90 protein-coding genes (1 of these 90 running past the window's edge) are annotated in these 115,343 nt (G+C 42.9%); 48 read left to right on the forward strand and 42 right to left on the reverse strand.

From position 1 onward, the window contains the following. Positions 1 to 149: 149 nt before the first annotated feature. A complete protein-coding gene (locus tag VB775_RS02960; protein ID WP_281007258.1) occupies positions 150 to 476 on the reverse strand; it encodes a hypothetical protein in 327 nt (108 codons plus the stop codon). A gap of 459 nt (positions 477 to 935) precedes the next feature. On the opposite strand from VB775_RS02960, the gene VB775_RS02965 reads away from it, so the two are divergent. Continuing rightward, positions 936 to 1,568 carry a DUF3318 domain-containing protein gene (locus VB775_RS02965; protein WP_281007257.1) on the forward strand — a complete coding sequence of 211 codons (633 nt, stop codon included), beginning with the start codon at positions 936 to 938 and terminating at the stop codon, positions 1,566 to 1,568. A 48-nt stretch (positions 1,569 to 1,616) separates the two neighbouring features. Here VB775_RS02965 and VB775_RS02970 read toward each other — a convergent pair whose 3' ends face one another. The 3 genes from VB775_RS02970 to VB775_RS02980 form a co-directional block, all read right to left on the reverse strand. After that, on the reverse strand, positions 1,617 to 2,417 hold the full coding sequence (locus VB775_RS02970) for an SH3 domain-containing protein (RefSeq protein WP_281007256.1): 801 nt from the start codon (positions 2,415 to 2,417) through the stop codon (positions 1,617 to 1,619). Positions 2,418 to 2,521: 104 nt separating this feature from the next. Continuing rightward, positions 2,522 to 6,961, reverse strand: coding sequence for a hypothetical protein (locus VB775_RS02975; RefSeq protein WP_281007255.1), 4,440 nt, complete (start codon positions 6,959 to 6,961; stop codon positions 2,522 to 2,524). A gap of 84 nt (positions 6,962 to 7,045) precedes the next feature. Then, positions 7,046 to 11,434 (reverse strand): hydantoinase B/oxoprolinase family protein, encoded by a 4,389-nt coding sequence (locus tag VB775_RS02980; protein WP_281007254.1) that lies wholly within the window; start codon positions 11,432 to 11,434, stop codon positions 7,046 to 7,048. Positions 11,435 to 11,781: 347 nt separating this feature from the next. Here VB775_RS02980 and VB775_RS02985 point away from each other — a divergent pair, with 347 nt between their 5' ends. Then, positions 11,782 to 12,381, forward strand: coding sequence for a heme-binding protein (locus tag VB775_RS02985; RefSeq protein ID WP_281007253.1), 600 nt, complete (start codon positions 11,782 to 11,784; stop codon positions 12,379 to 12,381). A gap of 222 nt (positions 12,382 to 12,603) precedes the next feature. Here the strand turns inward: VB775_RS02985 and VB775_RS02990 are convergent, their stop codons facing one another. From VB775_RS02990 to VB775_RS03000, 3 genes are all read right to left on the reverse strand, one after another. Then, positions 12,604 to 13,548 carry an aldo/keto reductase gene (locus VB775_RS02990; RefSeq protein ID WP_281007252.1) on the reverse strand — a complete coding sequence of 315 codons (945 nt, stop codon included), beginning with the start codon at positions 13,546 to 13,548 and terminating at the stop codon, positions 12,604 to 12,606. A gap of 256 nt (positions 13,549 to 13,804) precedes the next feature. Further along, entirely contained in the window at positions 13,805 to 14,902 is a 1,098-nt protein-coding gene (locus VB775_RS02995; protein WP_281007251.1) for a glycosyltransferase family 4 protein, read from the reverse strand. A gap of 334 nt (positions 14,903 to 15,236) precedes the next feature. Beyond that, entirely contained in the window at positions 15,237 to 16,364 is a 1,128-nt protein-coding gene (locus VB775_RS03000; protein ID WP_281007250.1) for a geranylgeranyl reductase family protein, read from the reverse strand. 604 nt (positions 16,365 to 16,968) lie between these two features. Here VB775_RS03000 and VB775_RS03005 point away from each other — a divergent pair. Continuing rightward, positions 16,969 to 18,000 (forward strand): hypothetical protein, encoded by a 1,032-nt coding sequence (locus VB775_RS03005; protein WP_281007249.1) that lies wholly within the window; start codon positions 16,969 to 16,971, stop codon positions 17,998 to 18,000. A gap of 4 nt (positions 18,001 to 18,004) precedes the next feature. After that, positions 18,005 to 19,279: a DNA cytosine methyltransferase gene (locus VB775_RS03010; RefSeq protein ID WP_281007248.1), complete on the forward strand. Its 1,275-nt coding sequence runs from the start codon at positions 18,005 to 18,007 to the stop codon at positions 19,277 to 19,279. 57 nt (positions 19,280 to 19,336) lie between these two features. On the opposite strand, the gene VB775_RS03015 is transcribed toward VB775_RS03010, so the two are convergent. Continuing rightward, on the reverse strand, positions 19,337 to 19,906 hold the full coding sequence (locus VB775_RS03015; RefSeq protein WP_281007247.1) for a hypothetical protein: 570 nt from the start codon (positions 19,904 to 19,906) through the stop codon (positions 19,337 to 19,339). Positions 19,907 to 20,057: 151 nt separating this feature from the next. Here VB775_RS03015 and VB775_RS03020 point away from each other — a divergent pair, with 151 nt between their 5' ends. The 6 genes from VB775_RS03020 to VB775_RS03045 all read left to right on the forward strand — a co-directional run bounded on the left by VB775_RS03020 (position 20,058) and on the right by VB775_RS03045 (position 24,880). Continuing rightward, positions 20,058 to 23,210 (forward strand): HEAT repeat domain-containing protein, encoded by a 3,153-nt coding sequence (locus VB775_RS03020; protein ID WP_323216632.1) that lies wholly within the window; start codon positions 20,058 to 20,060, stop codon positions 23,208 to 23,210. Between the two features lie 9 nt (positions 23,211 to 23,219). Then, on the forward strand, positions 23,220 to 23,636 hold the full coding sequence (locus tag VB775_RS03025; RefSeq protein ID WP_281007245.1) for a XisH family protein: 417 nt from the start codon (positions 23,220 to 23,222) through the stop codon (positions 23,634 to 23,636). Beyond that, on the forward strand, positions 23,624 to 23,956 hold the full coding sequence (locus VB775_RS03030; RefSeq protein ID WP_281007244.1) for a XisI protein: 333 nt from the start codon (positions 23,624 to 23,626) through the stop codon (positions 23,954 to 23,956). Before VB775_RS03025 ends, VB775_RS03030 begins: the two co-directional genes overlap by 13 nt. 4 nt (positions 23,957 to 23,960) lie before the next feature. Beyond that, positions 23,961 to 24,179: a hypothetical protein gene (locus VB775_RS03035; RefSeq protein WP_281007243.1), complete on the forward strand. Its 219-nt coding sequence runs from the start codon at positions 23,961 to 23,963 to the stop codon at positions 24,177 to 24,179. Positions 24,180 to 24,245: 66 nt separating this feature from the next. After that, positions 24,246 to 24,539, forward strand: a complete 294-nt coding sequence (locus tag VB775_RS03040; RefSeq protein ID WP_281007242.1) for a DUF433 domain-containing protein — start codon at positions 24,246 to 24,248, stop codon at positions 24,537 to 24,539. Beyond that, positions 24,536 to 24,880: a DUF5615 family PIN-like protein gene (locus VB775_RS03045; protein ID WP_281007241.1), complete on the forward strand. Its 345-nt coding sequence runs from the start codon at positions 24,536 to 24,538 to the stop codon at positions 24,878 to 24,880. Before VB775_RS03040 ends, VB775_RS03045 begins: the two co-directional genes overlap by 4 nt. Here the strand turns inward: VB775_RS03045 and VB775_RS03050 are convergent. Together VB775_RS03050 and VB775_RS03055 are read right to left on the reverse strand one after the other, a co-directional pair. Continuing rightward, on the reverse strand, positions 24,877 to 26,859 hold the full coding sequence (locus VB775_RS03050) for a cation:proton antiporter (RefSeq protein ID WP_281007240.1): 1,983 nt from the start codon (positions 26,857 to 26,859) through the stop codon (positions 24,877 to 24,879). The genes VB775_RS03045 and VB775_RS03050 overlap by 4 nt on opposite strands. A 49-nt stretch (positions 26,860 to 26,908) precedes the next feature. Beyond that, on the reverse strand, positions 26,909 to 28,495 hold the full coding sequence (locus VB775_RS03055) for a Ppx/GppA phosphatase family protein (protein WP_281007239.1): 1,587 nt from the start codon (positions 28,493 to 28,495) through the stop codon (positions 26,909 to 26,911). A 414-nt stretch (positions 28,496 to 28,909) separates the two neighbouring features. Between VB775_RS03055 and VB775_RS03060 the strand changes: the two genes are divergently transcribed. From VB775_RS03060 to VB775_RS03070, 3 genes are all read left to right on the forward strand, one after another. Then, positions 28,910 to 30,007 carry a response regulator gene (locus VB775_RS03060; RefSeq protein WP_281007238.1) on the forward strand — a complete coding sequence of 366 codons (1,098 nt, stop codon included), beginning with the start codon at positions 28,910 to 28,912 and terminating at the stop codon, positions 30,005 to 30,007. A gap of 368 nt (positions 30,008 to 30,375) precedes the next feature. Beyond that, a complete protein-coding gene (locus tag VB775_RS03065; RefSeq protein ID WP_281007237.1) occupies positions 30,376 to 31,461 on the forward strand; it encodes a hybrid sensor histidine kinase/response regulator in 1,086 nt (361 codons plus the stop codon). Between the two features lie 123 nt (positions 31,462 to 31,584). Then, positions 31,585 to 32,781 carry a Coenzyme F420 hydrogenase/dehydrogenase, beta subunit C-terminal domain gene (locus VB775_RS03070; protein WP_281007236.1) on the forward strand — a complete coding sequence of 399 codons (1,197 nt, stop codon included), beginning with the start codon at positions 31,585 to 31,587 and terminating at the stop codon, positions 32,779 to 32,781. Positions 32,782 to 33,006: 225 nt separating this feature from the next. Here the strand turns inward: VB775_RS03070 and VB775_RS03075 are convergent, their stop codons facing one another. Together VB775_RS03075 and VB775_RS03080 are read right to left on the reverse strand one after the other, a co-directional pair. Next, positions 33,007 to 35,733, reverse strand: coding sequence for a CBS domain-containing protein (locus VB775_RS03075; RefSeq protein ID WP_281007235.1), 2,727 nt, complete (start codon positions 35,731 to 35,733; stop codon positions 33,007 to 33,009). Positions 35,734 to 35,759: 26 nt separating this feature from the next. Then, a complete protein-coding gene (locus tag VB775_RS03080) occupies positions 35,760 to 39,356 on the reverse strand; it encodes a response regulator (protein ID WP_281007234.1) in 3,597 nt (1,198 codons plus the stop codon). A 511-nt stretch (positions 39,357 to 39,867) separates the two neighbouring features. Here VB775_RS03080 and VB775_RS03085 point away from each other — a divergent pair. From VB775_RS03085 to VB775_RS03135, 11 genes are all read left to right on the forward strand, one after another. Beyond that, positions 39,868 to 40,704, forward strand: a complete 837-nt coding sequence (locus VB775_RS03085; protein WP_281007233.1) for a sigma-70 family RNA polymerase sigma factor — start codon at positions 39,868 to 39,870, stop codon at positions 40,702 to 40,704. 553 nt (positions 40,705 to 41,257) lie between these two features. Beyond that, positions 41,258 to 42,340: a PstS family phosphate ABC transporter substrate-binding protein gene (locus tag VB775_RS03090; RefSeq protein WP_281007232.1), complete on the forward strand. Its 1,083-nt coding sequence runs from the start codon at positions 41,258 to 41,260 to the stop codon at positions 42,338 to 42,340. 78 nt (positions 42,341 to 42,418) lie between these two features. Then, a complete protein-coding gene (pstC, locus tag VB775_RS03095; RefSeq protein ID WP_281007231.1) occupies positions 42,419 to 43,381 on the forward strand; it encodes a phosphate ABC transporter permease subunit PstC in 963 nt (320 codons plus the stop codon). After that, positions 43,374 to 44,345 carry a phosphate ABC transporter permease PstA gene (gene pstA, locus VB775_RS03100; RefSeq protein ID WP_281007230.1) on the forward strand — a complete coding sequence of 324 codons (972 nt, stop codon included), beginning with the start codon at positions 43,374 to 43,376 and terminating at the stop codon, positions 44,343 to 44,345. The genes pstC and pstA overlap by 8 nt, the downstream gene beginning before the upstream one ends. 81 nt (positions 44,346 to 44,426) lie before the next feature. Further along, on the forward strand, positions 44,427 to 45,245 hold the full coding sequence (gene pstB / locus VB775_RS03105) for a phosphate ABC transporter ATP-binding protein PstB (protein WP_281007229.1): 819 nt from the start codon (positions 44,427 to 44,429) through the stop codon (positions 45,243 to 45,245). Positions 45,246 to 45,326: 81 nt separating this feature from the next. After that, positions 45,327 to 46,214: an alpha/beta fold hydrolase gene (locus VB775_RS03110; RefSeq protein ID WP_281007228.1), complete on the forward strand. Its 888-nt coding sequence runs from the start codon at positions 45,327 to 45,329 to the stop codon at positions 46,212 to 46,214. Positions 46,215 to 46,347: 133 nt separating this feature from the next. After that, positions 46,348 to 46,701, forward strand: coding sequence for a YkgJ family cysteine cluster protein (locus VB775_RS03115; protein ID WP_281007227.1), 354 nt, complete (start codon positions 46,348 to 46,350; stop codon positions 46,699 to 46,701). Positions 46,702 to 46,953: 252 nt separating this feature from the next. Further along, the gene (locus VB775_RS03120; RefSeq protein WP_094528905.1) at positions 46,954 to 47,142 is read left to right on the forward strand and encodes a hypothetical protein; all 189 of its coding nucleotides are present in this window, start codon (positions 46,954 to 46,956) and stop codon (positions 47,140 to 47,142) included. Positions 47,143 to 47,225: 83 nt separating this feature from the next. Next, a complete protein-coding gene (locus VB775_RS03125; RefSeq protein ID WP_281007226.1) occupies positions 47,226 to 48,710 on the forward strand; it encodes a phospholipase D-like domain-containing protein in 1,485 nt (494 codons plus the stop codon). 439 nt (positions 48,711 to 49,149) lie between these two features. Beyond that, positions 49,150 to 50,487, forward strand: coding sequence for a 30S ribosomal protein S12 methylthiotransferase RimO (gene rimO / locus VB775_RS03130; protein ID WP_281007225.1), 1,338 nt, complete (start codon positions 49,150 to 49,152; stop codon positions 50,485 to 50,487). A 462-nt stretch (positions 50,488 to 50,949) separates the two neighbouring features. Then, positions 50,950 to 51,375: an STAS domain-containing protein gene (locus tag VB775_RS03135; RefSeq protein WP_281007224.1), complete on the forward strand. Its 426-nt coding sequence runs from the start codon at positions 50,950 to 50,952 to the stop codon at positions 51,373 to 51,375. A 206-nt stretch (positions 51,376 to 51,581) separates the two neighbouring features. On the opposite strand, the gene VB775_RS03140 is transcribed toward VB775_RS03135, so the two are convergent. The 7 genes from VB775_RS03140 to VB775_RS03170 all read right to left on the reverse strand — a co-directional run bounded on the left by VB775_RS03140 (position 51,582) and on the right by VB775_RS03170 (position 57,275). Beyond that, positions 51,582 to 52,151, reverse strand: coding sequence for a biotin transporter BioY (locus VB775_RS03140; protein ID WP_281007223.1), 570 nt, complete (start codon positions 52,149 to 52,151; stop codon positions 51,582 to 51,584). Between the two features lie 200 nt (positions 52,152 to 52,351). After that, a complete protein-coding gene (locus VB775_RS03145; RefSeq protein ID WP_281007222.1) occupies positions 52,352 to 53,512 on the reverse strand; it encodes a beta-ketoacyl-ACP synthase in 1,161 nt (386 codons plus the stop codon). Then, positions 53,496 to 54,059, reverse strand: coding sequence for a Uma2 family endonuclease (locus tag VB775_RS03150; protein WP_281007221.1), 564 nt, complete (start codon positions 54,057 to 54,059; stop codon positions 53,496 to 53,498). Before VB775_RS03150 ends, VB775_RS03145 begins: the two co-directional genes overlap by 17 nt. A gap of 114 nt (positions 54,060 to 54,173) precedes the next feature. Continuing rightward, on the reverse strand, positions 54,174 to 55,670 hold the full coding sequence (locus VB775_RS03155) for an Ig-like domain-containing protein (protein WP_281007220.1): 1,497 nt from the start codon (positions 55,668 to 55,670) through the stop codon (positions 54,174 to 54,176). A gap of 11 nt (positions 55,671 to 55,681) precedes the next feature. Next, positions 55,682 to 56,743 (reverse strand): ArsA family ATPase, encoded by a 1,062-nt coding sequence (locus VB775_RS03160; RefSeq protein WP_281007219.1) that lies wholly within the window; start codon positions 56,741 to 56,743, stop codon positions 55,682 to 55,684. Then, complete coding sequence (locus VB775_RS03165) at positions 56,715 to 57,032, reverse strand: HU family DNA-binding protein (protein ID WP_281007218.1); 318 nt, start codon at positions 57,030 to 57,032, stop codon at positions 56,715 to 56,717. The genes VB775_RS03160 and VB775_RS03165 overlap by 29 nt, the downstream gene beginning before the upstream one ends. Before the next feature lie 51 nt (positions 57,033 to 57,083). Further along, entirely contained in the window at positions 57,084 to 57,275 is a 192-nt protein-coding gene (locus VB775_RS03170) for a DUF2862 domain-containing protein (RefSeq protein ID WP_281007217.1), read from the reverse strand. A 149-nt stretch (positions 57,276 to 57,424) separates the two neighbouring features. Here VB775_RS03170 and panB point away from each other — a divergent pair, with 149 nt between their 5' ends. Continuing rightward, positions 57,425 to 58,189, forward strand: a complete 765-nt coding sequence (gene panB, locus VB775_RS03175) for a 3-methyl-2-oxobutanoate hydroxymethyltransferase (RefSeq protein WP_281007216.1) — start codon at positions 57,425 to 57,427, stop codon at positions 58,187 to 58,189. Positions 58,190 to 58,207: 18 nt separating this feature from the next. Here the strand turns inward: panB and VB775_RS03180 are convergent, their stop codons facing one another. Beyond that, a complete protein-coding gene (locus VB775_RS03180) occupies positions 58,208 to 58,936 on the reverse strand; it encodes a DNA alkylation repair protein (RefSeq protein ID WP_281007215.1) in 729 nt (242 codons plus the stop codon). Positions 58,937 to 59,004: 68 nt separating this feature from the next. Here VB775_RS03180 and VB775_RS03185 point away from each other — a divergent pair, with 68 nt between their 5' ends. Further along, positions 59,005 to 59,877 (forward strand): hypothetical protein, encoded by an 873-nt coding sequence (locus VB775_RS03185; protein ID WP_281007214.1) that lies wholly within the window; start codon positions 59,005 to 59,007, stop codon positions 59,875 to 59,877. A 36-nt stretch (positions 59,878 to 59,913) separates the two neighbouring features. On the opposite strand, the gene VB775_RS03190 is transcribed toward VB775_RS03185, so the two are convergent. Next, on the reverse strand, positions 59,914 to 61,872 hold the full coding sequence (locus VB775_RS03190; RefSeq protein WP_281007213.1) for an ABC1 kinase family protein: 1,959 nt from the start codon (positions 61,870 to 61,872) through the stop codon (positions 59,914 to 59,916). 182 nt (positions 61,873 to 62,054) lie between these two features. Then, on the reverse strand, positions 62,055 to 65,945 hold the full coding sequence (locus VB775_RS03195) for an Eco57I restriction-modification methylase domain-containing protein (RefSeq protein WP_281007212.1): 3,891 nt from the start codon (positions 65,943 to 65,945) through the stop codon (positions 62,055 to 62,057). A gap of 328 nt (positions 65,946 to 66,273) precedes the next feature. Between VB775_RS03195 and VB775_RS03200 the strand changes: the two genes are divergently transcribed. Together VB775_RS03200 and VB775_RS03205 are read left to right on the forward strand one after the other, a co-directional pair. Next, positions 66,274 to 66,633: a hypothetical protein gene (locus VB775_RS03200; RefSeq protein ID WP_281007211.1), complete on the forward strand. Its 360-nt coding sequence runs from the start codon at positions 66,274 to 66,276 to the stop codon at positions 66,631 to 66,633. A gap of 68 nt (positions 66,634 to 66,701) precedes the next feature. After that, positions 66,702 to 67,046 carry a hypothetical protein gene (locus tag VB775_RS03205; protein ID WP_281007210.1) on the forward strand — a complete coding sequence of 115 codons (345 nt, stop codon included), beginning with the start codon at positions 66,702 to 66,704 and terminating at the stop codon, positions 67,044 to 67,046. Between the two features lie 47 nt (positions 67,047 to 67,093). Here VB775_RS03205 and VB775_RS03210 read toward each other — a convergent pair whose 3' ends face one another. From VB775_RS03210 to VB775_RS03220, 3 genes are all read right to left on the reverse strand, one after another. Next, complete coding sequence (locus VB775_RS03210) at positions 67,094 to 68,230, reverse strand: PP2C family protein-serine/threonine phosphatase (protein ID WP_281007209.1); 1,137 nt, start codon at positions 68,228 to 68,230, stop codon at positions 67,094 to 67,096. Between the two features lie 239 nt (positions 68,231 to 68,469). Next, positions 68,470 to 69,117, reverse strand: coding sequence for a Shedu immune nuclease family protein (locus tag VB775_RS03215; RefSeq protein ID WP_281007208.1), 648 nt, complete (start codon positions 69,115 to 69,117; stop codon positions 68,470 to 68,472). Continuing rightward, positions 69,117 to 69,440 carry a type II toxin-antitoxin system RelE family toxin gene (locus VB775_RS03220; protein WP_281007207.1) on the reverse strand — a complete coding sequence of 108 codons (324 nt, stop codon included), beginning with the start codon at positions 69,438 to 69,440 and terminating at the stop codon, positions 69,117 to 69,119. Before VB775_RS03220 ends, VB775_RS03215 begins: the two co-directional genes overlap by 1 nt. A gap of 151 nt (positions 69,441 to 69,591) precedes the next feature. On the opposite strand from VB775_RS03220, the gene VB775_RS03225 reads away from it, so the two are divergent. Then, positions 69,592 to 70,725 carry a cob(I)yrinic acid a,c-diamide adenosyltransferase gene (locus VB775_RS03225; protein ID WP_281007206.1) on the forward strand — a complete coding sequence of 378 codons (1,134 nt, stop codon included), beginning with the start codon at positions 69,592 to 69,594 and terminating at the stop codon, positions 70,723 to 70,725. Positions 70,726 to 70,769: 44 nt separating this feature from the next. Here VB775_RS03225 and VB775_RS03230 read toward each other — a convergent pair whose 3' ends face one another. Then, positions 70,770 to 72,974 (reverse strand): GumC family protein, encoded by a 2,205-nt coding sequence (locus tag VB775_RS03230; RefSeq protein ID WP_281007205.1) that lies wholly within the window; start codon positions 72,972 to 72,974, stop codon positions 70,770 to 70,772. A gap of 305 nt (positions 72,975 to 73,279) precedes the next feature. Between VB775_RS03230 and VB775_RS03235 the strand changes: the two genes are divergently transcribed. The 5 genes from VB775_RS03235 to VB775_RS03255 all read left to right on the forward strand — a co-directional run bounded on the left by VB775_RS03235 (position 73,280) and on the right by VB775_RS03255 (position 77,829). Beyond that, positions 73,280 to 73,804 (forward strand): cofactor assembly of complex C subunit B, encoded by a 525-nt coding sequence (locus tag VB775_RS03235; RefSeq protein ID WP_281007204.1) that lies wholly within the window; start codon positions 73,280 to 73,282, stop codon positions 73,802 to 73,804. A gap of 116 nt (positions 73,805 to 73,920) precedes the next feature. Continuing rightward, positions 73,921 to 75,360, forward strand: coding sequence for a diaminopimelate decarboxylase (gene lysA / locus VB775_RS03240; protein WP_281007203.1), 1,440 nt, complete (start codon positions 73,921 to 73,923; stop codon positions 75,358 to 75,360). A 290-nt stretch (positions 75,361 to 75,650) separates the two neighbouring features. After that, complete coding sequence (cdaA, locus tag VB775_RS03245) at positions 75,651 to 76,538, forward strand: diadenylate cyclase CdaA (protein ID WP_281007202.1); 888 nt, start codon at positions 75,651 to 75,653, stop codon at positions 76,536 to 76,538. Beyond that, the gene (gene uppS, locus VB775_RS03250; RefSeq protein WP_281007201.1) at positions 76,535 to 77,278 is read left to right on the forward strand and encodes a polyprenyl diphosphate synthase; all 744 of its coding nucleotides are present in this window, start codon (positions 76,535 to 76,537) and stop codon (positions 77,276 to 77,278) included. The genes cdaA and uppS overlap by 4 nt, the downstream gene beginning before the upstream one ends. Before the next feature lie 71 nt (positions 77,279 to 77,349). After that, positions 77,350 to 77,829: a DUF29 domain-containing protein gene (locus VB775_RS03255; RefSeq protein ID WP_281007200.1), complete on the forward strand. Its 480-nt coding sequence runs from the start codon at positions 77,350 to 77,352 to the stop codon at positions 77,827 to 77,829. A gap of 98 nt (positions 77,830 to 77,927) precedes the next feature. On the opposite strand, the gene VB775_RS03260 is transcribed toward VB775_RS03255, so the two are convergent. Beyond that, the gene (locus VB775_RS03260) at positions 77,928 to 79,649 is read right to left on the reverse strand and encodes a diflavin flavoprotein (protein ID WP_281009446.1); all 1,722 of its coding nucleotides are present in this window, start codon (positions 79,647 to 79,649) and stop codon (positions 77,928 to 77,930) included. Between the two features lie 197 nt (positions 79,650 to 79,846). Between VB775_RS03260 and VB775_RS03265 the strand changes: the two genes are divergently transcribed. The 4 genes from VB775_RS03265 (at position 79,847) to VB775_RS03280 (ending at position 84,996) form a co-directional block, all read left to right on the forward strand. Further along, positions 79,847 to 80,347 carry a phosphoribosyltransferase gene (locus VB775_RS03265; RefSeq protein ID WP_281007199.1) on the forward strand — a complete coding sequence of 167 codons (501 nt, stop codon included), beginning with the start codon at positions 79,847 to 79,849 and terminating at the stop codon, positions 80,345 to 80,347. A 491-nt stretch (positions 80,348 to 80,838) separates the two neighbouring features. Further along, positions 80,839 to 82,287, forward strand: coding sequence for a SulP family inorganic anion transporter (locus VB775_RS03270; RefSeq protein WP_281007198.1), 1,449 nt, complete (start codon positions 80,839 to 80,841; stop codon positions 82,285 to 82,287). Positions 82,288 to 82,480: 193 nt separating this feature from the next. Further along, on the forward strand, positions 82,481 to 83,338 hold the full coding sequence (locus VB775_RS03275) for a universal stress protein (protein WP_281007197.1): 858 nt from the start codon (positions 82,481 to 82,483) through the stop codon (positions 83,336 to 83,338). 5 nt (positions 83,339 to 83,343) lie between these two features. Further along, on the forward strand, positions 83,344 to 84,996 hold the full coding sequence (locus VB775_RS03280; RefSeq protein ID WP_281007196.1) for a SulP family inorganic anion transporter: 1,653 nt from the start codon (positions 83,344 to 83,346) through the stop codon (positions 84,994 to 84,996). Between the two features lie 151 nt (positions 84,997 to 85,147). On the opposite strand, the gene VB775_RS03285 is transcribed toward VB775_RS03280, so the two are convergent. The 4 genes from VB775_RS03285 to VB775_RS03300 all read right to left on the reverse strand — a co-directional run bounded on the left by VB775_RS03285 (position 85,148) and on the right by VB775_RS03300 (position 87,205). Further along, positions 85,148 to 85,495 (reverse strand): type II toxin-antitoxin system RelE/ParE family toxin, encoded by a 348-nt coding sequence (locus tag VB775_RS03285; protein ID WP_281007195.1) that lies wholly within the window; start codon positions 85,493 to 85,495, stop codon positions 85,148 to 85,150. Further along, entirely contained in the window at positions 85,485 to 85,712 is a 228-nt protein-coding gene (locus VB775_RS03290) for a hypothetical protein (protein ID WP_281007194.1), read from the reverse strand. The genes VB775_RS03285 and VB775_RS03290 overlap by 11 nt, the downstream gene beginning before the upstream one ends. A 554-nt stretch (positions 85,713 to 86,266) precedes the next feature. After that, a complete protein-coding gene (locus VB775_RS03295; RefSeq protein ID WP_281007192.1) occupies positions 86,267 to 86,527 on the reverse strand; it encodes a hypothetical protein in 261 nt (86 codons plus the stop codon). Positions 86,528 to 86,728: 201 nt separating this feature from the next. Then, entirely contained in the window at positions 86,729 to 87,205 is a 477-nt protein-coding gene (locus tag VB775_RS03300) for a DUF4332 domain-containing protein (protein WP_281007191.1), read from the reverse strand. 228 nt (positions 87,206 to 87,433) lie between these two features. On the opposite strand from VB775_RS03300, the gene VB775_RS03305 reads away from it, so the two are divergent. Together VB775_RS03305 and VB775_RS03310 are read left to right on the forward strand one after the other, a co-directional pair. Continuing rightward, positions 87,434 to 87,661, forward strand: a complete 228-nt coding sequence (locus tag VB775_RS03305; RefSeq protein WP_281007190.1) for a hypothetical protein — start codon at positions 87,434 to 87,436, stop codon at positions 87,659 to 87,661. 313 nt (positions 87,662 to 87,974) lie between these two features. After that, the gene (locus tag VB775_RS03310) at positions 87,975 to 89,015 is read left to right on the forward strand and encodes an acyltransferase family protein (RefSeq protein WP_281007189.1); all 1,041 of its coding nucleotides are present in this window, start codon (positions 87,975 to 87,977) and stop codon (positions 89,013 to 89,015) included. Between the two features lie 266 nt (positions 89,016 to 89,281). Here VB775_RS03310 and polA read toward each other — a convergent pair whose 3' ends face one another. From polA to rodA, 3 genes are all read right to left on the reverse strand, one after another. Then, positions 89,282 to 92,134 (reverse strand): DNA polymerase I, encoded by a 2,853-nt coding sequence (gene polA / locus VB775_RS03315; RefSeq protein WP_281007188.1) that lies wholly within the window; start codon positions 92,132 to 92,134, stop codon positions 89,282 to 89,284. Positions 92,135 to 92,371: 237 nt separating this feature from the next. Continuing rightward, complete coding sequence (gene mdh, locus VB775_RS03320; RefSeq protein WP_281007187.1) at positions 92,372 to 93,316, reverse strand: malate dehydrogenase; 945 nt, start codon at positions 93,314 to 93,316, stop codon at positions 92,372 to 92,374. Between the two features lie 76 nt (positions 93,317 to 93,392). Next, entirely contained in the window at positions 93,393 to 94,649 is a 1,257-nt protein-coding gene (gene rodA / locus VB775_RS03325; RefSeq protein WP_281007186.1) for a rod shape-determining protein RodA, read from the reverse strand. A gap of 346 nt (positions 94,650 to 94,995) precedes the next feature. Between rodA and VB775_RS03330 the strand changes: the two genes are divergently transcribed. The 3 genes from VB775_RS03330 (at position 94,996) to eno (ending at position 97,694) form a co-directional block, all read left to right on the forward strand. Next, positions 94,996 to 95,253, forward strand: a complete 258-nt coding sequence (locus VB775_RS03330; RefSeq protein ID WP_190576626.1) for a DUF3107 family protein — start codon at positions 94,996 to 94,998, stop codon at positions 95,251 to 95,253. 80 nt (positions 95,254 to 95,333) lie between these two features. After that, on the forward strand, positions 95,334 to 96,014 hold the full coding sequence (locus VB775_RS03335) for an energy-coupling factor ABC transporter ATP-binding protein (RefSeq protein ID WP_281007185.1): 681 nt from the start codon (positions 95,334 to 95,336) through the stop codon (positions 96,012 to 96,014). Positions 96,015 to 96,410: 396 nt separating this feature from the next. Further along, positions 96,411 to 97,694: a phosphopyruvate hydratase gene (gene eno, locus VB775_RS03340; RefSeq protein WP_281007184.1), complete on the forward strand. Its 1,284-nt coding sequence runs from the start codon at positions 96,411 to 96,413 to the stop codon at positions 97,692 to 97,694. Between the two features lie 233 nt (positions 97,695 to 97,927). Here the strand turns inward: eno and VB775_RS03345 are convergent, their stop codons facing one another. The 7 genes from VB775_RS03345 to VB775_RS03375 all read right to left on the reverse strand — a co-directional run bounded on the left by VB775_RS03345 (position 97,928) and on the right by VB775_RS03375 (position 108,758). After that, on the reverse strand, positions 97,928 to 99,004 hold the full coding sequence (locus tag VB775_RS03345; protein WP_281007183.1) for a hypothetical protein: 1,077 nt from the start codon (positions 99,002 to 99,004) through the stop codon (positions 97,928 to 97,930). Positions 99,005 to 99,292: 288 nt separating this feature from the next. Continuing rightward, the gene (locus VB775_RS03350) at positions 99,293 to 101,449 is read right to left on the reverse strand and encodes a molybdopterin oxidoreductase family protein (protein ID WP_281007182.1); all 2,157 of its coding nucleotides are present in this window, start codon (positions 101,447 to 101,449) and stop codon (positions 99,293 to 99,295) included. Between the two features lie 14 nt (positions 101,450 to 101,463). Beyond that, complete coding sequence (locus VB775_RS03355) at positions 101,464 to 103,482, reverse strand: nitrate ABC transporter ATP-binding protein (RefSeq protein ID WP_281007181.1); 2,019 nt, start codon at positions 103,480 to 103,482, stop codon at positions 101,464 to 101,466. Positions 103,483 to 103,581: 99 nt separating this feature from the next. Beyond that, the gene (locus VB775_RS03360) at positions 103,582 to 104,418 is read right to left on the reverse strand and encodes an ABC transporter ATP-binding protein (protein ID WP_281007180.1); all 837 of its coding nucleotides are present in this window, start codon (positions 104,416 to 104,418) and stop codon (positions 103,582 to 103,584) included. A gap of 207 nt (positions 104,419 to 104,625) precedes the next feature. Beyond that, entirely contained in the window at positions 104,626 to 105,555 is a 930-nt protein-coding gene (gene ntrB, locus VB775_RS03365; RefSeq protein ID WP_281007179.1) for a nitrate ABC transporter permease, read from the reverse strand. A 221-nt stretch (positions 105,556 to 105,776) separates the two neighbouring features. Continuing rightward, positions 105,777 to 107,114 (reverse strand): CmpA/NrtA family ABC transporter substrate-binding protein, encoded by a 1,338-nt coding sequence (locus VB775_RS03370; protein WP_281007178.1) that lies wholly within the window; start codon positions 107,112 to 107,114, stop codon positions 105,777 to 105,779. Between the two features lie 81 nt (positions 107,115 to 107,195). Beyond that, the gene (locus tag VB775_RS03375) at positions 107,196 to 108,758 is read right to left on the reverse strand and encodes a ferredoxin--nitrite reductase (protein WP_281007177.1); all 1,563 of its coding nucleotides are present in this window, start codon (positions 108,756 to 108,758) and stop codon (positions 107,196 to 107,198) included. Positions 108,759 to 109,029: 271 nt separating this feature from the next. Between VB775_RS03375 and VB775_RS03380 the strand changes: the two genes are divergently transcribed. Further along, complete coding sequence (locus VB775_RS03380; RefSeq protein WP_281009445.1) at positions 109,030 to 109,758, forward strand: pseudouridine synthase; 729 nt, start codon at positions 109,030 to 109,032, stop codon at positions 109,756 to 109,758. Between the two features lie 716 nt (positions 109,759 to 110,474). Then, positions 110,475 to 111,587, forward strand: a complete 1,113-nt coding sequence (locus tag VB775_RS03385) for a helix-turn-helix domain-containing protein (protein WP_281007176.1) — start codon at positions 110,475 to 110,477, stop codon at positions 111,585 to 111,587. Between the two features lie 182 nt (positions 111,588 to 111,769). On the opposite strand, the gene VB775_RS03390 is transcribed toward VB775_RS03385, so the two are convergent. Beyond that, on the reverse strand, positions 111,770 to 112,267 hold the full coding sequence (locus tag VB775_RS03390; protein WP_094533289.1) for a bifunctional nuclease family protein: 498 nt from the start codon (positions 112,265 to 112,267) through the stop codon (positions 111,770 to 111,772). A gap of 353 nt (positions 112,268 to 112,620) precedes the next feature. On the opposite strand from VB775_RS03390, the gene VB775_RS03395 reads away from it, so the two are divergent. From VB775_RS03395 to VB775_RS03405, 3 genes are all read left to right on the forward strand, one after another. After that, entirely contained in the window at positions 112,621 to 113,580 is a 960-nt protein-coding gene (locus VB775_RS03395; RefSeq protein WP_323216635.1) for an NAD(P)H-dependent glycerol-3-phosphate dehydrogenase, read from the forward strand. A gap of 17 nt (positions 113,581 to 113,597) precedes the next feature. After that, positions 113,598 to 114,413, forward strand: a complete 816-nt coding sequence (locus VB775_RS03400; protein WP_281007174.1) for a sulfurtransferase — start codon at positions 113,598 to 113,600, stop codon at positions 114,411 to 114,413. Between the two features lie 62 nt (positions 114,414 to 114,475). Next, on the forward strand, positions 114,476 to 115,343 hold the 5' portion of the coding sequence (locus VB775_RS03405; RefSeq protein ID WP_281007173.1) for an Rpn family recombination-promoting nuclease/putative transposase. Its footprint extends 17 nt past the window's final position; 868 of the gene's 885 nt are visible here — the first part of the coding sequence; it begins with the start codon at positions 114,476 to 114,478; its stop codon lies beyond the right edge, outside the window.

Below are 115,343 nucleotides of genomic sequence, written 5' to 3' on the forward strand. Positions count from 1 at the left end.
GTCATTGGTGCTGTAATGCACAAGCTGTTACGACAGGTCTTTGGTGTTCTCAAGTCTCAGCGTTCTTTCGATCCTAATTTTGTTAAAATTCCCTCTTGACTTTTTGGTACTCAAGACAGTATCTACAGAGATTTGTCAGTCAATCAGGTCTACATACAAACAAGTGCAGCAATCTTGGCAATTTTATCGGTGTTTAAGCCTTCCAATTCATCAAGGCTCAGCCATCCATCCTTCACCAATCCTGCAAATATGAAAACTAGCATGGGCAAGTGATAGTCGTATCGACCATCGACTTCATGGCGCTTAACACTCAAAAAGTCGTGCAAACGCCACATGTCGTCAATTTCAGCTAGATTGCTTGCTTTGTAACGGACTGAATCAATCAGAGAACTAATTTCTCGCTTATAGGCAATATCAAAAGCTTTCCTAGCTACCTCTTCTTCTGTTGTTGTCCACTCAGAATTAATTAATTGCATTATGAAAATTTAAAGTGATAATATTTATTTATGTTAAGAATAATAACTATATATCAATACTACGCAATTATCCACTATATTTCTTTACTTTTCTTAAACTATCACCGCTCTAGTAATGAGGATTTTGCGAATTTTTTTATTGATGCGTTACGTTTCTCTAACACATCCTACGAATAAGAATAATTAATCCTTCGCACTTAGTTGCAATGTGGCATTTTTAGCAAGCTCACACTGAACTTATAAAGCCTATAGCAATCCTAAATGGGTTGAGAGAGTGCGCCCCGAAGGGGCGCACTCTCTCAACCCTCCAAATCTTACAAATCATTTAGGATCGCTATATAATCTGAAGATAACTTTTTAGTTGTAATAATCTAATCAAAAGTGCAAGTAGTTAAAACTTATACTAAAATCTAGATTTAGCGATAAGTCCCTCAAAATTCTGAACTTTGACGAAGATTCATGCCATCTCCAACTTCTTCCTCCCTCCGAAATACCTTTGCCAGAACTGAGATCCGTCGTTTGCAAGACTTGCTACCGCAAGAGTTACAGGCTTGGGTAAAAGTACTTAACGCCGATGGTGTCCGTCCGCCACTGATCGCTTGTGAAGAAGCTGGTGGCGATGAGGTTGTGATCTTAGTCGATATGGTGCGCTGGGAACGCCTCGCTGAGGATCAGCGTAATTTGTTGTACTGGCATGAGGTTGCGCGTATCCAAAATGATGCAGTACCCAAGGATGGCTGGGAAGTCGCAGCATTAGCGATCGGTTTAGGTGGGGCAGTTGGTGAGCTGTGGGTACAAAATGGGTTGCTATTTGTGCTTGCGCTCGGTATCTGTGGTGTTGCTGGGTTTCAGCTATGGCGCAAGGGGACTAGTAAGAAAGATATTCGTAATTTGATTGAGGCTGACCAAGGCGCTATTCGTCTGGCGGTGCGGAATGGTTATCCTTTGCCTGCGGCGTATAAGAGTTTGGGTAGTGCGCTGAAGATTATGCTCAGTGATGCGTCTAAGGGGCGATCGCGTACATTAATCGAAAAACGCCTTGATGCTCTACGCAATGAAGCCAATAAGGCAAGACGCAATTACGAAAACTAAACTAAAAGCAAAAAGTGGTAATTAAAAAACTAAGCTAGATTTTTCAGTCTATGGCTTATCGAATTTAATTACACTTACGGGCGAAGTAAAACTAAAATTCTTGGTGTTAATCCACCCAATCTTATCGTAAGCAAATTTTACAGCTACCCAATCCACATTAATCTGAGGCTGGATAGTAGGAAGAATTTCATTGCTCGATATCATAGAAACTATCTTTGATCGAGCATTTGGACTTTCTCTAATTTCTACACAGTCACCCACTACCCATCCGTACTGATTGTTTTGACTCTTCCATAACTTTGCAGATTGATCCCATCTAGCGATTATATTGCCTCCAAAAAGTTGCAAATCAAATGTTTCGTTAAGACTAGCTCCTGGTAAATCTGTAACCCCCAAATTAACGACTCTTACTCCATCTGGTTTTAGAAATAGATAAGCACGCGCTTGACTAGTATCGTCTCCCATGTAAAACGACAACTCTTTCTGTCCATCACCATCGATATCTCTATCTAAGATTAATTTGTGCATCCAATAACTTGCCAGACTAGTTCCATAGGAAATTTCTAGAATGTCTTTACCAGTTTTTTCTCCATTCGCAAATAGGGTATATCTTACAAATTTACCAGAAACTTGATGGCAAGTATTTGTAGCATCATATTTGGGAACCAAAACCGTCCGAATGAAATAACTTGCAATAATCAGATCGGATTTTCCATTGTTATCAATATCCTGATTGATTACGATTTCAGATCTTGGCAAATCTAGATTCGGCTCAGCATTTACCAAAGCAGGAAATAAGCTAATTGATGTTAATCCAAGACCTAATGCAATTCCAATATTCTTAAGCATAGTATGAATTTTACTCTACTGAATTTTTATTGCGAAAAGACGTAACTAGCTCCTCATTTGTTCCAAATCTCACAATAGCCTTACACTATCGCTACTAACTGCACTTACTCCCAAGCTTCCAACTCGATCGCCACATTGCGAAATAGAACCAGAATGCGATCGCGTCTGACTTCAAAATTAGCAGCAACCAGAATGAATCCAATCCCAGCGATAATACCAAGCGCCCACATCAAGAAAGAATATTGAGTAACTAAAAGAACCGCTTGAGTGATTACCAACAAAATAAACGTGAACGTTCCCATAAAGAGATAGGCTCTGACGCGAAAAGCTAGTCCTGCCATGATAAAGGCAGCACTCAAGCCCCAAGTTGCGAGCGCAATCGTGGGATTAGAAAAGGAATAAAGAAAGGCCACTAGTCCCATACCACCGCTTAAGAGAACTCGAAAAGCATGGCGGAGAGCTTTCGTATTAGGCGATCGCAAGTTTGGTTCGACTTGAGCAAAATATAGTCCAGAGAAGCCAATCGCCGCCACATGGATCATCGTATTGATATTGAAACTGGGCGATCCAATTAAAGAGACATAATGGAAAACAGCCCAATTCCATAGAAACACTGTGATGTAAGTAGCACGGATTTGGTCTTGAACTTTGGCATAGATAGCGTAAAAAACACCAACGATGATCAGGCAAGGTGTGGCGATCGCCTGTTGGGTGATAAATATAAAGATAAACGGCAATAGAAAAGCAGAGTTATGCCAAGGACGTTCTGCCCAGCCCCATTCTTCCCAAGGTGGTAGATAGAGCATGGTGGCTATAATACAGGCGATCGCCGCCGCATAGGGCTGAATGAAGTTCGCAATCAACCAAGGATTAGGGAAAGCAAAGTAAATAAAATAGGCAATCGCACTAATTGCGGTAGTTATCCCTGTATAAATCCAGAGATCTGATCCCCCTAAATCCCCCTTGTAAAGGGGGACTTGATCCATCCCCCCCTTTCTAAGGGAACCTGAATCCATCCCCCCCTTTCTAAGGGGGGCTAGGGGGGATCTCTTACCCTCGATGATCGCATAGACCGTTAGCGCAGTCCCAATCATTCCACCAAGTAAACCACCTGTCACCGATGGATTTAAGAAACTTCCCAACAACAAAAAGATGGCGCTAGCCGTCCAATGTAAATGAGCTGAAATACCAATCTCTCGGATCGAAAGTCTTAAATAGAGAGCGATCCAGTGGACAAAGAGTTTGTAGGCATAGGCGATCGCACAGCCTAATGTCGCCAGAATCACTAAACCATCGCCAAGGCTACCACCTTGAGAACGAGACACCATTTGATAGAAGAGTAACTCATAGGCGGAAAAAGTCGCTACTACCATGGACAAATAGGTAAGCGCTTTGAACATAGGGTTAGATTGGGAAGCTCTGCGCCCAATGCCGATACCGATGAGGGATGTACTTAGCGAGAATAAACCCGTGAGACTGCTGAAGCTACCGATTCTCAGCAGCGAACCCATCACACCGTAAATCAAGGGAATGACATCCCAACTGCGAGGATATTCATTTTTACCTGAGCGTTGCATCCACCAATCGCCGCCTAGTTGGGTGATAAAGCCCAAAGCAATATTGGCGATCGCTAGTTCAAGTGCTGAGCCATTCGTAACTGCGATCGCTCCTGAAATTAGCAGTTCCACACTCCATGCAACTCCCCATTCTGCCCAAAAAGGGACTTTCGCTGTAGATTGCCAGATCCGATAAATCAGACCTAAGGTGACCAAGATCGTACTGGGTAGCAGATTTATAAATAGTTGGTCATCACCATTGAAGCCAAAGACAAGAACAGATAAAGCCGTTTGTAAAAGCAGAACTGCTGTCGAGATTAATGCTGACCAAATATCAAAGGCTTGGGCATAGGATTGATTTAAGGATAAATTGAGATTAGGAACTTGGCGATCGCGGCGATATTTGAGCCAATGATTGAGAACATAAAGCAGAATGGCGCTACTAACCATGCCATTAGTCCAGAAAATAAACTGGGCTGTTGAGCCATCATTAGATTTGAATTGCCACAGTAAAAAGGCGATAAATAATAAGCCATAACCGACGGTATTAAAAGCGGTGAGCAGCGATTTGCTGCGGCGCGTATTCACTAGCATTAGGGCAAAAGCTACACCTAAACCAATTAAACGTGAGCCATCACCTTGCCATGTTAAAAACTGAGCGATCGCCAGTCCTGCAATGCTCAATCTGATTGCCAAATCGCGATCGGCAAATTCGCGCCAAGTTCCTAAAAAGGTTAATGATAAAGGTACGCTTAACCAAGCAACACCCCAAGAACTGGTTAAAAATAGTAGTTCTCTGTTATCACCTTGTCCTGAAAATGGAGCATTCCAGAGCAAGATATAGCTAAGGGCGGCTAAACTTGCGCCAATGTGCCATGCGCTATCGCGCCATGCTTGTAGATGGAGATTGCTCCCAGATATTCTCTCTGGGGGTAAGATGCCCTCACCCCCAGCCCCTCTCCCAGAGGGAGAGGGGGGCAAGATGTTTTCTAGGGATTCACTCTGCGATTGAATCTGAATTTGATTTCTTTCTCCCCTCGCCCCTTGGGAGAGGGGCTGGGGGTGAGGGCTAAACTTCCCAATTACTAAAACCGAACTCCATTCGATCAACATTGTAATGAGTAGAAAGCCGACCCATGCAAAGATCTCAGTGGAACGAGTAAAGAAGAAAGTACCTGAGATAATTGCACTAAGGCTAACGATATGGGCGAAATAAACTAGGCTATGCAGATCTTTGCTAGCAGGCGATCGCCTTGCTTGGATGATTAAGAGCGTAACGGCTGAAAGCGATAGATTGACAAATATCGGTAACGGATAGCCAAAACTCAGAATAGTTAGTAAAACCCCAAATCCTAAAGCCAGTAATTCCGCAGTATTGGCTAGATCAAACTTTTGGTGATCGCGATAAATTGCAGCAACTATCAAAGTCATAATCAGATAGGGAAACAGGCAAAATCCTAGCAAATTAATTGCCGATTGAGTTTGAAAGAAGGCTATTAATTGCTGTTTAGAAACTACTTTCCAAGCATCAGGAATTAGTCTTTGACCTAACCAAAGAATTTGCAAACCCCACAAAAATAAATAGGTTAAATCAATGCTTTGCTCTAGTTTGATCAGGCGATCGCAGAGTATCCATGCAATCAATAAACTAATCGTCAAGGTTTGCCAAGGATACTGATCCCAAACTGACACTAGCCAACCTAAACCCAGCAAAATTTTGCCTAAGTTCGCCTGAAATGACAGGTTTGACGAATTTACAGTAGTTAAATTTGAGGCTTCAGAAGGAGATCGCAACTTTTCTGCTTTATTCGTAATTTGCACTAGAACCCAGCCACAAACCCCAAAAGCTAAGCCTAATTTAAAAACAGAAACATTTCCAAATAAAAGCGCCCGACTAATCAACAAGACTGTACTATAAGCACCCGTAATCAGCGCAAGGGGAAATGTCGAACTATCCGCAGTATTTAAGCTTTGACGACGATTTAAAAAAGTGGAAATTGCAATCCCACTGATCCCCAAATATACGGCAATTAATGGATAGTATGGGGATACAAACCAGCCCAGATGTAGCCAACCCAGTAATAAAATCACTAAAACTGAAATTTGGCTAAGTTGTCTTTTGGTGCGTTTTTTCTTTTGGTTAGTGGATGCGTCCTCAGATAGAGCCTGAGTTTCGCGAAATGTAAAAGATGTTTGTAATAGAAAAACGGCGATCGCTGAAAGTAAACAACCCGCGATCGCACTAATTCCTATTCCCGCAGGATTTTTGAGTAATCCTAAACCATCCATCGCCCAGAAATTCGCGGGAACTAACAGCAATGTCACTAATTGCAAAGCGCGAGTAGTCATCCGCAGACGTTCATTTTTGCTCGTCCAGAAACTCACACCAAAAAATCCCAACGTATAAGCCAACAGCAGCAAATACTGGATTTGGGGCGAAAAATTATCCCATTGACTAGCCGCTAGTAATCCCGATGAAACCACCACTAGAAACACGCCCAAAAATAGCAACCACATGGTGCTGAATTCTGATAGTAGCGATCGCACGGTTTGCGCGACTTTACTGGGTTCTTGAGGTGCTTTGGGTTTTATTGGTATTTTCTCAATAGGCGATCGCGGCAATCGCGAACCCGAAATATTGGCAGGTGGGCGATTTGGCTCCGCAATTGGTAAACTTCTGCTAGAGATCGCTGTTTCTGTTGCCATTGCCTTAATGTCGCAAACAAAACGAGTTTCGCAAATTAGTTTTACTGATTTCTCTTTGATTAAGCCTAACTCTAGCCAAAAATCTAGCCCTTGGAGAATCAAATCGTTTTGAATCGCCACTACCGTTAGACGATTTGCCGAACTGCGACTATTGCGCCATTTAAAATCCACCTCAGATATCAAATCCCACTCAAACCAAGCATCTAAGGCATCAAGGATGACATCATAGGGAACTGAAATTTCCAGTTCGAGGCGCAAATATTGCACTGGTTCTGTTGGCATGGGCGATCACTCCAATTCAAAAATCAGGAATCGTCTTTATTATGACTGATTAAAGAAAAAATGTTATTAGGTAACATTTTTTCTTTACCCATAACCACCACCACTAGGAGTCTCAATCATAAAAGTATCACCCATTTCCATTTGTACTGTGGCAGTGCTAGGTAAATCAGCGATCGCGCCATCATTTCTAATCACATAATTTCGCCCAGTTGCTCCCGACTCACCACCATTTAAACCGAATGGAGGAATAACGCGACTGCTGGACAAAATTGCCGCAGTCATCGGTTCAAGGAACTTGATGCGTCGAATAACACCATTGCCACCTTGATGCTTGCCCTTGCCGCCACTATTTTCTCGAATCGCAAACTCTTCCAAAAGCACAGGAAATCGCCATTCTAGAATCTCAGGATCGGTCAGTCGGGAATTAGTCATGTGAGTCTGGATTGCATCCGTACCATCAAAATCCATCCCCGCACCCGATCCCCCGCAAATCGTTTCGTAATATTGATAGCGATCGCTACCAAAGGTAAAGTTATTCATCGTCCCCTGTGATGCTGCCATCACACCCAATGCACCATACAAAACATTGGCGATCGCCTGAGATGTCTCCACATTTCCCGCCACCACCGCCGCAGGATAGACAGGATTAAGCATCGAGCCTTCAGGGACAATAATTTCTAACGGAACAAGGCAACCAGCATTAAGGGGAATCTCATCATCAACGAGGGTGCGAAATACATAGAGAACTACAGCTTTGCAGACCGCTAGAGGTGCATTAAAGTTATTCCCTAATTGCGCCGAAGTTCCCGTAAAGTCAATCTTCGCAGTGCAGTTAATAGCGTCTAAACTGACTGACACAATAATCTGACTACCATTATCAATAGGATAAATAAACTTCCGTTCAACTTTTTCTTTTTTCCCTTTTCCTTTTTCCTTGACCAAACTAGCGATCGCTTTCCGAATCGCTAACTCGGCATTGTCTCGCACATGGCGCATATAGTTCTGCACAGTTAACGCACCATAACTAGCAACCATACGCTGAAGTTCTTTTGCGCCACATTCATTCGCTGCAATTTGGGCTTGCAAGTCTGCAATATTTTGGACTGGGTTTCGGGCTGGGTATTGACTAGAAGTTAACAAGGCAAGAGTTTCTGCTTCACAAAATTTGCCACTTTTAACAAGCTGAAAATTGTTAAAGAGAATTCCTTCTTCTTCGATACTGGTACTATGCGAAGGCATGGAACCGGGGGTAATTCCACCAATATCGGCATGATGTCCCCGTGAGGCAACATAGAAAATCGGCTGCTCAGATTCTATGAATACAGGGGTAATTACGGTGATATCAGGTAAATGCGTACCACCGTTGTAGGGATTATTCGTGGCGAAAACATCACCAAAATGGATATTACCTTGGCGATCGCCTATCAGAGCTTTTACACTTTCACCCATCGAGCCAAGATGTACAGGAATATGCGGTGCATTGGCAACCAGTTCACCGTCACGGTCAAAGATAGCACAGGAGAAATCTAGTCTCTCGCGAATATTAACGCTAGCACTAGTATTTTGCAGCGTAAATCCCATTTGTTCAGCGATCGATTGGAAAAGATTATTAAAGATTTCCAATTTAATCGGATCAGGAAGAGATCCACCTAAATCCCCCTTATAAAGGGGGACTTGAAGAGCATCTTCTCCCCCCTTTACAAGGGGGGCTGGGGGGGATCTATCTTCAGCCTTAAGTAGAGATTCCCCTAAATCCCCCTTATAAAGGGGGACTTGAAGAGCATCTTCTCCCCCCTTTATAAGGGGGGCTGGGAGGGATCTATCTTCGACTTTAGATAGAGATCCCCCTAAATCCCCCTTATAAAGGGGGACTTGAAGAAACTCTTCTCCCCCCTTTACAAGGGGGGCTGGGGGGGATCTATCTTCGACTTTAAGTAGAGATCCCCCTAAATCCCCCTTATAAAGGGGGACTGCATTATCTTCTCCCCCCTTTACAAGGGGGGCTGGGGGGGATCTATCTTCGGCTTTAGATAGAGATCCCCCTAAATCCCCCTTTGCAAGGGAGACTTGAAGAAACTCTTCTCCCCCCTTTATAAGGGGGGCTGGGGGGGATCTATCTTCGGCTTTAGATAGAGATCCCCCTAAATCCCCCTTGTAAAGGGGGACTTGAAGAAACTCTTCTCCCCCCTTTATAAGGGGGGCTGGGGGGGATCTATCTTCGGCTTTAGATAGAGATCCCCCTAAATCCCCCTTGTAAAGGGGGACTTGAAGAGCATCTTCTTGCGTTGCAAGAGAGAGCCGCCTTAATATCAAACAATCATCCTCATTTAACTCTGCTTCCCAATTCGGCTCGATCGCATTAGTCCCCGTTGCATCAATAATCAATGCTGCACCCTGCACGCGATCGCCTACCCGCAAATCCTCTCGCCGCAAGATAGGAGTTTCTTGCCATGCACCTGCCATGTAGACTTGTACTTTTTGGCTGTTGGGTGTTAGCTGTTGGCTATTAGCTTTTTTCCTTTTTCCTTTTTCCTTTTTCCTTGAAATAATGACTTCCACAGCGATCGCTTCTACCATCAGCACTTTATCCGCAAAGATGAAACCATAACGCTCTTTGTGCAAAGTTTCAAAGCTAGTTCTCAAGGATTCCAAAACATCGTGTGAGAAGTCGCCAATCGCAACTGTTAACGAAGAATCTGTGCCAGCATAGCGTAATCTCAAGCTAGTCTCTATCTGCAAATCACCGTTCGGCTGATCACCATGCAAAAGTTCTTTTATCGCTTCTTCACTTAATTCTTGAGCAATAGTTGCTAGTTCTGCTAGTAATTCTAAATTTAGTTCTGACTCCACTGTGCGATCGCGGATGGTGCGAATATCTGCTAATCCAATACCATAGGCGGATAAAACCCCTGCGTAGGGATGAATGAATACTTGCGTCATGCCTAAGACATCGGCGATCGCGCAGGCGTGCTGACCACCTGCACCACCAAAGCAACAGAGGACATATTCAGTAACATCGTAACCACGCTGTACTGATATTTTCTTGATTGCCATCGCCATTTTTTCCACCGCAATTTCTAGAAATCCTTGGGCAACGACTTCAGGAGTAACGGCTTGTCCTGTTGCTTGGCTGATGTTTTGGGCTAATTCTGTAAACTTCTCAATTACAACTGTGCGATCGAGTGGTAAATCCCCATTCTTGCCAAATACTTTGGGAAAGAACTCAGGCTGTAACTTCCCTAACATCACATTGCAATCGGTCACCGCTAAATTACCACCATTGCGATAACAGGCAGGGCCCGGAAAAGCCCCTGCGGATTCGGGGCCAACGCGATATCTAGCTCCATCAAAAAATAGTAAGGAGCCACCACCAGCCGCCACTGTATGAATGGACATCATGGGCGTACTTAGCCTGATGCCAGCGACTTCTGTCGAGAGCGATCGCTCATAGCTTCCTGCATAGTGCGCTACGTCTGTAGAAGTCCCTCCCATATCGAAGCTAATAATTTTCGCAAAACCCGCTTGCAAACAGGTCTGTACTGCACCAACAATCCCCCCTGCGGGACCCGATAGAATACTGTTTTTGCCTTGAAAAGATGTGGCTTCTGTCAATCCACCATTGGACTGCATGAACATTAATTTTGCAGTCTGTCCCCCCTCTCCTGCGGGAGAGGGGCTAGGGGTGAGGGTCTGAGATTTTGCAGTCTTATCCCCATCTCCTGATAAAGAGGCTCTAGAGGTAAGAGTCTGATTAAGTTGGGAACTTACGCGATCCACATAGCGCTTGAGAATTGGTGATAGATAGGCATCAACAACCGTAGTATCACCACGGCTCACAAATTTGATAAGAGAGCTAATTTTATGGGATATGGAAATCTGCGTGAAACCGATTTGCTGAGCTAATTCGGCTAATTTTTGCTCATGCTGAGGATAACGATAACTATGCATTAAAGCGATCGCACAAGCCCTAATTCCTAAATCATAAGCCTTTTGTAATTCTCTAATCGCCAAATCCTCATTTAAAGGAATGAGAACTTCTCCATGGGCGCTATAGCGCTCCTCAATCTCAATTACTTGCTCATAGAGCATTTCAGGCAAAACGATATGTCTAGCAAAAATATTCGGGCGATGCTGATAGCCAATGCGTAAAGCATCTCTAAAGCCTTTAGTAACCAATAAAACTGTGCGATCGCCTTTGCGTTCTAAGAGGGCATTAGTTGCCACCGTCGTTCCCATTTTAATTGTCGCAATTTGCTCTATGGGAATAGGCGCAGTTTGAGGGATACCAAGAATATCGCGAATCCCCTGTATCGGTGCATCGCTATAGCGATCGGGATTCTCGGATAGCAGTTTATGAATCAGGATTTCACCATCAGGATTTTGCGCGACAATATCAGTAAATGTGCCACCGCGATCAATCCAGAACTGCCACTTATTATTGTCTTGGCTCACTTTCGCTGAACTCTCAATCATTGTTATCTAATATATTCAAGACCAATCACTGTTGTTACGTGGAACGTAGATGATAAATCTCTTACTACTAGCGAAGCAGGGCAACCACGGGGGGATTGCCCCTACCTTTAAATGCAGGGCAACCACGGGGGGATTGCCCCTACCTTTAAATTTCAGGGCTTGTAGGGGCTGCGCCCCCGTGCCAGCCCTAGATTTATGGCATTGCAGGAATTTTTGCCCCGTAACATCAGTTATCAATATTTATAGCACTTTGCCTTACAGCAAAAAACAAAAGATAAAAGGGGGCGTAGAGCACCGTAATTTATGGATTTAAACATTGCCTCAGAAATACCTCTTACAATAGGAATATGAAACTTTCTACATTGCTCATCATTGTTGGTGCGATCGTCCTTCCTCTTGCATTCTTTGCCGTAAAAAAAGCTATGTCTGCTCCTCTACCCGTCGGATTTCCTACGCCTACTCCCCACGATACGATCGAAGTTAAGCAATATCCTGCCTATCGTTCAGGTACGTATACCTATGAAGGCAACCTCAGCGATGCCACCAGTTATTCCTTTAACCCGTTGTTTCGACATATCAGCAGTAACAATATTTCTATGACTGCTCCTGTCGAAGCTCGCTATCCGATCGCTACTATCGATCAGCCCATGCAACAGGGTAAAGCTAAGGTTTCCTTTTTGTATAACAATAACGAGATCAATCCACAGCAAATATCTGCTGATATTCAAGTAGAAGACCATCCGCCGATGCTAGTTGTCAGCTTAGGAATACAGGGAGCCTATGGCTATGGTAGTTATCCAGAGCATATTGCAAGGTTAAAGCAATGGCTAGTTAATCATCCAGAGTATGAAATTATTGGTGAACCACGAGAATTTCTCTACGACTCTCCCTATACGCCATCTCCGCTAAAGCGGCGCGAAGTCCAAATTCCCATTCACAAGCGATAATGAATCCTCAAGAAGTGCCGCGCACAGCGCGGCACTTCTTGAAACAATTAACTCACCTTACGCAGATAGAAAATCTGCCCTCATCCCCCAACCCCTTCTCCCAAGAGGGGAGAAGGGGAGTAAGAGACATTTTTGGATTTTTCTTGTCCCCCTCTCCCTCTTTGGGAGAGGGGCTAGGGGTGAGGGTCTTAAAACCTTCTGCGTAACATGAGTAATTAAGGACTAAATTTTAGGAGCGTTAAGGCGGAGTAGTTCTACTTCTTCGGGTGTTAATGACCAACCTAAAGCACCAGCATTTTGTTTAGCTTGATTGGCATTCTTCGCCCCAGGGATGGGGATGATATTTCCTTGGGCAACTAGCCAATTTAAAGAAACCTGAGCCAGTGTTTTATCATATTTTTCAGATAGATCCTTTAGCGCCGAGAATAGAGGCTCTAGTTTTTGCAAGCCCTTAGGACTAAAACGCGGATCAATGCGCCGCGCACCTTGAAGAGTCTTTACAGATTCTGGCGTGTATTTCCCCGTTAATAAACCTTGAGCAAGGGGACTATAGGCAAGAATCGTCACTCCCAACTGTTTAGCCTTTTCGAGAGTTCCATTCTGCTCAATTTGTCTGGTTAATAAAGAGTAAGGAACTTGATTCACCGCTAGAGGAATGCCCTTTTCGGCAAGATATTGATGAGCTAGCGCCATTTGAGCCGCAGAATAATTGCTGACTCCCACCGATTGAATCCGTCCTTTTTTCACTTCTTCTGCAAGAACTTCCATAAAGTCCTTGGTCTTGAGTAGAAATTCTAAAGGCCAGTGAATTTGATAGAGACTAATTTGCTCTGTTTGCAAACGCTCCAGACTAGCGGTTAGAGCATCAGCGATCGCCGATTTTTGCCAACGCCAAGGTAATGGGAAATATTTGGTCGCAATCTGCACTGGTTGGGAAGTTTGCTTGCAGAACTGGCCAATCAAGCGTTCTGACTCACCAAATCCATAGACTTCGGCAGTATCAAAAAATGTGATTCCTGCATCAACAGAAGCTTGAAATGCTTCTGCTACATCTTTTGCTCCAAAATCCTTACCGTAAGCCCAAAACAGGGTGTCACCCCATGCCCATGTTCCCACACCTAGCGCAGTTACAGTTGGACCATTGGAGCCGAGCTTGATAGTTTGCATATGTCTTTGATTAAACTTTTCCAAATAATTACTGATGTTACGTGGAAGGAATTCTTGCGATGGCGTAAGTCTAGGGCTGGCACGGGGGCGCAGCCCCTACAAGATCTAAAATTTACAGGTAGGGGCAATCCCCCCGTGGTTGCCCTGTTATGCTAGCTGCAAGAGGTTCATTATCTGAATTCCACGTAACATCAGTAATTATAACAATCATCACCAGAGGATGGCGGCGCTTCGCGTTGCCATCCTCTGGTTTTTTTTAGATAATTTGCGTCTTGCCATAGCTTGAAATCAATTTGTCAAACCATTTTTCTAGGCGATCGCCCCATACTTCTAGAGAATATTCCGCTTCAAGTTGTTGGCGACAGGTAATGCGATCAATTTGGTCTAATTTAGAAATTGCTTCAATCAAACCAGACACACTTCCCATTTCCACAAGAAATCCTGTTTTGCCATGCCGAACGATCTCAGTAAGTCCTCCAGAACGATAGGATATTACAGGCACACCACAGGCAAACGCCTCAATCGCCGCATTCCCGAACGCTTCAACCCAACGGGGAGTCATTAATAAAGCACTACATTGTCCTAGTTTTTGCTGCAAACCATCAGTAGATAAAAATCCTTCATAATGAAGTTCAGCTTTAGGAAAAGATGCTTGAATATCCAGCCAATAGCTCTGATCTTGAATTAATCCGAAAATATGCAAAGGGAACCCACTTTCCTGTGCTGCCTCAACAGCATCCTCTAACCCCTTTTCGGGAGAAATACGTCCGACCCATGCAAGACTTGGTTTATCTGGCTTAGTGACAAAATTATATTGCGTTACATCAATCCCCTTACCCATAATCATCAGGCGATCGCCATGACTAAAAGTATCTGCACAGGCACGAGTATTCACCGCGATCGCATCAGGGCAAAGCGCTGAGATTTTCGATACCATCCCATCCATTACAGGCGAAAGTGACGACATGCTGATCCAATGGGCGATCGGGCGGCGAAAAAATGGTGTGAGGTACAGAGGTAGCCAATCGTAGGCAAAGTTAAATAACAAATCAAACTGATCCTGTGATTCCCTCGCATAGCTCCACATATTTTCCAGAACCGAGTTTTGAGGAAGGACAACCATATCAGCGCCGACTTGAGTTTGCGCTGAAGTTTGGATAGTTCCTGCTATTTGAGTCAGTTTGGTGACATTGGTAACGGAACCTTCAGGGGCGACGATTTCCACTTCATGCCCTTTAGCAATTAGAGCTTTCGCCGCATTTTGCAAGGTCAATTCCACCCCCCCACCGATTCCCGATCCCAATGCTCCTACAGGAGTAGATAGAAATAGCAATCGATAATTTTTTTTAGTCATATTTTTACTTTGTACTGATGTTACGTGGAAGGAATTCTTGCAATGGCGTAAGTCTAGGTCTGGCACGGGGGCACAGCCCCTACAAGATCTAAAATTTATAGGTAGGGGCAATCCCCCCGTGGTTGCCCTGTTATGCTAACAGCAAGAGGTTCATTATCTGAGTTCCACGTAACATCAGTTTGTACTTTTAGGAATTATGCAAATAAACCAAGAACTCAAGTTCTTGGCTAAAAGCTCAAGTCTGGTGAAGCAGACTAAAGAATCTAAACAACCCGTTTCAACGGGTTTGAGCTTTTAGCCCGCACTTGAGTGCAGGGCTACGCCACCTCTTCTTTTACTTCATGCCCATTAGTCCCTTAGTTAGGCGCTTAATGGCGGCTCCTGCCACATCGCGATAACGCATCTCACCACAGAGAATCTTGCCCATGCGCTGACTAGCACTAGGACGCTTCACTCCCATCTTGTAGCCAAAACTAGGAATGCGATAGAAAATATTGGCAATACGTTGCGCCCATACCATGTCTTCTCCCCATTCTTCTTGAACTTTGAGAGTATATTGCTTAAGCGCATCAGCATTACCACCGATCGCTTCATCGATCGCTTGACCTGCAAACATACCAGTTAAGAGTGAAGGACGGATGCCCTCAGCAGTGAATGGATCGACGATACAAGCCGATTCGCCTGTGAGTAGCGCATTTTGAGTATGCAGTGGTTGGTGACCATCCCATAGGCAAATGGGATGTCCAAATTGCTTCATGGAAGTGACGTTAATTCCAAATTCCTGAGCATATTTCGCGGCAATCTCCTTGAGATTTTGCTTTTCGCCACCGATAAAAGTCCCTGCTCCGATGGAATAACCGTCAGCCTTTGGGAAGTTCCAAATATATCCATTTTGAACAGAGCCAAAATCAAAGTGAGCAGCACTGACATCGGGGGCAGGGTGTGGTGCTTCCACTTCGAGAGCTGCTCCCATACGACGCTTGCGCTCTTTAAATCCTAGCCATTTTGCCATGGAGCCTTTTGCCCCATCAGCAGCAATTACATATTTAGCTTCAAAAACATCATTTTCGGTTTTGACTAACCAGCGATCGCTTTTCCACTCAATCCCTGTAACGCCAGTGTTATCGCGAAGTTCTACGCCTAGTTTTTGGGCTTGCTGCACAAGGTGATGGTCAAAAACATCGCGTCGCACCATCCAAACGGGTTCTTTGGTTTCGAGGGCAACGAGTTCAGGATCGCCCATTTGCCATGTGTAGCGAATTTGTTGGACTGTCAGAGATACTGCTGGCGAAAAGTCAAAGTCAAACCACTCTTGTACCATTGGCGAAACGCCACCACCACAGGGCTTGTAGCGAGGCAGGCTCTCTTTTTCGAGTAGCAAAACCGATCGTCCTCGTTTTGCCAAATGATAGGATGCTGAACCACCAGATGGACCTGCTCCCACAACAATGCAGTCGTACATAAGCAAAAATTTTAGGTAAATGTACAAGAAAATCCTTTAGATTCTACCCCTAAAAAGTAAAGTAACGTGCGATCGCCTTTTGGCTTAGACAAGTAAGCAAAAGAAAACTGTAAAGCCACAGATCCCCGACTTTTTTTGTAAATTTGCAAGTTGACTTTGCTTGCTTAGAAAAAGTCGGGGATCTTAAACCTGTACTGTTTAGGAAGCTTGTTTGATTTTTAATCTAAAAAAGTTATGATATAGCAAATATTTCGCCGCTATGTCCTACGGGGTTGATTTACGGCATGGGTGTAGAGATTTGTTTTGATAGTTATTTGCGATCGCTAGCATCGGGTGTGTAATCCATAAATGCTTCTCCCAACAATAGTTTAGAGCCATTTGTTTTAAAAAACGTAATGCGTAAACTGGAGCATCAGCGATCGCTAATTCAATCGGGATATTGTAACTTGATAATTTAAGCTGATTTTAAGCTGTTATTGTTGTAGTTCCTGACTCAAAGATATTAGACAGTGCTATGTTTTACGGGGTTGATTTACATCATGGGCGCTGAGATTGGTTAAGTTTTTGGTAAGCTGTAACCAATGGTAAGTCAGGAAAAGCAAAGTTGAACTACAAGCGTACATTTGCAGAACTGGAGAAAAAAGCTGTCAAGTGGTGGCCGAAGGAATTAGAAGCAACGGTTGCTGCCGAGAGTGCTATTACCAAGTTAATTGCAACACAAGAACGGTTTATCAGTATTCTGAAACTGTCAGGCGATAATCCTGATCAAGTCTTTGATGTTTTGATAGCATCGGGAATGTCGGCAAATCTGTTCCTAAAACATCTGGTTATTCTCGCTGATTATGGAGGCGAATTAATTAAGCGATTGGGGCGAGAGTTTACAGAAACCTTTGCAGTCGATCCAGTTATAAATCGGCGAGTGATGCAGTATGTTTTTCGGGGAAAGAGCGAAGTATATGAATTTCAAGTTTTACCTGTTAATGGATTGGGTAATACAAAGCTAGATATTGATGGTGTTTCAATTACTAAGGTAGTTCCGTTATCTCCATTGCACAAAGACATGATCATGATTCTTTTGCATGGCGCAACTTCGGATGTCGCTCATTTAGCCGCCTTAGAGAAATGTGAAATCGGTGTTTTACTGGGTGATGAAATAGCGATCGATAAGTATGTTCGTGAAAAATATTTGTATGTCAGTAGAATTACGACAGGGGCAAATACCAATAGTCTTGGACAAATTGCTCAATCTTATGTATTAGAGACTTTACGAGGGTTTCTATCACAAGATTACCAATTAACTCGCAATGGTTCCATTATCCTAAATGGCTACGACAAGAGTGATGGAATGCCATTTGATGTAGTCGTCCAAAGGAATGGAAAGAAAATAGGCATAGAAGTTAGTTTTCAAGTGACGACCAATAGTGTGATTGAGCGTAAATCTGGTCAAGCAGAAAATCGCTTTAGATTGATGAATGAAAATGGCTTTTTGATTGCCTATGTGATTGATGGTGCTGGTAATTTTCAGAGATCGTCAGCTATTGGAACTATCTGCAATTTTAGCGATTGTACAGTTGCTTACTCAAAAGAAGAAATCGCAGTTTTAGCAAACTTTATTCAAGAGAAATTAAATAGTTAATTAAATGATTAATTTTATTGATTTATTTGCTGGTATTGGTGGAATGCGTTTGGGCTTTGAGCAAGCGATGCAGGAGATTGGCATCCAAACTAAATGTGTATTGTCTTCAGAAATAGATAAATATGCTCAAGAGACGTATGAACTTAACTATCAAGAGAAGTCAGAGGGGGACATTCACGATATTAAAGAATTTCCGAAATTTGATTTTTTACTTGCAGGGTTTCCTTGTCAGCCATTTTCATACGCTGGCAAACAAAAAGGCTTTGTGGATACTAGAGGAACCTTGTTTTTTGAGATTGAAAAACTTTTAAGTGAATATCAACCAAAAGCATTTTTACTAGAAAATGTTCGGGGTTTAACTAGTCACGATCAAGGACGTACTTTCAAGACAATTATTGAGCGATTACAAAATTTAAACTATGGGGTGTCTTATCTAATTTTAAATAGTTCAAACTTTGGTATTCCTCAAAATCGTATCCGTGTATATATTTTAGGGCTTTACAATCAACAGCCAATTTTATCTCTGAAATCTGACTTGGGCGCGACTGATTCCCATGATTTTAAGCGATCGCTTAGTCAGCTTACTTTATTTGATTCATTTACTAATAATACTAAAGTTGTTGCTGATATTTTAGAAGCAAATCCAAGTGCTAAGTATGATTGTTCTAAGGATTTTACAGCTAGATTATTAAAATTCACAGGCAATAGTCCAGAAAAACTACATGGATATAGATTAATTGATCATCGTAATGGTAATTCAATTCATTCATGGGAATTGGGAATTAAAGGGGAATGTAATGATTTAGAAATTGAGTTTATGAATGAGTTAATTGCTAATAGGCGCAAGAAAAAATTTGGTACGCACCAAGACGGGAAAAAGCTTAATCTTGATGAAATTAAAACCTTTTTTGACCATGAGAACCTTACAGAAATCATGAATGGTTTGATTTGCAAAGGTTATCTCAAAGAGACAGAAGGTAGATATAATCCTGTGGCTGGCAATATGTCCTTTGAGGTATTCAAGTTCTTAGATCCTCAAAGTATATCGATTACACTTGTGTCTAGCGATGCCCATAAGTTAGGCGTAGTTCATAATGGCAGGATACGAAGAATTACGCCCAGAGAATGTGCGAGATTACAAGGATTTCCTGAGTCATTTATTTTGCATCCTAAAGATACTTATGCTTATCGTCAGTTAGGTAATTCGGTGTCAGTACCTGTAGTTAGAGAGGTGATCTTGGATTTGTTCAGTCAAATCAATGTTTTGAGTGTTGCATGAAGTAAAATATTTGAAAAAGCTGAATTTCTCCATGGGTGCTGAGATTTGTCTTGATGGTTATTTGCGATCGCTATTTGGCAACTCATAGGGATCAATGGCATGATCTCTCAACCATGTTTTAAGTTCATTTAGTTCTCGGCGGATGTCATCATCAATCGCAAAACCTTCACCCAAGTTAGAAAGCGCTTTTTCAAGAGCTTTGATTCTTTTTGTAGTTGTGTCGTTTTGCTCTTGCTCCGTCCGAACTACACCAAAAGCATTATCAAATCTGCGTTCTAGAGATTCAGTAGTAAGGGCAATCAACAGCGAAAAGGCTTGTTTATTACCTCGATAGCACTGATAAACCCAATAGATAACTACGACCTCTAGCGGTAAACCTCTAAAGCGACTTTGACCGCGTGATTGTTCGCTATCAATATCAAATATCGCGGGTGTATAACCCTCTCCTGCTAAGCGTTCAAAGGTCTTAGAGTCCAAAAATTCGCGGACGTTTCGTTCACTTAACCCTACTAGATCCGCCGCTTGAGTCTGAGACATTCGATAACTGCCATCGGGTAACATAAAAGCATCGACAGTTAAGGCTCCGATCTCTACGGTGGCACGGGTTGCTTTAATTGATTCACTCATAAGTATTTTGCTTTTAGTTGTTTGTGGTTGTGTTTGGGGGCGATCGCTATTTCAATCGGGATATTTTAACTTGAAAATTTGAGCTAATATTGTTCCAATTCCTGACGCGAAGATATTGTCGCCGCTATGTCCTACGGGGTTGATTTACGGCATGGGTGTAGAGATTTGTTTTGATGGTTATTTACGATCGCTGGTAAGTGCTTATCAGCAGTGGTGGCGTTTGTATACGCTGACGGATGCGACGGGACGGGAAGCGCAACGGGTAGAGCGTGAGCAGATTGCACCTGCTTTTTTTGATTTTGGCTCTGCTTTAGACCTAATGGTGCAGACGGTGGACAAGGAAAAAGTAGAAAGTCAAAAGGAAAAAGGGGAAGAGGAAAAGAAGGAAAAAATTGAGCGGTTGCCTGTGCTGGAGGGGATCTGTAAGTATGCGGCGGAGCATGTGTTGCTGGTGGGTAGACCAGGATCGGGGAAGTCTACGGCTTTGGCGCGGTTGTTGTTGCAGGAGGCGGAAATTGCGTTAAGCGATCGCAACGCGAAAATTCCTGTGTTAGTGGAGTTGCGGTATTTGCCCTCGGAGGCGAATGAGTCGTCTGTATGCGATCGCATTCTTGCCTTTATGCATAAACACGATCCTGCTTTGGATATCGATGAGGCGGGGATTAAGCAGCTATTGCGTCAGGGGCGTTTGTTGCTTTTGGTGGATGGGGTGAATGAGTTGCCATCGGATCGCGGTCGCGCTCAAGTAAATCTCTTTCGGGAGCTTTATCAAAAAACTTGCCCGATGATTTTTACGACGCGGGAGTTGAGTGCAGGTGGGGATTTGGGGATTGCGAAGCGGCTAGAGATGCAGCCTTTGACGGAACCGCAGATGCAGCAGTTTGTGATGGCGTATTTGCCGACACAGGGGGAGAGGTTGTTGCGGCAGTTGTCGGGACGGTTGCGGGAGTTTGGGCAAACGCCTTTGTTGTTATGGATGCTTTGTTCGTTGTTTCAGCAGTCAGAGCAGATTCCACCGAATTTGGGGATGGTGTTTCGTGCTTTTACGGTGGGTTATGGGGACAGAATTAAGCAGGATGTGACGCTATCGAAGGATTCGCGGGCATGGTGGGGGCGGTTGTTGCAGTATCTAGCGTTTAAGATGACCTGTGGCGAAAATCTGACGGAATTGCAGGTGGCAATTTCGCGACGGGAGGCGGAGCAGATTTTGGTGGAGTTTTTGCGGGGGAAAGTGGAGTTTGCGGATGATTGTGCGGTGCGGTGGCTGGAGGATTTGCTGAAGCATCATTTGATTCAGATTAGCAATGACCGCATTGAGTTTCGGCATCAGTTGATTCAGGAATATTATGCGGCGGAGTGGTTGTTGGGGCTGTTGCCGAGTTTGAGTGATGCGCGGTTACGGCAGATCTATCTCAATTATTTGAAATGGACGGAACCTTTGGCGTTGATGTTGGAGTTGGTGGAGAGTGAGGAGCAGGCGGTGCGGGTGGTGAGACTGGCGCTGGAGGTGGATTTACGGTTGGGGGCGAGGTTGGCTGGGGCTGTGAAGTATGGGTTTCAGGAGAAGACTGTTGGGTTGTTGTTGAGGGAAATTGAAGAACGGAAAATTCCTAAGTTATATGCGATCGAGCTTTTAGGAGAAACGAGATCTGATGTTAAGATCGAATTTCTCATTCAAACAATAAAAGAAGATAATCGCTATATTTTTTGGAAAACATCTGAAGCATTAGTAAAGATTAGAAGCAATAAAGCTGCTGAAGTACTCATCGAGTGTTTAAAAAGTAAAGATTCTTATGTACGAATCAATGTAGTGGATGCATTGGGCAGGATTGGCAGTAGAAATGTCATTGAACCTCTTATTCAAGCACTTAAAGATGTAGATTCTTATGTGCGTATAAATGCAGTTGGGGCTTTGGGTAAAATTGGTGATGATATAGCTGTTGAGTTTCTTATTCAATCACTTAAAGATGAAGATTCTTTTGTTTGTATAAATGCAGCAGAGGCTTTGGGTAGGATTGGTGGTGATAAAGTTGTTGAGTCTTTGATTCAATCCCTTGACGATGAATATGCTGAGGTTCGTTGGAATTCGGCTGAGATATTGGGCGATATTGGAAGTGATAAAAGTATTATTCCACTAATTCGATTGTTTAAGGATAAAGATTTTGATGTTCGTAGGAAAGCAACAGAAGCATTGGTTAAAATTGGCAGCAACAAAGTTATTAAGCATCTCATTCAAGTGCTTCAAGATGAAGACTATAGAGTTAGATTAAGGGCAGAATGGACACTAAGCAAAATTGTTGATGGAAAACCTGTAGAACTTCTTTTTAAAGAGCTCAAAGACGAAAATTCCAATGTAATTTGTCACTCGCTAGCATCTGCTAGTACCAAAGCTATTGAATCACTCCTTTTTAGTCTCAGAACGAATGAGACTGATTTGCGTAGGAGTGTTGCAGAGATACTTGGCAAAAATAGCAGTGATAGAAATATCGAATCTCTCATTGCTTTTGAATCTCCCATTCAAGTATCTAAAGATATAAATTCTGAGGTCGAAGATAATTTTGTGGAAATTATTAATACAGAAGTAATTGAAGTTTCTATTAAAGCACTCAAAGATGAAAAGTCTTACGTGCGAGTAGCGGCGGTCGAAGAATTAGAAAAAATTGCTAAAGATGCTCGCAACTTACCCACCCTTACCCAACAACTCCCCCATCTCCTCACCCTCATCCCCACAGAATCCAGCCAACAAGCCCTCTCAGTCATCACCGCCATCCAAGCCCGATGCAAATACTACAACTACGCGATCTACAATACACCTTTGCAGGAAACAGAAAATTATGCTAATCCTGTAGAGAAGATATTACAAGAAATCCATCAAACACTCAAAACCATGTCAGAAACTGGAAAATACAACATAAATTCAGAAGTTGTCCAAATAGTTGAAAAAAACTATGGACAAGTCATTGGCAAAAATTCTGGTCAAGCCATTGGCAAAAAATATGCCAACGATCCAGCCTTGCTACAGACAATAAACGAAATAACCCAAGTCCTCGCCAACTTACAAAAAACTCATCCCACCGCAACCGAAGCCGAAGCCAAAGACATTATCGAAGCAGAATTTAAAGAAATTCAAAACAACCAACCTAATAGATGGGCAACCTTCCGTCAGCAACTCCTCAACCCTGAGCGTTGGCTAAATGGCGGTAAAGCCACAATTAGCGAAATTGTCAAACATTACGCCGAAAACAGCGTATTTCTCAAGGCTGGAGTCGCCTTTCTTGATGGATTTAGCGCCGATGAGGAGTAAAAAAGTAAAATGTCAGCAAAAGATCTCTTTCATGATGCAGTTAGACGAGGGTTAGAAAAAGACCATTGGCAAATAACTAACGACCCCCTAGAACTTGAATGGGAAGAAGTTAAAGTTAAGATTGACCTAGCTGCCGAGCGCTTGATCGCCGCCGAACGAGATCAACAAAAAATTGCAGTTGAAATTAAAAGCTTCATCAGCACATCCGCCATTAGCGACTTTCATACAGCACTGGGGCAATTTCTAAACTATAGAATTATGCTAGAAGTAAATGAACCCGATCGCCAACTTTATTTAGCAATTCCCCTAGATGCCTACGAAACATTTTTTCAAAGCAGCTTTGCCCAAGCATCAATCGATCGCTATCAATTAAAGCTGATTGTTTATGAACCCATCGCTGAGGAGATAATCAAATGGATAAACTAGAAAATTACCGTCTATACATTCAAAATCTTCTGGAAAGGCATAGTCATTTTAAAATTCAAGACGATGTACAGAGTGAGTTGATTTTTGACACCGTGCGCGATCGCTATCAACTGATGCGTATTGGCTGGAAAGGCTTGAAGCGTGTCTATCATACGGTTCTGCATTTCGACATCAAAGACGGAAAAATCTGGCTACAGCAAAACACAACTGATATTGACGTAGGACAAGAGTTAATAGAATTCGGTATTCCCAGAGAAGACATTGTTCTAGGTTTACATCCTCCCTACAAAAGACCCTATACAGGCTATGGAGTAGCTTAAATATATGTCCAACTATCGCGCCTTGCGTCAGGAAATAGAAGAACTTCTGAGCGATCGCATTACAAACGGCTGGCTCGAAGAAGTTGAAGCACGCGATCGCGATCTAACCAGTGGCGAAGTAATTGGCTATCCTGCTAGACAAGTATTTGCAGACCTTCACGACTATCTCAAAAATCTAGAAGACTACGAAGAAAAACTAGTGCGAGGAGAAATCCAATGGTAAAAATTATCAGAGTCGATATCCTCTAATCGATCAATCTAGAGTTTGCAAATTAGAAAGCTAACCCACATGAAAACAGCAACTATCTCCCGTCATGTCACCCGTAACCCTGAAATCCTCTCAGGTGAACCAATCATCGAAGGAACCAGAACACCCGTTAGAGCGATCGTTGAAAACTGGCGCTTAGGAATTAGACCAGAAGAGATTCCATTACACTTACCACACCTAAATCTCGCACAAATCTTTGATGCCCTTAGCTTTTACCTAGACAACCAAGCAGAAATCAACGAATACATCGAACGCAATCACGTCCCCGATGAGCTAGTGCATCCACTTATCAAAGCAAGACTAAATCAAAGATGACTATTTTTGCTCAAATTTACATCGATGAAGATGTGGATATTCTAGTTGCCACCCTACTCATCGCTAGAGGATTGGACGCAACTACAGCAAGACAGCAGAGAACTTTAGGCGAACTCGATCCCCAACAACTAGCTTTCGCAGCATCAATGGGGCGTTGTATGCTAACCCACAACCGACTCGATTTTGAAAAACTACATACGAGTTATGTCTTGAACAACCAGACACACGCAGGAATCATAATCGCCAAACGGAGAAACCCCTATGAAATTGCCGAAAGGGTTGCCATGCTTCTCGATACCCTGACAGCCGATGAAATTGCTAATCAATTGCTTTACATTTAAGGCGATCGCCTATTTAAAATATCCTTTGCCATCTTCAAGAAATAATCTGGGCTAGAAACAACCTCATCATTTTTACTGCGTGAACCAAATCCATTAGAATCACTAGTCTTTTGGGCAATGTCCAGATCCGAAAGAACCATTGGCGTAATGTCTAGGGTATTGGGTGGGAGAACTTCAGATGGAGCAGGGGGTAAAGCTTTAGGAGTATATAGCAAATATAAAATGCGATCGCCTTTTTCCCATATCATATCGGCGGATACAATTTGTAATTGACCTTTGCGCTCAAACAGCAATGGCAGTAATATTCCTGCATTAAACATCGTATTAAAACGATTTAACTGCTCTTGCAGTTCTTCTTCCGTGAGCAAAAATTCGCCAACTCTTACTTCCCGTTGCAGAACATATTGATTCCAAGTCTTAATCGGAACACGGGCGCTAAAAGCTTGCTGGACTTCAGGTTCACCATTGCGATCGCTCTCCGCCTCTTTGATATAAACAGCAAATACCTTAGGCGGATTAAACTCCTTTGCAGCAATTTGAGCAATCACGATATTCACATCGGTATTAATCGTCAGCGCCACAAAGGTTCCCACCGAGTCAAGCCCTGCCTCAGCCAGAGACTTCGCATCTAAACCATTGCTCACAAAAGCGGGAATATTATACTCAGCAGCTTGTTTACAAAGTTCTGCACTAGTGTCAATGATTGCTACACGTTGTCCATTCGCTTGAAATAGTCGCGCCACCAAAATCCCAATTGGATTACTGCCAACAACCACCAATCCAGAAATATCAGGCTGATTGAGTCCTAGAAGTTTTGCCACCAATTTGGCGGATAGTCCTTGCAAAAACACCGTCATCGCGATCGTCAGGAAGACCAACGCCTTAATCGATTCCCCACCATTGACTCCGCGTTCGGTTAATAAAATCGAAAAGAGCGAAGCGACCGAAGCCGCCACAATTCCTCTCGGCGCACACCATGACAAGAAAGCTTTTTGTCGCCAAGTGAAGCTGCTATTCCATGTGCTGACAATCACATTGATCGGACGGACAATAAACATTAGAAAGAGAACTGTCTGCACCCCGCCCCAGCCAAGGGCAAAGATACTGGGAATGGAAAGATTTGCTGAGAGTAAAATAAATAGAACGGAAACCATGAGAGCCACGAGTTGACTCTTAAATTTAAGCAAGGCGCGGCTATTGGGAATGTCAGAAGCCCGTAAGACGATTCCCATCAAGACCACGGCTGTTAGTCCCGATTCACTTTGGATTTCTTGAGCAATGCCGAATAGCCCTAATACCGCCGCCACAACCACCGCACTTTTAGTATCTTCGGCAAGAAATGTAGCCCGTTGCAAAAATTTACCCAATAACCATCCAGCGATCGCCCCTAACACACCGCCAACCCCTAGCCGCAATCCCAAGTCACTAACCACCGCAAAGGCGCTAGAAGTTGGGTTTAAGGCAACATCAAGGACGACCACGGCTAGCACCGAACCGATCGCATCAATTAGCACTCCTTCCCCTTCTAAAATTGTGGCAAGGCGGCGATCGAGTCCCACTTCTTCCACGATTGGATTAACGACCGTGGGGCCAGTGACTACGACTAAAGCCGCATATAAAAAGGCGATCGTCCAAGGAAACTCACTCAACCAATAGGCGGCAATCCCACCACCAATTAGGGTGATCAAGGTTCCAATTGTAATTAAATTGCGTAAACTTGCCGAAACCTTACCCAGTTCCTTTAGTTGCAGATTCAGTCCCCCATCAAACAAAATCAGAGCCACAGAAATCGAAACGATCGCCTCTAAGCCATCCCCCAATAGGCGCGGCTGCACCAAATTTAAGCCATTCCCCCCCAGTGCCACGCCAAAAATCAGCAGAAATACAATGCTCGGCACACGAAAAAAATTCGCTATGACACGGGCAAAAATACCTGCGGCGATCGCAATAATAATGATTAAAGAGAGGGAGCCTTCCATAACATAAATCTCATTAGTAGAGAGGGTTGGCGATTAATGCCAACCCTCTCTACTCTAAGGACACTGACAGCGTAACGTTAAACTGAGCCTCAAAGGGCTGTTTCTTATAATCAAGACTCCAAAGCTCTAGGGTACAGGGATCATGGGGCTGCCTAGGGGTGAGTTGTAACGAGCAAGTACGAGTACGCGGATTACAAACTACCCGAATCGTGGCGATCGCGCCAATTTGCCGACGATCAAGGGCTGTCGCTAAACGCAAAAACGTACTCGCTTGACGTACAAATAACTTTAAATGCTCATTATCTAAACGCTGGAAATTGTCATGTTTTTTCTTGGGTTCACTCTTACGGTGATAACGAGCGAGATTGGCGATCGCCTCAATCTCAGACTCGGTATATCCCAATAACTCACCATTACGAATCAAATAATAGGAATGCTTGTGGTGAGCATCGTGGCTAACGTGATGCCCTGCGTTATGCAGCATCGCCGCCGCCCAGAGCAGATGCCTCTCATCATCACCCCACTCATGGAAAATCCCCTTTGTTTGATCGAATAAGCTCAGCGCATGTTCCGCCACATGTTTGGCGTATTTCGTATCAATGCCATATTTATCAGCAAGTTTGAGAATACTGCGATCGCGAACTGTGCTTTGATAGCGCCACCCATCCTCAATATAGCCATGACGGATCATCCAATCCACCACCACGCCTTCACGCAAGGCTCGCTGACAGAGCATGATTTTGGGAACTCCCAAGAGGCGCATGGTTTCCAAAAGAACTACAGCTCCCGCTAGGATAATCTCGGCTCTCTTTTGCCGAACCATGACTGTGCGTTCTTCTAAATTCGCTCGACGTAACCGCCAGACGATATTTTCTAAATCAGTAAAGGGAAGCTCATAACCTTGCAGAGGATTAGGAACTAATCCTAGCTTTTCCTTGGCATGTAAAGAGATCAACGTCTCAATAGTGCCAGATGTACCGATCGCCTTTAACGTTTTACCCTCAAGTTTGTTCTTAAGCAACAATCTCAAATCATCGGTGGGGCGCTCAATCGAACCAAGAATATAACCCAATAGGCGATCGTATTCCGTTTGGGAAATGGGATCAGTTTTGACAAACAAATCCGTTAACCTAACAGCGCCAATCTTCGTACTACTAAGATGCATCGGATCGCGACCATCGCCCAAGATCATTTCCGTAGAACCACCCCCAATATCAATCAGAAGATGCGGCTCATCCTTGAGTTCCATCGCCGAAATGACACCTAAATAGATGCGTCTGGCTTCCTCCTGTCCTGAGATAACTTCAACATGCAAGCCTATTTCTTCATAAATGCGGCGGATAAAATCATGCCCATTAGGAGCCTCTCTTGTCGCACTGGTCGCTACAGCCACGATTTCTTCAACCTTAAAAGTACGACAAATCTCTTGACAGCGCTTTAGAGCTTCTAGCGATCGCTTCATCGCATCTTCAGTCAAGTTTCCTGTTTGAGCGCAGCGCTCTCCTAGTCTCACGGTCGCCTTCTCTGACTCAATCACACTAAAACTAGGGATCGAAGTCTGAATTTGCACAATCACCATATGAATGGAATTTGTGCCAACATCGATCGCTGCTAGAGTTTTGACATCTGAAGTCATGGGCTATTTCCGCGAAATTAATTGCAAACCCGAATTTTGTAAGGTTGCGCCCCTACGGGGTACAACCTTACAAAATTTAGATAAATTACTTTGTACAAGTACTTAAGCCATGGTAAATGAAAACCTGTCAGAATAGAAGATATAGTCAGTTAATACCAAAACACAAAATGGCTAAGTCACTTTGTGTTTTTAAAACCCTTGCTAGGTTTGAGTTGTAATTTAAAAAAGTGTGACAACTTTTTTTGAGTTGGTATAACCTATGTCTGTAAAGTTACAGTAATTAACGATCAAACGAATCTCAAGAAATTTTTGGGAAGTGGTACTTTCTACCACTTTCCAAAAATTCCTTGGTTCGGGTTTGAGCAAAGTATTGTAGATAGCTATTAGCGCCGTCTTAAGCCAAATATGAACAGTATGGGCAATAAACAAGTAATTTTAGTTGTAGATGATGAGCCAGCTAATTTTGATGTGATTGAGATTTTGCTGTTTAAAGAGGGATATGATCTGCACCATCGGGACAGTGGAGCCGATGCGATCGCCTCTCTTGAGAGCATTAATCCCGATCTGGTTTTACTAGATGTAATGATGCCAGATATGGACGGCATCGAGGTCTGTCAAAGGCTTAAGAACGATCACCAATGGCAGCATATTCCGATTATTATCGTTACGGCTCTATCGGATAAAGAAGATCTCGCCCGTTGCATTGATGCAGGAGCCGATGATTTTATTAGTAAGCCCATTAACAGTACGGAACTCCGCGCCCGTGTGCGATCGATGTTGCGGATCAAGTCGCAATACGATCACATCCAACGGACAATTATGTTGCGCGAAGAAATGATGCAAACCATAGTTCATGATCTTCGTAATCCTTTAATTGGCATCTTATTAGGTTGTGACTCTCTCAAAGTCTTGGATCTACCCGATCGCGCTAAAAAGAGAATTGCCCAAATTGGTCAAACAATTGAGCAAATGCGTTTGCTGGTGGATGACATTTTAACCATCGGTAGAATCGAGGCTAATAAACTTATTCTCAATCATAGTAAATTTGATATAACCGAGATCGCAAAGTCAGTGATTGAGGATTTTGAAGCTATCTCTACCAATAAACAGATTCAAATCTTAGGTGAATTCCCCCCAGAACCAGCCTATATATCTGGTGATATGCACTTAATTCGCCGTGTATTGGACAATTTAGTGGATAATGCGCTGAAGTTTTCCCCTCAGCAAAGTTCGATTATCCTCAGAGTCGAAAGTTTACCCAAAAATCCCGATCGCCAAGATCTGATCAAGATTGAAGTAATTGATTGTGGTATTGGCATCAGTCCCGAACAAAAACAAGTAATTTTTGAAAAGTATGAAGTTGGTAATATTGTGACGGGTATTTCCCAAATTGGCTTAGGATTATCTTTTTGTAAGATGATGGTTGAAGCACATCATGGAGTGATCTCGGTGACCAATAATCAACCTAAAGGCTCAATTTTCACAATTTTACTAGATAGCTACTCAAAATAGCGTGGCAACGATTTGCGCCGCTACTTTGTTTTGGGGTTCATATACTTGACGCACCAAATCTCTACCCCCCCTCTAACTCCCCCTTGGGAAGGGGGAGAACTTAGACTTCCCCCCTTCCCAAGGGGGGAATGAGGGGGGTGAAAATTTACATGGTGTGTCAGGTATATTAACGCCTTAATTTTGAGGTTTAAGTTTCCTAAGCAAACTTACTACCCTTTGCGCTTAATCCCGAACACAGCAATTTTCATAAAATCCTTGCTCCGCGAGGATTTTATGAAAATTGCTGTAATTCGTTTAATTCGGAAATAGCTGTAGTTGATCGGCTATAACACTAAATGGGTAATATGTGAATAAAAACGGTCAAAAGCATGACATGTATACTAGTCATCGAAGATGAAGACTTAATTCGAGAATCCTTGGAAGACCTCCTCTCTTTAGAAGGATTTGAAGTCATTACGGCGGAAAACGGGGAAAGAGGCGTAAATCTGGCAAGTCAAAGACATCCCGACTTGATTCTTTGTGACGTAATGATGCCAATCCTCAATGGCTATGAAGTCCTCGAACAATTACGCCAAGATAAAGCATTAGGTACTGTACCTTTTTTATTTTTAACCTCGATGATGGATCGGCGTAGTACTCGCAAGGGTATGGCTTTGGGGGCTGATGATTATTTAGAAAAGCCCTGTACAAAGGATGAATTGCTAGAAGCGATCGCTGTGCGTCTAGGCAAGCAACAGGCTATAGACAAACGCATTGAGGAAAAAATGGAAGCATTGCGAACTAGCATTACGTTATCTCTACCCCATGAGTTGCAGACTCCACTTTCAGGAATTATGGGGCTGTCAGAATTGATGATGATGCAAAATGAAGAGCTACTTCCCGATGAAGTTTATGAATATGCGGATGGTATTCATAAGTCGGCGAAGCGTCTCTATCGTCTGATCCAAAACTATCTACTTTATAGCCGATTAATGGTGATGCGATCGCATGGTCAGACTCTATTTACTTCAACTTATCCCTGTAGTAGCCAAATGATTATTAGCAATTTAGTCGATCACAAGGCGAGATCATACGATCGCTTGGATGACCTAGAGCTAAATCTTACTAATGTAGATCTAGCCGTCTCGTCAGAAGATTTGACTAAAATCACAGAAGAGCTAATCGATAATGCCTTTAAATATTCTCCACAAGGCAGCAAGGTAGTGATCAATAGTCAGATTATTGACACAGCATGGGTGTTGACGATACAGGATCATGGACGGGGCATGAATGACCAACAAATCGCTAACATCGGTGCATTTATCCAGTTTGAGCGACAATTCTATGAACAACAAGGTATTGGATTAGGTTTGTCTTTAGCAAAGACTTTGGTTGAGTTTTATGGCGGTAACGTCGTCATTCAAAGCCAAGAAAATGTAGGTACAAAGCTTTGTATCTCAATTCCTTTAGTTTAAACAGAGAGGGGCGCTTTGCGCCCCCTTTGTCTAAGCTAAGAAGAATGCTTTGCGTTCTCAGATATCCTCAACACCCCAAAAAAGTTATGATCTAGCAAGATCAATTTAGTCAGAAATAGCAAAATGTCGGTTGCCCCATCCCATCGCAAAGCCAAAGCCCTTGCAGATACAAAGCGTCGTCCTGCGAAAGAATTATGCAGTGAGTGTGGTCTCTGTGATACCTATTACATTCATTATGTCAAAGAGGCTTGCGCGTTTATCACACAGCATATTGACGAACTCGAAACTCAGTCCCACGGTCGATCGCGCGATCTTGATAATGAGCAAGAACTATACTTTGGTGTACACCAAGAAATGATCGCCGCCCGTAAAACTGAACCCATTGAAGGAGCGCAATGGACGGGAATTGTATCTACCTTAGCGATCGAGATGTTAGAGCGTGGCTTGGTTGAAGGTGTAGTTTGTGTGCAATCAAGCAAAGATGATCGCTTTAAACCGCAGCCTATAATTGCCCGAAATCGTGAGGAAATTTTGGCGGCGCGGGTGAATAAACCGACACTTTCGCCCAATCTTTCAGTTTTAGAGCAGATCGAGCAGTCGGGGATCAAGAGGCTTTTGGCGATCGGTGTAGGTTGCCAAATTCAAGCTTTACGCACCGTCGAGAAAAAACTGGGCTTAGAAAAACTCTATGTATTGGGGACACCCTGTACGGATAATGTCACGCGAGAAGGGTTACAGAAATTTCTGGATACCACCAGCCGATCGCCTGAAACGGTAGTGCATTATGAATTCATGCAGGACTTTAACGTGCATTTCAAGCATTCCGATGGTTCGACGGAGTTAGTACCTTTCTTTGGCTTAAATACAAAGGAACTCAAGGATGTATTTGCGCCATCCTGCATGACTTGCTTTGATTACACCAATGCTCTCGCTGATATCGTTGTGGGCTATATGGGCGCAACCTTTGGCTGGCAATGGATCGTGGTGCGAAACGAGACTGGCAAAGAGATGCTGGAGTTAATCAAGGATCAATTGCAGACTCAGCCTGTGATCTCTGGAGGCGATCGCCGTGCGGCTGTGCAACAGGGTATCTCGGCATACGATCAAGCAGTGACTTTACCAATTTGGCTAGCTTGGATCATTAGCTTTGTAGTGAATAAAATTGGACCAAAAGGTTTGGAATATGGGCGGTTTTCCATAGATTCTCACTTTGTCCGCAATTATCTCTACGTGCGCCGCAACTATCCCAAAAAACTAGAAGCCCACGTCCCTGAATTTGCGAAGCGAATTATCGCGCAGTACCAGTTACCAAAAGTGTAGTTTTATAGCTGTCGCCAAGCCCAAGAATTGAATGGCGGCGCTTTGCGCCGCCATTCAATTCTTGGGTTTTAATTTGAGCCCAAATAGTGAGAGGCGGCGCAAAGCGCCGCCTCTCACTATTTGGGTTTTATGTCCTAACAAGAATGGCGAAAGCTATATAAAATTCAAGAAGACGAGTGGCGGTGCTTCGCACCGCCACTCGTCTTCTTGGGTTTGGTCGGTTTTTTATTTTACGGATTCTAAAACTTGCTGAATTAAGAGATTAAGTTGTTTGAGCTTGACGGGTTTAGAGAGATAGTCATTAGCTCCTGCTGCTAGACATCGATCGCGATCGCCTGCCATAGCCAGAGCCGTTAAGGCGATAATCGGAATATTAACTAAATTGGGATCGAGACGAATTTGTTTAATTGCCTCTAATCCATCAATAACTGGCATCTGGATATCCATCAAAATCAAATCGGGCTGCTCTGCTTTGGCAAAATCGATCGCCTGTTGTCCATCAGTTGCCAATAAAATGCGGTAGCCCTTAGCTTCGAGGTAACAGGAGAATGTAGCAATATTAGCCTCGTTGTCTTCTGCCAGCAAAATTAAGGGTGAAATTAGTCCTTCAGTTTGGCTTTGACCGATCTGAGACTGTCCTGACAAGTCCTGCTCAGTTTGTTCTTCGATTGCTGGATCGCCGATATTAATGGGAAGATTAATCGCAAAGCAACTACCGACTCCCACCTCGCTTGTCAGTTCTACAGTTCCTCCATGAAGTTCTACAAGCCTTTTGACTAAAGCCAAACCCAATCCAGTACCTTTATATTGGCGGTTCAGCGCACTATCGATTTGGATAAAAGGCTGGAACAGCTTCTGGATGTTCTCTGCCGAGAGTCCTATTCCAGTATCAATCACGGCTATCTTTATGTAATTTAGAGGCGTTAGATTAGTTGTACTACTTTCAAGTTGAACTTGTGATACTTCTAACGTGATTGTCCCTCCTTCTAGAGTAAATTTAACAGCATTATTTAGCAGATTGATTAAGACTTGTCGAATCCGCCTTTCATCTAGCATTATTTCTGGTAAATACTTAGGAATTCTCGTTATTAATTGAATTCGCTTTGTTAATGCTTGCTGCTTGATAAATGCTAAGCTCGAATTGCAGAGGCTGTCGAGATCTGTCGCTGTTAGCTCTAGCGTGACTTGTCCAGACTCTATTTTGGCAACATCAAGAATATCATTAATCAATGCTAAAAGATGCGTACTGCTACTCTCAATGGTTTGCAATGCTTTAAGCTGACGCTCATTAATACTGCCAAATATTTCGTCCTGTAGAGCTTCATTCATTCCCAAAATCGAATTGAGCGGTGTCCGCAGTTCGTGGCTCATATTGGCGAGAAATTCGTCTTTGAGTCTGGTTGCACGGGCGAGTTGTTGATTGGCTTCTGTTAATTGTTGTTGAGCTTGTTGGCGTTCCGCAATTTCTTGTTGAGATTGCGAATATAGACTAGCTTGCTGAATAGCGATCGTTAATTGATTCGCAATTTGTTGGACTAAATTAATTTCATGATCTTGCCATTGGCGAGTGTTAGCGCATTGATGGATGCATAGCAAGCCCCATAGGTTGTTGCCACGTAATAATGGCATCACTAGATTTGCCCTTACCTGAAGCTTGGTTAAGGCAATACGGTAACAGTCCATCAGACCAGCGTTATCTATATCATTCACGACCTGTATTCGACCTTGGGCATAGGCGGCGGCATAGCCTTCGCCAAAGCAATGGTCAGGAATGCGAACTTTCATGACGGAGAACAATCCATCGGCAACGGATTCCGCAACAAATTCGCCATCATCAAAATTAGAATCAGGATCGAGTTTAAAAATACCGACGCGATCGCATTGCAGTAATTGCTGAATTTCTTGACAAGCGGTATCAAAAATTATTGGGAGATCGAGGGATTGACGGATACGTTGAGTAATTCCAACCTGAAGTTCTAACTCAATATTGCGATTTTCTAACAGAGCTACTTTTTCTGATTCTAGTTGTTCTACTTTTGCTTCTAAAACCTTGGCTAAATTATATATTTCAATCGGATTTAAGGCTTGGAGCAAACTGGTCTGAGTGACGATTCCTAATAGTTCGCCAAATTCACCTGTCACCGCCAAGCGCCGAACCAACCTTTGCTCCATAATTTGCTGCACCGTCAATAGGTTATCCTCTGGCGTGACCGCAAAAATCGGCGTACTCATCACCGTATGCGCGATACAGGTTTCAAGGTTTAATCCTAGAGCTTGAAACTGCACAACATCACGCTCGGTCACTATGCCCACAGGAATCTGTAGGGAGGTATCAGTAATGCATGTCTCAACAATCATCACCGAACTAATTTTCTGCCCTGCCATCATTTGTGCGATCTCCAACATCGAGCGATCGGGAGCAGCACTCACTACATCAGGAGTCATCACCTCAGACACCAATCGCAGCCGCATGAGATCGATGGGTCGAGAAATTTGGCGTAAACTTTCATGAGTTACCATTCCCACAAGGAGATCTCGATCATCGAGAAGTGGCAAATGGCGAATGTGGTATTGCTGAAGTAGGTTGACTGCTAACAATAAATCTGTAAGGTCAGACTCGCGCATAGTAACCACAGGATGACCCATCACCTCTTGGACTAATAGACGATTAAGGTCTTGCTGCTGAGCGCTGAGGCGTACCACATCGCGCTCGGTCACTACACCGATCAACTTTTCATCTTCTAATACCAAGACACAGCTAGATCTTGCCTCTTGCTGAAATTGTTGCTGATGATTGTCGCTATGATTCTCCGCATCACATTGCGCTCTCCCACTACTCATTAAGGCGATCGCCTCCATGACAGTTGCTTCAGCATTAACGATCAACGGTTCACGAATAATTGCTGACTTTAGTTCAGATAATTTAGATGATTTGATTATGGCTGTATCCACATGCTTCCTCTATTCAAAATTCAAAGTTAAAGCGACGATAAAAGCTGTTGAATTACAGTTGCAAGTTGCTTGAGTTTGATCGGTTTACTGAGATATTCGTTAGCACCTGCGGCTAAACATCTTTCGCGATCGCCTTCCATCGCCAGAGCCGTTAAGGCGATAATTGGTACTGAGGCAAATTTTGTGTCAGATCGAATTTGACTGATCGCCTCTAGCCCATCCATTATAGGCATTTGAATGTCCATCAAAATGATATCTGGAGAATTTGCCTTCGCCATAGCAACCGCTTCTTCCCCATTTTTGGCGACGATGACACGGTAATTGATGGCGTTCAGATAAGAGGTGAAGGTTTGGATATTTGCTTCATTATCTTCGGCGAGTAAAATAAGTGGCGCGATCGCATTTTCAGTCTGTACGTCCTGTGATAGTGAATCTTGTAGATCTGTGGAGGTTGGTTCAGATTTGGAAATGCTAGGCTGAGACGGAATATAGGGTAGGACAAATGTGAAGCAACTACCTTTGCCAACTTCACTCTCCGCCGTGACTTGACCACCATGCAGTTCGACAATTTGCTTGACTAGGGCAAGTCCTAAGCCCGTGCCTTCATACTGGCGGTTGAGAGCGCTATCTACCTGAACAAATGGCTGGAAGAGTCGTTGTAAATCGTCAGGGGCAATGCCAATGCCAGTATCAACAATTTGAAATACAATCATCGGCGACTTCATATCTCTAAGTCTTTGGGGAATTGTCGCTTCTCCCTGCCATGTATGACCGCTACCGACGGCTAGGAGCAGAGTGATCCTTCCTTCATTGGGAGTAAATTTGACGGCATTTGTCAGCAGGTTGATTAATACTTGTTTGATGCGCCGTTCATCAATATTGATGTTGATGTTATCTATATGTGGAGGAATATGGCTATGGATTTGGATTCTCTTGTTAAATGCTTGCTGCTTGATGAAGACTAAACTAGAACTACAGAGATTTGCGACTGACACTGATTCAATATCTAGTTCGATCATCCCTGCTGAGATTTTTGATAGATCGAGAACGTCATTAATCAGGGATAGCAAATGTTCGCCGCTTGCCTCAACTGTAGCGATCGCCTTTAATTGGGTTTCGTTCAGTGAGCCTAAAATCCCCTCTTGAAGAGATTCTGATAATCCTAAGATAGAATTTAGCGGTGTACGGAGTTCGTGGCTCATGTTAGCGAGAAATTCATCCTTGAGCTTAGTGGCGCGGAGAAGTTCTTGATTAGCTAGTTTTAACTGAGTTTCTGATTGTTTGCGATCGCTAATATCTAGAATCACACAGATGGTTTCATTATTAGTACCATGCAATAAAGCTGCCCCAATGATGATAGGGATACGACTGCCATCTTTGCGATAATATTCCTTTTCCCAAGGATCAATTTGCCGATGTTTGATCAAATGTTCCATACAAGCATAGTCTTTCTCTAGGTATTCAGGAGGAGTCATCGCCATCCAATCAATCACCCCAGTTTGGAAATCTTCTCTGGTATAGCCAAGCATCTCTAAAAAACGATCATTGGCATCGGTAATATGTCCTTGAAAATCAGCAAAGAGCATACCAACGACACTAGAATCAAACACTCGCCGAAAACGGTCTTCACTACGTTGTAAGGCAATTTCCGCTCGTTTGCGATCGCTAATATCCTGAAAAGACCCCATCACGCCGATCACATTCCCCTCTGCATCTCGTAGAGGAACTTTATTAGTCTGTATCCATTGCTGTTCACCAGATGGCAAGGTTATCGTTTCTTCAATATTCAGTTTCGCTAAGCCAGACTCCATCACCTGTTGATCATCAGCAAGATAGGCAAGCGCTTCTTCTTCTGTATAGGAAAAGTCAAAGTTGCTTTTACCAATCGCTTCCAAGGGTGACTTGATTCCAGATGTCGTGGCAAATAGTTGGTTGCATCCCAAATAGACTGATTGGTGATCTTTCCAAAATACTGACAATGGGAACGCATCAAGGACAGTTTGTAATAGTTGATTAACTTGCCCTAGTTCTTGGGTGCGTTCTGCGACTTTCGTTTCGAGGGACTGATTAAGTTGTTGTAGTGTTTGCTCGGCGCGTTTGCGATCGCTAATATCACGAACTATCCATAACAGTTGAAAGTTATTCGTATCAGAACTAATATTTTTAGTTACGATAATTTCGGCTAGGAAAGGATTGCCCTGACGAGGAGCAATGTTAAGTTCCCAAGTTACTTCTAACTTGTTTTGAGCTAATAGAGCCGCAAATTGGTCATAGAAAATCTCTAAATGATCAGAGACAATAAAGCTAGCCAAGAGTTTCCCTAAAATAGCCTCATGGCTAATCGCAAGCAAATCTAAGATTGCTTGATTGGCTTCTCCTATCCGACCTGTTATATCGGTTACCAGATAACCATCAGGCGCAAAGTTAAATAAGTTTTGGTAGCGGATCTGTTCGTATTCTAGTTGTCGATGCTGTGCGATCAAGTCTTCCGTAGTGACCCTTAATTCTTCCACAGTACAATCCAAGTCCGCACTTGTTAGCTCTAACAAATTATTACGTTCTTCTAGCTCTAATTGCTGCTCTAAGAGTAATAACTCAACTCGTCTGCGTTCTGTCAACTCGGTTTGCACTTGTTGATAAGCGATCGCTTGTTTAATGCCGATTGCCAACTGCACTGATAACTGCTGAAGTAACTGGATATCTAACTCTTGCCAAATCCTTGGAGCTGAGCATTGATGCAAAATTAGCAAACCCCATAAAGTAGTTTGCTGTTCTACATTTGGTAAGAGGATCGGTACTACCAGACTGGCACGTACTTGAAACCTTTCCAGCAGTTTAATATGGCAATCTGTCAAATTAGCAGCATAGATATCATTGGCAACAAAAAACCTTCCCTCACGATATGCGCCACCAAGATTTTCAAGAAAGCAAGTATCTTCGACCTGCATATTTAAGCAGGGCAGCCAAGGAGCGACAATATCTTCGGCAACAATTGTGCCACTCATATCAGGGTTGAATTGATAAATAGCGGCGCGATCGGCTTTTATAAATTGACGTACCTCTTTAACAATTGCGTTCGAGATATCTTCTAAGTTCAGAGATTCGCGAATCCTCAGTGCGATTTCGGAGATTAATATTTGCTGTTGTTGCGATCGCCGTAATTGCTGACTTAACACAGTTTCGCGAAGTACTTGCTTAACCGTAGTAGTGAGCGATTTCGCCGTAATGTCCCCTTTAACCAAATAGTCAGCCGCCCCCAATTTCATGGCATTTACAGCCATTTTTTCATTTCCCTGTCCTGTCAACATAATCACAGGCACTCGATTTCTGGCGTTATCTACATTAATTGCTTCTAGAAATTCTAAGCCATCGCCATCGGGCAAATTCAGTTCGATCAGCACAATGTGAGGCTGCTGCGATCGCCACATTTCCAGCCCTTCTTCTAACATTTCTGATTCGATAATGTTATAGGTATTTTCTGAGTCTAATTGCAGATAACGAGCATAAGTAGTGCGATCGCTTTCCGAGTCGTCCACAATTAAGACCTTGATCTCAGTCTTCACTTCACTAAAGTCCCATGACTGCAAAGGTATATTTTCAGTTTCAGGTCGTAAATTGTCCATAGCTAGAAGCTCACGAATTGGGAACTAATGTTAATTTGAAACCTAGGCAATTCGTTAAATTTTGATAAATCCATTAATATTCTCTAATGTGACCAACTTTCTGCCCCCAGATGTCTAATACCAAAACACAAAATGGCGTAGCTATTTTGTGTTTCTAAAACCCGCAGGGCAAGCACGGGGGTATTTGCCCCTACCTGAAACAATTCATGTTCTGTAGAGGCTGCGCTCCCATGCCAGCCCCAGACCCATGCTATGGCAAGAATTCCTTCTACGTAACATCAATCAAGTAAATAAACTAAATGACCATAGAATCAAAGTATTCAATATAATTCTAGCTCTTTCTCAACCTAACACCTAACAACCTGTTAGGTGTTAGGTATTTGGAAAATCAAAAAATCCCTAACAGCCTGCAAGGTGACGATCGCTACTCAAGCCCCTAATCTAAGTACATTGAAATAAGAAATGTTCTTGATGACTTAATTAACCTGCTTGATTAGTTCAGGGTAAAGCTATGACCACCGCAACACTCACCATTCAGTCCGATATTCCTACTCAATCGAGCATCACTACTCATAAAGTACGTGAGTTTTCATCTGCGGACAAAACCACTACCCTCGAACTGCTCAAGCAATATCGCAAAGCACCATCAGCATACCTACGCGATCGCATCGTGCGCTTAAATATTGGTCTAGTCAAAAAAGAAGTACATTTCTGGGCTGATCGGCATTCAGAACTATATGATGATTTACTACAAGTGGGCGCATTGGGTCTAATCGGCGCAGTTGATCGCTTTGAACTAAATCGCGGCTATGCCTTCAGCTCCTTTGCCGTCCGCTACATTCGCGGCGAAATCCAGCATTATCTACGGGACAAAAACTCATCAGTACGCATCCCTCGCCGTTGGATGGATTTGCAACAGCAATCAGTACGAGTAATGCAAAAATTGCGTAACACTTTGCAAAGAGAACCTTCCGCAAAGGAAGTTGCTAATGCCCTTGGCGTAACCCTCAGCGAATGGCAAGAAGCAAAACTCGCCTGTCAAAATCGCGCTCCCTTAAGCCTTGATGCACCAATCCGTTCTGAAGAAGATGATTCTTCCTCTATCGGTGATCTGGTTGCCGATCCTAGAAGTAATATGCAACTACAACAGGAAGAGAAGTTCCGTTTACAGCAAGCTCTCTCTCTCTTAGAGCAACGCACTAGAGAAATTGTTGAGTTTGTCTTCATTGAAGATCTTCCTCAAAGAGAAGTTGCCAAAATGTTAGGAGTGAGCGCAGTTACAATCTCACGCCAACTCAAGAAAGGTTTATCAACATTGCGTTGTGCATTAGAGGCTGAAGCCTGTTAAGTAGCTCAAAAAGCTAGAGCGATGTCTCTCCCGCTACGCGGCTACGGTGTACACACAAGTCATCAGATATAGCATGGGCTACTAATGATCCCCCTCAATCCCCCTTGAAAAAGGGGGAAGAAGAAAATTCTCCCCCCTTTTTCAAGGGGGGCTGGGGGGGATCTAAACCCTCAAACGTAGACAGACTTGTGTGTACACGGTAGGCTACGCAGTCGGGGCAGCGCTCTAGTTATTTAGTTTAATGTCAGTTCGACGCAAGCAAAAAATGGTAAGACTCGCTAAGCGAGTCTTACCATTTTTTGCTTGCGTCGTGCTTAGCACGGCGCAAATGGCTATATCGAAGCTCAAGTTAAAACAGACTAGATGAGATAACACATCCCCCTCTTGTCTCCTTATTGTTAATTAATCTTGACCTAAAAACTTTTTGGCAAACTAAACTTAACTGCATCTTTAACGTTCCTTAACCTTGTGTTGACGGATGCAGTTTAGTATCAATCTTAACTAGTTTAAATGCCTAGCCAACCGTAACAGATATAATCGCAGTAAGATTTCTATGATGTCTAAAAAGAGTATCAATCGTAGTGTAGTCAAGTTTGTAGCTGGTGTTACACTTGCCGCAGTTCTAGCCTCCTGTAGTGGTAGCGGCACTCCTACAGCCTCTACCACTGGTGAAACTACCCCCGCAGCGACACAAACAACGGCGGCTAAAGATGCTGCACCAGCAGCTTCTAATTTGTCTGGCAACGTTACTGTTGATGGTTCTAGCACCGTTGCACCAATATCTAAGGCTGTTGCTGAAGAATTCGCCAAGGCAAATCCTGGAGTAAAAGTTCCTGTCGGTACTAGCGGTACTGGCGGTGGCTTCAAGAAATTCTGTGCTGGTGATACCGATATCTCCAATGCTTCTCGTCCTATCAAAAAAGCAGAAGAAGAAGATTGCAAGAAGAACGGTGTGGAGTTTGTGGAAATTCCTGTAGCTGTTGATGGTTTGACCGTAGTTGTCAACAAGGAAAACACTTGGGCAAAATGTTTGACCGTTGCTGAACTGAAGACCATGTGGTCTCCTGATGCTCAAGGCAAGATCACCAACTGGAATCAAGTTCGCCCTGATTTTCCTGATGCTAAACTGGCGCTCTTTGGTCCTGGTGCTGACTCTGGTACTTTTGACTACTTCACCGAAGCGATCAATGGCAAGTCTAAGGTCAGCCGCACTGACTTCCAACCTAGCGAAGATGACAACATCATCGTTAAGGGTGTGCAAGGCGATAAGAATGCACTAGGATTCTTTGGTGTTGCTTACTTTGAAGAAAACGCCGCTACTTTAAGTGCTGTAGAAATTGATGGTGGTGCTGGCTGTGTTGCGCCAACTGCCGACAATATCAACACTGGTAAGTACTCACCTTTGTCTCGTCCTATGTTGATCTACATCAACAAGAAATCCTATTCACGTCCTGAAGTTAAGGCTTTCGTTGACTTCTACGTCGCTAATCAAAGCAAGCTGGCTAAGGAAGTGGGTTATGTAGCTCTTCCTAGTGCTGCTGATGCCTTAATTGCCGAGCGCGTCAAGACTGGCAAGACTGGTTCCACCTTCCACGATGCTAAGGCTGGTACTCCCATCGTTGATTTGTTGAAGTAATCTTGATTTAGTTTTTGAGCTAAGCCCTCCTATCCGATGGGGGGCTTTGACTTTTGATGTACTTGATTAGGAACCCTTATGACAAATCCCGTAATTCCCCCTCCAGTTGAAGACCTCGATCTCTATCAACGCGCCGATCGCAATATTCGTGAGAGCGCTATCGGTTATGCTTTAATGCTAGCCGCTATTATTTCCGTATTTACCACTCTTGCGATCGTCTATATCCTTGCATCAGAAACAATCAACTTTTTTGGCAATGTCAGCGTTGGTGAGTTTTTATTTGGCAAAACCCTCGCAGATGGTAGTTACAGTTGTAACTGGACACCGCAGTTCGCGACTAAGGAATTTTGTGTATGGCCGACGGTCAATGGCACAATCCTTGTGGCAGTAATTGCGATGATTGTGGCAACACCTCTAGGATTAGCCACAGCGGTCTATCTATCAGAATATGCCTCACCGAGAGTCTCTAAGCTTTTAAGACCTGCGATCGAGCTTTTAGCTGGTGTACCCACAGTTGTCTATGGCTACTTTGCGCTTACCTTTATTACTCCTTTTCTCGAAAAATTCATTCCTAATCTGAACGGATTTAACGCATTAAGCGCTGGCTTAGTTATGGGTGTAATGATCATCCCCACGATCGCCTCCGTTAGTACTGATGCTATGGTCGCTGTGCCATTGGCGCTCCGAGAAGCCGCCTTTGGACTTGGCTCCACCAGAAAAGAAGTTTCACTTCAAGTTGTTTTGCCTGCGGCTCTTTCGGGAATTTGTGCCGCAATTATTCTGGGTATATCCCGTGCAGTCGGTGAGACGATGATTGTGGCGATCGCCGCAGGTCAACGTCCTACCCTAACCTTTGATCCTAGACAGACCGTTGGCACGATGACCGCTTACATCGCCCAAGTCGCTAAGGGTGACTCGCGAGTTGGCAGTGTGGAATACCAAGCCCTTTTTGCGGTTGGTATGACCCTATTTTTGATCACCCTTGCTCTCAACATTATCAGCAAGACGATTAGCAAACGGTTCCAAGAAACTTATGACTAAAGGTATAGACATTTTAGAGTCCAGCGACATTCCAGCTGGTTCTTCAAAATTTGATCCTCAGTTAGATTCCAGAAATTTCTGGGGCAAAATATTCGCTTATTTTTGTGTTTTTTCAGCATTCTTCGGGCTAGCTGTACTTATTTTCTTGATTTTTGATGTTAGCTCCGATGGAGCTAGTCGCCTAAATGGGGACCTATTTAACAACTTCCCATCCCGTCGCCCCGAAGAATCTGGCTATCGAGCTGCAATCTGGGGATCAGTATGGATGCTCGCCTATGTATTAATCTTAGTAGTTCCTATTGGAGTCAGTTCCGCCATTTATTTGGAGGAATATGCCCCCAAAAACTGGTTTACTGACATAATTGACTTAAATATCTATAACTTAGCGGGTATTCCTTCAATTATTTACGGATTGCTAGGCTTAGGACTATTTGTACAAGGTATATTTGGCGGTCGTTCAGTTTTATTGGCTGGAGTGCTGACAATTACCTTACTGATTTTGCCACCAGTTATTGTGATTTCTAGAGAAGCAATTCGCGCAGTACCTCAGTCGATACGGCAAGCCTCCTATGGCGTTGGTGCAACCAAGTGGCAAACTATTTCTAACCATGTTTTGCCTGCTGCCTTGCCAGGGATCATGACTGCGGTGATCATTTCTTCATCTAGAGGTATTGGGGAAACTGCACCAATTGTGGTTTTAGGAGCAGGTACAGTTTTGTTTGATCCCAAACCATCCCCGATTAACTTTGGAGCTTTGTTTAGTGGTAGATTTGGAGATGTATTCACTGATACATTATGGTCAAACGATAACTTTTTCTCAGTGTTACCTTACCAAATTTATGATTGGGTAGGTAATCCCAAGCCAGAATTTCAAACCTTGGCTTCCGCAGGAATTATCGTTTTGTTAGTTTTGGTTTTGGGTATGAACCTTCTGGCTATCTTCATCCGCAATAAAGTGAGCTAAACAGTCTGAATTAGTCTAATTCTTGCTTAATGACTGCGATCACCTAAGTGAAGCGTAAAAATACAAATTTGGTTTTTGACAATGAATCTAACCGAGAATAATCCTTCAACTCACGATATTGTCTTGAAGGCAAATGAAGTGAATGTTTTTTATAGCTCTAATACCCCTGCGGTTGCTGGGGTTTCCTTAGATATCTTGAAAAATCAAATCACTGCTTTTATTGGACCATCAGGCTGTGGTAAAAGTACAATCTTAAGATGCTTCAACCGACTCAATGACTTGATTGAAGGCGCTAGAGTTAAAGGATCAATTACTTTTAATGGTATTGACCTATACGATCCCAAGATTGACGCAGTAGCAGTACGTCGTCACATTGGTATGGTATTTCAGCGCCCCAATCCCTTCCCCAAGTCAATCTATGAAAATATTGCCTTTGGACCAAGGATTAATGGCTTTAAGGGTTCTAAGAAGGACATGGATGATTTGGTGGAAAAATCATTGCGATCCGCAGCAATTTGGGATGAGGTCAAAGACAAACTTAAGGAAAGTGGTTTGGCTCTTTCTGGAGGTCAGCAACAACGTCTTTGTATCGCTCGTGCGATCGCCGTTGAGCCACAGGTAATCTTGATGGATGAGCCTTGCTCAGCGCTTGATCCGATCTCCACCCTTCGCATTGAAGAATTAATGCAGGAATTAAAGCAAAAATATACGCTGATTATCGTGACCCACAACATGCAACAAGCATCGCGATCGGCTGATATGACTGCTTTCTTTAATACCGAGCTTGCTGACAATGGCAAGCGGATGGGCAAGTTGGTAGAAATTGATCGTACTTCAATTATTTTCAGCAGTCCGAAGCAAGTAGCCACTGAGGAATACATTAGCGGCAGATTTGGATAAAATCTAAAGCTTGAGATTAACATAGAGAAAGGGAGCGCGTTGCGCTCCCTTTCTTTGTAAGCAAGAGGTTTTTGAGGTTAGATGGTTTTAACAAGTACTGAAGCGATCGCTGGTCAATACTGGCTGTGGCGAGAACAAAAAATTTATTTTGTCAAAGCGGGAAATAATGCTCAGCGTCCACCTTTGCTCTTAGTGCATGGGTTTGGCGCATCCACCGATCACTGGCGCAAGAATATCTCGGAACTTAGTCAAGAGTTTGAAGTATATGCGATCGACTTGTTAGGCTTTGGGCGATCGCAAAAACCTGCATGGCAATATAGCGGTCATCTTTGGCGGGATCAACTCCATGATTTTATTACCGAACAAGTTCAACGACCAACCGTAATAGCTGGGAATTCTCTTGGTGGTTATTCTGCTTTATGTGTAGCCGCCGATTATCCGCAATCAGTGGCAGGTGTGATCTTGCTCAATAGTGCGGGACCATTTACAGACACCAATCCCCTTGGTGCTAAGAAAGTCAATCCCATCCAAAAGGCGATCGCTCCAGCCTTGCAGAAAGTCTTACGCCAGCCTTGGGCAAACCAATTACTATTTACCTTTGTCCGCCAAAAATCGCGCATTCGTAACACCCTCAAAAAAGTCTATTTAGATCAATCCGCAGTTACCGATCAATTAGTCGAAGATATTTATCGTCCATCCTGTGATCAGGGGGCTGCACAGGTTTTTGCATCTGTATTTAGTACTCCACAAGGTAAAAAAGTCGATGAGTTGTTGGGAGCGATGACTTGTCCATTGCTGATGATTTGGGGTGAAGGTGATCCTTGGATGAATTCCCGTGCTAGGGGTGCAAAATTTCGTGAGTTTTATCCATCACTTACAGAGCATTACATTAATGCAGGGCATTGCCCCCACGATGAAAGCCCTCAAATCGTGAATAAATTAATTCGAGATTGGTACATGTCTGTATAGCGTTTAATGTTCTCACCTTCGGCGAGAACATTAAAACCCAAGAAGTGAGTGACGGCGTGTAGCGCCGCCACTCACTTCTTGGGTTTTGGTATAAAGCTATATTTGGATAAACGTATAAAGTAGAAAATATAAAATGGCAACTTGGCAATGTATTAGCGGCTGTGGCGCTTGCTGTCATCTCGATCCGAGCGATCGCCCTGATCTCGCAGATTACCTCACCCCCGATGAGCTACAAAAATACTTAAGTATGGTGGGTAGTGATGGTTGGTGTATTAACTTCGATCACCTTAATCGTAACTGCAAAATCTATGAGCAAAGACCTCGGTTTTGCAGAGTGGAAACCGATACCTTTTATGACATGTTTGGCGTGGAGCCAGAAGAACTAGATGACTTTGCGATCGCCTGTTGCGAAGAGAATATTGAGTCGATTTATGGCGATCGATCATTAGAACTATTACGCTTTGAGCAAGCAATTAGTGCTACTTGAAAAAAGAGATGGCGGTGCTTCGCACCGCCATCTCTTTTTAGTGACTCTGATCACCCATTTATATATATAAGAGTCACATCTATGTATAGATACCAGTCACATCTGAAGCTCTGATTTTGGCGGAAACTTATTTTTATAGAGGTAGTCCAAAAGGAATGACGATATATCAAGTCAATTACGACTTATCATCACCCGCAAAACAGGTTTTCCTCTAGTTCAGCCTCTTTCGTAATATACGCCTAGTAAAAAATCATGAACAACAAGAGTGTCATCAGAAACTTAGTCAACCGTGCTCTCCTCATTAAAAGACTTACACCTGAACTGGAAAACATGATTAATCATGAGCTTTCTGAGCAAGGATACATTACCGATCCTGATTACGAAGCCTTGGAATATCTCATGAAAGCCGTCGATCAAGGTAAAGTAAGCCAAGTTAGCTAATAATGGCGATTATTAGCTAACTAAGGACTAGATTTCGTGCTAAAGCTGTAGACTAGGATTACAAAATTTGAAGTCTTGCATGTATGGGTTATGTGACCTATTCGCGCCTCCATCATCAATTTCGATCGCTACCCCGAAAGATCGTTTATTGGCTGCTGTTTTGTGGTGTAGCTATATTAATAGCGATCGCGGCAAATGCTTGCCAATCTGATTCTGGTATCGTTCCAGCCTTACCACAGCATCCAAATATTCAAGTATTCTTTAATCAAAATCAATCCGCGCGATACACCGATCCATATCGTAAAATCGAGCGTTTGGGGGACAATCTTGAAAGAGTAATGATTGATAATGTCAGCAATGCTAAATTCAGCCTTGATGTTGCTGTTCAAGAATTACGCTTGCCAAATATTGCTAAAGCCATCGTCGATGCAAGATTGCGGGGTGTCAACGTTCGACTGATTCTTGAAAATAGCTATAGTCGGGCTTGGAGTGAATTAAATCCTGACGAAATTGAGAAGCTGAATTCCCGCGATCGCGAGCGCTACCAAGAATTTCAAAAATTTGCCGATATTAACAATGACGGTCGCTTAAGTGAAGATGAATTGGATCGTCGTGATGGTTTGCGGTTAATCAAAGTTACCAATGTTCCTTGGATTGATGATACCGCCGATGGCTCAAAAGGCAGTGGGCTAATGCACCATAAATTTATGGTGATTGATGATCAGATTGTTTTATTTGGCTCAGCCAACTTGACCATGAGCGATATTCATGGTGACTTTACTAGACCTGAGACTAGAGGTAATGCGAACAATCTTATGCGTATAGACAGCAAAGAACTTGCTGCAAGATTTAAGAAAGAATTTAACCTAATGTGGGGGGATGGACCAAATGGCAAGCCAGATAGTTTATTTGGCACTAAAAAACCTTCCCGTAAAATTGATTATCTGATTATTGGTGGTGCACAAATCCGCATCAAGTTTTCACCAGACCCTAGAGATACCGCCCGAGAGCAAACTAGTAATGGACTAATTGCAACGGCGATCGCAGGAACCAAAAGCAATGTCGATATGGCTCTATTTGTCTATACCGATCAATTCATTTCTACAATTCTCGAAGAGCGTCAACGCGAAAATGTTCAAATTCGAGCGTTAGTATCACCGCAATTTGCCTATCGTGATTACTCAGCAACTCTCGATATGTGGGGCTTGCAGTCTACCCAAGATTGCAAAACAGGCAAAAGCAGCGCATGGAAACAACCCATTAAAACTGCTGGTATTCCCAATCTCGTGTTTGGGGATACTTTGCACCATAAGTTTGCGATTCTTGATCGCACTTTAGTGCTGACAGGTTCACACAATTGGTCTAATGCGGCAAATCATACTAATGATGAGGTTTTAGTTGCCATTCAAAATGAGACTGTAGCAGCCCATTATCAAAGGGAATACGATCGCCTTTATCAAGATGCCACCTTTGGGCCCACCGCAAAACTAGTTCAAGCTACTTCCAAAAGCTGTGCTGAGCGGGTTAATGGTAAACCTAAGCAAATGCCTGACGAGACAGAGTTTTAACAGCAATTCTCATTATGAAACCGATTTTAGTGTTTCCAGCGCCAAAGGCGCTGGAAACACTAAAATCGGTTTTTTGAAATCCTGCCAATGGCGAGCTTTCAAAAAACCGATCTCTATAGCTATAGACACCTGTATCAGGACAACTCAAAACCCAAATAGTGTGAGGCGGCGCTTCGCGCCGCCTCACACTATTTGGGTTTTATGTCTTACAGCAATTGCCGATCAAACGAGCCACAAGAAAAAAATTGAAAGCGTTGCTTCGCAACGCTTTCAATTTTTTTCTTGGTTTGGGTTTGAGCGCAAAGCGCTTTAACAAGAATGGCGACAGCTATATAATGAGAATTACTGGAGTTTCAATCATAGCGATCGCATGGTGCTTAAGTTTTGTTAAGCTAGAGTGTCTGAAATTTTGTGCGCCAATAATTGCGTTAATAGAAATATGGTCAATCTGGTTCAAACCGTCAAACCCACGATCGCTTTCTCTCACTTGGGTTGTGAAAAGAACCGCGTCGATACGGAACATATGCTGGGCCTGTTAGTACAAGCAGGGTATCAAGTTGATAGCAATGAAGAGCTTGCCGATTATGTAATCGTCAACACCTGTAGCTTTATCGAAGATGCTCGCCGCGAATCCGTGCGAACATTGGTTGAACTTGCCGATATGGGCAAACGCATCGTCATTGCTGGCTGCATGGCGCAACATTTCCAGCAAGAACTTCTAGATGAAATTCCCGAAGCTGTCGCCCTAGTTGGTACTGGCGATTATCAAAAGATTGTCGATGTGATCGAACGTGCCGAGAAAGGCGAACGGGTTAAAGAAGTTACCCAAGTTCCTACCTATATTGCCGATGATACTGTGCCACGCTATCGCACTACCAACGAAGCAGTAGCCTATGTGCGCGTGGCTGAAGGCTGCGATTATCGTTGTGCATTTTGCATTATTCCGCACTTGCGTGGGGATCAGCGATCGCGCACAATTGAGTCGATTGTGACGGAATGCGATCGCCTTGCGAGTGAAGGAGTCAAAGAAATTATCTTGATTTCCCAAATTACTACTAATTATGGGTTAGATATTTACGGTCAGCCGCGCCTTGCCGAACTCTTAACCGCTCTTGGGCAAGTCGATGTGCCTTGGATCAGAATGCATTACGCCTATCCCACAGGCTTGACTCCAAAGGTAATCAACGCGATGAAGTCCACGCCTAACGTGGTTCCTTATTTAGATTTGCCATTACAGCATTCGCATCCCGATGTGTTAAGAGCGATGAATCGTCCTTGGCAAGGGCGGATCAATGACAAGATCATGGAGCAACTCAAAGCAGCACTTCCTAATGCGGTTACTCGCACAACTTTTATCGTTGGCTTCCCCGATGAAACCGAGGAACAGTTTGAGCATTTATTGGAATTTGTGAAGCGCCATGAATTCGATCATGTTGGTGTATTTACTTTCTCTGCTGAGGAGGGTACACCAGCTTTTGATTTGCCCAACCAATTACCTGAAGAAGTCAAACAAGACCGCCGCGATCGCATTATGGCTGCTCAACAGGAAATTTCTTTCAAGAATAACCAGTTAGAAATTGGTAAAACCGTGGATGTGTTGATCGAGCAGGAAAATCCTGATACAGGTGAACTCATTGGGCGATCGGCAAGATTTGCCCCTGATGTGGATGGTGTTGTCTATGTCCGCGATCCAATTGGCAAAGCAACTCTCGGCTCCATGTTTTCCGTCAAAATCACCGCCGCCGATCATTATGACCTATTTGGTGAAATCGTCTAATTTAACGTCAGTTCGACGAAAGCGAAAAATGGTAAGAATCGCTAAGCGATTCTTACCATTTTTCGCCATTTGCGGCGTGCGAAGCACGCCGCAAATGGCTATATCGAACTCACGTTAATTTAAAAACCTTACAGAGTTAGATTTTTAATCCACAAAACTTTCGTGAATTGGCATGAGAGGTACTCCCAAAGGATTACATCCTTGTTTTGGTATATGAAGCTACATGTTTTTTATCAAATTTATAGCTAACTGAGAAAAATAACTTTCATATAACTTTTTAACTTCTTTTTACTAACCTTTGTATATCTATTAATGGTTTTAAAAGCTATAAATGAGTGAATAATTGTACCAAGAAGAAAGAAAGAAGTTTGCACCGTCAAGCATCTCAATTTACTTCTCTATCAAACGCTAAGCCCTAGAAATCAGACTATTACTCTCTCAAAGAAGCGAAAAGGAAGAACAATGGATACAATTACTAAGATGAATCAACTATCCTTCCGCCAAGGTTTAAACAGCGAGACTGCCTTTACCATTAAACTGACTAATAGCAAGTTCGATAGCTTCGCAGGATCTGAACTGTTCAGTAAAGTTGAGTCTTGGGTTTCAGCTAATGTGATGATGAACAACAAAGAAGTTCCCGTCTTGATTGTTGATATGGAAAACGTAGAATTTATCGATAGTCAAGGTTTACAAAAGCTATTAGCATGTTTGAGACTAATGCAATCTCAAAAGAGCAACTTGTTACTTTGCTCTCAGCAGCCTTCTGTAAGCCTTGTATTTGAAATCACAAGAATTGATCAATTATTTGCTGTTTTCCCTAGCGTAGACAAATTTATCAATCAATTTGATAAGCAAGGACAAGGCGCAGAATATCTACTAGCTGCCTAATAACAAAACACAAAATCTTACAGTAAAAGCCTCGCGCAGCGAGGCTTTTACTGTTTTAACATGAGTTGGGGATAATTTAACGTCAGTTCGACGAAAGCGAAAAATGGTAAGAATCGCTAAGCGATTCTTACCATTTTTCGCCATTTGCGGCGTGCGAAGCACGCCGCAAATGGCTATATCGAACTCACGTTGTTTTAGCTCTGCGTTTAATAAAATAATAATTTTCTGGAAATAGTCGCAATGACAATAGTGGCACACACGACTAAAAATTGACCCGACAAAACTTGGACAGAATATTGCCAAAATGAAGTTTGGATGGCACTAAAGTTAGGTAATTGAATTGCAACTAAATAGATGATGCCGACCAAATGAATTGCCAATAATCCACCAAAACAACTAATTGCCATTTGCCCTAAACTTGGTGGTCTCAAAAAAGCAAGAAATCCGCAAAGCCATCCGCCCACCACAAATCCCAGCAGATATCCAAAAGCAGGAGATTTGAGGTAACTTAATCCACCACCTTGATAAAATACGCCAAATCCGCTTAAGCCTAGCGTAATGTATGTGATTTGTGATAATAATGCAGCGTAGCGTCCACCGAGACAACCTGTAATCAGGACTGCACCAATTTGCATAGTGACGCTGATCGATTCGATCGCTATATTATTTCCCTGCCCAGTGAGGGATGGCAAGAGCAGGGAGGGTTGAATGAACGTGCTAGCTATTGTTAGCAAAAGTCCAGACAAAGCCCACATTAGCTGTAACGGTTTTGGCACAAGCGTCTCAGTCAGAAAATAGATGCAGTATAGAATCGTACATGAATTTTGGTCAAGAATTATCAAGGTGATGCAGAGCATCACCTTGATATAGCAACGCAAGAGATAAATAGGACAAATCAAAACCAAAAAGATGAGTGGCGGCGCGAAGCGCCGCCACTCATCTTTTTGGTTTTATGTCCTAAGCAAAACTTACGTTGCTATAATTCTTGACCGAAGGCAACGATCGCGTTTTGCCCGCCAAAGCCAAAACTAAAGTTAAGAGCATATTGAAGATCTGGCGATCGCTCAGCTTGGTGAATAATCCGTAAATCAAAGGCAGGAGTTTGCATTCCTACACAAGGTGGCAAAAGGCGATCTCGTAAAGCCAACAAACAAAATGCTGCTTCGATCAGCCCTGTCGCGCCTAGCGTATGCCCCGTCGCTCCTTTGGTGGCACTAATGGCGATATTCGGAAAAAATTGTTGGATTAGTTGCGCTTCACGAGCATCATTTAATTGAGTAGCCGTACCATGCACATTAATATAACCAACCTGAACCGCCGTAATTTGCGATCGTCGCAGACAATCTTTGAGGGCGATCGCTGCCATATGATTATCTGGATTAGGACTAGTGGCATGATAAGCATCATTAGTAATTCCCCAGCCTAGAATTTTGCCATAAATATTTGCGCCACGGTGTTTAGCTGTCTCCAAAGATTCCAATACTAAAACTGCCGAACCTTCTCCTAATGCAAAACCTTCACGTTCTTGACTGAATGGATATACGCCAGATTTAGCTAATACATTAATTTTTTGAAATCCTGCAATTGTGAGGGGTGTAATAGCTGCATCAGTTGCACCAGCGATCGCTAACTCACATTGCCCAGAACGGATTAATTCACAAGCTTGAGCAATCGCCCAGTTTGCGGTGGCACATGCTGCCGTCGGTGCAAATACTGGGGCTTGAGTTTGTAATAAATTCGCAATTTGAGCAGATAAATTTGCTGGCTGGCTTCGCCACCATTGGTTCTCACTTAGAAGTTTTTCAGGGCTATCTAGAAGTAGTTCTAATTCTCTTTGATTACTACGACTAGAACCAATGACAACTCCGCAGTTAGGTAATGGAATGTCTAGATTTGCATCAGCGATCGCTTCTAAGGTCGCTTTGTCTAATAAATATTGCGATCGTGACAAATGCGTATCTTCTAAAGAATGAATCCTTGCAATAGGAAGTTGTAATTGATGGTCAAACTTAATTCCTGATTTACTGGCTAGCAGCCTTTCCCAAGTATGTTCGCGATCATCGGCGATCGCTGTCATCATACCAATACCTGTCACAACGACCGTCTTACCACTAACTTCTCTATCCCAAAATTTCATCGACAGTAATACTTACATCAGGAAAAGCAAGAATAGATAGATTTTGTCCGCGATCAACTTTGAAGGTTTCTTGGTAACCATTCGCAGTTGGATATCGATAAACTTCTATGCAAGCACTATTAATATCAACTAACCAAGCTTCCGTAATTCCATCTTCAGCATAGAGAGGAATTTTTAACTCGCGATCACTATCGATGGTACTATCCGCAACCTCGATTAATAGCAAGACATCACTAGGTTGTGGATGCCCTGATTCATAGAAGTCATCTTGATATTTCAGTAACATTACATCAGGCTCAGGCTCAGAATTATTATCCAAAGACAAGGGATTCTGAATCCGAATTACAACCTTACCTGTAAGTTTTGCCGCAAATGCATAATTGCAACGATCTACACAAGCTGCATGTCTTCTTCCAATTGGTGACATTTTAATTATTTCTCCTCTAATTAGTTCTACGCGCTCATCATGAGCAATTACACCAGATGCAGCCATCTGATAATATTCTTTGACGGTGAAGAGGCGCTTAAGTACTGATGTCGTTGGCATATATTTACCTCCGTAGAACTGCTTCTATTCTAACCTTGAAATGTTTTACAGCGCTTTGCGCTTAAGCATAATACATAATAGATTGTGACCCTTCGGGTCACAATCTATTATGTATTATGGTAACCAGCGTGGAACTGTGCCGAACATTGGTAATACTTCAGGTTGTAGAGGTTTTGAACCTTGAGTATTATTAATCGGCAACATAATTAATTGGGTTGGTAATTGGGGAGTTTGAGAATTTCTAGATGCTTGAGCAGAGTCTTCTGAAATAGGTGGAGAATTTGAGGCTTCGTTGCTGCTGGGAATTGCCGAATTTAAGAGAATTGACTGACCATCAGGAGAAATATTGAATTGAACTTCTCTTTGTGGGGGAAGCTCTAAAATTCTTCGTAATTGAGCCGACTCTAAATCGATCGCCGCGAGATATGGCTTCTCGCGAAAGATATTTTTGGCTGTGTCCTGTTCTAAGTCAGTTAACAAGCAATAAATGGTCATCTCCTGTGGATCAAACTGAGCGCTAAGAATAGACCCATTAATTTTCGTAAGTTCTTTCTGTAATCCTTGGTTATTTACCAAATAGAGCGATCGCGTATAGTCTTTATTAAATTTAATTGTGGCAGCCTTTGTGCCGCTTCGACCAAAGTTTAAAACCGTGCCAAATCTTGGCAGAAAGTCCAACGGTGGGGCTTGCGGCTCAAGGGGCAAAATCGCAACTCCTTCGCCTTGAGCGATCGCCACCGATGCGCTGTCGGGCGTAAACATAAAATCGCCCCCTGGTTGGTTATCAAGTGATCTGGCTGGTTCATTTTCTTTAATGAGCCAGAGTCCATAGCGTCCGACTTGCTGACGACTGAGACGCTGTACCAAGATGTTTTTGCCATCGGGCGAGAGATCGAATTTAAAGTTTTGATAGTCATCACTGCCAAGTATAAGTTTTATATCTGGTGGATTGGACGTGAGCCGATCTTCACGATCAAGCCCTGTCGTTACCGTATAGATTTTTTGGTCAAGTAGGCTTTGCCCCGCCGCTTCGATCGCTCCAAATAGAATCTTTTGGCGATCAGCATAAATCCGAAAATCTAGAACTGTTAGATTTGCAGGTGTTAAAACGCGCTTCTCCTTTTGTAGCACATTGTAAAGTACAAGGCGACCCCGATCTTCTCCTTGCGATCCGATATAAGCCAAATAAGGTTTTGGTGTTGTAAAGTTTCCTGTAAAAGGCTCGATCGCTTGCTTCTCGCCAGATTCGCGAGCAAAGCGATCGTAGGCATTTTCTAGCTTAACTGTATAGGATTTACCATAACTAGCTGGTGCTAGGGGCGTATAGGACATCCGCCGAGATGACCAACTGATTTTGCCTAGAAGGGGTGGTACAAACTTAAGATTTTGTTCAACACTGTCCCGATCCATTGGGCGGCTAAAGGTTAGGGCAAAAGAGATATTAGTGGCATCTATCTTCTGTCCTTGCCAACTAAAGTCTCTCACCTGTGGGGCTGTGCGATCGCCCACCCACAATAATATGGCGATCGCCACACTGAGCACTGCTACTAAACCGATGGCATAGCGATCGAGCGGCTGAGAAAATAATTTAAAGCGAGGGCTAAGTTGCATAGCTGAATAATTTAGCCAAATGAAATAATTAAATAAGAATCTTGAAACTTTGCGCCAGTGGCTTGTTTGCCAGCTAGCTCAGTTGGCAAGAAAATATTGCGGCGTTGATCGCCTGCTTCGATGGTGACTTCTGGACCTAGCTGAATTAGTTTGACTTGTTTTTTATTAAATGTTGGCAAAAATAACTTGACTTGCTTGGTTACTGCATTAATTTCAATGGGTTTTGGGGCAAGACTAGCAAGACGATCTGGGATTGTTAATTCTGTCACCTGATCGGGGATTTGACATACTGCTAGCGGCTCAAAATCTGCATCATTAATTTGCTCCCTAGCCATTACCCCACCAACGGTCAAACCAATTTGCTGAGCGCTACCCCATAAATACTTTGCTGTGGCGATCGCATAGGGATCGCCAGTGGTGACTAGATATGCCGCCACACGACTAGGATCGTTCACTGCTTTTTGACCGCGAGTTAATACCGATGACATTTCTCCTGCTTGTTGCGAAATATCATCGGTGCTAGAGACTTGGAGAATACTCCTTAAAATTGGCTCGACAAATGGCGAAATTGCTTGCCCGATCGCTGAACCTGTTAGTACTTGTTTAAAGCGGCGTAGATACCAGCCTAAAATCTCTGGCATTCCTAGCATTCTCAATGTTTCGAGATCGCCAACACCATCGTAAATAATTACGTCATACTTACCTTCTGCATCACGTTCGCGCAAAAAGCTTAAACCTAGTGCCGAGTCCATTCCTGGTAAGATACCAAGCTCTTGACCATAGACTTCTTTAAAAAAAGGAGTCCGCAAAAATTGGGTTTCCAAGCCTTTCATCTTGTCCCAATAGCGTTCAAGTAAAAGTGTTGACTGTAAATGTACAGCGGCAAAATTGGGTGCAACTAATTGCGGATCGTTAGTTAAATCAGCACCAAGCCTCATGCTAAGGCTATCCCCTGCTTGCTGACCAACATATAAGACTTGTTTGTTCTGGGCGGCAAAAGCACGCGCAACTGCGATCGCAGTCGTTGTTTTGCCAACACCACCTTTACCGAGAAATGTCAGAATTAGGCTCATTGGGCTTCTGCACTAGCTTTTTTAGATGAGGACTGGGAGTGAAGTGAGGAACAATAACTTCAGGAATATTAATGGGCTGATGTGTACGAGGATGACTTCCCGAACGGGCGCGACGATGGCGTACACCAAACTTACCAAAACCGCTTAAGGTTATGGATTGGTGATTGGATAATGCTTTGGTAACACAGGTTAATACTGCTTCGAGGCTAGCGGAAGCCATACTATAGCTTAGCCCATCAACTTCAGCCATCATGCCCCGAATGATATCTTGACGGTTAATATCTGCCATAGGGCTTATTAGTAATTAGGATGTCGCGCAACACGCAACATCCTAATGCTTTTAGGCTGATTCTAACTCATCGGCAAAGAACCAAGACTTGGTACTATCCGAGAACTTGACGATATAGCCCCATTTGCCACCGTCCATCATTTTCTCTTCTTTGACTACACCGATTTCGCCGATTTTGCTAGCAATTGCCTTACCGCTGCCATCTTTGAAACTACGAACACGAACTTTTTGTCCAACTTGCATAATGTTTGCTTCTCGTACCGAACTCGATTAATCTGTTGCGTTTGCTTTAAAAAGTTTACATTAGATGTTAGCTCTATAAAATAAAGAACCAATTTGTTGTGGTATGGCAGAGCCATACCACAACAAATATACCCACGAGGAATGCCACAATGCCAGTGTCGATCGCCCAAATACAAAAATGGAAACAGCAAAAAAAGCCGATCGCGGCGTTGACAGCAAGTGACTATGCGATCGCCAAACTATTAGACAAAGCAGGCGTGGATATGATCTTGGTGGGTGATTCCTTGGCGATGGTGGCGCTTGGTTATAAAAATACCTTGCCTGTTACCCTTGATGACATGATTCGTCATGCTCAAGCGGTCGGGCGTGGTGTTGATAATGCTTTACTAATTGTTGATATGCCATTTCTCAGCTATCAAGTTTCTACGGAAGAGGCAATGCGATCGGCGGGACGTATTTTCAAAGAAACCGATGCGCGGGGCATTAAGCTTGAAGGTGGCTATCCTGATATGGTTGAAACTATTCGTAAGCTAGTACAAGTAGGAATGCCTGTCATGGGGCATGTAGGCTTAACCCCGCAATCGGTACATCGGATTGGTTATCGGGTTCAAGGTAGTACTCCTGACACTGCTGAAGAGATTTTACATCAGTCTAAAGCTTTGGTGGAAGCTGGTATTTTTGCATTGCTATTAGAAAATATTCCTGCGGATTTAGCGACCAAAATTACAGAACTAATTCCTGTCCCTACAATTGGGATTGGTGCTGGTCAAGGCTGTGATGGACAGATTTTGGTGACTCATGATGTTTTAGGTTTATCCGATTGGCAGCCTCCCTTTGCTCGTAAATATGTTGATTTGCAAAGCACAATTACGGAGGCTGTGAAGCAGTATTGCCAAGATGTCCGCAATCATTAAAGAAGATAGAATATCGCTCTATTTTCGAGATGGTTTGGATGAAGTTGGTTTGGATAAATATGCTTTTCGGTTTGGTTCATCAAAATGCTCGATCGCATAACGCAGCATTGTGCGGGGCATTTGTTGGCAATAAACATCCAAAAATTCAATTAAAATTTGACGATCTTGCTTGCCAACTTCACGCAACATCCAGCCTACGGCTTTGTGAATGAGATCATGGGGATGATCTAAAAGAACCGTGGCAATGGCGAGAGTATCCGTAAATTGTTGATGTTTGATAAATTCTAAGGTGGAGACAATCGCGATTCTCTGTTCCCAAAAATTGGGCGATCGGGCTAATTCTTGCAGAATATTACGGTCTTGGTGAAGTAAATGTCTGCCCAAAATTTGACGGCAGGTGACATCCACTAAATCCCAGTTATTAATCCATTTGGTATGTTTGAGATAGAACGCATAGATTTCTTCTCGTTTAAAAGTATCAGCTTTAGGATATTGATAGGTGAGAATCAACAGCGCGGTAAGGCGATATTCATGAATGTCCGTTTGCAGAAGTTTTTCTATCGCATCAAAACCAAGACTGATAAATTTTTTGGCTAATTGCCGTTGCTCTGGCACGGTAACACCCAAAAAGCGATCGCCTTCTCCATATTCGCCTTTACCCGTTTTAAAAAATCGAGAAAGTATAATTGCTTTGGTTGGACTAGCCAATGCATCTAGCTCACTCTTAAGATCGGCATGTGTTAGCATAATTTGCAGGATATTTTTGGTTTATATTAACCCTTGTTTGCCCTAGCCAGATGGCTAGGTAAAATCAAATGCTAAGCGCACCTGCGGGATATAAAACTCAATCGATTGATACCAGCATTGATGCTGAGATGTACTTGTTCAATCGCTTAAAATCTCTGACACTAATTCAAAAGGCTGAAAAAGTTAGCGGTTGGACAAAAGGATGTTTAGAACTTCATTTAGTTGGTCTTCAGCAGCGCTATCCAAGTATAAGTTTTAGCAAGTTGCGATACGAGTTTGCTAAAGCTACACTTAAACTTAATTTCTCTGATTCTGTATATCAAAATATTTCTGCATACGAGCAACCACTTATGCTTACTGATCCAATTTCACTAGCACTGGATGTAGCCGCAATTTTTAATGGTTTAGATATTCCCTATTTAGTCGGTGGATCGGTGGCAAGTACGCTAATGGGAGAACCTCGAGCAACTGAAGATGTGGATATTGTTGCTGATTTAACCATAGAAAAACTAATTCCATTACTACAATCTTTGCAACCCAGATTCTATGTCTCTGAAGATGCAGTTAGAGATGCAATTAGGTTCAAACGTTCCTTTAATCTAATCGACAATGATTCTCTGGGGAAAATAGATATTTTTGTGCTTAAAGATAACCCTTTTCCTCAAATTGAGTTTCAACGTCGCCGATCGCAACTAGTGAGACAAAATCCCGATCAAATGTTGGTATTACCCACTCCTGAAGATATTATTTTACAAAAATTAGTTGGGTATCGGATGACTAAGAATGAGTCGCAGAGACAATGGCGCGATGTTTTGGGAGTGCTAAAGATTCAAGGCGATCGCCTTGATTTTGGATATTTACAAAAATGGGCTGAGGAACTTAGTCTCAGTGATTTGTTGGAGACTGCTTGTACAGAGTCAGGGATAGAACTTTTTTTCTAAAAACAAAAGGAACGCAAAGCGTTCCTTTTGTTTTGCTTACCAACTGCGACCGTTTACCGATCGCCTTAAGCCAGAGCCAACCAATTCGCGCTCTTCGCCTTGAAAATTGCTCATAGCATTATTGATTAAATCCTGCTGTTTATCATCTTGATATTTTTGCTCATCGCGTAATAACACCTCACGGACTACTCGCACTAACGATCGCTGGGCAAGTTTAGAAATAACATCACGACCGAATGTGAGAGTTTGACGCTTAGTGAGAATGCGAGTAGCTAAAGGCAAAATGTCGGTGGGTGCGATCGCCTTGTCTTTCTGGAGGATTGTCCATAGTCTCGCAATGTAGCCTAAACTCGATGGAGTTTCAGTTTTAGCAATTGTTTCTTTGACTTGCGGATCAATCACGATATTGCTAATTGGTGACGTGCGAAATCTTTCAGGTAAACGCTTGCTTGCCTCAACTTCGATGCCTTTGACGATCTCATCGATGATGCGATCGTGCATAAATTCACTGCGATCGGAAAGTAAGAAATCGATTCCTTTGTCGAGGGTTCCATTCAAGTTGTAGTCAGGATTGGTTTGAGCATTGCTGAGCAAATTCTCTAGACGATTCCATCGGAATTCACCATCACGGAAGAGTAAATCCTTGAGAGCCATTCTTAACTCTGGCGCAGAATCATTCAGCAGACGATTGGCGACATAGGGATAGGCGACTGCTAAAACCTTGAATTTAGGATCGACGCTGAAGGCAATGCCTTCTAAAGTGACAAGCGATCGGATAATTAGCGCATAGTAAGCAGGAACTTGGAAGGGATAGTCATACATGATCTGCGATAACTGATCAGTCATGTCTTTAAAATCCATTTGCGTCAAGCTTTGTCCATCAGGCGGATTAAAAACTTCCGATAGTGCGGGGACGATCGCATCAAAGTCGATATCTTCAGTCAAAAATCCTAAACGCACATAGTCTTTAGAGAGCGCAATAAAATCACGATTGACTAGATGTACGATCGCTTCGATTAGTCCAAAGCGTTGCTCTGAGGAAACTTGGCTCATCATGCCAAAGTCGAGGTAGGCAAGTCTACCATCACCCATGACTAATAGGTTGCCGGGGTGTGGATCGGCGTGAAAATAGCCATAGTCAAGCAATTGACGCAAGGAGCATTGCACGCCAACTTCGATGATGTGACGACTATCAAAGCCAGCCTCTTTGACTCCCTGCACATTGGTTAACTTAATACCTTCAATCCATTCCATCGTTAATACCCGTTTAGCGGTGTATTGCCAATAGATTTTGGGAACATAAATTCCGTCCAATCCACCATAGTATTCAGCGAATTTTTCGGCGTTCTGACCTTCAAAGGTATAGTCCATCTCTTCAAAAATACGACTCGCAAACTCATCAAGGATCGCGGCTAAGTTAGTACGCACAAACTTGAAAGTCTTCTTGAGCCATGTGGCAATACCGCGCAGGATATACATGTCAAGAGCAATACCTGCGGCAATGTCAGGACGTTGGACTTTGATGGCAACGAGTTCGCCTGTTTTGAGTTTGCCTTTATAGACTTGACCTAATGAAGCAGCCGCGATCGGGTTGTCGGAGATTTCGGCATAAACTTCCGAAGGATCGGCTCCCAATGCATCGCGAATAAATTGGAAAGCAATTTCATTGGGAAATGGTGGCAGTTGATCTTGCAGTTCGGCGAGTTCGTCCATGAACACGGGTGGCACGATGTCAGGACGGGTCGAGAGAGCTTGACCAATTTTGATAAAGGCTGGTCCCAAACGGGTTAATAACTTTCGCGATTCGATCGCTAATTTTTTTAATTCTGTGGCTGAGGCTTTAGCGCTGAGGCGTAGTCTCAAAATCAACCAGATCAGGGGGACAAAAATCACTATGCAGCGCCACCAGACCCGCAAAGGTTGGTTGCGGTAGTAGTTTGCGATCGCGTCAATATCATAACGATCTAACTTAAAGTCTGGTTTGGTTACGGGCATAGTATTTTTGTAGACTTATCTGTAGACTTAATGTATAGATTATTTTAACAATTTGTAACAAGATTCGGGATAGCTCTCTAGGCTTAAGTTTGTAACGCTCTCACTAAAAGAGATCTTTACAAACTTAAGCCTAAAGATGATTCCCCTTAGCTATACGGAGAGTAGAAATTGAGTGTAATAGCTCAAAGAACAACTTTTAGCGCTTGCTCGATTACTTCTTGATATTCTGTTACTCCATATAATCTATAGGCAATTTGATCAATTTGATTTTGAATTTCTGCTTGTCGCAGCAAAATATTTTCTAAATCCGATCGCCCTGCTTCTTGTTGAACTCGTTGCTCGATGACTTCGAGTACACGCAAGTTACTAATGCGATCGAGATCATATTGATAAACTTTAAGTGCTACAAAGGCGGAGTTTCCCAAATTGCTAATATCACGGGTAAGCTTTTGTTTACGGCGAAAATCTTGATCAAATTCAATTAAATAAATTAGTCTAGCTAGTAAATAGCGGCGCAGGAAGTTATTACGAATTCTCACGGTGACAAGTTCGACCCATTCGCGATCGCCTTCTTTCCAATCTTCATCTTCGGTAATTTCGCCCCAGAGGCGATAACCATCAATGGTTGGTTCTATTTTTAGTGAGAGTAAATGTCCTTCACGGTTTGGGTTGAGACTTTCATATTCGATATCTGCACCATAGTCGCCTGTGATGTTGTGGTAATAGGTGGCGGAGACTTCGGTATATGGGATCGCTGAGGATTTGGCTTGGTAGGTAGTGATAATCGAGTAGCGATCGCGCCAAATTTGATGGGCTTCTTTGCCAAGTTGTGCTAGTTCTTGAAAGTCTGGATTATCTTCTGGTTGCTCAAATACAGGAATCGGTATATCACCAACTTGATTCTCAAAGTATTCAAACATCCCTTTCCCTGTGAGTTTACCGATACCTCCTAAAGCTCTGTAACGGAATTCTAATGGTTTGGAATTGAGCAAAGCACAAATATAATAAAGGGTCTCTATATTCGTGTTTTCAGCTTTCACAAAGCCAGCAACATCACTTTTAAAACCTAATGATCCATCTTCATCCACAGCAAATTTATTAGAATTGGCGCGGCGAGGGAAGAATATTTTTGGTGCAAGTAACCCGTTTCTTGGTCTATGTAATTGAAACCATTCATAACTACTTGTTCTATTTTTAAAAACATCTCTACTTTCTAAATCTTGTCTTTTTGACTCAAGATATTTTTTCAATGATGTAGGAATATCATTCCATTTTGTGCTGTGAGTATAATAAATTAACTGTGTTTCAGATGGTTTATGACCAAAAGCCTGAATTGAAGATATTGATACTCTTGAACACAAAAAATCTTTTGGAAATTTGCGTGTAAAGCTCCCCTCGAAAATAGCATCTTTGCCCGTAGTAATTCCCTCCATATATTTGACATAGTTTGTTTCCCTTATCTTTATTCCGCTTAGATCAATTTCACTAAAGATATGACTATAAGGAGAAATTTCCCATCTATCAGATTTTAAATTTTCTTGGTTAATCTTAACTTTAGCAAAACCATTGTGAATAGATAGTTCTAATTTTTTAGTAATTGCAGTTTTAGCTTTATCAAAATCGAGAACGTAATCAGTTACAAAATTACTTTCATCATCAGGAACCTGTTTTTGATATTGAATAATACAAGTAGCAATTCCAGCATTAAAAACTTTATGACCTAAGAAATCAAGGAGATAGGTGATTTTTGTGTTTTGGCTTAGAAATTCGCGTAAATTTTTTGACTTGTCACCCTGAATAAAAGCACGTGAAACAATAAAGCTTAACGTTCCTGATTGTTTGAGCAATTCATAGCCCCAGCGCAAAAAGTAAAATAAAATATCAGTTTTATCATTGTAAATATCAGCATAAACTGTCTTTAACCATAACAATTCTGATGCACCTCTACCAAACGTAGCATCAACACTAAAATAAGGTGGATTCCCAATAATCGCCGCAAATCCCCTTTGATCTGCTGGTAAACGTAGATCGAAAACATGGGGAAATTCCACTTGCCAGTTAAAGGGACGCTTTATGATCGCTTCTTCTAAAGCCGTAGGAATTAACATTAGTTGCGATTTCAATCGCTCAAATTCAGTAACTGTCCAGTCAGGCAAGGGGCTTAAGCCCCTTGTTCCATTTTCTAGAGATTCTGAGGTAAGATACAAACGAATAGCGATAATTTCCTTTTCATTAGAATTTCGATTTTTGATTGATTTAATCGCTTCTTGCAAACTCTCATCACTAGCAAAAAAAGCCGTCAATACTGGATTAACTTGTTGATTAATCTCCGTAATACAACGCTCTAAATTTGTCACTGCTTGAGCGCGATCGCGTTCTGATAAAGTCACATTTCTAGCTGTGATCGCTAAATCCGCCGCCTTTGCTAACTGCACAGATACAGACTCTAAATTAGCAGGCGAATGAATCAAACTATTACCAACCCGAATATTTAAAGCCAAAGCAGGCAACTTAGAATTAAGTGTTTTTCGTTTACCATAAACATTAGGACGAGCGCGAAGCAATCTTGTCCATAATGATAATTTCGCTAAAAGTACAGCTTGTGGATCGAGATCCACACCATGCAGCATTTTCACAACAATACTTTCTTCGATATTATTAATTGGAATTGCCGCCGCGTGACTAAATAAATCACCATTACCCGAAGTCAAGTTAGGATTTTCACAAGCCTTGTTATAGCGCTTTAACTCTTCTAATAAATAATCAAAGGCTCCCAATAAAAATGACCCTGAACCACAGGCAGGATCGCAAACAGTGATTTCTAAAACTGAACTAGCTACGTTATATGCTTCGGTAAAATTATGGGATTGCAGTAAAGCGATCGCTTGATCAATTTTTGTTTCAACTAAAGGCTGCAAAGTTTGATAAACAATCCGCCGCACAATATATTCAGGCGTATAGAAAACCCCCTCACGCTTGCGAGTTTGTTGGTTTTCGAGAATCTTGACTTGATTTCCATCTTCAATTAATTGGTGAGCCAAAAACTGCTCATAAGCAGTTCCTAAAATATCTTGAGTTAGAGTCGTAAAATCATAATTATAAATTGAGCGATATTCCGTTAAAGTTCCTGCGATCGCATACAGAAACCCATCTTTAGGTACTGCATTAACGATAATCAATGGCTCTAAATAATCACTCTCAATATCCAACTCATCCACCCATGACAGATGAAAAAGTTCTGTATTATAACCCACCCAAGTATTCCGAAACCCCTTACGCAGTTCTTCGATAAAAGGTAAATCAGCAAAAGTCTCCTGCCAATTGTAATAAATTCTTCCTAAATAGTTATAGGGCATTTCCGAACTAAAAGCTTCCAATAATCGAATCAACAAAAAACGATTAAGAATTACCTGCGAAGCTTCTCGAATTCTATCTAAACTTAGTTCAGGTTGCGAAGCTTTAATTCCGTTCGCCAGAATCGCCCGCCAAATTTTTAAATCCGCTAAAAACCTAGCCCCTAGACCTTCCCTAGTATTTTCTGTGTAATAAGCTGTTAAGCGATCGCCGCGTAAATTCTCCCTAGCCAAACAACCATAAAGCCGTTCCCTTAATTCAGGATCATTTTGCAAATCTTCAATTTTAAACTGCCAAAATGGTGTCTTATCCTGTAAACGCAATACATACCATTCTCGAAAATTGGATAAAACTATCCACAATACAGGCTGATCATTGGCAATATCTAAGCTGTAATCGCGCAAATAATCTAGAACTTGTTGCTTATTGCTTTCCCAAATATCCTTATCCCACAGACTCTTCGCCTCAAACATCAGCACAGGTCTAGCACCAGCATCAGGTTTGAGTAAATAATCAACCCAAGTCGTAGTCCGAATCAGGCTTTTGATCTTTCCCTCTGGTGTGCGACATTCAGGCGTATAGCCCAAAGCAGTGAGCAAAGGCTCTAATAAACGGCTTTTGGTAGCTTCTTCAGGTTTACCCTCTCGCGGCGATCGCTGCATTTGCTCAGATTCAACCACTAAACGCAAAATTTCAGCTTGAAAATTTTCTAAGGACATAAAACAAACTAAAAAGACTGAAAAATCACACTAAATTAATGTGATTTTAGTCGAACTAGCATGTCATTTACACAAAATTACATTTCTAATCTCTCAAAATTAGTTCAACTTAATTTTTTTTATGGTCATAGAGATATCTCTCTTCTGGTTCTTTACTACAACCGTGATTACCTCTGCGAAGCTATCTGCACAGGTATCATACAAATTTTCTAGGGATTGCTGATAGCTAGACTGCAATCATGCTAGTAGCGATCACCCTCGCTTTCAGGGTTTTCTTGATTTCAAGGTATGCAGTAGAATAAGCCATAGATTTTTATTCATTGCTGCTATGAGTCAAACCGATAACCTAGAAGAACGCTTTCGTGAGCTAGAGCGCGAAGTGATGGGCAATAAGCAACAAACGAGTAGCCAACAACCCCATGATCCAAACAAACGCGCTGAACCAGAATTTGTGGCTGTTGGGCAAAGCGTAGAGGCTGCTAAAACTGGCTTAAGTAGTCTTATTGCTTGGGTAAATAGCCTAACTGGAGCAACCAAAGTTGCCGCGATCGTGGCGATCGGGCTAGTTTCATTTACAATTCTGAGTTTTGTATTTAAACTAGTATCACTAGCCATTTCCATCGGCATTATGGCGCTAGTCGGGTTTATTTTGTACAAAGTATTCTTTGAGCCAAGCCCAACAAAATAAATAATAAAAATCTTTACACAGTAGAGATTTTTATATCTAAAACTAAATGTCTATCAGGACTAACTCCTATGACTATTTCTCGTGCATCTCGTAGACCAATCCAGCCGAAATTGCGTTCTATGCCTCTACGGAAAACCCCTTCGGCACTATACATCCAGATGCATCAACTCGCCAATGAGAAAGAGCGACTACAGGAAGAATTGGTACGAGTATGCGATCGCCAGCAACAAATAGTCAATCGTCTTGCCGAGCTTGATCGCAATCTCGCGCAACTAGATCTAGATGTAGAGAATAACGCTGTAAGTGCAGAGATGACCGAGGCACAGTTTGTTAATAAAATTAAGGCTAAGCCTACAGAGCGTATTCAAACAATCCGTGGCGCAACCTATGAAAGTATGACGATTGAATATTAGTCCAAGGGGTTTGAGTTTTGATTTTGCCTAAGGCAAAATCAAAACCACTATGGGAAGTGAATTTGTAATAGCGAAACATCATCACCAGATTTGGCGTTTGGCGTTTGGCTCTGGATTTTTTGCATAACTGAATTTATACTAATTTCTTCACTCAACGAGAATTTTTCTACTAAGTAATTGAAAAACTTAGGCATTCCCCATATCTTGTCATTTTCTTGCATAACTTCAAAAATGCCATCACTGAAAATATAAAGCTTACTGTCTGGCGCTATCGATAGTTCCGAGCTAGTGTAATCCACATCAGGGAAAAATCCTATAGGCATATCTAGACTAGGAAGTTCTTGAATCTGAGGACTTTCAGGAGTTCCAGAAATCAAAATTCCTTGCGGATGTCCAGCATTAGCATAGATCAGCTTACGTTGCGATCGCTCGTAGACTCCATACCACATTGTGAAATAGCGTCCATTGTGCTGACTCATCTGAAAAGCCCGATTAAGCTCTGTCATAATTGCGCTAGGCTCATAAAACTTCTCTTTCCCAAAGGACTGTGATCGCAAGAGATTTAAAATTGAAATGGATAATAATGCTGAACCTACGCCATGCCCAGAAGTATCGATCAAATAAATAGCTAAATGATCAGGATCTAACCAATAAAAGTCATAACAATCTCCACCCAGTTGACTAGAGGGAATAAACTCAGCCGTAATGTTTACTACACCTTCTAAAGTCAAAGGCAACAAAGCTCTTATATATTCTCCTGCCTCCGCAAATTCCGCCTCTAGTAACTGCTTTTGTGATTGTAAGTCTTTATTAAGTTGATAGATTCTTAAACCCGCTCTGACACTAGCGATTAATTCAGTCTTATCGATCGGTTTAGATAAAAAATCATCAGCTCCATTATCTAGAGCTTTCACCTTATCTTCGACAGCACCTTTGGAAGTTAATAAAATAAAGATCGTTGAAGACAAATTATCATCCAGCTTAATTTGATGACAGACTTCTAATCCATCTATGTCTGGCATCATCCAGTCACAGATGATTAAGGCTGGTTGATATTGTTTGGCTAATGATATTCCTTCCTTTCCATTCTTTGCGACAATTACTTCATATTTTTGTGCTTGCAGTGTATTTTTCAGAATCATTTGCATGACAAGATCGTCATCAATTACAAGAATTTGCTGCATCCTGATTACCTTATGGACTATATGTTATAGCAAAACATAAAATGGCTATGCCACAGCAAAGAAAGGGGTAGTTAGGACAGTTAGTTTCAGGGGCGATCGCGGCTCTAGAAAGTACCTTTTTGTTTACGATTGGGTATAAAGCATGAATTTATGTAAATTGAGCGATCGCGTTGCAAATTTTCTCATGACACAAATATATTGGCTCTAAGACATAGATTTTAGCATTCTGACCAAAAAAACTATTCGCTTTCAGGTTCTGCTTCGTAAATTGTTTGATATAGGTTGAGGCGATCTCTTATATCTTTGGCTAACTGATCGAAGGTTATACAAATTATCTTTCTGGAATCAACTACAACTTTATTCAAACGCCACTTTAATCTACTGTTATCAAGTTCTGACAAGAACTTATCTCTACCAATAACGATAATTCCATAAATTTCTATATTACTGTTACCAAAAATGTTGCGTGCCGAATCAGTGTTTTTAAGATCATCAATTTTCCAAAACCAATCAACAATTTGGCTAAAACCATGTTCAAATCTTGGCGACCATTCTGATGTGCTTTTTCCTTTTTTGCGTGTAAAAATACTGTTTTTAGTGGCATCCTCAAATTCGATAAAGCAATACGTATGATGTGTAGAATCTCCAACGATTAAATCTGCACGAAAATCGCCAAAAAATGAAAACTCATGCTTAATACGATCAAATGTGATCATGCTGGGAGCGTAGTAGGCAATGAATGCTGATAGATGTAATCTTGACTTGAAAAATGGCAATATGTCTTTAGTTTCAGATAGTTCATCTTTTGCAATGAGTAAATTTTCAAACTCTTGAAGTTCAGCAAAACACTGGCTAATATCTAATTTAAATGAATCTATTTTTGTCATTAATGATTTTTTGCATCCCCAAACAGAAATTCAAGACGACTACGACTAACTACATCCACAATAGTGATCTCTCTATCTTGTGATTTGAACACAATTCGATAATCACCTCTTCCTCTGGCAATGAAGTGGTTGGGGACAGAAGGATTAAGTTTATAGATCTTAGCTTTGGTGCAAACAGGGAAATCTTCTAAGCATTTGACTGTATTGACGATTTGCTCTTTATCTTTACTTGGCAAAAAGTCAATTGCAATTCGAGCCTTATCCAGAAAGACAATACGATTTTTCTGAGATGGGGGATTATTAATTTTAAGACTTGAGTTCATGCAATCAATGCCTCGCGAAAAAATCTTGGAACCATACTCTAAATATCATACTGCGATCGCTAGCCTATGCCATATTGAAGTGAGTACCTTTATGTTTTGGGTTTTCGATATAATCACAGTGAATGAGAAATGAAAGAGCTTAGATAAAGACATGGCAGCGATAGGCATCATGACCGCACAGGTGCGTCCCGAACGTGAGATCGGACAAATCCATGTTTATGACGGCACAGGCAAAGGCAAATCACAGGCAGCATTGGGCGTAGTTTTGAGATCGCTTGGCTTAGGCATGTCCGACACATCACCCTTCGGCACAAGAATTTTGTTATTGCGCTTTCTCAAAGGTTCGGAGCGTGAATATTCAGAAGATGCCGCAATTTCCGCATTGCAACAAGGATTTCCTCACTTAATCGATCATGTGCGGACTGGTCGCTCTGAATTTTTTGATGCTGAACATGTCACACCCTTCGATCGCCAAGAAGCCGAACGAGGTTGGGCGATCGCTAAAGGGGCAATGGCTTCAGGGCTTTACTCCGTAGTGGTTTTAGATGAAATTAATCCTGTTCTTGATTTAGGACTAATCCCCGTCGATCGCGTTGTCAAAGATTTAAAGCATAAACCACCCCATCTCGAAGTAATCTGCACAGGACGCGGTGCACCTCAAGCATTAATTGATATCGCTGATCTACACTCGGAAATGCGATCGCATGATGATGCCCATGCTGAGAAATATGATGTGACGGGAATTGAGATTTATACAGGTGCTGGTAAAGGCAAAAGCACCTCGGCTTTGGGGCGATCGCTTAAGGCGATCGGTACAGGCATTAGTCGAGATCTATCCCATCGTGTGCTGATCATGCAATGGCTCAAGGGTGGTGCTGGCTATACCGAAGATGCAGCGATCGCTGCTCTCAAACGTGGCTATCCCCATGTAATCGATCATCAGCGCTGTGGACGTGATGCGATCGTCTGGCGTGGTCAACAACAGGAAATGGACTGCATCGAAGCGCAACGTGGTTGGGAAATCGCTCAGGCAGCGATCGCTTCAGGACTTTACAAAACGATCATCCTTGACGAACTCAATCCCACTGTTGATCTGGATTTACTACCCGTCGAGCCAATCTGCCAAGCATTGCTCAAAAAATCCCGCGATACTGAAGTGATCATTACAGGGCGTTGTCTCAACCAGCCCGCTTACTTTGACCTTGCATCCGTTCATTCAGAAATGGTCTGTCACAAGCACTACGCTGAAAAAGGCGTAGACCTCAAACGTGGTGTAGATTTTTAAGAGAATGTCTGCGGCGCTTTGCGCCGCAGACATTCTCTTTAGGTTTAATTTTCGATAACTTCTACTTCCGCATCAGATTCCTGTTCTTCGGCTTCTGAGGCATTCAGGTAGTAGTGATTATAGTAACCATAGTGATACTCACTATCCGATGAGCCAATCATATTAATCAACAAACCAGAAACATTAGCTCTGGCTGTCGATAAAATCTCTAATGCACGGGAAATTCCACTTCTAGTTGAACGATTAATCGCTGCTACCAAAATAAATGTATCTACCTTTGATGTCAGACATTGAGCGTCAGTTATGCCAATCACAGGTGGAGTGTCAACCAAAACATAGTCATACTCTTGTCTCCATTCCTGTAATAGCGCAGCCATTTTACTAGACTCTAGTAATAACATAGGATTAGGAGGAAGAGAGCCTGAAGTTAAAACATGCAGATTTCCAAGCTCATCCCCTGCCTGAATTAGATCCTGCCATGAACTAAGCGTAGCTAAAGCTGTGGACAATCCAACTTTATTACCTAGCTTCGCTAATTTATGAATAGTTGGTTTTCGCATATCAGCATCAACTAAGAGAACTCTATGACCCAGAGCCGCTAAAATGTTAGCAAGATTATAGGTCAAAGTACTCTTACCTTCTGAAGGTACGGACGAGGTGAAAGCAATCACTTTCATCGTGTCGTCAGTACCCAAGTAACGCAAATTTAAAGCCAGCGAACCCAGCGCCTCTTTAAAAGCATAATAACTACTAGATGGCAATATACCTTGGCTATTTGTGGGAACTAAAGAGGCTACTTCTGTCATCGGGATGGAAGCAAGTAGAGGGATATCAATCATTTCCCTTAACTCCTCCACCTCACGAATTCGCTGATCTAGTCGATTGAGTAACAAAGCAAATAAGATTCCTAGTGCTATTCCAGAAATCGCTCCAGTAATCAAACTCCTCTCGATATCTGGAGAAGATGGTTTAATGGGAATAAGAGGCGGCTCCAAGATTTTCCATGATGAAATTTCTTGAGCCTCTGAGATTCTTAATTCTTCTAATTTTTCGCTCAACTTGTTGTAGGTTGAAGTGTCAAGGGCAAGTTGTCTTTGAATTTCTACATACCTTTGCTGAATCTGGGGGATCTTAGAAAAAGCGGTAGCAACTTCAGTCTGGGCATTACGAATGCTCTCTAGTTGAGCTTGGCTAACAGCAAGGTTAGTTTGAGCATCAAATAACTGGGAAGCTAAATTTTGCTGAATTGCACTATTCGGCTCGTTAGCAATATTTGTCGTACTGCCTCTCACGCCAACTACTGATTGAGCGCGAGTCTCCAGCAATCGATAGAGTTCATCTCGACGATCTCTAAGGGCGATCACAGTAGGGTGATCTTCTCGAAAGCGAGTGCGCTCTAAAAAGTAATTAGTTTCAACTTCTTGAAATTGTTTAACTAAGGATTGATAGGGCGTATCTTGTTGCAAAATTGCGCTACTGATCGCCGCTTCAGGAGATTTGCCAACTTGACGGCTAAGGGCTTCATACTGTTGTTGAACTTGGGCGATTTTGATTTGTAATTCTTGAGCTTGCTTTTCGAGTGCCTCGCGCATTTTATAAACAGAGGCTGCATAGGTGTCAGGATCGACAATATTGTAAGTCTTACGGAATTGGGTAACTGCGAGAGCTGACTTATCAAGCTGCTGTTTAACCTGTGGCAGCTTATCTTGGATAAATTTAATCGCAGTACTGGACTTAGTACGGCGATCTTTTAAGCTATATTCAACGTAAGTTTGGGTTAATGCATTTAAAACTTCTCGCGCCCGCTTGGGATCGCTATCTGTGTAGGTAAGACGCAAAACCATCGTATCTTTTTCGGGACGGATGTCTAATCCATTCATAATCGTCAATGGATCAATATCTTTGTAGGATACTGACGATGGAGATTGCTGCATTTTAGAAACAGCAATTTCAATGAGAGGGCGGCTTTCCAGAATAGCGACCTCTGTACTGAGATTAACCAGAGAGCTAGTGGATAATCCCGGAAGTTGAATATCTGATATAGCGATCGTCGAGTTAACTAGGAGCGAAGAGGTTGAGCGATATTGTGGAGTTCTGGTAAATGTATAGTAAGTATTTCCCGCAAATACAGAGACAGAAACAGCGACGATGACGATCCAACGCTTGCGGAGTACTCTGAAAAATTTGGCAAGCTTAAACGAATCATCGACATACTTGCCTACATAGGTAGCTTTAGGATATTCAGTCATCGTTGTTTTTACCTAAGTAGCTTTAATCGTTAAACTCTTAATCGTTTAATCGTTAATCTTTATATCAAAATCAGGATGATATATCAAATTTATAATTTGAGTATCAGCAATTCTCTCTAGCGAAGTCTATTGCATTTGCCGAACCTCAAGGGATGTTTTGAAAGTGTTGCTTGGCAACACTTTCAAAACATCCCTTGGTTTGGGTTTAAGCGCAAAGCACTGTAAGTATGTCTACTTACTTAATAATACTTATAATATAAGTGATTGATTAGACTGCAACCAAACCCCATAACATCTCAGCCCGAATGCCTGCAACTATTCCGACAATATACTCTACCTTGTTCTTAACAATCCTGTTATTTTTTGGATTAATTTCTTTTTTACGTGGCTCCATCCGCGATCGCACAACTGATGCACTATTCACTGTCGAAGAAATTACGGACGATCGCCTATTGAAGCAAGTGCGCGACCATTTTCAGCAGAGAGCTTACAAAGTAATTGAGATTGATCCTGCGCGAGATGTAGCGACCCTCTCTGGGCAAGTCAAGCCAAGTCTTTTTTTGGCAATATTTATGACAATACTCGCAGCAGTTGGCTTAATTTGTCTGGGTGTAGTGTTGGGTATTTTAATCCCTGACTTAGAGAATCTCTGGTTATGGCTGCTAATCTTTTCGCCGATCGCGGGTGTGTTTTATTGGCGCGGTACTCCTCGCGAACGTTTAGTTAGTTTGCAACTTTTACCTGAGACAAGACTGAAAGTACGCGCTCATAAAGATGAGATCGAAGAGTTACAGCGATCGCTCAACCTAGAAAAAATAGATAAAGAGTAATAGGGTGGGCAATGCCCACCCTATTACTCTTTATTGCTGCTTTTTAAATAAAATTGCCGCTATTTTTTATAATAGATTAGGAAAACTTTGCTCAAATTTATGGTTATTGATATTTTATGACTACCGTTTTACCCAGTCTCAGACAAGAGACTAATTCGACAATTCAGCCGAACTCACTACAAAATAAGACTTCAAGCTTAGATAGTCTGTCTCCTAATCAGCAACTTCTGCCCTTAACTGCCATAGTCAATTCTAAAGATCATCTGGAAATAGGTGGTTGTGATGTAGTGGACTTAGTGAGCCAATATGGTTCACCGCTCTATATTTTGGATGAAGTCAGTCTTAGAACAGCCTGCCAGCAATATCGAGATGCCTTTGCAAAGCATTATCAAGGACAGGCTCAGGTTTTATATGCTTCTAAGGCTTGGAGTTGTCTAGCGGTTTGTGCGATCGTGGGTTCTGAAGGGCTAGGCATTGATGTTGTTTCAGCAGGTGAAATCTTGACCGCTTTACGGGCTGGTGTTTCGCCGAGCTTGATTTATTTTCATGGCAATAATAAATCTGCCGATGAACTGAGCTATGCCCTAGAGTCAGGCTGCACCATTGTCGTAGATAACTGGCATGAGCTAAAAACTTTGGCTCATCTCGCTCAAGAGCAATCCCTTGAAGTGGGCTTTAATGCACCACGCATAATGTTGCGGTTAACCCCTGGAATTGAATGCCATACCCATGAATATATTCAGACAGGACATATTGACAGTAAATTTGGCTTTGATCCCAATGAAATAGAAGCGGTATTTGCTTTTGTTGCTGAGTCTAGTCTCAACTGCGTTGGTATCCACGCCCATATTGGTTCGCAAATTTTTGAGTTGCAGCCACATCAAGATATTGGTGGCGTGATGGTGCAGTGGTTTAAACTTGCAGGTGACAAGTATGGATTGAAATTTTCTGAGCTAAATATTGGTGGTGGTCTCGGAATTCGCTATGTAGAGTCTGATGATCCTCCTAGTATCGAAGACTGGATCAAAACTGTCAGTGCGGGTGTAACCGATGCTTTTGCTACCGCAGGATTAGCGCTACCCAAACTACTCTGTGAACCAGGGCGATCGCTTGTTGGCGCGACCTGTGTAACTGCCTATACAATCGGCGGAAGCAAAACGGTTCCTGATATTCGTACCTACATCACTGTGGATGGTGGCATGTCGGATAACCCTCGTCCGATTACCTATCAGTCAAAATATCGGGCTGTGGTGGCAAATCAGATGAGTTCATCCTTGTCGCAAACTGTAACGATCGCAGGTAAGCATTGCGAATCAGGTGATATTTTGATTAAAGATATTCAATTGCCTGAGACTAAGGCTGGCGACATTCTCGTGGTATTTGGTACAGGCGCATACAATTACAGCATGGCTTCCAACTACAATCGTTTGCCAAAGCCTGCGGCAGTGGTTGTGGGGAGTGGTGAATCTAGTTTGATCATCAAACGAGAAACTCGCGAGGATCTATTGCGTCAAGATTGTCTACCTGAGAGATTACACCAATTCACAAAAGTGTGATGACAGTTTTGTGAATTAAAAACCAAACCCACTAAGGGCTTTAGCTAACCAAATAAAGAAATGGCGTAGCCATTTCTTTATTTGGTTAGCTAAAGCAAAAATGTTCTGAAAGCCTCATTTTTCTGTAGGGGCAATTCATGAATTTCCCCTAATTTCGTTCTTTTATGTAAGTCTTATGTTTTTAAAAAACCAAACCCAGTATGGGTTTTCAAAAACATAAGATAGCTAAGCCGCTTTATGTTTTGGCATTACAAGTAGTTGGAGTTCAGTTGTGAATGAGAGGACGATGAATGCAGTGGTTTAATATCAACTCAATTGCATTCATTATGAGAGCGATCGATATCCTTGCGGTATTGGGATTGATCTATTTCATGCTGTCCCTCAGCAACGATCGTCGCACCCTATTGATGGTGCGGGGGATCATCTTTTTACTAATTGCAAGTGTATTGAGCGATCGCCTTGGTATGCGATTGCTCAATTTTGTCCTTGATAAGTTATTAATTGGTGCAGCCGTGGCGATGGCAGTAATTTTGCAACCAGAGCTAAGGCGATTTTTAGAACGTCTGGGACGCGGCGATTTACTATCGTTAATTCAACCGACAACCAATCGGCGATCGCCTGTCGAAACTGACTCAGTAATTGAAGAAATTAATGATGCTGTAATTGAGCTATCGCAAAATCGTACTGGTGCATTAATGATTATTGAGACGGGTGAACCGATCGATGATCGTGATTTTTCAGTACCAGGGGTGAGACTTAACGCTTTATTATCAAAAGAGCTATTGCATACAATTTTTCAAACTTCAACGCTTTTGCATGATGGAGCCATCTTGATTCGAGAAGATCGCATTCTGGCGGCTGGGGTGATTTTGCCAATTTCGGAACGAGCCGCCTCACGAGAAATTGGTACTAGACACCGAGCAGCAATGGGCATCACCGATCGCGTTAGAAATTGTTTTTGTATAGTTGTTTCAGAAGAAACAGGATCAATTGCGATCGCGGAAAATGGCATCTTAGATCGCCCAATTTCCAGTAGTCGCCTACGAGAAATATTAGAAACTAAACTAGGTAATTATCGTCCAACGACCCTAGGTGGAACAGTGCCACGCTTTAATTGGCTCTGGTCAAACTCAATTTTCAAAAATATGGTAAGTCGAAAATCGTCAGAAAAGAAATGACTGCAAAGCTATTACAAACCTTGCCTCCAGACCTAGATCGTCAAAGATTGCCTAAACACGTAGCCGTAATTATGGACGGTAACGGACGCTGGGCAAAGCAAAAGGGAATGCCCAGAATTGCAGGTCATCGTCAGGGTGTGGATGCCTTGAAGGATTTATTGCGCTGTTGCAAAGATTGGGGAATTGCAGCACTGACGGTCTATGCTTTTTCCACGGAAAATTGGAGCCGACCCGCTCAAGAAGTTGATTTCTTGATGGTCTTATTTGAGCGAATGTTGCGTCGTGAATTGGAGGAAATGTGCCGTGAAGGAGTACGCATTTCCTTTGTGGGTGATCTTGATTCTTTGTCTAAGTCCTTGCGAAATGAAATAGAGCGATCGCAAACGGCTACAGCTAATAATCAGGCTATTCATTTTACTGTCGCGATCAACTATGGCAGTCGTCGTGAAATCGTCAGAGTTTGCCGCCAAATTGCTGAAGCAACTTTAGCGGGGGAAATTCAGCCTGAAAATATTGATGAAAATGTGTTTGAGCAACATCTCTACACCGCAGGAAACCATAATCCTGATCTCTTAATTCGGACTAGTGGTGAAATGCGTTTGAGTAATTTTTTGCTTTGGCAAATGGCTTATACGGAAATGTATTTTACCAATACACTTTGGCCAGATTTTGATCGCCATGAGTTTCATCGAGCGCTGATTGATTATCAAGAACGCGATCGGCGCTTTGGTAAAGTGTAGGAAATCAAAAACGCTATAGTGTAAGCATAGAAAGCCCGTCGCGCTACACATCCTGTCATGGGAGAATAAAAATGCTGAATATAAGCAAGTTAAATGATGTTTATCCGTTAACTAGACAAGCTAAAGATCAATACGAGCAAGATTTCTACGCATGGACACAGGAACAAGCTCAATTACTTAGACTCGGCAAGCTAGAAGGGCTAGATCTCGAAAATCTCGCGGAGGAAATAGAGTCTTTGGGTAAACAGCAAAAGCAGGAATTGCGAAATCGGTTTGGAGTTTTAATTGGGCATTTGCTCAAGTGGGAATATCAGCCATCTCTGCGGGGTAAAAGTTGGAGAATTACTATTGATTTGCAACGGGAGGAAATACTCGAACTGGTTAGTGAAAATCCTAGCCTCAAGCCATATCTAGAAGAAGCGATCGCTAAATCCTATAAACAAGCGATCGCACTAGTCGTTAAAGAGACACCATTGGATAAAAATGATTTACCGTCAGAATGTCCTTATACTTTCGTTCAAGTTTTTAATCAAGATTTTTACCCCAACTAAACACTAAAGGCGCAAAGCGCCTTTAGTTCCTATTGAAACAAGGGCGCTTTGCGCCCTTGTTTCCTATTGCAAAAAGAGGGCGCTTTGCGCCCTCTTTTTTAGTAATGATTACCAACTTTGCGGTGGTGAGCGGCGGTGAGAGATTCAGGTTTTGAGACTCGACCTTCCTCAGCGATCGCATAGATAATCCAGTGATCGCTACATTCCATCCGACTCATGACCTCACACTCGATAAAGGCAAGAGCATCAGTAAGAATTGGTGCGCCAAAGCTCGATAGCTGAGTTTTGACACCTTCAAAGCGATCAGCCCCTGGAGCAAATCGTTTGAGAAAATGCTGCATCAATTTGGAATAATTGCCATCTTCAAGCACGTTCAAAACAAAGCGATCGCCTACTTGCATAAACGACTCGATCGCCCGATCCTTTGCCACGGCAACCGTAAAGCCTAATGGTTTAAAACTAGCTTGGGCAACCCAAGAAGCTAACATGGCGCTGCGTGCGCCGCCTTTGGCGGCTGAGATGATATACAAACCACCTGCTAAACGTCCCAAAGCTTTATCAAGATCCGCGTCGATCGCCTTGAGTTGTTTAATATTTTGCTTACGAGTTAGCAATTGTCCCAAGTCAGTACCCGCTTCATCACAGGTTTGATAAGTAGCTTCGTTGGGATTTTCACGTACCTTGATGGCTGGGAAAGCGGTGACTACACCCAAATCCTTAAATCTGTTATTCAACAAATCAATGGATGAATCTTGATCGCCGTGCGGTTCGTATAGCCCAATTACTTGCTTTTCGCTAGCTGCGGCAAGGATCGCACCGATCGCTGTTTCCACATGGGTATTCGATGCTGGCGGTGTGCAGACGACTAAACCTGATGCATGGGCGACAAGTTCGCGTAATTCCTGTAAATCGATCGCTTTAAGATCTGCCATTTCTACAGCTACACCAGTTTTCGCGATTCCGCGTGCGATCGCTTGGGAGAGGCGATCGCAATAGCCATAGTCAGACACATAGCAAACCACAACGTTAGTTTCGCCTTTAGTTTGCGCTTGGCTCCATTGGCGGTAGTTTTCCGTTAGTTCTTTGACGTTATAGCGCAGTAAAGGGCCATGTCCATTGGCCACGATTTCCGCCTGTGGCAAGTCATCCATCCGCTTCATTGCCGAAATGACCGATCGCGCATTAGGAGCCATCAAGCATTCATAATAAAAGCGATAGTCGGGCGCAATTCTTTTTAAATTTTCATCGTAAATTGCATCACTACAATAGTGCATTCCAAAAATATCGCAGGTGTACAAAATCGATGTCCCCAAATCAAAGGTCATCATCGTGTCTGGCCAATGCAAATTCGGCGCATTCACAAACTGTAAAATGTGACCATTCCCTAGATCAACCTGATCGCCATTTTTGACAACTTGCTGCTTAAATGGCTGATTAATTAGCTCACCGAGAAATTGCAAAGCTACCTTTGTCGCCACCACCGTGACATTGGGGGCTAATTCTAATATTTCCTTGACCAAGCCGCTATGGTCTGGCTCGGTATGACTAATTACCAAATAATCAATCTGTGCAGGATCGATTTGCTCTTTTAAAGTATTGAGGTATAGCTCACGAAACTTAGCGTGGGATGTGTCAACTAAAGCTAGTTTTTCGCCACGAATGATATAGGAGTTATAGGTCGTACCATTTTGCAAACCAAACTCGATATCAAAGCGATCGCGATCCCAATCAAGCGATCGAATGGTGGTCGTGTCCGCCGCAATTTCAGCAACTTGGATGGTGAGTCGGCGTTCAACCGACTTCTCAGAAACATTTACAATAGAAGGAATCTCAATAGCAGCTACCACGATCTTGTTTCTCTATCTGATTTTCAACTATCTCCAGTCTAATGCTTACTTTTCGACAAGTCCAATTAGATGTACTAATTGATACTATAAGAGGTTATCTAACACCTAAAAATTAGGTGCTACCCTAAACAACTTTACCCAACTTCTGGATTATCACCTAAATCCCCACTATGTCAGACCTTTACGTTTCATGGGAAGAATATCATGCCAGTATCGAGAAATTGGCAGTTCAAATCTATCAATCTCAGTGGGAATTCGATCAAATCCTTTGTCTTGCAAGGGGGGGGTTAGGCATTGGTGATATGCTTTCGAGGATTTATAACAAGCCTCTGGCGATTCTCTCGACTTCTTCCTATGGCGGCAAAGATTTTCAGGAAAGGGGCAAATTAACGATCGCTAGTAATATCACCATGACTACGGCGACGCTTGGCAAAAGGATCTTGTTAGTAGATGATTTGGTGGATTCAGGTGTAACCCTGATGCGGATTATCGAATGGCTCCAGCAGCATGAAGAATTTGCAATTACGGAAGTGCGATCGGCTGTTTTATGGTTTAAGGCTTGCTCAGTAGCAAAACCTGACTATTATGTGGACTTTTTAGACGACAATCCTTGGATTCATCAACCTTTTGAGAAATACGAAAAGCTAAATCCAAGTGAACTACAAACTTGATCTAGATGTAAGGATAGGCGGCGCAAAGCGCCGCCTATCCTTACATCTAGATCACTACCACTTTTCTCTGTGATATGGTTCAATAAATAATCTACAGCAATTACCGATCAAACGAACTACAAGAAAATTCTTGAAAGCGTTGCTAAGCAACGCTTTCAAGAATTTTCTTGGTTTGGGTTTGAGTGCAAAGCGCTGTAAGACTTAATTTCAATGCGTTAGAAGTCGGCGATATCCGATATGTTAATGACTGTAAGCACCTTAAAGACTAGTTTCAAGCAACCCTGTCCACCCTAAAAGTGGCTTGTCTTTTCAATGGATGCTTAAAACAGATCGAATCAAGCGTTTTAGTTGCTTTCAATCCTGTCTAGGTTCGGATCAAAAAATTACACATCACAATCAACGACTGCTCAAAAAGTTCTGATCTAAAAAAGTTTTGATCTAAAGATGAATCAGTAAAGAACTTACGGGTTACGAAATACTTAGGAGATAAATTGAACCTTACAAAAATAAAACAAGAATGGTTTTCCAACGTATCGGCTGACCTTTTATCGGGCGCAGTGGTCGCTCTAGCTCTAATTCCAGAATCGATCGCTTTTTCGATCATCGCAGGGGTTGATCCTAAAGTTGGTTTGTACGCTTCCTTTATCATTGCCGCGATTACGGGGATCTTTGGTGGTCGCCCCGCTTTGATTTCGGCGGCAACCGCTTCGACAGCACTGATCATGGTCAACTTGGTTAAGGATCATGGGCTCAATTATCTCTTTGCCGCAGGGATTTTGATGGGGATTTTGCAGATCATCTTTGGTTTGCTAAAGCTAGGCAAACAGATGAAATATGTGCCGCGTGCTGTGAAGGTTGGCTTTGCTAATGCCTTGGCAATTTTGATCTTTATGGCGCAGTTGCCCGAATTTACAAATGTGCCGATCGCCGTTTATTTCTTAGCGGCTCTCACCCTTGGCATTATTTATTTGTTGCCCTTGGTGACTAAAGTTGTGCCATCTTCCCTCGTGGCGATCGTGGTGACGACCGCCGTATCGATTTTTGGCAATATTAAAGTGCCAACAGTTGGCGATAAGGGCGAGTTACCGTCAGCGCTGCCCACCTTTGGCTTGCCCGATGTGCCGCTAAATTTGGAAACCTTGCAGATCATTCTGCCTTACTCGATCGCTTTGGCGATCGTGGGACTGCTTGCCACTTTACTGACGGCTTCCCTCGTTGACGATCTCACCAATACCCAAGGCGATAAAAATCAGGAAGCTAAGGGGCTAGGACTTGCCAATATTGTCTCGAATCTCTTTGGTGGCATGGCGGGCTGCGGCATGATTGGGCAGTCGGTAATTAATGTGCAGTCAGGGGGGCGCGGTCGTCTCTCTACCTTTAGCGCAGGCATATTGCTATTGGTATTTATGTTGCTGCTGGGTAATTGGGTGAAGCAAATCCCGATGGCGGCGTTGGCTTCGGTGATGATCATGGTTTCCATCGGTACATTTAACTGGAAGTCAATTGTCAATATCCGCAGAATTCCCCGTACTGAAACGGCGGCGATGTTGACAACGGTATTGATTACGGTTTTAACACGCAACTTGGCTGTGGGAGTAGTTACGGGTATTGCCTTGAGTACGGTCTTTTTCTCTAGCAAAATTGCCCAGATTGTCTTTGTGGATAAAGTTTTGACTGACGATGGCACTCACCGCACCTACAGCGTGGCGGGACAGATTTTCTTTGTGTCTGTCGATGACTTGATCGAGAAATTTGATTTTCAAGAAATTGTGGAAAAAGTGACCATTGATCTCACCCATGCCTATCTTTGGGATCAGGCAGCCGTGGTGGCGATCGATCAGATTGTGCTGAAATTCCGTCGTAATGGAGCCGATGTGGACCTATTGGGAATGAATCAGGCAAGCGCCACACTAGTTGAACGGCTATCTGATGCTAAGTAAGCTCAGTAAATGATGTTAATGAAACCCTCACCCCCCAACCCCCTCTCCCATTAAGGGAGAAGGGGAGTAAAATTAATTTCTTGTTCCCCTCTCCCCTTTTGGGAGAGGGGCTAGGGGTGAGGGTCTTGGGAACTTCTCTGTAAACATTAGTAGATAATCCCCAACTCAAAGCCGTCAATCTAGAGAATTAACTATGAAAAATATTTTGTTATGCACTGATGGCTCGATTTTTGGACAAAGCAGCTATCAATATGCGGCTTGGTTGGCAAATCGCATTCAGTCAGTGGTGAATGTGCTGTATGTGACTGATCTGCGATCGCAAACTGCTAGTCGTAATTTCAGTGGCAGCATTGGTTTAGGAGCTTCTGATGCGCTGATGGATGAGTTGGTGGAGTTAGAACATAAAAAAGCCAAACTCAATCGTCAAAGGGCGAAGCAAATTTTGGATGAGGCGCATCAGGTTTTAACGAGCAATGGCGTGGAATCTGTGAAAACAATCCATCGAGACGGATTCCTAGTGGATTGTTTTCAAGAATTGGAAGCTGATGCGAATCTTGTAATTTTAGGTAAGCGCGGTGAAAATGCCGAGTTTGCTTCGGGACATTTGGGTGCGAATGTGGAACGGATTATGAGATCCAGCAAAAAGCCAATTTTAGTTACTTCTCGCCAATTTAAGCCGATCGCCAAGATTCTCATTGCCTATGATGACGGCGCAAGTTGTCGCAAGATTCTCGACTTTTTGACAAATTCAGCGCTCTTTCAAGGTTTAGAACTGCATATCATTGCTGTGTCCAAAAACGTGACTGACGAGAAGGCGATCGCCCGTTTGTCAGGGGCGCAAAAATGGTCGCAGACAACGGGAATCGCCGCGCAATGCAGTGTGGTCGCTGGTAAATCAGAAACAGCGATCGGTGAATATGCTACGCAAAACAATATTGATTTATTGTTGATGGGAGCATACGGACATAGCCGTATTCGCCATCTAGTCATCGGTAGTACGACCGCCCAAATTCTGCGTAGCAGTAATATTCCTGTATTGGTATTTCGCTAATAAATATGCAAATCATTAACAAAATCCATCTTCGGAACTGGCGCGGAGACTTGTTTGGGGGAATTACGGCAGCGATCGTCGCCCTGCCCCTTGCCCTTGCCTTTGGGGTTGCCTCTGGTGCAGGGGCGATCGCGGGACTCTATGGCGCGATTTTTGTCGGTTTTTTTGCGGCGCTCTGTGGTGGCACTCCTGCCCAAGTTTCAGGACCAACGGGACCGATGACCGTAGTGATTACGACGGTGATTGCTTCGGTCTTAGCAAATTATAAAGATAATCCCGAAACAGGACTAGCGATCGCCTTTACCGTAGTTATGCTCGGCGGCTTATTTCAGATTTTATTGGGAGTAATGAAGCTAGGGCAGTACATTACCCTGATGCCCTACACCGTGATTTCGGGCTTCATGTCAGGCATCGGCGTGATTATCGTCATTTTGCAATTGCCGCCACTATTAGGTTATGCAGGTTCGGGCGCAGTAATTGACACGATGAAGATGCTGCAAAGCCATATTACAAATCCGAATCCTATTGCTCTGGGATTGGGGCTGCTAACTCTGATCGTTGTTTTCTTTGCACCGCCTAAACTCAATCGAGTTTTACCTTCTCCCTTACTCGCTTTAGTGGTCTGTACCCTAGTCTCAGTCATTTTCTTTAAAGATGCGAATATTTCCCGCATTGGTGCGATTCCTAGCGAATTACCGAAGTTCCGCTTCCCCACCTTTGCCGCAAATCAGTTAATCGATATGTTGCGCTATGGTGTGACCCTAGGATTTTTAGGGGCGATCGATTCCCTGTTGACTTCCCTTGTCGCTGATAGTATCACCCGCACCCAGCATGACTCCGATCGCGAACTAATTGGGCAGGGGATCGGTAATGTGTTTGCAGGACTATTCGGCGGCTTGTCTGGTGCAGGAGCCACGATGCGAACAGTGGTGAATGTGCAGGCGGGAGGCAAAACGCCCTTATCGGGCATGATTCATGCCGTAGTTTTACTGTTGGTGGTATTGGTGGCCGCCCCTCTGACCGCCGTGATCCCCAATGCGGTACTGGCAGGGCTATTGCTGAAAGTGGGTTTTGACATTATCGATTGGCAGTTTCTCAAACGCGCCCATCATCTTTCCTTCAAGGGGACAGGCTTGATGTATTTGGTGCTATTTCTGACCGTATTTGTGGACTTGATTACGGCGGTAGTCGTTGGCGCATTTATTGCCAACCTGCTGACAATCAAGCGCCTTACCGACATCCAAAGTCAAAATCTGCAAGCAACCACCGATCCCACAGCCGCTCATAACCTCACTGGGGAAGAGCAGGAAATTATGACCAAATCCAATGGAGAGATTTTGCTGTTTCAATTAGGTGGCCCCTTGAGTTTTGGAGCCGCAAAAACGATGTCTCAAAGGATGTCCATTGTCCAAGATTATCAAGCGATCGTTCTCGATCTTAGCGAAGTACCTACGATCGGGGTAACGGCGGCGCTGGCAGTGGAGACAATTGTGTTAGATGCAGTTGGTCGCGATCGCCAAGTTTGGATTATTACCAATACGGCTCAAGTAAAGGAAAGGCTCGGTCGTTTACGATTACAGAAGTTTGATGGAGTACATATGACAGGCGATCGCCTTGAAGCCTTAAGGGAAAGTGCTAATCGAAGTTCAGAAATCTAAGGGCGATAAATCTGTTTTAGCGCCAATTTCCGCTTTTGTCGTGGATTAGCGAGTCATCAATCAACTTAGCGATCGCATCAACAATCTATCTTTTTAAGGCGATCGCTATTACCGTGAGTCATGATTTGTGGAGCGATCTCGTCAACGATACCTATTCCTCCACAAATTCTTTAATAATTTTTTCAATCACAATATTCTCTATATCTGATGTGTCAGACTTAGAATAAATCGTCACCAAAACCACACTGGCTTCAGTTTTCACATAATAAATAACCCGATAACCAGCACTTTTTCCCTTTTGAATATTGCTATTTTTGAGACGAACCTTAAATAATTGATTATTCAAACCAGAAATTTGATCGCCTAGAACTTCTCCTGATTTAAGCTGCTCAAGCAGAGGTTCTAGATCCTTACGAATTGAACGATAACGTTTAGCTAATTGACTAAGATCTTTTTTAAAACGGGAAGTCAGAAAAATTTCGATAGAATTACTCGACATCAATTCCCTCCCACATTTGAGATAGAGGAATAGTTTGACCCCTCATCGCCTCTTTGAGACCTTGTTTAATACCCTCGACAACAATATCATCAGGGGTCTCATCAAGATCCTCACGAGTTTTTTCGACTAAATATTTTAAAACTTCTTGCTGCTCATTAAGTGAAAGTTGATCGATCAAAGTAAAGACCTGATCTTTTGTAATTTGTAAAGTTAGCATAGGTGTCAGTTTCCTTAAGTGTTATTCATAAATTTAGCAAAAATTATTTTCTATTGCCTGAATTATAGTGGCATATCAATCCCCAAACCCTCACACATCAACAAATCAGGCGATCGCTCCAACAATCTATCTTCTAAAGGCGATCTCTATTACATAGGTCATCACTTAGTTTTAGGACTTATGAAAAAAGGACTTGAAACCGTGATTCAAACGTAGGGGCAATTCATGAATTGCGCTTACGTTTGGTTCTTTTGCGTAAGTCCTAAGTTTAATAATTAGCAATTCCTATTGCTTCCAAGAATAGACGGGGAGTCAATATTTGAGTGCCATGATAGTACTTAATAGAAAGTAAATGATTGTCTAAAGAAATAAGGTAATCAGCCTTTGTTTCAAAAACGGCAGCCAAGAATTTATTGTCATCTGGGTCGATCGCATCTAATTTAGTAGCCTCATAAGCCCCACTTGTAAAACCAGATACGGAGAGCTTACTTGAGATTTGGATAGTAGAGCAGAAACAAATACAGATGTATCGACAACAACTTTTAATATCTTGCTTACAAATGCTGCTCATTGGCAACGCTTTCAGAAATTCTGTTGCGAATAGCCGCAAACTCTGCCCAAATTTCTGAGGCTGATCGCTTTGGCTTAGATAGCGCAGTATTTAATCCGTTTTGGATAATTGCTTCCGCCTTGCTTAACTGTTCAACATCATGAGTCAATGGAGTTTCTAAAAAATACAAAAAACTCAGCACCTTCTCCAGATAAGACTCAGGAATGCGATCAAGTTCTTGAATAATTTGTTCTTTAATAGTCATAGCTATAGGCTGTAGCACTAAGTACATTCTACCTCAAATTAATACTTCATCTTTGTGGAAGTAGGAGATGTTAGCGATGATAGGACTGTGGAGATCGCTATTACCGTGAGTCATGATTTGTGGAGCGATCGCTTTAGGATATTGTCATAGCTAGAGATTGCAAAATTTCATCATCATTTGGACTAGAGTAGGTAGTAATGATCAATCTGGCAGAATTTTTTCTGGATTTTTATGTGTTTTCTTGGTTATAAGTTGTTGAGCTTGCTTGATCCAGATTGACATCTCCCCAATATCAGGACATAAATCAGCACGGTTAAAATTTTGTACCTGTAAACGCATAATTTGTTTGTGGAGTTTATCGAGAGGAGTCTGGGCAAGTTGTTCCACCGAAACAATGCCACTATGCACAATCACTCCGCAATGTTGACAACCTACCGCAGGGATACGTGCCAAATCTGCGAAAGCTATCCATTTTGTTAATAGCTGAAATCTCACACCAAGTGCGATCGCTAATTCTTCTTTTTGGGCTTTGGTACGACCTGCCTTTTGCAGCAAAGCGCGAGTGGTTGTAATGCTATGGTCTTTGAGTTTTTTGCCGTCTTCGGTATTTAATGCGGGTAACTGGTCAATCGGAAAGTTTGAAGATATACAAGTTTGAGAAGTTATGGGAAATTTCATTTTGTAACGATTTTTGTGGAAATGATGTTATAACTTAAAAAGATCCACAAGTCTATATTCAAGCCATGAACGACTGTCTCACATTAGTACTTTGCGATCGCCTCTTTGCCAGTGGTGCTTGTCCACCCTAATCTTGCCTTAAGTATCATTTCCATTGCGTGACTAAGTATCTCTTCATTCTAGTTACGCGGAAAATAATCCTTTTGCCAAGATTAGTCCAGATTAATTATGTCTAAAACAGAATATGAGAAAAGCCTGATCTTGATTCAGGCTCTATTGCATTGCCATCCACCGAGGATAGAAGATATCCTCTCGATGAATCCAGAACTGGTAACTCCCGATTTATTGAGCGTAACTAATGAAGTTGTCGGCAACTTATTACAACTAGGGATGGTAGATCGAGCCAATTTTCTGCATGGTTTTCGCCAGCAAATTAGTCAGGCTGACAATACATAGAGTAAATATAGAGCATTCCTAAACAATACGAGAGGAGTCAGTTCTGCTTAGCTAAGGGACTTGACGAGAAAAAATGTACCACTGAGTTTATATGGCTTCGACTTCGCTCAGCCAACGTTGGCTGAGCGAAGTCGAAGCCACAGGTACTTTAATTAATCGCAAGTCCCTAATAGTCCACGTTGCCTAAGCGAAACCAAAGTCTTTAACATTTCCATTCTCTCAAAAGTTGTTTAAGGTTTTATTTTTTAAGTTTAAGTATCTCTGCTTCATATTTTTACTTTCCGTATTTGCAAATTACAACAGGCTTAATCAAATGGAATTCACTAAAGAAAAAACTAACATTGCCAAGGGTATTGCCATATGTCTAATGCTTGCCTTTCATTTATATACTTTTGAAGAGCGTCTTATAAATGGCAATACATTTATCCCAACAATTCCCTTTTTTAATGCAGAATATTACTTAGGAAACTTTGGAAATATATGTGTATCTATTTTCCTATTTTTATCTGGATATGGAATGTATATAGGTTCTCAAAAGTCTCCAAACAATGTCTTTAACTATGCTATTACTAAGCTTAAAGACCTTTATATAAATTATTGGCTTTATTTGCTTATATTTGTGCCATTTGGATTATTTGTCATTGAAGACCTAAGTGCTCTCGATCCGATTGGAATTTATTATTCTACAAAATCAACTATTGTTTTCAAAAATCTTTTGGGATTCAATACTACTTACAATCTAGACTGGTGGTTTGTTAGTATGTTTGCCATCATAATTGTGTTCTTATTTCCACTCTACACAATAATAATTCAACGAAATAGCATTGCCCTAATAATTTTGAGTCTGACTCTATATTATTTTAATCGTGATGTTGGTCAATACGGCTTAATGGCATTTGTAGTTAGACAGACATCTTTTGCATTGGGGATGCTATGCGCCAAACATAACTTTTTTTCTAGTAAGATAATCAAAAAGCTGGAAGATTTAAGCGGGATTTGGATTGTTTTAGGATTGACAGGAATTTTTATAATTAAGTTTATAGTCAACTTTGTCCCAGACTATGACTTTGCTTTAACGCCTTTATTTATCTACTTTTCGATTAGATTAGTTGAAACCAATTACCTATCTAAAGTATTTGCTTATCTAGGTAAATATTCTTTTCAGATGTGGCTTGTCCATTCATTTTTCGCCATTTATTACCTGCAAGATCTTACTTTCTTCCCTAAATGGTCACCACTTATTTTTGCTTTACTAGTAGCTAAAACACTTTTATCAGTTCTATTAATCGAGTATTTATGTTCACAAATCAACAAAAGATTTAAGTTGTTTACTACAAACACTTTGCGTAACTAGAAACTAGATGAAAGCCCAAAAGATAAGTGGCGGGGCTTCGTGCCACTACTTATCTTTTGGGCTTTTATTTGTCCTAGATATAGCGTTTATCAGTCTAGTGGAGTACGGGTTAAGCAAACCATCTCTCAAATCCCGTTTTAAATTATTCCTAACTCGCGTTAAAAGTAGCTTGAAAAGGAAGATTTGCATTTTCTCCCTTTTCAAGATGCGATTAAGAGGAGTAAATGTAGAAATTCATGCCAAATCAGGACTTCTAACATAATCTCTTATTTAGCTTCCATCCAGTTTTTGCCAGTATGTACATCCACTTCCAACTTGACTGAAAGCTCCACCGCTGACTCCATTGCCGTTTTGATTTTGGGTTGTAATTCGGCAACTTCATCGGGTGGGACTTCAAACACAAGTTCATCATGGACTTGTAATAATAATCGCGCTTGATAACCTCGCAAAAGTTCATCCACCCGCAACATCGCAATTTTAATAATATCGGCGCTAGTTCCCTGAATCGGAGCATTGACCGCCGATCGCAACAGCGCCGCCTTTTGGTAACCACCAATCTGGCTAATCCCATGAAAATAGCGCCGTCTTCCTAATATAGTTTTGACAAAGCCATCACGTTCTGCTTCTACTTCCACACTTTGCATATAAGTAGATATTCTTTCGTAGCGCTCCTTGAATTTCTCAATAAACTGCTTCGCTACTTTTACAGGCACACCAATATCACGGCTAAATTTCTGTGCTCCCATGCCATAGATCACACCGTAGTTAATGATTTTCGCTAAGCGTCGCTCATCACTAGTTACTTCTTCTTTTTCTAAGAGCAGTTGGGCGGTGACAGTATGCACATCTTCACCCGCATTAAAAGCCCTCATCAATTCAGGCTCTTGACTCAGGTGAGCAAGAATCCGCAGTTCAATCTGCGAATAATCCGCCGACATTAATATCCAACCCTCTTCAGGCAAAAATCCTGCTCTGATCCGCTTACTAAAAGCTGTGCGAATGGGAATATTTTGCAAGTTAGGATTAGAACTGCTCAAACGTCCTGTTGAGGCTACGGTTTGATTAAAATCAGTATGTACGCGCCCAGTCTTTGGCTGAATCAGCGATGGCAAAGCATCAACATAGGTAGATTTGAGTTTGGCAAGGGTGCGATTTTCGAGAATCGTATCAATGAGAGGATCTTCACCTTCTAATTTATTGAGAACTGCAACATCGGTGGAATAACCTGTCTTGCTTTTGCGTGATTTCTTAGTAAATGTGTCACCAAGTTTTTTTACTAAAATCTCGCTTAACTGCTTAGGAGAATTAAGATTAAATTCTTGTCCTGCTTGGTCATAGGCAGCGATCGCTAAAGCATCCAAATCTTTCTCTAATTCCAAGGAAAAAGCACTCAAGAACCCTCTGTCGATCCTAATCCCACGCCATTCCATCTCGGCAAGAATCGGCTCTAAAGCTATTTCCACATTTTGGAATAAATCCCAAAGTTCGGGAACCGCAGTTAATTGCTCTTGCAAAATCGGTCGAATGTGATAGGTGATATATGTATCCATGCCGCAATATTGGGCAACCGATGGGATATCTACTTCAGCGATCGATTTGCGCTTACCAACTAGAGTTTTATAAGAGACAGTGCGAATCTGAAGCAATTCCATCGCCATATCATCAAGCTTATGACTAGCTTCAGGATCAATCACATAACTAGCGATCATCGTATCGAATACAACACCCGCTAGTTCAATTCCTGCCGACTTAAACATCAAGCGATCGAACTTAGCATTCTGTAAGTATTTTGGATAACTAGCATCTTCGAGAATAGGTTTGACAATTTCTCTCACCTCTTCCCATTTTAGATTTTCCCCTTCACTATGACTCAAGGGAATATAAGCAATTTCACTAATCGAGTCTCCCCAACAGCAGCCAATTCCCACTAGTTCCGCCTCAAAGGGATTTAGCGCTGAAGTCTCCGTATCCCATGCTATAGGTTGTTTAGTACTGCGGAAAGATTCCACTAACTGCTCTAATTTGGGAATTGTGTCTATAATCTGCACATCTAACTTGAGCGAAGCAGTCGCTGCGATCGCCTGATCATTTTCCTGCTTAGCAAAGTCAAACCACAACTCCTCATCTTCCCCATGTTGAGCCGATATCTCACTCCCCTCGCCCTTAGGGAGAGGGGCTGGGGGTGAGGGCTTCTTATCATAATTCCCCGACAACTTCGCTTGAATCTGATCAACTCGATTCACAAAGGCTTTAAGCTCAAGCTCTTCTAATAAAGGAATTAACTCTGCGGTATCAAAACCTGTTAATTGGCAATCAGCGATCGCCATGGGAAGCGGCACATCAGTTTTGATCGTCGCCATAAACTGCGAATGCTTAGCAGCTTCAATTCCCTGCTCCAGCTTAGTTTTAACTGCCCCCTTCATCTTCGGCACGGCTGCCAAAACATTCTCTAAGCTGCCATATTCCTCAATTAATTTAATTGCCGTTTTCTCACCAATTCCGCGCACCCCCGGAATATTATCCGAAGCATCACCACATAAAGCCTTATAGTCCACAACCTGCGTGGGTAATACTCCTAGCCTCTCTTTCACCTGATCAGCATGGTATTCCACAATCTTATCTTTTTGACCAATGTTCAGCACTGAAATCCGCTTATCTGCATCAATCAACTGAAACAAATCGCGATCGCCACTTAATATCTTAACGGTGTAACCCTCAGCACTCGCCGCCTGTGATAGTGTTCCCAGCACATCATCCGCCTCAAAACCCGCCTGAGTAATAGCTGGCAAATTCATCGCTGCTAAAACTTTCTGTAAGTTCTGCATGTCAGGAATAAAACTTTCAGGGGTTTCTGAACGATTTGCCTTGTAAGTATCGTCAATCTCATGGCGAAATGTGGGTGTGGCGAGGTCAAAGGCGATCGCAACAGCAGTGGGTTTTTCGCGATCGAGCATCTCAATTAATGCTTTCAAGAAGCCAAAACAGATACTAGTAGGGATTCCTGTGGAGGTTCGCAAGCCGCCTTCGGGATGCTTACCAAAGGCATAAAAGGCTCGAAACGCAAGGGAATGTCCGTCAACAAGTAAAAATGTGGGGTGGTTTTGTGCGCTTGAAGTCATGATGCTCTTTTAAAGTTTTGGCGATCGCTAGTCTTAGGTTAACCGATTGCTGATTATAGAGCGATCGCTACCAAATTTTTTCTATAGCAACGTAAGTTTTGCTTAGGACATAAAACCAAAAAGATGAGTGGCGGCGCTTCGTGCCGCCACTCATCTTTTTGGTTTTGATTTGTCCTATCTATCTCTTGCGTTGCTATATAACTAACCTCAGGTTGTTATTGGACTAGGAAGAGATTATTACAACAGATCAATACTTTTTTGGATCGATGCTGCTGATGCATGGAGTGCAGCAAGTTCATCGTCTGTAAGTTTCAGCTCAATCACTTTCTCGACACCCTGTCGTCCTATTTGCACTGGTACACCCATGAATATATCTTTTAATCCATACTCACCCGTAAGATGAGCCGCCGCAGGGTATATTCGATGTCGATCGCTAATAATAGCTTCCACCATTACATAGGCGGCGGCCGACGGCGCGAAATAGGCACTTCCATTTTGGAGTAGCTTAACAATTTCGGCTCCACCATTACGAGTTCTCTCTACGAGTCTAGCGATCGCCTCCTCTGACAATAGCTCGGTAATCGGTATCCCATTTACCGTCGATAGTCGTGGTAAAGGCAACATCAAATCCCCATGCCCACCCAAAACCGTGGTGTAAATATCCGCAGTGGAAATCCCTAATTCCATCGCAATAAAAGTTTGAAATCTTGCCGCATCTAACACTCCCGCCATCCCAATTACTCTCTGCGGTGGTAACCCACTTACCTGCCATGCGAGATAGGTCATCACATCAAGAGGATTAGTCACAATCAACAAAATTGCATTGGGAGATAGAGCGATCGCCTTCTGCACAACCTCCTTGATAATTGATGCATTAATTTTCAGCAGATCATTACGACTCATCCCTTCTTTGCGTGGCAAGCCTGCGGTAATCACGATGACATCCGAGTCTTTGGTGTCGTTATAGTCGTTAGTGCCGATAATTTGGCGATCGTGATTGGAGATGGTATGCGCTTGGGCAAGATCGAGGGCAATTCCCTGTGGTTTTCCTTGGACAACATCGCATAGCACCACATCTGCCAAATTTTGTTTGGCAATACGCTGGGCGAGCATACCGCCGACATTACCCGCACCAATAACGGTGACTTTAGGCGATCGATAATCTTGAATTTGTGTCGGCATGATTTTAAAGCTGAGTCTAGATAAAGTTAAAGCGTAAAAGCTAAAAAAAGAAGAAGGCGCTTTGCGCCTTCTTCTTTTAGAATTTGATTGTGCGTCGATGGGCTGCTACAGACTCAACTAAACCGATCGCCATAAAATTAGCAAGTAGTGCTGAGCGCCCGTAGCTGAGCCAAGGCAAAGGAATTCCTGTTACTGGTGCAACATTGATATTCATACCAATATTGACAAAGGTTTGAAATAGGATGAAAGAAAATACACCGATCGCCAAGAGTGAACCAAAGTTATCCCGTGCATTTACCGCAACCACCAACAAGCGCCAACAAACTCCCAAAAACAACAACAAAACGCAAAGGCAACCAGCAAAGCCAAACTCCTCTCCGATCGCTGAAAAAATGAAGTCAGTATGTTGTTCAGGAATAAAATTTAATTGCGTTTGTGTACCTTTGAGCCAACCCTGACCAAAGAGTTGACCAGCACCGATCGCAATTTTGGACTGGATGACGTGATAGCCAGCGCCGAGAGGATCTTGATTAGGATCGATAAATAGCAATAGGCGCTTTTTTTGATAATCATGGAGAATATTCCACAATAAAATTCCTGCTTGTCCAGACACCAAATTTACTACCACCGCAATCACCGTACTGACAATCCGAAACCAAGGCAATGACACCCAAGCCGCCACACCCATCAGGATTACCCAAACAATCCAAGCAGGTAAATAAAGTGAAAATAGGACTGCCGACACAATTGGCGAAAATATGAGTACCAACCACCCTAAACTAGCACCCGCCCAATAGAGCATTCCAATCGTAATCGCGGCGAATACCAAAGACGTACCAAGGTTCGGTTGTAAAAAGATCAATACCCAAGGAGGTACTGTTACCCAAGCCACTTTAAAAGCATCGATTGGATTTTGGATCGGGCGATCATGCATCACCGCAGCCAAGGAAATGATAGTACCGACCTTGGCAAATTCTGAAGGCTGAATATTAAACCCGCCGATCGAAATCCAACGTTCTGCACCAAGCGCCGTTGTCCCAATAATCATCACCAATATCAAAGAGATATTAGTAATTGCATAGGTGATCCAGTGCAACCTCAATAACTGATCGTAGTGAAAACGGGCGATCGCAAACATAGCTCCCAGCCCTACTACTCCTGTGACCCAATGTTGCCACCATTCAGTGCGCTGAGCGCGAAAGTCTGAACTGTAGATGGCAACGCCACCAAGAATCATCAATAGGATCGGGAAAACCAGTAGTAAAGGGTCGGCATCACGCCACTCCCGTTTAATATTTTCCCAGTTGGGCAGTTCTAAACCTTTTACGATCATAAACGCAGCTAATTTTGCTTCAGTTCTTATTATGTATCTTATTCCAAGATTTTCATCTCTTGATGTAAAGCCCCCCCAAGGTTTTTATAGCTGTCGCCATTCTTGTTAGGACATAAAACCCATAAAGTTGCGCCCCTGCGAGGCGCAACTTTATGGGTTTTGGTAATTTATTTTGCACAAGTACTTATTACGGGATGCTCTACTGCACAAACCTCACCTTGATTGTCTATGCAATGGCATACTGAAGGTAATAAACAGGTATGCAAATCACTAATGCATCTGCGCTAAACCTTGTAACGACTCTATCTACCTTTCATTTCTAGGCAGGACAACCGAATCAATGCTGATGTATACAGTTGAAATCACCCTCAAAAATAATCCGATCGCTTTGTCTGTACAGCGCAAGGAGCAAGAAAATGCTGAGGCGCTTTATCGTGAAATCGCTAATGCGATCGCTGACGGTAACACCAAAATCTTGGAATTAACCTGCGAAAAACAGGAAGGCAAGAAAGTCTCGGTACTTGCCAGCGAAATCTCGGCTGTGCAGGTTTCTGAGAAGTCAGGGGCTTCTGCGAATATGGGCGCAGGCTTTATCCGTGGCTAATCCTTAGAGTTGCGCCCCGCAGGGGCGCAACTCTAAGGGTTTGAGTGATTTTTTGTACAAGTTCATACCTGCAATTAACAATGCCCACCGATCAATCTGTAACCACCGCCATCAGTGTTCGCGATCTTAGCTTTGCATGGGCTTCAGGCGAAACCGTCCTCGATCGCTGCACCTTATCTGTGCCAAAAGGGGAATTTTGGATGCTGTTGGGTACTAACGGCAGTGGCAAATCGACTTTGCTTAGGCTCCTTGCAAGTTTGCTCAAACCCAGTTCTGGCGATATTGAGATCGTCTCCCGCATTGGCTTTGTATTTCAAAATCCCGATCATCAATTAGTGATGCCAACGGTCGGTGCAGATATTGCCTTTGGCTTAGCATCCGAAAATCTCTCCTACATAGAAACTTTGCATCGAGTCAAAGAATCCTTGAGCGCGGTGAATCTGGAGCAAATGCTCCGCCGCCCCATCTATGCTCTCAGTGGTGGTCAAAAACAACGGGTGGCGATCGCAGGAGCGATCGCGCGTCATGCGGAAGTTTTATTACTAGACGAACCCACTGCCTTATTAGATGGCGAAAACCAAACCGATCTGGTTGCCTCGGTGCGCGAATTGGTCAAACAAAAAAATCTGACTGCTCTATGGGTTACGCATCGGTTAAATGAGTTGGATTATGCTGATGGTGCATTTTTATTAGAGCATGGCAAAGTTATTGATCAAGGCGATCCCATGCGTTTAAAACAAGTATTGATAGAACGCAGTTAGAGTTTTTTGATGGCACGGCAAAGCCGTGTCACCAAAAAATTGATTCTTACTTATGCTACGTAGAACAAAGATAGGCATGTCATCTTAAAAAGAGGATTTGGAGACCAAATCCCTACATATTTGTAAAGGTACGGGCTTGGAAACCAAGCCCCTACATATTTGTAAAGGTACGGGCTTGGTTTCCAAGCCCAAATCTCAGCGTTTCACTCTCCAAGCCAAAAGAGAATGGCGGCGCTTCGCGCCGCCATTCTCTTTTGGCTTGGAGCTATAAAGCACACCAAAAAGTGAATTTTGTCAATTTTTTTGATGAACACCTAACATTTGAGAAATGGGACAACGCAAAACTGTAAGATTGTTGCGACTAGCTTTACTTAATCATCAAAGGAATTGCTTAAAGTGACTAAAGGCACAGAAATCATTGCGATCGCAGCACGAGAAATCCTCGATTCGCGTGGCAAACCAACCGTTGAAGCGGAAGTTAAATTAGCAAATGGAGCAGTTGGTCTTGCCCAAGTACCCAGTGGCGCATCTACAGGTAGTTTTGAAGCCCATGAGTTGCGAGATGGAGACAAAAAACGCTACGGCGGTAAAGGGGTTTTGATCGCAGTTCGCAATATTACTGAAAAGCTGCTACCCGAATTGAAGGGAGTAGATGCACTCAATCAAGAACTCGTTGATCGGATCATGATCAAGCGAGACGGTACGCCCAACAAATCTGAAATTGGCGCAAATGCCATCTTGGCAGTTTCTCTTGCAACTGCCAAAGCAGCTTCCGCCGCGATCGGGCAACCCCTATATCGCTATCTAGGCACACCCCTGTCGAATGTTCTTCCAGTCCCGATGATGAACGTTATCAACGGTGGCGCTCATGCGGATAACAACGTTGATATCCAAGAATTCATGATCGTGCCTGTAGGCGCACCAACTTTTAAAGAAGCATTGCGCTACGGTGCAGAAGTATTCGCAGCGCTTAGCTCGATCCTCCATGAAAAAGGCTTGTCAACTGCTGTGGGTGATGAAGGTGGATTTGCTCCTAACCTTGAATCTAACCAAGCGGCTCTAGAGTTGCTAATCGACGCAATCACCAAAGCAGGTTACAAACCAGGTGAGCAAGTTGCTTTGGCGCTAGACGTAGCCTCTAATGAGCTATTCAAAGATGGTAACTATGTGATCGATGGCAAGTCTCTCACTCCTCAAGAGTTTGTCAACTATTACGAAGGTCTAATCTCCAAATATCCGATCGTCTCAATCGAAGATGGACTAGAGGAAGATCAATGGGCTAGCTGGCAAGCCATGACCAAACAACTCTCCAATACTCAACTAGTGGGCGATGATTTATTTGTAACCAATAAGACCCGCCTAGAGCGCGGTATTCGTGAGGGTTGCGCTAGTGCAATTTTGATTAAGCTCAATCAAATTGGTAGTTTAACCGAAACATTAGAAGCGATCGCCACTGCCGACAAGAATGGTTATCGCTCAGTGATCAGCCATCGATCGGGCGAGACAGAAGATACGACCATCGCCGATCTAGCCGTTGCTACTCGCGCAGGACAAATCAAAACAGGTTCTCTATGCCGTAGTGAGCGCGTCGCTAAGTACAACCGTTTGCTCAGGATTGAAGCCGAACTTGGCAGTCAAGCTGTTTACGCTGGTGCTGTTGGTTTAGGACCTTCTCGCTAAGTAACTGAACTTGAGTTCGATATCGCCATTTGCGGCGTGCTTTGCACGCCGCAAATGGCGAAAAATGGTAAGAATCGCTTAGCGATTCTTACCATTTTTCGCTTTCGTAGAACTGAAATTAAATTAAGAAGCAAACCCAGCAAGGGTTGTAAAAACACAAAATGGCGTAGCCATTTTGTGTTTTTACAACCCTTAAATTATCGTCATATTTCATTGCATTGGTATAACGAAACCTAGATTGCCTGAAAATTAGCAGAATCAGCTAAAAAATTACGTAAGCGCCGAGAAATTAGTTCGCGACTTCCCATTCTTCGCCCAAGCTCTTTTTCTAAGGCTCCCACTGGGGTAAGATTTTGCGGCGCACGGGGGTCGCGGGTTGGATGCGAAGCATATTGAGGAATTAAATAGGTACTTTGATCAGCGATCGCCTTGGCCCGTTCAAGGGGAATTGCGCCATCCAAATCGATGCGAATAATCCCATGTAAATCGTGATAGCCAAGCTTTTTATAGTTCAAATCAATACTGCCCGATCGCAAATACCAACTAAGATTCGAGCCATTACTATTAGAAATCCGAAAAATTGGGGTGCGCTCTCCTACCTTTAGCGATCGCATAACTTGAGCATTATCTCCTTTGAGATAAGCTTTACCCATCGTTTTCACATAGCCAATCGTATCGTGAGGAGTTTGATAAACTCGATAGAGTAAGGGACCATCACGGACGATCAGCGTATTCTCTTTAATTAGTTCTTTGTTTAATGAGAGTGCATTAGCAATTCGTAATTCTTCATCAAGCATTTCTCCTTGAACTAGTTGAGAAGGAGTATCTGGCTGATTATTACAACTGGTCAGACAGCGATCGTATTTCAAATCACCGCGCCCACTAATTGGACAAGGAATAGATGTAACAGGAGGAGTCAAATTCCCTCCCAGAGCAATAATTCTTGTTACTTCTGTTGCCACACATTTAGCTCTACTGATCGTGCGATCAACTAGTACTGCTCCCACCGAAATTGTTGCAAAAGCACCATACAAAATCTCATCATCACGCCGCCCCAGAAAGCTTGCATCAAGGCGCAAACGCCCATCAATAAACAAAATTTGATTGGGAATCTCAGGGGTGATCGCCGCACGGATCGATTGCCATTCACCATTACTGAATTCAACTTCAGTATTTACCTTGTCACTAGTGGGAATTTCTTCGGGATTGATGCTGACTGGTGCATCATAGCCCATACTCCAAGGCTCTAGACGAATGTTATATTCGCTCCAAAAGTTTTCTGCTAGTGGTTTTACAAGGTTAGTAACCATAGAAATAAGCTATAAATTAAGCTATTCAAATATGGATGAATTATACAGGACAATACCTTCGCCAAATCAAAGAGTATCTACAAACCAGCAATTCTCATTATGAAACCGATTTTAATGTTAGTTCGATATAGCCATTTGCGGCGTGCGAAGCTCGCCACAAATGGTTATATCGAACTAACGTGATTTTACAGCGCTTTGCACTCAACCCCAAACCAAGAAAAGTTTTGAAAGCTTTGCAAAGCAAAACTTTTCCTGTGACTCGTTTAAGCGCAAAGCGCTGTAATACTACTAATTAACTAGGACGATCGCGACCGCACAAGCCTTTAACTCTGGTTGTTTTGAGTCAGGATCAGCTTCAGGATGAGTGAGCGCATTTGCCTCTGCATTATCTGCCCAGAGCATTCCCCAATGCATTGGTACAAATAGAACACCACGGGCGATCGCCTCAGTTACCATTGCAGGAAATTTGGAAGAACCGCGCCGCGATCGCACTTCTACTAGATCGCCATTATTAATACCAAACTTATTTGCATCCTTAGGGTGAATTTCGACAAAAGGATTGGGATGCATCTGACGGATTTTGTCAATGCGACCTGTACGGGTTTGTGTATGCCAATGCCCGTATAGCCTACCAGTGGTGAGAATAAATGGATAATGCTCATCAGGAATTTCAAATACACCTTGGGAATGATAAGCACCAAATCTTGCCTTGCGATCGCTGGTATGGAATTGAAGATCGGTATAGAGACGCTTATTGTGAATTTGGTCTTGTTCAGGATTTTGATCGGAAGCTTGCCATTGCATTACGCCTAGGTTCACCAGCTTTGCATGGCTAATACCTGTCATATCACAGGGGCGATCGCGAGTGATTTGCACAAACTCCGCATGAACTTCGGCAGAAGTTTGAAATTGGAACTTGTCATTAAAACCAAGGCGGCGACCGACTTCAGCAAAAATTGCCCAGTCATCACGAGCCTCACCGAGGGGAGTTTGAAAGGCTTGACAGAGAGTGACACAGCGCTCGGAATTGGTCATTGTGCCAGTCTTTTCACTCCATTGCGTTGCGGGGAGTAGCAGATGGGCATATGCTGAGGTTTCGATTGGATAATATGCGTCTTGATAAACGGTAAAAGGCGATCGCCTTAGAGCCGCTTTGGTGCGTTCCAGATCGGGAAAACTAACTGCGGGATTTGTCGCCGCAATCCAGAGAAAATCTACTTCATCGTTCTCTAATCCGCGAACCATATCCCATGCCGTGCGCCCGACTTGGGCAGAAATTTGTCCAGAAGGTAAACCCCAAAATGTTTCCAATTCAGCACGGTGTTGGGGATTAGTCACAAATCGATAGCCTGGCAGTAAATGAGCTAAGCCACCTGCTTCACGACCTCCCATCGCATTGGGTTGACCAGTCAATGAGAAGGGACCAGCACCAGCTTTGCCAATTTGAGCAGTTAGCAAATGGAGGTTAATGATGCACTGAACTTTGGCTGTGCCTTGAGTGGATTGATTGACTCCCATTGACCAAATGGAGAGAACTCGTGGTGACTCAGCCCAATATTTAGCGGCTAGTTCCAAATCGTCAACATTGATGCCACAGCGACGCGCCACGAATTCGGGTGTGTAGAGTTGCGTGATTTCCGCAAATTCGGCAAATCCATTGGTGTGTTGATCGATAAATTGGCGATCGCATTTTCCCCACTGCAATAACAAATGGGCGATACCATTTAGTAAATCAATATCCGTCCCCGGTTGAATCGCTAAATGGAGATCTGCAACTTCAGCGGTTTGGGTACGACGCGGATCGACGACTACCAGTTTTACATGGGGATTCTTTTTATGATGCCGACGGAAGCGATTGAAAATAATGGGATGGCATTCGGCGGTATTTGTGCCGATCGCAAATAAACAATCGGTTACATCTAAATCTTCATAGCAACAGGGAGGTCCATCGGAGCCAAAACTTTTGACATAGCCCGAAACTGCCGACGACATACAAAGTCGCGAATTAGCATCAAAATTATTAGTTCCCAAACAGCCTTTAAATAATTTCTGAGCAATGTAATAATCCTCAGTTTGAAATTGTCCCGAACCATACATACAGAGAGCATCAGCACCTTTGGTAGCGATTACCTGCTGCATCCGCTTGACGATCGCATCGAGAGCTTCATCCCAACTGACTTGGCGAAATTCATCATCGAGGCGATCGCGCATCATGGGATGCAATAGCCGATCCTTTTGAATTGATTCGGCAATTGTCGCGCCCTTGACGCAGACCATGCCCTGACTTGAAGGATGGCTGCGATCGCCTCTGACTTTGAAGCGATCGGGAAATTTAGCTGTAGGTTGATTAGTGGTTTCCACAATTTCCAAACCGCAACCAACACCACAATAAGGACAGAGGGTTTTAACGATTTGGGGTGTGGTTGAGGCAGGCATAGGAGACATAGACAGTTATTGAGCTATTGGCGAACAGCTACTTTTTTGGAGGCAAAACCTTTAATGGGGTCAAAATAGCTAGTTTCCGTGAATTGTGAGTAGGGCATGGATTGCAAAGCGGCGATCGGATCGGCTGGATCAAAGACTGAACCATCGGCTAAAACAATTGGCGATTTATCTTCTTCGATAATGGGAATCTCTAGCTCCTTCGCAGCTTGCTGATAGACACTCGTAGCCAACAGGTTATAAATAACTTCTGCGTGGTTCTCTGGGAAGGTGACTAATCCCCAACGCGCCATTTGCGTCAGCACCCATAACTGCTCCTTCCGTGATGGCATATTACCGACACCAAATTGACAGAAATCTTGCTCATACTTTGCTTCCATCGTATTGATGCGATAGGGACCTGCAAATCCTGGACGAATATATACAGGATCAAGGTTGAGGTATTTGGGGCTAGCCAAAGTTAGTACCACTTCATCACGATTTTCCAAAGGTTCACAGAACTGTGATGCTTCTAATAGAGCCTTGACTAGCTCCAAATGCGTATGAGGATATTGTTCAGCCCAATCTTTACGAACTCCCAATACTTTCTCTGGATGTCCACGCCAAATATCGAGATCCGTCGCCACCACAAAGCCGACATTACTATTGACCGCACGCACGTTCCAAGGTTCGCCCACACAGTAACCGATGATATTATTTGCCATCAAGTTAGAAACCATCTGTGGCGGTGGAATCACGATGACATCTACATCCTGATCGGGTTGAATGCCCCCACTAGACAGCCAATGCCGCAACAACAGGTTATGCATTGAAGCATGGTGTACCATGCCTATGGCAGGGTTGTACGCATCTGAAAATCGATCAATATAGGCTTTTAGGGAAGCGAGATCGTGCACATCCTCATCATGGAGTCTATTGCTAAGGGTGATTGCATTGCCATTACGACTCAAGGTTAAAGAAGTAACTACAGGCACAGGAATCTTATTACCCATACCTAGGCTAATCGCCAGTGGCATTCCTGTAACCATTTGAGCCGCATCCAGACGACCTTCGCGAATTCCTTCTGCTAGATCGTTCCAGCTATTTTCTTTTGACAATGTAACGTCTAGACCATATTTAGCAAATAATCCTTTCTCTTGAGCAATTACAAAGGGAGCGCAATCGGTGAGAGGAATATAGCCAATCGTAAGATTAGTTTTCTCGATACTACCAAGACTAATCGCCGCTTTATTCTTCATCTTCGCCTTTTCTAGCTTGATTTGCTTCTGGCGATCGAGGAAATTAACAACTTCACCCCTAAGTCGATAGTAATTAGGATGATTAACCGCTTCCATTCGTTTGCGAGGATGGGGCAAATCAACAGTGAGAACCTGTCCGATTTTTGCTTCTGGACCATTGGTCATCATCACAATGCGATCGCTTAGCAGCAGAGCCTCATCCACATCATGGGTAATCATTACCGCCGAGATTTTGCTTTCATCACAAATATGCATTAACTTTTCTTGTAAGCGACCTCTAGTCAAGGCATCCAAAGCCCCAAAAGGCTCATCTAACAAGAGGATTTTCGGTTTAATAGATAAAGCACGGGCAATTCCCACCCGCTGCTTCATTCCACCTGAAATCTCACGAGGATATTTATCCGCAGCATGACTTAAGCCCACTAGATCAATATGTTCTTGGATAATGCGATCGCGTTCTTGCTTGGGTTGATCTCTTAACACCCGATTGACCGCTAGCCCAATATTTTGACGCACCGTTAGCCAAGGCAACAGCGAATGGTTTTGGAACACCAACATGCGATCGGGACCCGGTTCACGGACTTCCCTACCTTCCAAAACAATACCGCCAGCACTAGCCCTATCTAAGCCAGACAAAATATTCAAAACCGTGGATTTACCACAACCAGAATGTCCAATAATCGAGACAAATTCACCTTCCTTCATCTCAAAATAAACATCTTTCACCGCCACATAGGGCTGTCCATTATTAGTTTTGAAAGTACGAGTTACATGGTCAATTTCTAGAAATTTAGACATGGTGGTTTGGTAATTGGTAATTGGGGATTGGTAATTGGTAATTGGGGATTGGGGATTGATTATAATTTTTTCCTTTTTCCCTTTTCCTTTTTCCTTGATCTACTCTGCTTCATCAGCTAGGGCAAAACGGTTATACAAAAATTCAAGAATGTAGTTACGGAGTGTGTAATAGCGTGGATCGTCGGCGATCGCTTTGCGATCGCGGGGACGGGCAAAGGGGACATCTATGATTTCGGCGATGTGGGCGGCGGGGCCATTGCTCATCATCACAATGCGATCGGCGAGAAATAATGCTTCATCGATTTCGTGAGTGATCATTAGGGCTGTCACGCGATGTTCGCGCCAGATTGCCAGTAATTCTTCTTGAAGTTCTTCACGAGTCATCACATCTAAGGCTCCGAAGGGTTCATCAAGGATCAATACTTCAGGACGAATTGACAAAGCACGGGCGATCGAGACTCTCTGACGCATTCCCCCAGAGAGTTGCTTCGGTTTTTTGTGCATTGCTTCTGCCAAGCCCACCATCTCTAGACTGTTTTTGGCAATCTTGATTTTCTCTTCCTTGGACTTATCTGTATAAACCTGCTTAACCGCAAGATAGACATTCTCAAACGCGGTCATCCAAGGTAGTAGGGAATAGTTTTGGAATACCACCATGCGATCGGGACCTGGGCGCAGGATCGGCTTTGATCGCAAACAAATTTCGCCAGCAGTGGGTCGATTAAACCCTGCGACCATATTTAGGAGAGTAGATTTGCCACAGCCAGAGTGACCGATCACACAAATAAACTCACCTTCATAGACTGTGAGATTGACATCCTCTAATACCGTATAGGGACCACGAGGAGTTGGATAGACTTTGGAAACACCATCAATAACTAGAAATGGATCTTGATGGTGTTTCTGATCGTTGTCGGTAATATCTAGTGTCTGCATAGGAAATTTGATGAGTTTAGAGGGGGGGGGGTAGCTTTTGGCTTTTGGCTTTTAGCTTTTAGCTTTTAGCTTTTAGCTTTTAGCTTTTGGCTTTTAGCTTTTAGCTTTTAGCTTTTGGCTATTTAGTAGGTAAATAAAGGCTAGTTTTTTGGAACAGCTAGGTTAAAAATTCTTGAAAGCTAATAGCTAATAGCTAATAGCTATTAGCTAAGAATCCGACTGAACCGTAAACTTGCTAATGTAATAGATCAATTTGTCTAATAGGAAGCCAACTACACCAATGTAAAATAGGGCAAGAATCAATTCACTGCTTTTTTGGCTGTTGTAGCTGTCCCAAATAAAGAAGCCAATACCTACACCACCTGTCAACATTTCCGCAGCCACGATCGCTAGCCATGATAGACCAACCGCAATACGCAACCCTGTGAAAATGTAAGGAGCCGCCGATGGCATCAGAATGGTAATGAAGTAATCAAACTTACTAAGACGAAGTACTCTCGATACGTTGCGATAGTCTTGAGGGACTTGCTGTACACCCACAGCCGTATTCATTAAGATCGGCCAAATCGAAGTTACAAAAATCACGAATAGCGCTGCCGCTTCCGTAACATCTAAACCGACCGATTTGAGAGATTCGTTGACACCTTGGAAGGCGGACATGGCGATCGGTAGCCATGCAAGGGGGGGGATTGTCCGTAAAACTTGGAAAATTGGGTCAAAGGCTCGATATAAAAAAACATTTGTGCCGATCGCAATCCCAAAGGCGATCCCAATTATGGCGGAAGCGGTGTAGCCAATTGCCACACGGCGCAAGCTGGTCATAGTTTTTACGCCTAAGCCTTGCTCAATAGTGACTTTCTCCTTGAGGGCTTGACGTGCAGGGCTATCAATCTTTTCTTTCTCGTTGACATCAAAGTAGTTGCGATCAAAAAATGGATGCCAGATATACGGTTGTGTCTCTTGCCAAACCTTTGTCGGTGGTGGCAAAGGAGGCTTAGCGCCAGAACAGAGAATTTGCCAGATACCTAATAGAAATATTAAGGCGATCGCTGGCGGAATAAGATATTTTGCTTGTTGTTGAAACCATTCACCGATCTTGTTAGGGGTAAATTTAGAACTTAAGCTTCCTGCCGCCATTTTGGGTGTCTCCTAAAACGTTAAAGATGAATATTTGAAATGATGACAAGAGGCGTAAGCCCCTTGTTAATCGACTCGCTGTCTGTGTCTTCAGGATTAGATCCCCACCAGCCCGCTTAAAAAAAGGGAGAATAAATTAAATTTTCTTCTTCCCCCTTGTCAAGGGGGATTGAGGGGGATCTCTTAGAGTCTTTGACCGCCGAAATTAATCCTTAAATGGTTCATGCCATCTTCTTGATCTTGAGTCCTTCCAAATAAGCTTTAGGATTCTCAGGATCAAACTTCACACCATCGAAGAAAGTCTCAATACCGCGAGAAGTACTCTTAGGAATATCGGCTTCCTTGCCGATCGCCTTGGCAGCCTCTTTCCAAAGATCTTCACGATTTACCTTATCGACTAAAGCCTTAGAGTCTAAAGTCGCTTCAAAATACCCCCAACGGATATCTTCTGTAAGGAACCAAAGATCATGGCTCTTAAAAGGATAAGAAGCATTATCTTTCCAGAACTTCATCGACAAATCTGTGCTTTCAAGAGTACGTCCATCACCATAATCAACCTTACCTTGCTGTCTACCCAAAATTTCGATTGCAGGAACTTTTAGCCACTTATCAGCGCCGACGATTTTACACATTTCTTCTTTGTTGGCTGGATCTTCACACCATACTTGAGCTTCGAGAACAGCCTTGAGGAGAGCCATCGCTGCCTTAGGATTCTTATCTACCCAATCTGCACGGAGAGAGAACGCTTTTTCAGGGTGATCTTTCCAAAGTTCACCTGTAATCAGGGCGGTGTAACCAGAGTCCTGAGCAACTAGACGTGCATTCCAAGGCTCACCCACACAGAATGCTTCCATGTTACCAGCCTTCATGTTGGCAACCATTTGTGCTGGTGGAACCACAATTGTAGAAACATCTTTGTCTGGATCAACGCCATTAGCTGCTAGCCAATAACGAATCCACAAGTCATGGGTTCCTCCAGGGAAAGTCATCGCACATTTGAGTTCTTTCCCTGCGGCTTTCTGCTTGGCAAAAGTTTCTTTGAGTACATCACTCTTCAGTGCAATTTTGTCATCTTTGAAATTATTGGCAACTGAGATCCCCTGTCCATTGGTATTCAGCCTAGCCAAAATGTACATTGGCACTTTTTTACCATTGGTAATTTTGCCTTCAGAAATCAGGTAAGGCATGGGCGTTAAGATGTGAGCGCCATCAATGCCACCAGCATCGGAGCCAAGCACGATATTGTCGCGAGTCGTTCCCCAAGAAGCTTGTTTGAGAACTTCGACACCAGTCATGCCGTATTTAGCAAAGTAGCCTTTTTCTTGGGCAATGATTAGCGGCGAAGCATCGGTAAGAGCGATGAATCCTAGCTTCGCTTTAGTAACTTCAGGAGCATCAGCAGCATTGACAGGAGCAGCCGTAGAAGTAGCGGCGGGGCTAGCGTCTGTTGTGGTTGTAGCCGTAGGGGTTTCACCGCTACTACAAGCATTGAGAGCGATCGCACCTACAGTAGAAAGTCCAGCAGTGGTCAAAAATTTACGGCGAGAGAACATTCCCATGGTTTAAATTCCTGTTTGTTTGATTTGTTTTGATGTTTTAAATATTTGATTCTCTCTAGCAGAATGCTAGAAGGAATTGGTTTAGCCAACGGCAACTAATTCGGCAGAGTTAGTGATCATTGCCCCATTCTGTTTGGGAACTGCATCGAAGCGATCGACAAGCAATTTGCCGACCACTTCATACAGATCCTCACAGGGAACCTTTTCCATAACACAAGTGCCAAGGTGAGCATCTTTGCCTACCGTACCGCCCATGTAGATGTCTACACCATCAACCACCTTGCCATCTTTACGGGCTTTGCAACCCGTAAAGCCAATGTCGGCGACCTGTGGCTGGGCGCAGGAATTGGGGCAACCACTCCAGTGAATCCGTACTACTTTCGGTAAGTCGTATGCAGCACTGAGTTGTCTGGTGAGGGCAAGAGAACGATTTTTGGTTTCCACGATCGCTACAGGACAGAACTGATTACCCGTACAGGAAACCAGCCCACGCATCAGGTTATCGGGCGCAACGGGGAACTTCTGAAGTAGTGGTTCTTGCAGAAGTGCAGTGACTTTTTCATCACTAACATGGGTAATCAGAAGATTCTGCTCAACCGTTAGGCGCATATCGCCATTACCGTAAGTTTCGGCAAGACGAGCAAATTCATACATATCAGGTGCATACATGCGTCCGACAGGAATTTGCAGTCCAACATAATTTAATCCTGTTTGTTTTTGCTGGTGAACACCGATATGGTCACGCTTTTCCCATTCAATTTCGTCCTTAGCGGCGGCGGCGGCTAAAGGCTTTCCCATTTGCTTCTCAACTTCAAAGCGGAATTTCTCAATTCCCCACTCATCAATTAAATACATCAAGCGAGATTTTTGGCGATTCTCGCGTAATCCATTGTCTCGAAACACAATCAGCAGAGATTCACAAAGAGCAACTACATCTTCAGGAGCGACCCAAACATCTAAGGGAATAGCAGCAGCAATCCGCTTTGATGAGAAGAAACCACCAACCAAAACATTAAATCCAAAAGTTTCTTGCGATTCGTCTTTAAAGGCAGGCACAAAGGCTAAATCATTGATTTCGGCATGGGTGGAGTTATCACGACAACCCGCGATCGCAATGTTAAATTTGCGTGGTAAGTTCGTAAAGGCAGGATTGCCTTCTCCATTATTAGTAAGTAAATTTTGAACTTGGATAGCTAACTCGCGGGTATCGTAAAGCTCATTGGCATCAATACCCGCCACAGGGGAACCTGTAATATTACGGATGTTATCCATAGCTGACTGCACGCTAGTCAGACCAACAGATCGGAACTTATCGAACATTTCAGGAACATCTTCGATCAAAATACCGCGCATCTGAATGTTCTGGCGGGTAGTGATATCAGCAACGCCATGCTCACCACATTTTTCGATTACCGAAGCCAAAACACGCATCTGATCGCTATTCAGTAAGCCATTGGGGATACGCATTCTGACCATAAAGCGACCAGGAGTACTTTTACGAAAGAATACACCTAGCCATTTCAACCGATGTTGCAAATCGTCATCGTCGATCGCTTCCCAACCAATTTCGGCAAAGCGAGCAATTTCGGCTTTGAGGGCAAGTCCATCTTTCGCTGCTTTAAGTGCTTCAATTTTGTTTGCCATGTAATTTATCCTTGGCTCATACTTGCGAAGTCTAGGTTTAGCGATCGCTAAATGTAGCGAAATCCTAAATTTCCAGTTCTCAAGCTCTATTTCGACTTTGTATAGGATTTACACTACTTAACGTTTCGATCCCGATTCGTATAAGAAACTACATATTTTTAAACTTTATTTAATAATTGCAATAGTTTAATGCGTTAACCGCATAAGTACTTGCATTTTTCTTAAGATGAAAGACGGCACGATGTGCCGCCTTTCATCTTATTATTCGTTTATGAGCGATCGCCTTCAAAAAATTCTGTCTAGACATGGTATTGCTTCGCGAAGAGAAGCAGAACAGATAATTTTGGCAGGACGAGTTGCGGTAAATGGAAGAACTATTACTGAATTAGGAACGAAAGCTGATCCTGAACGCGATCGCATTGAAGTTGACGGCAAGTTACTCCAAACTAAAGCCCCAGAGTTTTTATATCTATTACTAAATAAGCCCATAGGTGTAGTCAGTACCTGCGCTGATCCCCAAGGGAGAAAGATGGTTTTAGACTTTCTGCCACCACAATATCAACAGGTTTATCCAGTGGGAAGGTTGGACTACAACAGTAGTGGGGCTTTGATCTTGACTAATGATGGAGATTTTGCAAACTATCTAATGCATCCTCGCCACCATGTCGCCAAAACCTATGAAGTCTGGGTCAAGGATATCCCCAGCCATCAGCTCATCCAACAATGGCAAACAGGAATTATGCTAGATGGCAAACTCACTCTCCCCGCAACTGTAAAGATTCTGCAAATTGAACGGAATAAATATCCCACCCCACGTACTCAATTACAGATAATTTTGTCAGAAGGTCGTAATCGCCAAATTCGGCGCGTTGCTGAGCAGTTGGGGCATCCTGTTTTAGCTTTACACCGTGTAGCGATCGGCTCGATCAACCTAGCTCCGCTCGAATCAGGAGCTTATCGACTATTGAGCGATCATGAGATCAAGACATTAAGCAGATAGACATACAGTCCTTTACCCTTAAACGAACGTCAGTTCGACGCAAATGGCTATATCGAACTCACGTTAAACAAATAACAAGAAAATTTTTGAGACTTGCAAAGCAACACTTTCAACAATTTTCTTGGTTTGGATTTGAGCGCAATCCGTTATATATATAGCAATTCTAAATAGGTTGTGAGAGTGCGCCCCGAAGGGGCACACTCTCACAACACTCAAAATCTTACAACTCATTTAGGAGCGCTATAGCAATCCTAAATGGGTTGTGAGGTAAGGGTTTGTTTCCCAGCTTTCGGCTGGGAAACAAACCTTATAGTCGCTATAGCAATTAAGTAGCTAGACCTAAAACCTAGTAGTCCGCCACTAGAACTTTGACTAGTTGGGGGTTATCGAAACGAGCAAAGCTCGTTTCGATAACCCCGCAAATTTCCTTTGGCAGTCTACTAGAAAGCTGTCCCGCCCGCTACGCGGGCGGGACAGCTTTCTAGGTTTTAGGTTTTAATTAACGTGAGCTACTTATGGATTGCTTTATTTTTCTGATTGTTGAAAGATTGTTTTTGTATCAGGACAAATAACGACAGGCAATATAGCCCTTGATATATAATTCAGAGGTGCAATAATCTGCTGTGAAAACTTTGCAGAATGTTATATTACTTTAGGTTAGGTAATATAATTACATCAGATTAATTAAATCGCCAACGACGCTCTACATAGAACTTGTGGTTGTCCAAGTTCGACTGAAAGCCAACTTGAAGTCAGTCAGTCCAATCTCTTCCTACATGTCTGTGAGTATTGTGAATATTACAACCTCGAAGCAAGCAGAGAAATTAGCAGAAATCGGAGCGCAATTTAAGCGAATTCGAGAAGATAAGGAGCTATCGATTCCACATCTAACTGCAACTACATTAATTTCTGAGCGCTATTTGCGAGCGATCGAAGATGGTCAAATGGATTCATTACCTGAACCCGTTTATGTGCGTGGATTTATCCGTAAGTATGGTGATGCTTTAGGGGTTGGAGATCTTTCAGAAGATTTTCCTTTAAACCCTGTTTTACCTGAACAAAAATGGGCTGGTAGTGCCGCCGCCGAACTTCGTCCCCTGCATCTGTATGCACTGTATGTTGGTGTGATCGCAGGAGCAGTCAGTTTGTTAGCAACATTCCTCAACTCACCTGACGCTAACAAGATTAATGACAATCAAACTAATTTTGGGGATGCTGCTCAAATAAGTTCTGCGAAACTAAACAAGGCAATTGAACCGACAGAAGTTTTGTTACCCCAAACTGGTGGTTTAGAAGTTTTGCGTCAGACAGCATCGGTTGCAATGGTAACAACTGCATCAAATCCAATGCTTACTGTACCGATAGGAGTCAAAAAACCAGATACTTCCACAGATATTCTCAATAATCCGCAGTCTGCAAATAACTTTGGGAGTACAAACCCAAACCTCAACAATATGCTCTCAGCTTGGGCAAACAGCAGTTTTGTATCAGATAATCTCTCTCCCAATAGCACTACGATCGCCAATGGTAATTTTGAATTTGTGGGGAATAAGCCCGTTAATGTCGGTATTGTCATGCAAGGTGAATCTTGGCTAAGGATTACCGTTGATGGGCAGACCGAGTTTGAGGGTGTACTTAATGAAGGTAAAAAGTTATCTTGGTCAGGCGATCGCCAAATTTCCATCCGCGCTGGTAATGCATCGTCGGTAGCTCTTAGCTATAACAATCAACCAATTAAAGTACTAGGAAAGGAAGGTGAAGTCGCAGAAAGATTATTTGGGACTAATCAAGCCAGTAATACCAGATCTAATGATGTGAGGTTACGTTGACTCGTAGATGTAATGTCTAATAGAAATTCGAGTAATTAATGCAATCCTAAATCATCTATCAGGAGAAAAAATTAAGCCCCTTGTTATGAGCCTTAGCCTCTAACGATTCTTCTAGGATTTGCTATAACTAAAACCAAAAGCCAATAAAAAACCTTGCTTTGCAAGGTTTTTTATTGGCTTTTTTAATTGCTCTCAAGCCCACTTTTTTTAACTAATTCTTCGGGCGTAAGCTTTGCCAAAAATTCACGAAATGCTCTTCTTTCGGCTTCATCTGCATCCTGATCTACAGGAATCGAGGCTTCGAGAATGACCTCCTCCATCACCCAGATTGGACATTTTGCCCGCACTGCGATCGCGATCGCATCACTAGGACGGGCATCTATTTCTTTTTTTATATCTCCCTGAGAAACCGTAATTACAGCATAAAAAGTACTGTTTTTAAGTGCATGAACGACTATTCGCTCAACTGTTATGCCCCACGCATCCAAGAAATTTAGCATGAGATCATGGGTCATTGGGCGCTCTAGAGGTCTGCCATCTAGCGCCCCAATGATTGCTTTAGCTTCAGCTTCACCAATCCAGATTGGCAATGCTCTCCGTTCTAAAGTGTCTCGTAATAGGACGATAGGATTACGGCTCACAGCATCAATAGCAATCCCAGCCACATTCATTTCGATCATTGTTGCTAGCCTTCCTCAAGAAATGAGCGAAAGTACCCCTCATCCATCAAAGCTCTTGATGTGATATTGATAATTAAAGACGATCAATATCTATCTAGCAAGGGTTTTAGTGCTTGAGAGGCTTCTGCACGCTATTATATCACCGTCGTGATCTGGAGTTTGGCTGCTAGTCTTGTTTTTGCTAGTGCTTGACTTTTATGATGGGCGGTTTTGCTGCCCGCCATAAAATGGTTTCTTTATTAAGTTGCCGATCCTTTAATACTCATCTCGACGGATGCAACCCAAATAAGAAAGAATTTAAAACCGTGGCAAAGCCACGGTTTTAAATTCTTTCTTATTTGGGTTGAAGCACTATGGCAATTGCTATCCAATCAACTAACAAAAACATGAAATCAGACGTAAAAAATGTGACGATCATTGGCTCTGGTGCGTGGGGATCGGCACTCGCAACTTTAGTTCAAACCAATCAACATCATGTGCAAATTTGGTCTCGCCAAAGTCAATTATCTTTAGCAGAAATGGTTAGTAATAGTGATGCCATTGTCTCCGCAGTATCGATCAAAGGAGTAAGAACGATCGCCGAAAAATTAAAAACAGCAAAACTTCAGCCCCATGCGGTTTTAGTCAGTGCCACTAAGGGGCTGGAGCCAGTTACTAGACAAACCCCATCACAAATTTGGCGATCGCTAATTCCCGATCATCCGCTTGTAGTGTTATCAGGACCAAATCTTTCTAAAGAAATTATGATGGGACAACCTGCGGCAACGGTGGTGGCAAGTACCGATGCATCTGCCGCCCAATTTATTCAAAATATTTTTGCATCTAGAAATTTCAGGGTCTACACAAATTCCGATCCCATCGGGGTGGAGTTGGGCGGTACGCTCAAAAACGTGATTGCGATCGCCGTTGGTGCTTGTGATGGATTAAACCTCGGTACAAATGCCAAATCTGCATTAATTACGCGATCGCTGATTGAAATTATTCGGGTTGGCGTTTACTTTGGGGCGCAACCTGAAACATTTTGGGGCTTGTCTGGCTTAGGCGATCTCTTAGCAACTTGCAATAGCAATCTCAGTCGTAATTATCAAGTGGGCTATGCGATCACGCAGGGTAAAAGCCTCGAAGAGGCGATCACAAATGTGCAAGGTACGGCTGAAGGTGTAAATACGGCGAATGTGTTAATCGAAATTAGCGATCGAGAAAAAATTAGCGTACCTGTATCACGTTATGTTTATCGGTTACTGCAAGGAGAAATTACCTTACAACAAGCAGTTGAAGGACTAATGGAACGCGATCTCAAACCAGAGAATTAGATACTTATCTTAAAACTATGAATGATCTACATATTGTTTCTGCTAAATGGCTTCACGAAAATCTTCACGATCCCCAAGTGGTTGTAGTGGATTGTCGGTTTTCGTTAATAGATATAGAACTAGGTCGTAAACAATATCAAGAGAAGCACATCGAAGGTGCTTATTATCTTGATCTTAATCTTGACTTGTCTAGTCCTGTTCAAAAACATGGTGGCAGACATCCTCTGCCCGATTTTGACAAACTTGCCAAAAAGCTTTCGCAAATAGGTGTAAATTCAAGCGAAACTATGGTGGTTGTCTATGATGACTCACGATTTGCTTTTGCTTCAAGACTTTGGTGGCTTTTGCGATATATGGGACATGAGCAAGTAGCAGTTTTAGATGGAGGCTTTGCAGGATGGCAATCCCTAAACTATTCCGTTAGCTCAGAGATTCCTCAACAAAGAGTTGGGAAGTTTACCCCCAAATTACAAACTGAATGGGTTGTTGATATCGAAACAGTCAAAGCAAGAAAAGATTTACCAGAAGTAGTTTTAATTGATTCGCGAGAAGGCGATCGCTATCGGGGTGAGCGCGAACCGATCGATCCCATCGCTGGTCATATCGAAGGTGCAGTCAATTATCCTTGGATGGAAGTTACCAATGAGCAAGGTTTTGTAATTGAGAATCAAAGCGATCGCTGGCAGGACGTGAAAAATGCTCAAGAAGCGATCGTCTATTGCGGTTCAGGTGTGACAGCTTGCGTGAATCTTCTATCACTGAAGCTTGCGGGAATTGAGACAGGCAGACTCTATGCAGGAAGTTGGAGCGATTGGTGTTCGTATTTAGTCTAATTGAGAATAGGGGCGATCGCTAGCTTCTCAAACTTGCTTTATTGCAATGCTAATATTTGGTGATGTTTGATAATATTTGTAAATTTCTTGCTGAAACTTATTCTGCCGACATTGCCTCATGGCTTTTCGGTGAGCCAATCCCACTTGCCCAAGTCCAACCACAAGAGTTAGCGGTTGAGCCAATTCGTGCCGATAGTTTGATCTTGCTAGAAGCGGAAGGATTACTACTACATTTAGAATTTCAAACCAAAGCCGATCCACAAATTCCGTTTAGAATGTTGGACTATTGGGTGCGTGGCAAAAGGCGCTTTCCTGATAAAAAGATGCGTCAAGTTGTAATTTACCTGAAGGAAACAAGTTCAGATGTGGTTTTTCAAGACAAGTTTGAGGAAAGCACAACTCACCACGCATTTGAAGTGATCAGGCTATGGGAACAACCCCTTGCTAATTTTTTAGAATTTACGGGTATGTTACCCTTTGCTATACTTGTAAATGCGGGTAATAAAGAGCGCTTATTACAAGATATTGCTCAAAAAATTGATGAAATCCCTGAGCAAAAAACACGTCAAACTATTGGAGCCGCAACTTTTGTTTTGGCTGGTCTGGTTTTAGAAGAAAATATCATTAAGCAAATTTTGAGGAGAGATATCATGCGCGAGTCAGTGACATATCAAGCAATTCTTCGTGAAGGTCGCCAAGAAGGTCGCCAAGAAGGTCGCCAAGAAGGTCGTCAAGAAGGTCGCCAAGAGGGTCGCAAGGAAGGTCGCAAGGAAGGTTTAGTTGCGATTGTTTTAAGATTGCTAACCCACAAGTTTGGAACTTTGCCGCCAAAGCTGCATACTAGAATTACGCGATTACATATCCCTCGCTTAGAGAGTCTTGCTGAAGCGATTTTGGATTTTCAGAGTCTTGCGGATTTGGAGCTTTGGT

Source organism: Pseudanabaena sp. CCNP1317 (assembly GCF_034931345.1).
Taxonomy (GTDB): Bacteria; Cyanobacteriota; Cyanobacteriia; order Pseudanabaenales; family Pseudanabaenaceae; genus Pseudanabaena; species Pseudanabaena galeata.

Bases quoted from the DNA above. Each gene is read 5' to 3' on its own strand.
- VB775_RS02960 (WP_281007258.1), bottom strand. From the start codon at position 476: ATGCAATTAATTAATTCTGAGTGGACAACAACAGAAGAAGAGGTAGCT.
- VB775_RS02965 (WP_281007257.1), top strand. From the start codon at position 936: ATGCCATCTCCAACTTCTTCCTCCCTCCGAAATACCTTTGCCAGAACT.
- VB775_RS02970 (WP_281007256.1), bottom strand. From the start codon at position 2,417: ATGCTTAAGAATATTGGAATTGCATTAGGTCTTGGATTAACATCAATT.
- VB775_RS02975 (WP_281007255.1), bottom strand. From the start codon at position 6,961: ATGCCAACAGAACCAGTGCAATATTTGCGCCTCGAACTGGAAATTTCA.
- VB775_RS02980 (WP_281007254.1), bottom strand. From the start codon at position 11,434: ATGATTGAGAGTTCAGCGAAAGTGAGCCAAGACAATAATAAGTGGCAG.
- VB775_RS02985 (WP_281007253.1), top strand. From the start codon at position 11,782: ATGAAACTTTCTACATTGCTCATCATTGTTGGTGCGATCGTCCTTCCT.
- VB775_RS02990 (WP_281007252.1), bottom strand. From the start codon at position 13,548: ATGCAAACTATCAAGCTCGGCTCCAATGGTCCAACTGTAACTGCGCTA.
- VB775_RS02995 (WP_281007251.1), bottom strand. From the start codon at position 14,902: ATGACTAAAAAAAATTATCGATTGCTATTTCTATCTACTCCTGTAGGA.
- VB775_RS03000 (WP_281007250.1), bottom strand. From the start codon at position 16,364: ATGTACGACTGCATTGTTGTGGGAGCAGGTCCATCTGGTGGTTCAGCA.
- VB775_RS03010 (WP_281007248.1), top strand. From the start codon at position 18,005: ATGATTAATTTTATTGATTTATTTGCTGGTATTGGTGGAATGCGTTTG.
- VB775_RS03015 (WP_281007247.1), bottom strand. From the start codon at position 19,906: ATGAGTGAATCAATTAAAGCAACCCGTGCCACCGTAGAGATCGGAGCC.
- VB775_RS03020 (WP_323216632.1), top strand. From the start codon at position 20,058: ATGGGTGTAGAGATTTGTTTTGATGGTTATTTACGATCGCTGGTAAGT.
- VB775_RS03025 (WP_281007245.1), top strand. From the start codon at position 23,220: ATGTCAGCAAAAGATCTCTTTCATGATGCAGTTAGACGAGGGTTAGAA.
- VB775_RS03030 (WP_281007244.1), top strand. From the start codon at position 23,624: ATGGATAAACTAGAAAATTACCGTCTATACATTCAAAATCTTCTGGAA.
- VB775_RS03035 (WP_281007243.1), top strand. From the start codon at position 23,961: ATGTCCAACTATCGCGCCTTGCGTCAGGAAATAGAAGAACTTCTGAGC.
- VB775_RS03040 (WP_281007242.1), top strand. From the start codon at position 24,246: ATGAAAACAGCAACTATCTCCCGTCATGTCACCCGTAACCCTGAAATC.
- VB775_RS03045 (WP_281007241.1), top strand. From the start codon at position 24,536: ATGACTATTTTTGCTCAAATTTACATCGATGAAGATGTGGATATTCTA.
- VB775_RS03050 (WP_281007240.1), bottom strand. From the start codon at position 26,859: ATGGAAGGCTCCCTCTCTTTAATCATTATTATTGCGATCGCCGCAGGT.
- VB775_RS03055 (WP_281007239.1), bottom strand. From the start codon at position 28,495: ATGACTTCAGATGTCAAAACTCTAGCAGCGATCGATGTTGGCACAAAT.
- VB775_RS03060 (WP_281007238.1), top strand. From the start codon at position 28,910: ATGGGCAATAAACAAGTAATTTTAGTTGTAGATGATGAGCCAGCTAAT.
- VB775_RS03065 (WP_281007237.1), top strand. From the start codon at position 30,376: ATGACATGTATACTAGTCATCGAAGATGAAGACTTAATTCGAGAATCC.
- VB775_RS03070 (WP_281007236.1), top strand. From the start codon at position 31,585: ATGTCGGTTGCCCCATCCCATCGCAAAGCCAAAGCCCTTGCAGATACA.
- VB775_RS03080 (WP_281007234.1), bottom strand. From the start codon at position 39,356: ATGGACAATTTACGACCTGAAACTGAAAATATACCTTTGCAGTCATGG.
- VB775_RS03085 (WP_281007233.1), top strand. From the start codon at position 39,868: ATGACCACCGCAACACTCACCATTCAGTCCGATATTCCTACTCAATCG.
- VB775_RS03090 (WP_281007232.1), top strand. From the start codon at position 41,258: ATGATGTCTAAAAAGAGTATCAATCGTAGTGTAGTCAAGTTTGTAGCT.
- pstC (WP_281007231.1), top strand. From the start codon at position 42,419: ATGACAAATCCCGTAATTCCCCCTCCAGTTGAAGACCTCGATCTCTAT.
- pstA (WP_281007230.1), top strand. From the start codon at position 43,374: ATGACTAAAGGTATAGACATTTTAGAGTCCAGCGACATTCCAGCTGGT.
- pstB (WP_281007229.1), top strand. From the start codon at position 44,427: ATGAATCTAACCGAGAATAATCCTTCAACTCACGATATTGTCTTGAAG.
- VB775_RS03110 (WP_281007228.1), top strand. From the start codon at position 45,327: ATGGTTTTAACAAGTACTGAAGCGATCGCTGGTCAATACTGGCTGTGG.
- VB775_RS03115 (WP_281007227.1), top strand. From the start codon at position 46,348: ATGGCAACTTGGCAATGTATTAGCGGCTGTGGCGCTTGCTGTCATCTC.
- VB775_RS03120 (WP_094528905.1), top strand. From the start codon at position 46,954: ATGAACAACAAGAGTGTCATCAGAAACTTAGTCAACCGTGCTCTCCTC.
- VB775_RS03125 (WP_281007226.1), top strand. From the start codon at position 47,226: ATGGGTTATGTGACCTATTCGCGCCTCCATCATCAATTTCGATCGCTA.
- rimO (WP_281007225.1), top strand. From the start codon at position 49,150: ATGGTCAATCTGGTTCAAACCGTCAAACCCACGATCGCTTTCTCTCAC.
- VB775_RS03135 (WP_281007224.1), top strand. From the start codon at position 50,950: ATGGATACAATTACTAAGATGAATCAACTATCCTTCCGCCAAGGTTTA.
- VB775_RS03145 (WP_281007222.1), bottom strand. From the start codon at position 53,512: ATGAAATTTTGGGATAGAGAAGTTAGTGGTAAGACGGTCGTTGTGACA.
- VB775_RS03150 (WP_281007221.1), bottom strand. From the start codon at position 54,059: ATGCCAACGACATCAGTACTTAAGCGCCTCTTCACCGTCAAAGAATAT.
- VB775_RS03155 (WP_281007220.1), bottom strand. From the start codon at position 55,670: ATGCAACTTAGCCCTCGCTTTAAATTATTTTCTCAGCCGCTCGATCGC.
- VB775_RS03160 (WP_281007219.1), bottom strand. From the start codon at position 56,743: ATGAGCCTAATTCTGACATTTCTCGGTAAAGGTGGTGTTGGCAAAACA.
- VB775_RS03165 (WP_281007218.1), bottom strand. From the start codon at position 57,032: ATGGCAGATATTAACCGTCAAGATATCATTCGGGGCATGATGGCTGAA.
- VB775_RS03170 (WP_281007217.1), bottom strand. From the start codon at position 57,275: ATGCAAGTTGGACAAAAAGTTCGTGTTCGTAGTTTCAAAGATGGCAGC.
- panB (WP_281007216.1), top strand. From the start codon at position 57,425: ATGCCAGTGTCGATCGCCCAAATACAAAAATGGAAACAGCAAAAAAAG.
- VB775_RS03180 (WP_281007215.1), bottom strand. From the start codon at position 58,936: ATGCTAACACATGCCGATCTTAAGAGTGAGCTAGATGCATTGGCTAGT.
- VB775_RS03185 (WP_281007214.1), top strand. From the start codon at position 59,005: ATGCTAAGCGCACCTGCGGGATATAAAACTCAATCGATTGATACCAGC.
- VB775_RS03190 (WP_281007213.1), bottom strand. From the start codon at position 61,872: ATGCCCGTAACCAAACCAGACTTTAAGTTAGATCGTTATGATATTGAC.
- VB775_RS03195 (WP_281007212.1), bottom strand. From the start codon at position 65,945: ATGTCCTTAGAAAATTTTCAAGCTGAAATTTTGCGTTTAGTGGTTGAA.
- VB775_RS03200 (WP_281007211.1), top strand. From the start codon at position 66,274: ATGAGTCAAACCGATAACCTAGAAGAACGCTTTCGTGAGCTAGAGCGC.
- VB775_RS03205 (WP_281007210.1), top strand. From the start codon at position 66,702: ATGACTATTTCTCGTGCATCTCGTAGACCAATCCAGCCGAAATTGCGT.
- VB775_RS03210 (WP_281007209.1), bottom strand. From the start codon at position 68,230: ATGCAGCAAATTCTTGTAATTGATGACGATCTTGTCATGCAAATGATT.
- VB775_RS03215 (WP_281007208.1), bottom strand. From the start codon at position 69,117: ATGACAAAAATAGATTCATTTAAATTAGATATTAGCCAGTGTTTTGCT.
- VB775_RS03220 (WP_281007207.1), bottom strand. From the start codon at position 69,440: ATGAACTCAAGTCTTAAAATTAATAATCCCCCATCTCAGAAAAATCGT.
- VB775_RS03225 (WP_281007206.1), top strand. From the start codon at position 69,592: ATGGCAGCGATAGGCATCATGACCGCACAGGTGCGTCCCGAACGTGAG.
- VB775_RS03230 (WP_281007205.1), bottom strand. From the start codon at position 72,974: ATGACTGAATATCCTAAAGCTACCTATGTAGGCAAGTATGTCGATGAT.
- VB775_RS03235 (WP_281007204.1), top strand. From the start codon at position 73,280: ATGCCTGCAACTATTCCGACAATATACTCTACCTTGTTCTTAACAATC.
- lysA (WP_281007203.1), top strand. From the start codon at position 73,921: ATGACTACCGTTTTACCCAGTCTCAGACAAGAGACTAATTCGACAATT.
- cdaA (WP_281007202.1), top strand. From the start codon at position 75,651: ATGCAGTGGTTTAATATCAACTCAATTGCATTCATTATGAGAGCGATC.
- uppS (WP_281007201.1), top strand. From the start codon at position 76,535: ATGACTGCAAAGCTATTACAAACCTTGCCTCCAGACCTAGATCGTCAA.
- VB775_RS03255 (WP_281007200.1), top strand. From the start codon at position 77,350: ATGCTGAATATAAGCAAGTTAAATGATGTTTATCCGTTAACTAGACAA.
- VB775_RS03265 (WP_281007199.1), top strand. From the start codon at position 79,847: ATGTCAGACCTTTACGTTTCATGGGAAGAATATCATGCCAGTATCGAG.
- VB775_RS03275 (WP_281007197.1), top strand. From the start codon at position 82,481: ATGAAAAATATTTTGTTATGCACTGATGGCTCGATTTTTGGACAAAGC.
- VB775_RS03280 (WP_281007196.1), top strand. From the start codon at position 83,344: ATGCAAATCATTAACAAAATCCATCTTCGGAACTGGCGCGGAGACTTG.
- VB775_RS03285 (WP_281007195.1), bottom strand. From the start codon at position 85,495: ATGTCGAGTAATTCTATCGAAATTTTTCTGACTTCCCGTTTTAAAAAA.
- VB775_RS03290 (WP_281007194.1), bottom strand. From the start codon at position 85,712: ATGCTAACTTTACAAATTACAAAAGATCAGGTCTTTACTTTGATCGAT.
- VB775_RS03295 (WP_281007192.1), bottom strand. From the start codon at position 86,527: ATGACTATTAAAGAACAAATTATTCAAGAACTTGATCGCATTCCTGAG.
- VB775_RS03300 (WP_281007191.1), bottom strand. From the start codon at position 87,205: ATGAAATTTCCCATAACTTCTCAAACTTGTATATCTTCAAACTTTCCG.
- VB775_RS03305 (WP_281007190.1), top strand. From the start codon at position 87,434: ATGTCTAAAACAGAATATGAGAAAAGCCTGATCTTGATTCAGGCTCTA.
- VB775_RS03310 (WP_281007189.1), top strand. From the start codon at position 87,975: ATGGAATTCACTAAAGAAAAAACTAACATTGCCAAGGGTATTGCCATA.
- polA (WP_281007188.1), bottom strand. From the start codon at position 92,134: ATGACTTCAAGCGCACAAAACCACCCCACATTTTTACTTGTTGACGGA.
- mdh (WP_281007187.1), bottom strand. From the start codon at position 93,316: ATGCCGACACAAATTCAAGATTATCGATCGCCTAAAGTCACCGTTATT.
- rodA (WP_281007186.1), bottom strand. From the start codon at position 94,649: ATGATCGTAAAAGGTTTAGAACTGCCCAACTGGGAAAATATTAAACGG.
- VB775_RS03330 (WP_190576626.1), top strand. From the start codon at position 94,996: ATGTATACAGTTGAAATCACCCTCAAAAATAATCCGATCGCTTTGTCT.
- VB775_RS03335 (WP_281007185.1), top strand. From the start codon at position 95,334: ATGCCCACCGATCAATCTGTAACCACCGCCATCAGTGTTCGCGATCTT.
- VB775_RS03345 (WP_281007183.1), bottom strand. From the start codon at position 99,004: ATGGTTACTAACCTTGTAAAACCACTAGCAGAAAACTTTTGGAGCGAA.
- VB775_RS03350 (WP_281007182.1), bottom strand. From the start codon at position 101,449: ATGTCTCCTATGCCTGCCTCAACCACACCCCAAATCGTTAAAACCCTC.
- VB775_RS03355 (WP_281007181.1), bottom strand. From the start codon at position 103,482: ATGTCTAAATTTCTAGAAATTGACCATGTAACTCGTACTTTCAAAACT.
- VB775_RS03360 (WP_281007180.1), bottom strand. From the start codon at position 104,418: ATGCAGACACTAGATATTACCGACAACGATCAGAAACACCATCAAGAT.
- ntrB (WP_281007179.1), bottom strand. From the start codon at position 105,555: ATGGCGGCAGGAAGCTTAAGTTCTAAATTTACCCCTAACAAGATCGGT.
- VB775_RS03370 (WP_281007178.1), bottom strand. From the start codon at position 107,114: ATGGGAATGTTCTCTCGCCGTAAATTTTTGACCACTGCTGGACTTTCT.
- VB775_RS03375 (WP_281007177.1), bottom strand. From the start codon at position 108,758: ATGGCAAACAAAATTGAAGCACTTAAAGCAGCGAAAGATGGACTTGCC.
- VB775_RS03380 (WP_281009445.1), top strand. From the start codon at position 109,030: ATGAGCGATCGCCTTCAAAAAATTCTGTCTAGACATGGTATTGCTTCG.
- VB775_RS03390 (WP_094533289.1), bottom strand. From the start codon at position 112,267: ATGATCGAAATGAATGTGGCTGGGATTGCTATTGATGCTGTGAGCCGT.
- VB775_RS03395 (WP_323216635.1), top strand. From the start codon at position 112,621: ATGGCAATTGCTATCCAATCAACTAACAAAAACATGAAATCAGACGTA.
- VB775_RS03400 (WP_281007174.1), top strand. From the start codon at position 113,598: ATGAATGATCTACATATTGTTTCTGCTAAATGGCTTCACGAAAATCTT.